General features: G+C 70.1%; 106 protein-coding genes and 1 riboswitch (2 of these 107 cut by a window edge). Of the genes, 40 read left to right on the forward strand and 66 right to left on the reverse strand.

Annotation, left to right across the window (positions count from 1 at the left end; all coding sequences use genetic code 11):
• From ACIBH4_RS12050 to ACIBH4_RS12060, 3 genes are all read left to right on the forward strand, one after another.
• Window positions 1–875: the 3' portion of a VWA domain-containing protein gene (locus ACIBH4_RS12050; RefSeq protein ID WP_362516032.1), read on the forward strand. It extends 73 nt beyond the left edge of the window; the window shows 875 of its 948 coding nt (coding positions 74–948); the start codon falls outside the window, past its left edge; the stop codon is at window positions 873–875.
• Window positions 876–1038: 163 nt separating this feature from the next.
• A complete protein-coding gene (locus ACIBH4_RS12055; RefSeq protein ID WP_362516030.1) occupies window positions 1039–1653 on the forward strand; it encodes a methyltransferase in 615 nt (204 codons plus the stop codon).
• A 193-nt stretch (window positions 1654–1846) separates the two neighbouring features.
• Entirely contained in the window at window positions 1847–2404 is a 558-nt protein-coding gene (locus ACIBH4_RS12060; protein ID WP_362516028.1) for a TrmH family RNA methyltransferase, read from the forward strand.
• Between the two features lie 49 nt (window positions 2405–2453).
• On the opposite strand, the gene ACIBH4_RS12065 is transcribed toward ACIBH4_RS12060, so the two are convergent.
• Entirely contained in the window at window positions 2454–4151 is a 1698-nt protein-coding gene (locus ACIBH4_RS12065; RefSeq protein WP_362767116.1) for a ubiquinol-cytochrome c reductase cytochrome b subunit, read from the reverse strand.
• A 286-nt stretch (window positions 4152–4437) separates the two neighbouring features.
• Between ACIBH4_RS12065 and ACIBH4_RS12070 the strand changes: the two genes are divergently transcribed.
• From ACIBH4_RS12070 to ACIBH4_RS12085, 4 genes are all read left to right on the forward strand, one after another.
• Window positions 4438–5235, forward strand: a complete 798-nt coding sequence (locus ACIBH4_RS12070) for a glycerophosphodiester phosphodiesterase (protein WP_362516024.1) — start codon at window positions 4438–4440, stop codon at window positions 5233–5235.
• A gap of 93 nt (window positions 5236–5328) precedes the next feature.
• Window positions 5329–6684 (forward strand): MFS transporter, encoded by a 1356-nt coding sequence (locus ACIBH4_RS12075; RefSeq protein WP_386208101.1) that lies wholly within the window; start codon window positions 5329–5331, stop codon window positions 6682–6684.
• 147 nt (window positions 6685–6831) lie between these two features.
• A complete protein-coding gene (locus tag ACIBH4_RS12080; protein ID WP_350948341.1) occupies window positions 6832–7176 on the forward strand; it encodes an RNA polymerase-binding protein RbpA in 345 nt (114 codons plus the stop codon).
• Window positions 7177–7437: 261 nt separating this feature from the next.
• On the forward strand, window positions 7438–8265 hold the full coding sequence (locus ACIBH4_RS12085; protein ID WP_362516021.1) for an isocitrate lyase/phosphoenolpyruvate mutase family protein: 828 nt from the start codon (window positions 7438–7440) through the stop codon (window positions 8263–8265).
• Window positions 8266–8401: 136 nt separating this feature from the next.
• On the opposite strand, the gene ACIBH4_RS12090 is transcribed toward ACIBH4_RS12085, so the two are convergent.
• Window positions 8402–8662, reverse strand: a complete 261-nt coding sequence (locus ACIBH4_RS12090) for a hypothetical protein (RefSeq protein WP_362516018.1) — start codon at window positions 8660–8662, stop codon at window positions 8402–8404.
• Window positions 8663–8934: 272 nt separating this feature from the next.
• Here ACIBH4_RS12090 and ACIBH4_RS12095 point away from each other — a divergent pair, with 272 nt between their 5' ends.
• Both ACIBH4_RS12095 and ACIBH4_RS12100 read left to right on the forward strand, forming a co-directional pair.
• Window positions 8935–9807 (forward strand): MHYT domain-containing protein, encoded by an 873-nt coding sequence (locus ACIBH4_RS12095; RefSeq protein WP_362516015.1) that lies wholly within the window; start codon window positions 8935–8937, stop codon window positions 9805–9807.
• Window positions 9808–9914: 107 nt separating this feature from the next.
• A complete protein-coding gene (locus ACIBH4_RS12100; RefSeq protein WP_362516013.1) occupies window positions 9915–11183 on the forward strand; it encodes an aminoglycoside phosphotransferase family protein in 1269 nt (422 codons plus the stop codon).
• A gap of 114 nt (window positions 11184–11297) precedes the next feature.
• Here ACIBH4_RS12100 and ACIBH4_RS12105 read toward each other — a convergent pair whose 3' ends face one another.
• On the reverse strand, window positions 11298–11483 hold the full coding sequence (locus tag ACIBH4_RS12105; protein ID WP_362516011.1) for a hypothetical protein: 186 nt from the start codon (window positions 11481–11483) through the stop codon (window positions 11298–11300).
• A gap of 542 nt (window positions 11484–12025) precedes the next feature.
• Between ACIBH4_RS12105 and ACIBH4_RS12110 the strand changes: the two genes are divergently transcribed.
• Entirely contained in the window at window positions 12026–13153 is a 1128-nt protein-coding gene (locus tag ACIBH4_RS12110) for a S1 family peptidase (protein WP_362516007.1), read from the forward strand.
• A 65-nt stretch (window positions 13154–13218) separates the two neighbouring features.
• Window positions 13219–13785 carry a snapalysin family zinc-dependent metalloprotease gene (locus ACIBH4_RS12115; protein ID WP_362516005.1) on the forward strand — a complete coding sequence of 189 codons (567 nt, stop codon included), beginning with the start codon at window positions 13219–13221 and terminating at the stop codon, window positions 13783–13785.
• Between the two features lie 122 nt (window positions 13786–13907).
• Here ACIBH4_RS12115 and ACIBH4_RS12120 read toward each other — a convergent pair whose 3' ends face one another.
• Entirely contained in the window at window positions 13908–14399 is a 492-nt protein-coding gene (locus ACIBH4_RS12120) for a GNAT family N-acetyltransferase (RefSeq protein WP_362767113.1), read from the reverse strand.
• Window positions 14400–14652: 253 nt separating this feature from the next.
• On the opposite strand from ACIBH4_RS12120, the gene ACIBH4_RS12125 reads away from it, so the two are divergent.
• Window positions 14653–15096: an SRPBCC family protein gene (locus ACIBH4_RS12125; protein ID WP_362767110.1), complete on the forward strand. Its 444-nt coding sequence runs from the start codon at window positions 14653–14655 to the stop codon at window positions 15094–15096.
• Here ACIBH4_RS12125 and ACIBH4_RS12130 read toward each other — a convergent pair.
• The 4 genes from ACIBH4_RS12130 to ACIBH4_RS12145 form a co-directional block, all read right to left on the reverse strand.
• Window positions 15083–15646: an FxsA family protein gene (locus tag ACIBH4_RS12130; RefSeq protein ID WP_362767108.1), complete on the reverse strand. Its 564-nt coding sequence runs from the start codon at window positions 15644–15646 to the stop codon at window positions 15083–15085. The genes ACIBH4_RS12125 and ACIBH4_RS12130 overlap by 14 nt on opposite strands.
• A 213-nt stretch (window positions 15647–15859) precedes the next feature.
• Complete coding sequence (locus tag ACIBH4_RS12135) at window positions 15860–16612, reverse strand: polyprenol monophosphomannose synthase (RefSeq protein WP_362515996.1); 753 nt, start codon at window positions 16610–16612, stop codon at window positions 15860–15862.
• Complete coding sequence (lnt, locus tag ACIBH4_RS12140) at window positions 16612–18279, reverse strand: apolipoprotein N-acyltransferase (RefSeq protein ID WP_399172059.1); 1668 nt, start codon at window positions 18277–18279, stop codon at window positions 16612–16614. The genes ACIBH4_RS12135 and lnt overlap by 1 nt, the downstream gene beginning before the upstream one ends.
• 877 nt (window positions 18280–19156) lie before the next feature.
• Window positions 19157–21505, reverse strand: coding sequence for an ATP-binding domain-containing protein (locus tag ACIBH4_RS12145; protein ID WP_362767102.1), 2349 nt, complete (start codon window positions 21503–21505; stop codon window positions 19157–19159).
• Between the two features lie 172 nt (window positions 21506–21677).
• Here ACIBH4_RS12145 and ACIBH4_RS12150 point away from each other — a divergent pair, with 172 nt between their 5' ends.
• The 4 genes from ACIBH4_RS12150 to ACIBH4_RS12165 all read left to right on the forward strand — a co-directional run bounded on the left by ACIBH4_RS12150 (window position 21678) and on the right by ACIBH4_RS12165 (window position 25434).
• The gene (locus tag ACIBH4_RS12150; RefSeq protein ID WP_362515989.1) at window positions 21678–22874 is read left to right on the forward strand and encodes an ROK family transcriptional regulator; all 1197 of its coding nucleotides are present in this window, start codon (window positions 21678–21680) and stop codon (window positions 22872–22874) included.
• Between the two features lie 99 nt (window positions 22875–22973).
• Entirely contained in the window at window positions 22974–23210 is a 237-nt protein-coding gene (locus tag ACIBH4_RS12155; protein WP_362767099.1) for a hypothetical protein, read from the forward strand.
• Window positions 23207–24466 (forward strand): 6-phospho-beta-glucosidase, encoded by a 1260-nt coding sequence (locus tag ACIBH4_RS12160; protein ID WP_362515984.1) that lies wholly within the window; start codon window positions 23207–23209, stop codon window positions 24464–24466. Before ACIBH4_RS12155 ends, ACIBH4_RS12160 begins: the two co-directional genes overlap by 4 nt.
• Window positions 24463–25434 (forward strand): BadF/BadG/BcrA/BcrD ATPase family protein, encoded by a 972-nt coding sequence (locus ACIBH4_RS12165; protein ID WP_362767096.1) that lies wholly within the window; start codon window positions 24463–24465, stop codon window positions 25432–25434. Before ACIBH4_RS12160 ends, ACIBH4_RS12165 begins: the two co-directional genes overlap by 4 nt.
• A gap of 94 nt (window positions 25435–25528) precedes the next feature.
• Here the strand turns inward: ACIBH4_RS12165 and ACIBH4_RS12170 are convergent, their stop codons facing one another.
• Entirely contained in the window at window positions 25529–26446 is a 918-nt protein-coding gene (locus ACIBH4_RS12170) for a LysR family transcriptional regulator (RefSeq protein WP_362515980.1), read from the reverse strand.
• Window positions 26447–26669: 223 nt separating this feature from the next.
• Here ACIBH4_RS12170 and ACIBH4_RS12175 point away from each other — a divergent pair, with 223 nt between their 5' ends.
• The gene (locus ACIBH4_RS12175) at window positions 26670–27728 is read left to right on the forward strand and encodes an SDR family oxidoreductase (RefSeq protein ID WP_362515978.1); all 1059 of its coding nucleotides are present in this window, start codon (window positions 26670–26672) and stop codon (window positions 27726–27728) included.
• Here the strand turns inward: ACIBH4_RS12175 and ACIBH4_RS12180 are convergent.
• From ACIBH4_RS12180 to ACIBH4_RS12190, 3 genes are all read right to left on the reverse strand, one after another.
• On the reverse strand, window positions 27718–28689 hold the full coding sequence (locus tag ACIBH4_RS12180) for a nucleoside hydrolase (RefSeq protein ID WP_362515975.1): 972 nt from the start codon (window positions 28687–28689) through the stop codon (window positions 27718–27720). The two genes, ACIBH4_RS12175 and ACIBH4_RS12180, sit on opposite strands and share 11 nt — an antisense overlap.
• A 176-nt stretch (window positions 28690–28865) precedes the next feature.
• The gene (locus ACIBH4_RS12185) at window positions 28866–29342 is read right to left on the reverse strand and encodes an Lrp/AsnC family transcriptional regulator (protein ID WP_362515973.1); all 477 of its coding nucleotides are present in this window, start codon (window positions 29340–29342) and stop codon (window positions 28866–28868) included.
• Between the two features lie 46 nt (window positions 29343–29388).
• Window positions 29389–30984 (reverse strand): ATP-binding protein, encoded by a 1596-nt coding sequence (locus tag ACIBH4_RS12190; protein WP_362767093.1) that lies wholly within the window; start codon window positions 30982–30984, stop codon window positions 29389–29391.
• A 163-nt stretch (window positions 30985–31147) separates the two neighbouring features.
• On the opposite strand from ACIBH4_RS12190, the gene ACIBH4_RS12195 reads away from it, so the two are divergent.
• Together ACIBH4_RS12195 and ACIBH4_RS12200 are read left to right on the forward strand one after the other, a co-directional pair.
• Entirely contained in the window at window positions 31148–32110 is a 963-nt protein-coding gene (locus ACIBH4_RS12195; RefSeq protein WP_362767091.1) for a pirin family protein, read from the forward strand.
• Between the two features lie 233 nt (window positions 32111–32343).
• On the forward strand, window positions 32344–33753 hold the full coding sequence (locus tag ACIBH4_RS12200) for an NAD(P)/FAD-dependent oxidoreductase (protein ID WP_362515964.1): 1410 nt from the start codon (window positions 32344–32346) through the stop codon (window positions 33751–33753).
• 111 nt (window positions 33754–33864) lie between these two features.
• Here the strand turns inward: ACIBH4_RS12200 and ACIBH4_RS12205 are convergent, their stop codons facing one another.
• Entirely contained in the window at window positions 33865–34980 is a 1116-nt protein-coding gene (locus tag ACIBH4_RS12205; protein ID WP_362515961.1) for a Xaa-Pro peptidase family protein, read from the reverse strand.
• Between the two features lie 292 nt (window positions 34981–35272).
• Here ACIBH4_RS12205 and ACIBH4_RS12210 point away from each other — a divergent pair, with 292 nt between their 5' ends.
• From ACIBH4_RS12210 to ACIBH4_RS12220, 3 genes are all read left to right on the forward strand, one after another.
• Window positions 35273–36421 carry a SpoIIE family protein phosphatase gene (locus ACIBH4_RS12210; RefSeq protein WP_362515959.1) on the forward strand — a complete coding sequence of 383 codons (1149 nt, stop codon included), beginning with the start codon at window positions 35273–35275 and terminating at the stop codon, window positions 36419–36421.
• A gap of 17 nt (window positions 36422–36438) precedes the next feature.
• Window positions 36439–37341, forward strand: coding sequence for a 5'-3' exonuclease H3TH domain-containing protein (locus ACIBH4_RS12215; RefSeq protein WP_362515957.1), 903 nt, complete (start codon window positions 36439–36441; stop codon window positions 37339–37341).
• A 116-nt stretch (window positions 37342–37457) separates the two neighbouring features.
• Window positions 37458–38885 carry an RNB domain-containing ribonuclease gene (locus ACIBH4_RS12220; protein WP_362515954.1) on the forward strand — a complete coding sequence of 476 codons (1428 nt, stop codon included), beginning with the start codon at window positions 37458–37460 and terminating at the stop codon, window positions 38883–38885.
• A gap of 113 nt (window positions 38886–38998) precedes the next feature.
• On the opposite strand, the gene ACIBH4_RS12225 is transcribed toward ACIBH4_RS12220, so the two are convergent.
• From ACIBH4_RS12225 to tatA, 4 genes are all read right to left on the reverse strand, one after another.
• On the reverse strand, window positions 38999–41728 hold the full coding sequence (locus ACIBH4_RS12225) for a DEAD/DEAH box helicase (RefSeq protein ID WP_362767088.1): 2730 nt from the start codon (window positions 41726–41728) through the stop codon (window positions 38999–39001).
• Window positions 41729–41855: 127 nt separating this feature from the next.
• Window positions 41856–42731, reverse strand: coding sequence for a YegS/Rv2252/BmrU family lipid kinase (locus tag ACIBH4_RS12230; RefSeq protein WP_362515949.1), 876 nt, complete (start codon window positions 42729–42731; stop codon window positions 41856–41858).
• A 17-nt stretch (window positions 42732–42748) separates the two neighbouring features.
• Window positions 42749–43690: a twin-arginine translocase subunit TatC gene (tatC, locus tag ACIBH4_RS12235; RefSeq protein WP_362515947.1), complete on the reverse strand. Its 942-nt coding sequence runs from the start codon at window positions 43688–43690 to the stop codon at window positions 42749–42751.
• A gap of 58 nt (window positions 43691–43748) precedes the next feature.
• Window positions 43749–44084: a Sec-independent protein translocase subunit TatA gene (tatA, locus tag ACIBH4_RS12240; protein WP_362515943.1), complete on the reverse strand. Its 336-nt coding sequence runs from the start codon at window positions 44082–44084 to the stop codon at window positions 43749–43751.
• 74 nt (window positions 44085–44158) lie between these two features.
• On the opposite strand from tatA, the gene ACIBH4_RS12245 reads away from it, so the two are divergent.
• Window positions 44159–44314, forward strand: coding sequence for a hypothetical protein (locus ACIBH4_RS12245; RefSeq protein ID WP_362767085.1), 156 nt, complete (start codon window positions 44159–44161; stop codon window positions 44312–44314).
• Between the two features lie 48 nt (window positions 44315–44362).
• On the opposite strand, the gene ACIBH4_RS12250 is transcribed toward ACIBH4_RS12245, so the two are convergent.
• Window positions 44363–45319 carry a WYL domain-containing protein gene (locus ACIBH4_RS12250; RefSeq protein ID WP_362767083.1) on the reverse strand — a complete coding sequence of 319 codons (957 nt, stop codon included), beginning with the start codon at window positions 45317–45319 and terminating at the stop codon, window positions 44363–44365.
• The gene (locus ACIBH4_RS12255) at window positions 45316–46272 is read right to left on the reverse strand and encodes a WYL domain-containing protein (protein ID WP_350948310.1); all 957 of its coding nucleotides are present in this window, start codon (window positions 46270–46272) and stop codon (window positions 45316–45318) included. Before ACIBH4_RS12255 ends, ACIBH4_RS12250 begins: the two co-directional genes overlap by 4 nt.
• Window positions 46273–46311: 39 nt before the next feature.
• On the opposite strand from ACIBH4_RS12255, the gene ACIBH4_RS12260 reads away from it, so the two are divergent.
• Entirely contained in the window at window positions 46312–47430 is a 1119-nt protein-coding gene (locus tag ACIBH4_RS12260) for a DUF3866 family protein (protein ID WP_362767080.1), read from the forward strand.
• On the opposite strand, the gene ACIBH4_RS12265 is transcribed toward ACIBH4_RS12260, so the two are convergent.
• Window positions 47376–47852 carry a DUF3291 domain-containing protein gene (locus ACIBH4_RS12265; RefSeq protein WP_362516249.1) on the reverse strand — a complete coding sequence of 159 codons (477 nt, stop codon included), beginning with the start codon at window positions 47850–47852 and terminating at the stop codon, window positions 47376–47378. The two genes, ACIBH4_RS12260 and ACIBH4_RS12265, sit on opposite strands and share 55 nt — an antisense overlap.
• A 32-nt stretch (window positions 47853–47884) precedes the next feature.
• The gene (locus tag ACIBH4_RS12270) at window positions 47885–48526 is read right to left on the reverse strand and encodes a transcriptional regulator (protein WP_362515934.1); all 642 of its coding nucleotides are present in this window, start codon (window positions 48524–48526) and stop codon (window positions 47885–47887) included.
• Window positions 48527–48819: 293 nt separating this feature from the next.
• Between ACIBH4_RS12270 and ACIBH4_RS12275 the strand changes: the two genes are divergently transcribed.
• Window positions 48820–49020 (forward strand): hypothetical protein, encoded by a 201-nt coding sequence (locus tag ACIBH4_RS12275; RefSeq protein WP_362515932.1) that lies wholly within the window; start codon window positions 48820–48822, stop codon window positions 49018–49020.
• A gap of 197 nt (window positions 49021–49217) precedes the next feature.
• Here the strand turns inward: ACIBH4_RS12275 and ACIBH4_RS12280 are convergent, their stop codons facing one another.
• The 9 genes from ACIBH4_RS12280 to ACIBH4_RS12320 all read right to left on the reverse strand — a co-directional run bounded on the left by ACIBH4_RS12280 (window position 49218) and on the right by ACIBH4_RS12320 (window position 57859).
• On the reverse strand, window positions 49218–49802 hold the full coding sequence (locus ACIBH4_RS12280; RefSeq protein WP_362515928.1) for a hypothetical protein: 585 nt from the start codon (window positions 49800–49802) through the stop codon (window positions 49218–49220).
• On the reverse strand, window positions 49799–50428 hold the full coding sequence (locus ACIBH4_RS12285; protein ID WP_362515925.1) for a MauE/DoxX family redox-associated membrane protein: 630 nt from the start codon (window positions 50426–50428) through the stop codon (window positions 49799–49801). The genes ACIBH4_RS12280 and ACIBH4_RS12285 overlap by 4 nt, the downstream gene beginning before the upstream one ends.
• Entirely contained in the window at window positions 50418–51401 is a 984-nt protein-coding gene (locus tag ACIBH4_RS12290; RefSeq protein ID WP_362515923.1) for an MvdC/MvdD family ATP grasp protein, read from the reverse strand. Before ACIBH4_RS12290 ends, ACIBH4_RS12285 begins: the two co-directional genes overlap by 11 nt.
• A gap of 458 nt (window positions 51402–51859) precedes the next feature.
• Window positions 51860–52816: an FKBP-type peptidyl-prolyl cis-trans isomerase gene (locus ACIBH4_RS12295; protein WP_362767077.1), complete on the reverse strand. Its 957-nt coding sequence runs from the start codon at window positions 52814–52816 to the stop codon at window positions 51860–51862.
• 95 nt (window positions 52817–52911) lie between these two features.
• The gene (pafA, locus tag ACIBH4_RS12300) at window positions 52912–54270 is read right to left on the reverse strand and encodes a Pup--protein ligase (RefSeq protein ID WP_350948306.1); all 1359 of its coding nucleotides are present in this window, start codon (window positions 54268–54270) and stop codon (window positions 52912–52914) included.
• A 161-nt stretch (window positions 54271–54431) separates the two neighbouring features.
• Window positions 54432–55061, reverse strand: coding sequence for a hypothetical protein (locus ACIBH4_RS12305; protein WP_362515919.1), 630 nt, complete (start codon window positions 55059–55061; stop codon window positions 54432–54434).
• A gap of 432 nt (window positions 55062–55493) precedes the next feature.
• Window positions 55494–56297, reverse strand: a complete 804-nt coding sequence (gene prcA / locus ACIBH4_RS12310) for a proteasome subunit alpha (protein ID WP_362767318.1) — start codon at window positions 56295–56297, stop codon at window positions 55494–55496.
• Window positions 56298–56322: 25 nt separating this feature from the next.
• Window positions 56323–57141 carry a proteasome subunit beta gene (prcB, locus tag ACIBH4_RS12315; RefSeq protein WP_362516245.1) on the reverse strand — a complete coding sequence of 273 codons (819 nt, stop codon included), beginning with the start codon at window positions 57139–57141 and terminating at the stop codon, window positions 56323–56325.
• Between the two features lie 508 nt (window positions 57142–57649).
• Window positions 57650–57859 carry a ubiquitin-like protein Pup gene (locus ACIBH4_RS12320; protein WP_329079325.1) on the reverse strand — a complete coding sequence of 70 codons (210 nt, stop codon included), beginning with the start codon at window positions 57857–57859 and terminating at the stop codon, window positions 57650–57652.
• A 230-nt stretch (window positions 57860–58089) separates the two neighbouring features.
• Between ACIBH4_RS12320 and ACIBH4_RS12325 the strand changes: the two genes are divergently transcribed.
• The 3 genes from ACIBH4_RS12325 (at window position 58090) to ACIBH4_RS12335 (ending at window position 60594) form a co-directional block, all read left to right on the forward strand.
• Window positions 58090–58494: a hypothetical protein gene (locus ACIBH4_RS12325; RefSeq protein WP_362515917.1), complete on the forward strand. Its 405-nt coding sequence runs from the start codon at window positions 58090–58092 to the stop codon at window positions 58492–58494.
• Between the two features lie 202 nt (window positions 58495–58696).
• A complete protein-coding gene (locus ACIBH4_RS12330) occupies window positions 58697–59491 on the forward strand; it encodes a serine/threonine-protein kinase (protein WP_350948302.1) in 795 nt (264 codons plus the stop codon).
• A gap of 215 nt (window positions 59492–59706) precedes the next feature.
• On the forward strand, window positions 59707–60594 hold the full coding sequence (locus ACIBH4_RS12335) for a serine/threonine-protein kinase (RefSeq protein WP_362515914.1): 888 nt from the start codon (window positions 59707–59709) through the stop codon (window positions 60592–60594).
• A gap of 230 nt (window positions 60595–60824) precedes the next feature.
• On the opposite strand, the gene ACIBH4_RS12340 is transcribed toward ACIBH4_RS12335, so the two are convergent.
• The 10 genes from ACIBH4_RS12340 to ACIBH4_RS12385 all read right to left on the reverse strand — a co-directional run bounded on the left by ACIBH4_RS12340 (window position 60825) and on the right by ACIBH4_RS12385 (window position 72872).
• Window positions 60825–62147 carry a cobyrinate a,c-diamide synthase gene (locus tag ACIBH4_RS12340; RefSeq protein WP_362767075.1) on the reverse strand — a complete coding sequence of 441 codons (1323 nt, stop codon included), beginning with the start codon at window positions 62145–62147 and terminating at the stop codon, window positions 60825–60827.
• Window positions 62141–62743, reverse strand: a complete 603-nt coding sequence (gene cobO, locus ACIBH4_RS12345) for a cob(I)yrinic acid a,c-diamide adenosyltransferase (protein WP_362515910.1) — start codon at window positions 62741–62743, stop codon at window positions 62141–62143. Before cobO ends, ACIBH4_RS12340 begins: the two co-directional genes overlap by 7 nt.
• Window positions 62744–62841: 98 nt before the next feature.
• Window positions 62842–64968, reverse strand: coding sequence for a VWA domain-containing protein (locus ACIBH4_RS12350; RefSeq protein ID WP_362767072.1), 2127 nt, complete (start codon window positions 64966–64968; stop codon window positions 62842–62844).
• A gap of 64 nt (window positions 64969–65032) precedes the next feature.
• A complete protein-coding gene (locus ACIBH4_RS12355) occupies window positions 65033–65605 on the reverse strand; it encodes a histidine phosphatase family protein (protein ID WP_362515906.1) in 573 nt (190 codons plus the stop codon).
• Window positions 65602–66342, reverse strand: coding sequence for a CbtA family protein (locus ACIBH4_RS12360; RefSeq protein WP_362515904.1), 741 nt, complete (start codon window positions 66340–66342; stop codon window positions 65602–65604). The genes ACIBH4_RS12355 and ACIBH4_RS12360 overlap by 4 nt, the downstream gene beginning before the upstream one ends.
• 7 nt (window positions 66343–66349) lie before the next feature.
• Window positions 66350–66544, reverse strand: coding sequence for a CbtB domain-containing protein (locus ACIBH4_RS12365; protein ID WP_362515902.1), 195 nt, complete (start codon window positions 66542–66544; stop codon window positions 66350–66352).
• A 34-nt stretch (window positions 66545–66578) separates the two neighbouring features.
• A riboswitch (cobalamin riboswitch) is annotated at window positions 66579–66709 on the reverse strand.
• A gap of 311 nt (window positions 66710–67020) precedes the next feature.
• Window positions 67021–68538 (reverse strand): depupylase/deamidase Dop, encoded by a 1518-nt coding sequence (gene dop, locus ACIBH4_RS12370; protein ID WP_350948294.1) that lies wholly within the window; start codon window positions 68536–68538, stop codon window positions 67021–67023.
• An 87-nt stretch (window positions 68539–68625) separates the two neighbouring features.
• On the reverse strand, window positions 68626–69783 hold the full coding sequence (locus ACIBH4_RS12375; RefSeq protein WP_362514354.1) for an acyltransferase: 1158 nt from the start codon (window positions 69781–69783) through the stop codon (window positions 68626–68628).
• A 241-nt stretch (window positions 69784–70024) separates the two neighbouring features.
• A complete protein-coding gene (gene arc, locus ACIBH4_RS12380; RefSeq protein WP_362514351.1) occupies window positions 70025–71788 on the reverse strand; it encodes a proteasome ATPase in 1764 nt (587 codons plus the stop codon).
• 205 nt (window positions 71789–71993) lie between these two features.
• Window positions 71994–72872 carry a tRNA (adenine-N1)-methyltransferase gene (locus ACIBH4_RS12385; protein ID WP_362514348.1) on the reverse strand — a complete coding sequence of 293 codons (879 nt, stop codon included), beginning with the start codon at window positions 72870–72872 and terminating at the stop codon, window positions 71994–71996.
• Window positions 72873–73081: 209 nt separating this feature from the next.
• Here ACIBH4_RS12385 and ACIBH4_RS12390 point away from each other — a divergent pair, with 209 nt between their 5' ends.
• A complete protein-coding gene (locus ACIBH4_RS12390; protein ID WP_362765096.1) occupies window positions 73082–74188 on the forward strand; it encodes a GNAT family N-acetyltransferase in 1107 nt (368 codons plus the stop codon).
• A 157-nt stretch (window positions 74189–74345) separates the two neighbouring features.
• On the opposite strand, the gene ACIBH4_RS12395 is transcribed toward ACIBH4_RS12390, so the two are convergent.
• On the reverse strand, window positions 74346–75569 hold the full coding sequence (locus ACIBH4_RS12395) for an aminotransferase class III-fold pyridoxal phosphate-dependent enzyme (RefSeq protein WP_362514341.1): 1224 nt from the start codon (window positions 75567–75569) through the stop codon (window positions 74346–74348).
• Between the two features lie 93 nt (window positions 75570–75662).
• Window positions 75663–76586 carry a sugar kinase gene (locus ACIBH4_RS12400; protein ID WP_362765094.1) on the reverse strand — a complete coding sequence of 308 codons (924 nt, stop codon included), beginning with the start codon at window positions 76584–76586 and terminating at the stop codon, window positions 75663–75665.
• Window positions 76587–76668: 82 nt separating this feature from the next.
• Here ACIBH4_RS12400 and ACIBH4_RS12405 point away from each other — a divergent pair, with 82 nt between their 5' ends.
• Window positions 76669–77268 (forward strand): TetR/AcrR family transcriptional regulator, encoded by a 600-nt coding sequence (locus ACIBH4_RS12405; protein ID WP_362514335.1) that lies wholly within the window; start codon window positions 76669–76671, stop codon window positions 77266–77268.
• A 160-nt stretch (window positions 77269–77428) separates the two neighbouring features.
• On the opposite strand, the gene ACIBH4_RS12410 is transcribed toward ACIBH4_RS12405, so the two are convergent.
• Window positions 77429–78217: a serine/threonine-protein kinase gene (locus tag ACIBH4_RS12410; protein ID WP_362514331.1), complete on the reverse strand. Its 789-nt coding sequence runs from the start codon at window positions 78215–78217 to the stop codon at window positions 77429–77431.
• A gap of 120 nt (window positions 78218–78337) precedes the next feature.
• On the opposite strand from ACIBH4_RS12410, the gene ACIBH4_RS12415 reads away from it, so the two are divergent.
• On the forward strand, window positions 78338–80344 hold the full coding sequence (locus ACIBH4_RS12415) for a cation:proton antiporter (protein ID WP_362765108.1): 2007 nt from the start codon (window positions 78338–78340) through the stop codon (window positions 80342–80344).
• A 138-nt stretch (window positions 80345–80482) separates the two neighbouring features.
• Here the strand turns inward: ACIBH4_RS12415 and ACIBH4_RS12420 are convergent, their stop codons facing one another.
• From ACIBH4_RS12420 to ACIBH4_RS12435, 4 genes are all read right to left on the reverse strand, one after another.
• Window positions 80483–81952, reverse strand: coding sequence for an FHA domain-containing protein (locus tag ACIBH4_RS12420; RefSeq protein WP_362765090.1), 1470 nt, complete (start codon window positions 81950–81952; stop codon window positions 80483–80485).
• Window positions 81949–82383, reverse strand: a complete 435-nt coding sequence (locus tag ACIBH4_RS12425; RefSeq protein ID WP_362514325.1) for a hypothetical protein — start codon at window positions 82381–82383, stop codon at window positions 81949–81951. The genes ACIBH4_RS12420 and ACIBH4_RS12425 overlap by 4 nt, the downstream gene beginning before the upstream one ends.
• Before the next feature lie 12 nt (window positions 82384–82395).
• Entirely contained in the window at window positions 82396–83931 is a 1536-nt protein-coding gene (locus tag ACIBH4_RS12430) for a hypothetical protein (protein ID WP_362514322.1), read from the reverse strand.
• Between the two features lie 160 nt (window positions 83932–84091).
• Window positions 84092–85180, reverse strand: coding sequence for a site-2 protease family protein (locus ACIBH4_RS12435; protein WP_362514395.1), 1089 nt, complete (start codon window positions 85178–85180; stop codon window positions 84092–84094).
• A gap of 169 nt (window positions 85181–85349) precedes the next feature.
• Here ACIBH4_RS12435 and ACIBH4_RS12440 point away from each other — a divergent pair, with 169 nt between their 5' ends.
• The 3 genes from ACIBH4_RS12440 to ACIBH4_RS12450 all read left to right on the forward strand — a co-directional run bounded on the left by ACIBH4_RS12440 (window position 85350) and on the right by ACIBH4_RS12450 (window position 88383).
• Window positions 85350–86228 carry a RecB family exonuclease gene (locus ACIBH4_RS12440; RefSeq protein ID WP_362514319.1) on the forward strand — a complete coding sequence of 293 codons (879 nt, stop codon included), beginning with the start codon at window positions 85350–85352 and terminating at the stop codon, window positions 86226–86228.
• A 206-nt stretch (window positions 86229–86434) separates the two neighbouring features.
• A complete protein-coding gene (locus ACIBH4_RS12445; protein WP_362514314.1) occupies window positions 86435–87700 on the forward strand; it encodes a histidine kinase in 1266 nt (421 codons plus the stop codon).
• Window positions 87700–88383, forward strand: coding sequence for a response regulator transcription factor (locus tag ACIBH4_RS12450; protein WP_362514311.1), 684 nt, complete (start codon window positions 87700–87702; stop codon window positions 88381–88383). The genes ACIBH4_RS12445 and ACIBH4_RS12450 overlap by 1 nt, the downstream gene beginning before the upstream one ends.
• A 127-nt stretch (window positions 88384–88510) precedes the next feature.
• Here ACIBH4_RS12450 and ACIBH4_RS12455 read toward each other — a convergent pair whose 3' ends face one another.
• From ACIBH4_RS12455 to ACIBH4_RS12490, 8 genes are all read right to left on the reverse strand, one after another.
• Complete coding sequence (locus ACIBH4_RS12455; RefSeq protein ID WP_362514308.1) at window positions 88511–89527, reverse strand: dipeptide ABC transporter ATP-binding protein; 1017 nt, start codon at window positions 89525–89527, stop codon at window positions 88511–88513.
• A gap of 56 nt (window positions 89528–89583) precedes the next feature.
• The gene (locus ACIBH4_RS12460) at window positions 89584–90621 is read right to left on the reverse strand and encodes an ABC transporter ATP-binding protein (protein WP_362514304.1); all 1038 of its coding nucleotides are present in this window, start codon (window positions 90619–90621) and stop codon (window positions 89584–89586) included.
• Entirely contained in the window at window positions 90618–91631 is a 1014-nt protein-coding gene (locus tag ACIBH4_RS12465) for an ABC transporter permease (protein ID WP_362514301.1), read from the reverse strand. The genes ACIBH4_RS12460 and ACIBH4_RS12465 overlap by 4 nt, the downstream gene beginning before the upstream one ends.
• A 91-nt stretch (window positions 91632–91722) precedes the next feature.
• Window positions 91723–93489, reverse strand: coding sequence for an ABC transporter substrate-binding protein (locus ACIBH4_RS12470; protein ID WP_362514298.1), 1767 nt, complete (start codon window positions 93487–93489; stop codon window positions 91723–91725).
• Window positions 93490–93533: 44 nt separating this feature from the next.
• Window positions 93534–94535, reverse strand: coding sequence for an ABC transporter permease (locus ACIBH4_RS12475; protein WP_362514295.1), 1002 nt, complete (start codon window positions 94533–94535; stop codon window positions 93534–93536).
• Window positions 94536–94801: 266 nt separating this feature from the next.
• Complete coding sequence (locus tag ACIBH4_RS12480; protein WP_362514292.1) at window positions 94802–95341, reverse strand: cellulose synthase; 540 nt, start codon at window positions 95339–95341, stop codon at window positions 94802–94804.
• Between the two features lie 203 nt (window positions 95342–95544).
• The gene (locus tag ACIBH4_RS12485) at window positions 95545–96249 is read right to left on the reverse strand and encodes an HAD family phosphatase (protein ID WP_362514289.1); all 705 of its coding nucleotides are present in this window, start codon (window positions 96247–96249) and stop codon (window positions 95545–95547) included.
• A 34-nt stretch (window positions 96250–96283) separates the two neighbouring features.
• Complete coding sequence (locus ACIBH4_RS12490; protein WP_362514286.1) at window positions 96284–96844, reverse strand: homocysteine S-methyltransferase family protein; 561 nt, start codon at window positions 96842–96844, stop codon at window positions 96284–96286.
• A 360-nt stretch (window positions 96845–97204) separates the two neighbouring features.
• Between ACIBH4_RS12490 and ACIBH4_RS12495 the strand changes: the two genes are divergently transcribed.
• Together ACIBH4_RS12495 and ACIBH4_RS12500 are read left to right on the forward strand one after the other, a co-directional pair.
• A complete protein-coding gene (locus ACIBH4_RS12495; RefSeq protein WP_350947671.1) occupies window positions 97205–98059 on the forward strand; it encodes a PAC2 family protein in 855 nt (284 codons plus the stop codon).
• A gap of 244 nt (window positions 98060–98303) precedes the next feature.
• Window positions 98304–98918 carry a hypothetical protein gene (locus ACIBH4_RS12500; protein WP_362514282.1) on the forward strand — a complete coding sequence of 205 codons (615 nt, stop codon included), beginning with the start codon at window positions 98304–98306 and terminating at the stop codon, window positions 98916–98918.
• Here ACIBH4_RS12500 and ACIBH4_RS12505 read toward each other — a convergent pair.
• From ACIBH4_RS12505 to ACIBH4_RS12525, 5 genes are all read right to left on the reverse strand, one after another.
• The gene (locus ACIBH4_RS12505) at window positions 98822–99724 is read right to left on the reverse strand and encodes a sirohydrochlorin chelatase (protein WP_362765087.1); all 903 of its coding nucleotides are present in this window, start codon (window positions 99722–99724) and stop codon (window positions 98822–98824) included. The genes ACIBH4_RS12500 and ACIBH4_RS12505 overlap by 97 nt on opposite strands.
• On the reverse strand, window positions 99721–100890 hold the full coding sequence (locus ACIBH4_RS12510; RefSeq protein WP_362514276.1) for a uroporphyrinogen-III synthase: 1170 nt from the start codon (window positions 100888–100890) through the stop codon (window positions 99721–99723). Before ACIBH4_RS12510 ends, ACIBH4_RS12505 begins: the two co-directional genes overlap by 4 nt.
• A gap of 85 nt (window positions 100891–100975) precedes the next feature.
• Window positions 100976–101329 carry a nitrite reductase small subunit NirD gene (gene nirD / locus ACIBH4_RS12515; RefSeq protein WP_362514273.1) on the reverse strand — a complete coding sequence of 118 codons (354 nt, stop codon included), beginning with the start codon at window positions 101327–101329 and terminating at the stop codon, window positions 100976–100978.
• A 94-nt stretch (window positions 101330–101423) separates the two neighbouring features.
• On the reverse strand, window positions 101424–103871 hold the full coding sequence (gene nirB / locus ACIBH4_RS12520) for a nitrite reductase large subunit NirB (protein ID WP_362514270.1): 2448 nt from the start codon (window positions 103869–103871) through the stop codon (window positions 101424–101426).
• A gap of 431 nt (window positions 103872–104302) precedes the next feature.
• Window positions 104303–105625, reverse strand: coding sequence for an MFS transporter (locus ACIBH4_RS12525; RefSeq protein ID WP_362514267.1), 1323 nt, complete (start codon window positions 105623–105625; stop codon window positions 104303–104305).
• 239 nt (window positions 105626–105864) lie between these two features.
• On the opposite strand from ACIBH4_RS12525, the gene def reads away from it, so the two are divergent.
• Window positions 105865–106341: a peptide deformylase gene (def, locus tag ACIBH4_RS12530; protein WP_362514264.1), complete on the forward strand. Its 477-nt coding sequence runs from the start codon at window positions 105865–105867 to the stop codon at window positions 106339–106341.
• 215 nt (window positions 106342–106556) lie between these two features.
• Window positions 106557–106760 carry a cold-shock protein gene (locus ACIBH4_RS12535; RefSeq protein ID WP_344903117.1) on the forward strand — a complete coding sequence of 68 codons (204 nt, stop codon included), beginning with the start codon at window positions 106557–106559 and terminating at the stop codon, window positions 106758–106760.
• A 91-nt stretch (window positions 106761–106851) separates the two neighbouring features.
• Here ACIBH4_RS12535 and mshC read toward each other — a convergent pair whose 3' ends face one another.
• The 5 genes from mshC to ACIBH4_RS12560 form a co-directional block, all read right to left on the reverse strand.
• Window positions 106852–108081 (reverse strand): cysteine--1-D-myo-inosityl 2-amino-2-deoxy-alpha-D-glucopyranoside ligase, encoded by a 1230-nt coding sequence (gene mshC, locus ACIBH4_RS12540; RefSeq protein ID WP_362514392.1) that lies wholly within the window; start codon window positions 108079–108081, stop codon window positions 106852–106854.
• Window positions 108082–108168: 87 nt separating this feature from the next.
• Entirely contained in the window at window positions 108169–108897 is a 729-nt protein-coding gene (locus ACIBH4_RS12545) for an NRDE family protein (RefSeq protein WP_362514260.1), read from the reverse strand.
• 125 nt (window positions 108898–109022) lie between these two features.
• Window positions 109023–109784 carry an SCO1664 family protein gene (locus ACIBH4_RS12550; protein WP_362514257.1) on the reverse strand — a complete coding sequence of 254 codons (762 nt, stop codon included), beginning with the start codon at window positions 109782–109784 and terminating at the stop codon, window positions 109023–109025.
• Entirely contained in the window at window positions 109781–110356 is a 576-nt protein-coding gene (locus ACIBH4_RS12555) for a DUF3090 domain-containing protein (protein WP_362514254.1), read from the reverse strand. The genes ACIBH4_RS12550 and ACIBH4_RS12555 overlap by 4 nt, the downstream gene beginning before the upstream one ends.
• Before the next feature lie 9 nt (window positions 110357–110365).
• The gene (locus ACIBH4_RS12560) at window positions 110366–111067 is read right to left on the reverse strand and encodes a histidine phosphatase family protein (protein ID WP_362514251.1); all 702 of its coding nucleotides are present in this window, start codon (window positions 111065–111067) and stop codon (window positions 110366–110368) included.
• Between the two features lie 65 nt (window positions 111068–111132).
• Here ACIBH4_RS12560 and ACIBH4_RS12565 point away from each other — a divergent pair, with 65 nt between their 5' ends.
• The gene (locus tag ACIBH4_RS12565) at window positions 111133–112077 is read left to right on the forward strand and encodes an aldo/keto reductase (RefSeq protein ID WP_362514248.1); all 945 of its coding nucleotides are present in this window, start codon (window positions 111133–111135) and stop codon (window positions 112075–112077) included.
• Between the two features lie 195 nt (window positions 112078–112272).
• A complete protein-coding gene (locus ACIBH4_RS12570; RefSeq protein WP_362514245.1) occupies window positions 112273–113247 on the forward strand; it encodes a hypothetical protein in 975 nt (324 codons plus the stop codon).
• A 153-nt stretch (window positions 113248–113400) separates the two neighbouring features.
• On the opposite strand, the gene fabI is transcribed toward ACIBH4_RS12570, so the two are convergent.
• A protein-coding gene (gene fabI, locus ACIBH4_RS12575) for an enoyl-ACP reductase FabI (RefSeq protein WP_362514242.1) crosses the window boundary here: on the reverse strand, window positions 113401–113853 show its 3' portion. Its footprint extends 312 nt past the window's final position; the window shows 453 of its 765 coding nt (coding positions 313–765); its start codon lies off the right edge, out of view; the stop codon is at window positions 113401–113403.

The raw sequence follows: 113853 nt of genomic DNA on the forward strand, positions 1-113853 counted from the left end.
CCCAGTTCGCCCGGCGCCGCTACGCGCTGCGGTTCACCAACCTGCCCCTGCTGGCGCTGGTGTCCCCCGCGGGGCCCGGCTGGCGGCGGCACGTGGCCCCCGCGCTGTTCCTCGTCATGATGAGCCTCCTGATCGTGGGGGCGGCCCGCCCCGCCGACTCGGTGCGCATCCCCCGCGACCGCGCGACGATCATCATCGCGCTGGACGTCTCGCTGTCGATGGAGGCCGGCGACGTCCAGCCGAACCGGATCACCGCGGCCAAGGAGGCCGCCCAGAAGTTCGTCGCCGACCTGCCGGAGCGGTTCAACGTCGGGCTGGTCGCCTTCGCCCGCTCCGCCTCGGTCGTGATCTCACCTACCACCGACCACCAGGCGGTCAGCACCTCCCTCGGCAATCTCAGCACCCGGGCGGGCACCGCGATCGGCGAGGCGGTCTTCAGCTCCCTGGAGTCGCTGCGCTCCTTCGACCAGCAGGCGGTGACCGACCCGCCTCCGGCCGCGATCGTGCTGTTGTCCGACGGCGACAACACCTCGGGCCGCTCGGTGGCGGAGGCGATCGAGACGGCGATGAACTCACGGGTGCCGGTCTCCACGATCGCCTACGGCACCCAGGACGGCACGGTCTCGATCGACGGCCGCGACGTGAACGTGCCGGTGAACAAGGCCACCCTGCAGACCCTGTCGGACGGCACCGGCGGCCGGGCCTACGAGGCGGAGTCGGGCAGCCAGTTGCGGCAGGTGTACGAGCAGATCGGCACCTCGCTGGGCTACCGGACGGTCAACCAGGAGGTCACCCAGTGGTTCGTGGTGGCGGCGATCCTGGCCGGGCTGGTGACCGCCGGGGCGGCCCTGCTGCTGGGGTCGCGGATCCCCTGAGCTCACACGTCGGGGCGGACGTACGGCTGGGGCGGCGTGTGAGGGCGGGCGCTCCCGCCTCCACCGACCGGCTGGGAGCGAAGCGGGTGTACGGGGTGGTCCCGCCGCCTTCGGCGTCGTGGCCGCCCTGAGCCGGTCCCCGCCGTTGGTAACGTTCTACGACGTGGCACATTACTTCGAGGAGCGTCCGGAGACCGCGGGCCGTCCCGGCTCGGTCACGCTCGTGCTCCCCGACCTTCATCTGAAGCTGGAGACCGACAGCGGGGTGTTCTCCGCCGAGCGTGTCGACCAGGGCACCCGGATCCTGCTGGAGAGCGTCCCCCCTCCCCCACCGAGCGGTGACCTGCTCGACCTGGGCTGCGGCTACGGGCCGATCGCGCTGACGATGGCCTCGCGTGCCCCGGAGGCGACGGTCTGGGCGGTGGACGTCAACCGCAGGTCGGTCGAGTTGTGCGCGAGAAACGCCAGGGCCGCCTCCCTTGACAAAGTAAGGTCGATGCATGTCGACGAGGTCCCCCCACAGGTGCGGTTCTCCGCCATCTGGTCCAACCCCGCGATCCGCATCGGCAAGACCGCGATGCACGAGATGCTGACCCGCTGGCTGTCGCGTCTCACCCCCGACGGCGTCGCCCACCTGGTCGTCCAGAAACACCTGGGCTCCGACTCCCTGCAGCGCTGGCTGAACGAGCAGGGCTGGCCCACCGAGCGTGTGGCCTCCCGCTCCTCGTACCGGATCCTCCGGGTGGAGGCGCGCCCGGAGGCGGACCCCGCGCCGTGAGCGGCCGTTCTCCGGCGGGTACCAGGGGCGCTGGGGGTTCCGGCACCGGATGGCACCAGGTGGCGGCTGCGCGGCGTTGAGCGGCGTCGAGGTGGCGAGACGCGACGAGACACGGTCACCGCGGACGGAACGCGGAACGAACCCTGAACGAACCCTGAACGAACGAGGAACGACGAGAAACGGTGAACATCCGATGACGGCGAACCCGCGCAGGCAACTGCGCCCGACCGATGTCAAACGCCTCAACCGCACCTGGCGGAGGAACACCGAGGGGCGACTGGCTCTGATCCTGGAGTCGGTGACCGGCCCGTTCAACATCGGCTCCATCTTCCGCACGGCCGCCGCCTTCGGCGTGGAGCGGATCTGGCTGGCGGGCAACGCCACCCCGCCGACCAACCCCAAGGCGCAGAAGACCGCGTTGGGCACCGACAGGCTGGTGGCCTGGGAGGAGCCGGTCGCTGTCCTGGAGGCCGTACGGGCGGCGAAGGAGGACGGATTCACGGTGGTGGCGGTGGAACTCACCGGCGACGCGGTGCCCCTGTCCGAGGCCAGGCTGGACGGCGACGTGTGCCTGGTGGTGGGCAGCGAGGACCACGGCTGCTCCCCCGCGCTGCTGGAGGCCGCCGACGGCGTCTGCTACATCCCTCAGGTCGGCCGGGTCGGGTCGTTCAACGTCGCGGTGGCGGCGGCGATCGCGATCGCGGAGGCCCGCCGCCAGGAGTGGTCGGGCAAGGTGCCCGCCGAGGAGTAACGGCCCTCGACGGGTGAGGTGCCGCCCGAGGAGCAACCGCCTCGGCCGGTCACGGCGACCTCTTCTCCTCCGTTCCCCGGCCGACGGCCGTGCGCCCGGTGCGGTCGCGCCCGTCGTGCCCGCCACGCCCGTCGTGGCCGTCGTGGCCGTCGTGGCCGTCGTGATCCCCGTCGCCGAGCGGGACCTTCTCGCCGCCGTACACCCTGCTCATCCTGACGCGGAGTTCGCGCAGCGGGTGGTGCTTCCCTCCGCGCGGCGGGGCGCCGTGCCCGTCGCCCTCCTCGGCCGCCCCTTCGAGGATCGGGACCGGCTCCTTGCCTCGGACCTGGGCCTCGATGGATTCGAGGGAGGGGACGTGGACCTCGAAGTACTCACCCGTGGGCCGGCGCTTGATCACACCGGTCTCCACGCCGTGACCGAGGGCGTCGGCGTCGCGACGCTGCAGCCCCAGGCAGATCCGGTAGGTGATGAAGTACGCCAGGGCCGGGCCGAGGAAGACCAGGACCCGGCCAATGTAGATCATCTTGTTCAGCGAGAGGTGGAAGACCGAGGCGATCACGTCGTTGGAGGCCATCAGCCACAGGACGCCGTAGAACGTGACCGCCGACACGCCGATCGAGGTGCGGTGCGGATTGTTGCGTGGACGGTCCACGATGTGGTGCTCGCGGCGGTCTCCGGTGACCCACTGCTCGACGAACGGATAGAGCGCCAGGCCGGTCAGGATGATCCCCAGAGGGAGCAGCGCCGGGATCAGCACGCTCATCGGCAGCGTGAAGCCCAGGAAGTTGATCTCCCAGGAGGGCATCAGGCGCAGCGAGCCGTCCAGGAGCGCCAGGTAGAAGTCGGGCTGGGTACCCGCCGAGATGTCGGACGGCGTGTAGGGGCCGTACAGCCAGACGGGGTTGATCTGGGCGAAGGTGCCCAGCAGCGCGACGACGCCGAAGGTGAACATGAAGTAGGCGCCTGATTTGATCATGAAGGAGGGGTAGGTCGGCGCGCCCACCACGTTGTCGTTGGTGCGGCCCTTGCCCGGCATCTGCGTGTGCTTCAACACCCACGTCAGGATCAGGTGGGCGGTGATGAGTGCCAGCAGTACGGCCGGGATGAGCAGGATGTGGATCGAGTAGAAGCGCGCGATGACGTCCTGGCCGGGATACTCGCCGCCGATGAGGAAGAAGCTGAGCCAGGTGCCCACCACCGGCATCGACTGCGCCACACCGGCGGTGATCCGCAGACCGGCACCGGAGAGCAGGTCGTCGAGCAGGGAGTAGCCGGTCAGGCCCTCGAACAGCGCGAGAGCCAGCAGGGCGACGCCGATCAGCCAGTTCAGCTCGCGCGGCTTGCGGTAGGCGCCGTTGAAGAACACCCGCAGCATGTGGATCATCATGCCGCCGATGAACAGCAGGGCCGCCCAGTGGTGCATCTGCCGCATCAGCAGGCCGCCGCGCACGTCGAAGCTGAGGTCCAGCGAGGAGGCGTACGCCTCGGACATCGTGACGCCTTTGAGCGGCGAGTAGGAGCCGCTGTAGACGACCTCGTTCATGCCGGGCTTGAAGAAGAACGTCAGGAACGTGCCGGTCAGCAGCAGGATGACGAACGAGTAGAGAGCGATCTCGCCCAGCAGGAACGTCCAGTGGTCGGGAAAGATCTTCCGCATGTTCCGCTTGAGGAATGCCGCCGCGCCGAGGCGATCGTCGAGGAACACGCCCACGCGCGCCGGCCGTCCGAGAGTGCTTCCCGTGCTCATGCGCGGCCTCCGTTCTCACAACCGGGGCCTCGACGCCACCTGCCCCCGAAGAATGAAAAACTGGGCGTAACGGCGAGACACACCGTGGGCAACCAGGTGTTTTTCCATCATCCACGGCGATGGGCAGGTCAAGGCAAAGCCCCGCCCCGGGTCAGGTCGGCGCCGCTCGGCCGCTATCACGCCCTCCGTCCCACTCCGCCCATCCCCTCCCGTTCAGGGCCTTGTGATCCAAACGTTCACCTGCCCGCGATGACGTGCCCGGCCCGCAGGGGGCATACTCCTGCACGTGCAACGCCGTTACGCCTTCCTCGACCATCCCGGCCCCCTGCCCTTCGCGCACAGGGGTGGTGCCGCCGAGGGCAGGGAGAACACCTTCCCCGCCTTCGAACGGGCCGTCGAACTCGGTTACACGTATCTGGAGACCGACGCGCACGCCACCTCCGACGGCGTGCTGCTCGCCTTCCACGACCACACCCTGGACCGGGTGACCGACCGCAGGGGCAGGATCGCCGAACTGCCGTACCGGCTGGTGCGCGAGGCGCGGATCGGCGGCGTGGACGAGATCCCGCTGATGGAGGACCTGCTGGGCTCGTGGCCCGAGGCGCGCTTCAACATCGACGTCAAGGAGTCGGCGGCCATCGGGCCGCTCGCCGCCGCGGTCAGGCGGACCGCCTCCCACGACCGGATCTGCCTCACCTCCTTCTCGGAGGAGCGGCTCGCCAGGGCCCGTGCCGCGATCGGCCTTGACGTGTGCTCATCGCTCGGCCCACGCGGCGTGGCGACCCTGCGCGCCGCCGCCTCCACCTCCGGCTACGGCCGCCTGCTCGCCCGCCTGGCCCGCGCCGGGGTGCCGTGCGCGCAGGTGCCGGTCGGCTTCCGCGGCCTGCGGATCACCACGCCCGCCCTGATCCGCACGGTGCACGCGCTCGGCATGCAGATCCACGTGTGGACCGTCAACGACACCGGGGTGATGGAACGCCTGCTCGACCTCGGCGTGGACGGGCTGATGACCGACAACATCTCGGGGCTGCGCGGCGTGCTGGAGTCTCGCGGCCAGTGGTATCCGGGCCGTCTCGCCGCGTAACCCTTATCCCCGCCATCCCCGCCATCCCCTCCATCCCCTCTATCCCCTCTCCTCTCCCCGCCTCCCCCGCCCCCGAAAGACCGAGGACCGCCCATGACCTCAGAACAGGTCGTCGAGGACTCCCCCCAGTCCCGCCGCCGCGAGCAGCGCGGCTGGTACTTCTACGACTGGGCGAACTCCGCCTTCCCGACCACCATCCTGACGGTCTTCCTCGGCCCGTACCTGACGACGATCGCGGAGACCGCCGCCCAGGGACGCCCGTACGTGGACGTGATCGGGTTCGACGTGCGGCCCAGCGCCTACTACTCCTTCGTGGTGGGCTTCGCGGCCATCCTGCAGATCATCCTGATGCCCGTCGTGGGCGCACTGGCCGATCACACCGGCAGGAAGAAGGAGCTCCTCGGTCTCTTCGCCTACCTCGGCGCCGGCGCGACCGTCTGCTTCTGGTTCGTCGCCGACGGACGCTACCTGCTGGGCGGCGCGCTGTTCCTGGTGTCCAGCGTCGCCTTCGCCGCCGCGTTCGTGATCTACAACTCGTTCCTGCCTGAGATCGCCACGGCGGACGAGCGCGACAAGGTCTCCGCCAGGGGATGGGGTTTCGGCTATCTCGGCGGTGGCCTGCTGCTCGCCGTCCACCTGGCCCTGTTCCTCTATCACAAGTCCTTCGGCATCACCGAGGGCGAGGCGGTGCGCATCGCCCTGTCGTCCGCGGGCCTGTGGTGGGGCGGGTTCACGATCATCCCGCTGCTGCGGCTACGCAACCGGCGGGCGCTCCCCTCGGGCGCGGAGAACGTGGGCCAGGTCATGACCGGCAGCTTCCGACAGCTGGGCCGCACGATCAGGGAGCTACGGCGCTACCCGCTCACCCTGGGTTTCCTCGTCGCCTATCTGATCTACAACGACGGCGTGCAGACCGTCATCTCCTTCTCGGCCACCTACGCCGACAAGGAGCTCGGGCTGGACCAGACCGTACGGATCGCGGCGATCCTGATGGTGCAGTTCGTCGCCTTCTTCGGCGCCCTGCTGCTCGGCAGGCTCGCCGCCTCCTACGGGGCCAAGCGGGTCGTGATGGCCGCGCTGATCGCCTGGATCGCCGTGGTGGCCGTGGCCTACTTCCTGCCCAAGGGCGCGGCCCTGCCCTTCTTCGCGCTGGGGTTCGCCATCGCGATCGTGATGGGCGGGACGCAGGCCCTGTCGCGATCGCTGTTCTCCCACGTGATCCCGAAGGGCAAGGAGGCGGAGTACTACAGCCTGTACGAGATCAGCGACAAGGGCTCGACGTTCCTCGGCTCGTTCACCCTCGGCCTGGCGCTCCAGCTGACCGACAGCTATCGCCTGGGAATCATCTCTTTGGTGATCTTCTTCGTGCTCGGCTTCGTGCTGCTCGCCCTCATCAACCTGCCCAAGGCCATCAGAGCGGCCGGAAACCAGGTGCCGGAACGCATCTGAGAACCCCAGAAAAAAGGGTCCTTCGCAGACCGGGTCAAGAACGTGCGATTGGATCACCCTGTCTGTGGGAATCCACACACGGTACCAAGCGTTGTACGCCGTGGGAGACGAACCCCTCACGACGGGGCCCTCAGGAGGCATTCAGACATGGGCGAGCGTGCGCTACGCGGCACCAGACTCGGGGCGACCAGCTACGAGAACGACCGCAACACCGATCTGGCCCCGCGCCAAGAGGTGTCCTACACCTGCCCGAAGGGCCATCGATTCGACGTTCCGCTTGCCGCTGAAGCAGAGATCCCGGCGACCTGGGAGTGCCGCATGTGCGGCGCGACCGCCCTCCGGGTGGACGGCGAGCAGCCCGAGGCCAAGAAGGCCAAGCCCCCGCGAACGCACTGGGACATGCTGCTGGAACGCCGCACGATCGAGGACCTGGAGGAGGTGCTCAACGAGCGCCTGGCGATTCTACGCGCCCAGCGCCGCAAGAGCGCCTGACCGAATTCGGAGAGTCGGCGACCCCCGGCCCCGCGAGGGCCGGGGGTCCGTTCTTTCCCATCCCTGGGTTCTCCCTCTGACCGTCGCTTCCCCTCACTCGCCCCCGAGGCTCCCAAGAGCCTCGCCCTCCCGCTCGGAAAGAGCGTCCCTGCCTCGAGGGTCGTCCGGCTCTTCCTGGCGGTGAGCGAGGTGAAGTGGCCTAACCGATTGGCTGGGAATTGGTCCTTAAGGTTGATCCACTTCCCGGCTAGGGTCGCTTCCATGACCATTTCGACCAGTGAGGACACCGGCGGTTCCGCGCCGACGACGGCCCATGAGAAAGCCACGGCGCTACGGGCGCTGCACGTACCTGGCCGTCCGCTGGTGGTGCCCAACGTCTGGGACGCCGCGTCGGCCCGTGCGGTCGAGGCGGCGGGCTTCCCGGTGGTCGCCACCGGCAGCGCCGCGATCGCCCCGGTGCTCGGCTACGACGACGGCGAGGAGACCCCGGTCGAGGAGATGCTGGCCGCGATCGCCAGGATCAGCCGTTCGGTCGGCCTGCCCGTCACCGCCGACATGGAGCGCGGCTACCGGCTTGAGCCCGCCGAGCTGGTCGAGCGGCTCGTCGCCGCGGGGGCCTCAGGCTGCAACCTGGAGGACTCCGACCCCCGTACGGGCGCGATGATCGACATCGACGAGCAGATCGCCTTCCTCTCCGCCGTCAGGAGTGCCGCGACCGGCGCGGGCGTGGACCTGGTGATCAACGCCCGAGTCGACGCCTACATGCAGGGGACGGGAAGCCCCGAGGAGCGGCTGACCGAATCCGTGCGGCGGGGGCGCGGCTACCTGGAGGCGGGCGCCGACTGCGTCTATCCGATCTTGGTGGCCGAGGCGGGGGCCATTCGCGCGCTGGTCGAGGGTGTCGACGGGCCGATCAACATCCTGTTCCGTCCCGGCACACCGTCCATCGGCGAGCTCGCGGCCCTCGGGGTGGCCCGCGTGAGTTTCGGCCACGGCCTGCACGAGGCCGTGCGGGCGTACGCGGCGCGGATGCTCGCGGCGATCCGGGACGGCGAGAGCCCTTATCCCCCCGAGCTTCCCACCCCCTGACTCCGACGAGCCGGGCCCTGTAACCGTCTGATCTCGACGGCCCTGGGCCCCGTGACCCGTCCGTCCCCACGGGGCCCGATGCCCTCCGACCTTGGCACCCGGGCCCCCTCACGCCTCCGCCCGAAGGGGTTGGCGATCACCAATCGTCGGCGGGCAGGTCGACGCCGTTGACGCGGTCGTAGATCACCACCCCGTCGGACAGCCTGACCACGCGCACCCTCCTGGCGAGCCCGGCCGTCTCCAGGCTGTGCGCCGAGTTCACCGCGTACTTCGGGAAGTGATAGCGGTCGCGGGTGCCGCCGTGCGGCTCGTCACGCTCGCAGACCACCTCGTAGCGGTCCTCCGGCCATACCGGAGGCGGTGGCGTCTTCTGTCCTCGACCGGCGAGCCTGCTCATCGGCCCGTCTCCTCTCCTGGAATGTTCACGTCAAGTGAGCGAGACAGTCACCACGTGCTTGGTTTAGACATTCGTAATCACCCCATTATGGCCATGCGCAACCGAAGAACTGTAAGGTGAGCTCCCCTCGTAGTGATTGGCTGATCAGCCAGTCGCGACCCGAACCACCTCACGGCCATCCCACGGCCATCCCACGACCACTCCCGCATGCCAGCCCGGCCTGACCCCGTCCTGGCACGTTCCATTACTCTCCCGCATGCCAGGAGTTCGTCATGTCCCCCATCGACCATTTCGCCTACGGGCTCGTCACGCCGGTCGCCTCGTACATCATGTCGAGCACCGGATCCCTGCTGGGACTGCTGTTCGCCGCGCGGGCCCGAGGGGCGGAGGGCCGCTCACGCGCGCTCTGGCTCGGCGGCGCGGCCCTGTCCATCGGCGGGACCGGCATCTGGGTGATGCACTTCATCGCGATGATGGGCTTCGACGTCATGGGCACGTCGATCCGCTACGACGTCCCGCTCACCGTCGCGTCCGCGCTGCTCGCGATCGTCGTCGTCGGCGCCGGTCTGTTCCTGGTCTCGCACAGGGAGAACAGCACCGGCGCGCTCCTCGGCGGCGGGCTGCTGACCGGCCTGGGCGTGGCCGGAATGCACTATCTGGGCATGGCGGCCATGAACATGTCCGCACACGTGAGCTACGACCCTCTCCTGGTCGGACTGTCACTGATCATCGCGGTGGTCGCGGCGACGGTGGCACTCTGGTTCAGCGTGCGCGTGCGCGGGGCACTCGCCACCACCGGCGCCGCCCTGCTGATGGGCTTCGCGGTGAATGGGATGCACTACACCGGCATGTTCGCCATCGGGGTCGAGCTCCACGACACCTCCGCGCCGACGAGCGGGGCGCAGGGCATGGATTTCATGCTGCCTCTGCTCGTCGGGATCAGCATGCTCAGCCTCGGCCTGCTCCTGGCGATCTTCCTGTCCCCCTCTGAAGAAGAGATGCGCGAGGACGCGAGACTCCTGTCCCAACTGCGGCGCGATCGCCCGAGCGAGAACCCTCAGCCCGCAGGATCGATGGAGCCCCACGCGCGGCCGGCCCGGCGGCACGAGCCCTCCCTCTTCGACGACCACAGCTCCGGGCACTGACCGAGGACCGGGCACCCGGACCCGGCAGTGCCGCCCCTCGTCCTCCTCTGCCTCGGCTCCGGAGAAACCCGTGGCACCGACCGCCTCCCCGCGGGCACACTGCCCCCGTGAGCGAAACGTCGGGCCGCACGGTGAGCGCCCTCGTGACGTCGGGCACCGAATGGCTGGGAACCATCGGCCCGTTCCCCGTGGCCGAACCCTGGTGGGCCGAGGTCGGTTCGATCGTGACCCATCTGGAGGGCGTGCTGGGCGCACCCGTGGTGGTACTGCGCCTGGTCGACGTCGAGAACGGCGGCCACGGCCCTCGCGACGGCCACACGACCTATCACGTCGAGGCCCTGAACCGTCCCGCGGCCGGTCTGGCCCGCCTCCGGCCCGGCGCCCCGGACACGATCGGCAGGCCGGTCCCGGGAGACCTGGCGGGCCCCGTGGCGCACCGGGCGGAGTGGGCGAAGGCGTCGGGAGTGCGCGAGGCACTGGCCTGGGCCCAGGCCGCGCTGCGTGAGGCGGGCAGGCCCGCCGAGGGGCCTGCCCGGCAGGTGAAGACCTGGAACCTGGCGGGGCTGTTCCGCATCCCCACGCGCCCGGGACCGGTCTGGCTGAAGATCACTCCTGGGTTCGCCGCCGACGAGGCCCGCGCGATCGGGATGCTCGCGGCGAAGGATCCCGGTCTGGTGCCCGCGATCGTGGCGGCCGACGTCCCGAACCGGCGGGTGCTCCTGGAGCACGTGCCCGGCGGCGACTGTCACGGGGCGTCGCGGGAGATCGTCGCCGAGGCGGTGAGCCGCCTGGCGAGGGCACAGGCGGCTCTCGCCGAACACGGGTGCGGGCCACCCGATGGACTTCCCGACCGCACCCCCTCGGCTCTGGCCGCGCTGGTGGGCGAGCTGCTCACCGGTGAGGCGGCCGACGACCTGAAAGCCGGGGAGTTGCGCCTCGCCCACCGGCTCGCCGATCGTCTGCCGTCGCTCGCCGCCTCGCTGGAGTCATGCGGCCTGCCGTGCACGCTGGTGCACGGCGACTTCCATCCGGGCAACTGGATGGCGGGACCGCGCGGCACCGTCGTGCTGGACCTCGCCGACAGCCACTACGGCCATCCCGTCCTCGACGGCCTGCGCCCCCGTGACTTCCTGCCCGCCGACCTCTGGGAAGCGGCCGCGGAAGCCTGGTGCGAGACGTGGGCGGCGGCCGTCCCCGGCTGCCACCCGGCCCGCGCACTGATCCTGGCGGAACCTCTGCAGCACCTCGCGTACGCCGTCCGCTATCAGGAGTTTCTCAACAACATCGAGCCCAGCGAGCGGCGGTACCACGAGGGCGACCCGGCGCAGGCCGTCCGCGCGGCCGTGGCCGCCGCCGAGGCGATCGGCGTTCTCTGAAGGACGCCTGTTCTTCAGAGAGGCCTCCCGCCGGAAGGTCATCGGGGACGGCGCGGCGCCGCCGGACCTCTCCGCGCCCGCGGGCCGTTTCCCCGCCGGCCGTTCGATCGCCTGTCACTCACCCGCGCACAGGACGGGAGCCTTCTGGTGCGGGTAGACGTGGTCCAGATCGTGGCCGGGAGGCAGGACGCAACGGCGCTCGCCGCCCTCGGTGTGCGGGCACCGCAGCGCGTCGCTGCGGCGCGGCAACGTCGCCGTCTCCTCGCTCCCGGCGTCGGTGACGACGGCTTCGTCAGTCATGATGCGTGTCCTTCTGTGACGTCCGGGCGGTGACGGCCGGATGGTGGGCGGCCTGGACGACGGCCCGCGCGGGAGAGGAGGGGAACGGGCGTCGTGAGGACTCCTGTCCACCGATCGGCCGCACGTGCGGCGCGGCGATGCGTCCTCGCGAGTTCCGGATGCACAGAACAAGTCATTGACGCTGCTCTGTTTGGTCACTGTTGGTCACTGTTGGTCACTGTTGGTCACTGTTGGTCACTGTCGAGAATCGGCACCTGCGCGCCGAAGGCGCGGCGACCAGTCTTTCAGAGTCCCGCCCGACCGCGCGAGTAGGGGGGAGCACCCGATCGTCACTCACTCCCTCGCCGTTTCGGCCACATTCCTCGGCTGTTTCGGTCGCATCATCTCTCCGGGAGGAAGGTGTTCGCGAGCGCCGTGCCCTCCAGCTCACCCCAGGCCCTAAGGTGATCAAGCCCCCATAACATCGCGATAGGGATTTTTTGGGAGATCCCTCCGCATGCTTCTCACTAATACCTTGACATCACCCCTCACAAGGAGTGTGCATGTTACGTCGAGGTACCCTTCTGGCTGGAGCCGCCACCGTGGCTCTGTACCTGGTCGCCACCGTGTCGCCCGCCGTCGCGACGACCGCCCCCCCTGCCCCTGCCCCCCAGCCTCCGGCCGCGATGCTTGAGGCTCTCCAGCGCGACCTCGGCCTCACCGCCGAGCAGGCCGTCCAGCGCCTGGCCAACGAGCACCGCGCGGCCGCCTCGGAGTCCGCCCTGACCCGGGAACTGGGCGCCAAGTACGGCGGCGCCTGGCTCAACGGCGACGCCTCCCAGCTCTCCGTGGCCACCACCGACGCCTCCGCCGCGGCTGCCATCAAGGCCAAGGGCGCGCAGCCCGTGGTCGTCAGCCGCTCCCTCGCCGACCTCGAGGCCGTCAAGGCCAAGCTCGACGGCGCGTCGGCGGAGGCGAAGGCCGGCGCCTCCCTCTGGTACGTCGACGTCACGACCAACAGCGTCGTGATCCTCACCGGCGACCAGGCCGCGGGCGAGGCCCTCGCCGCGGCCGCGGGCGCGGACAAGGGCGTCGTGAAGGTGACGCTCTCCACCGAGAAGCCCGAGCCCTTCATCGACATCATCGGCGGCAACGCCTACTACATCGGCGGCAGCCGCTGCAGCATCGGCTTCTCCGTGTGGCGGGGCAGCACCCCCGGCTTCGTGACCGCCGGTCACTGCGGCAGGGCGGGCAACACCACCACCAGCCCGTCCGGCACCTTCCAGGGCTCGTCGTTCCCCGGTAACGACTACGCCTGGGTCGCCACCCCCGGTCACACTCCGCGGCCCTGGGTCCGCGGCTCCGGCGGCGCCAACGTGGTCGTCCGCGGCTCCACCCAGGCCTCGGTCGGCTCCTCGATCTGCCGCTCCGGCTCCACCACGGGCTGGCGCTGCGGCACCATCCAGCAGCACAACGCGAGCGTCACCTACGCACAGGGCACGGTGAGCGGCCTGACCCGCACCAGCGCGTGCGCCCAGCCAGGCGACTCCGGCGGCTCCTTCATCTCCGGCAACCAGGCACAGGGCGTCACCTCCGGTGGTTCGGGCAACTGCTCCATCGGCGGCACCACCTACCACCAGCCGGTCAACGAGATCCTCTCTGCGTACGGGCTGACACTCGTCACCGGCTGATCTCGCCTCCTCACCAGCCTGCTCCCCGTGAGCAACCCCCCGATGGCCGAGGAGGCCCGCCAGAAATGTCAAGGATCATTCGCTCCTGCGTCGCCCTCATCCTGGGGCTGGCCTTCCTGGTGACGGTCACCCCCGCCCAGGCCGCGCCCGCCCACGCGGCGGACGCCCGCACGGCAGCGGTTCGCGTGCTCAGGTATGACGCGAGCAGGGCCGCGGAGTTCCGATCCGCCGTCGACCAGGCGGCCCAGATCTGGAACTCCAGCGTCTCGAACGTACGACTGGTGGCCGGCAGCCCCGCGGACTTCGTGGTGCTCGCCGACAACGGCTGGCCCCGTGCGCAGCCCACCAGCCTCGGCCGCGGAACCGTGTGGATGGGCCGTCAGGCGACCGCGGAGGGTCACAACCCACTGCGGATCGCCGCCCACGAGATCGGCCACATCCTGGGCCTGCCCGACCGGCGTACCGGCCGGTGCACGGACCTGATGTCCGGTGCGAGCGCGGGTACGAGTTGTACCAACGCGAACCCGAACGCGGCGGAGAAAGCCGAGGTCCAGCGCAACTTCGCCGGATTCGCCCCGGCGGTCGACTTCGGTCGGATCTACGTCGACAGTCCCGAGCACGCGGCGTCCTAGACTCCCGCGAGCACCTCGCCGGTCCGGCCGTCCCCTCGGCCGGGCCGGCGAACCCGTGTCCGGGCACCGGCCCGGCCCCGGCGCCCCGGAGAGCCGCCCTTCGCCGCGAGCGAAAGGGCGGATCAAAGAGGCTTCTCGAAGCAGAGGGAGCCCGGGAGACGGTCGTAGGGCGGGAAGACCGGGACGGGCGTGTAGCCCTCCCTCTCGTACATCCTCACCGCGTCCGGCTGGCGGGGACCGGTCTGCAGGACGACCCGGGGCGCGCCCAGCGCGCGGGCGGCGTCCTCGGCGGCGGCCAGCAGGGCCCGCGCCACGCGGGTGCCCCGATGGGACGGGGTCACGAACATCCGCTTGAGCTCCAGGTCGCCACCGAGCCTGCGCAACGCCACGTGCCCGACCGCGACGCCCTCCGCCACATAGGCGACCCCGGTGTAGGCGACGGTCTCCGGCTCGACGTTCATGCCATCGGGCACGAGGCCGATGACGGCGAGCAGGTCGGCGTAGCGGGCGTCCATCTCCTCCGTCATCGCTCCGCGGAGCGCCACGGCCGCCGCGTCGTCCCAGCCGACCGGCCTGACCTCGACCAGGCCGGCTCCCTGTGCGAACGCGGTCATCGCGAACCCGTCCCTCTCCACACTCTCCCGGTGTCGTTCTTCCCGCCGCGAACCGTCCCGGGCGCGCCGTGCGTCACGTCTTCACACCCTCACGGTCCACAATCACACTAAATCCCGACCTAAAAAGAAGAAAAACGGGATTCTCCATCACCTTCGTCGGCGCCCGTCATCGTCCACGGCAGGATCTCACGGGCACAGGAGCACGGCGAGGTGTCCGGAGGGTCGGCCGGCGGAGACGGGGAAGGAACCGGGGATGACCCGTTCCCACATCAGCGTCTCCGTGGACGCGCACGCCCGGCCCGAGCAGGTGTTCTCGGTCCTGACCGACTGGCCGAGGCACCACGAGTGGATGGTCCTGACCCGGGCGCGCGTCACCGCCGGGGACGGTCGCGGCACCGGGAGCCGGCTGGAGGCCTTCACCGGGGTGGGACCGGCCGGGTTCCTCGACACCATGGAGATCACCGAGTGGGATCCGCCGAGGAGCGTGGGAGTCCGCCACACCGGACGACTGGTGCGCGGCACCGGGGTTTTCCGCGTGCTGCCCCGCGAGGGCGGCGGCAGCACGATCCTCTGGAAGGAGGACCTCGACGTGCCGTTCGGCGCGGCCGGGCGGCTCGGCTGGCGGGTGATCAAACCGCTGAACGCGGCCCTGTTCCGGCTCTCGCTGCGCCGCCTGGCCGCGCTCAGCGACCGATGATCCCCCGGTCGGAGTCCTTGGTCCCGCCTGGACCTCCCGCGTCACCCGGCTCGTCGCGGATGACCTCGCCGTGGACGACCGGCCCGGAACCCGGGGGCCTCCCGCCGTCGCGTAACACGTCGAAGGGCGAGCCCGCGCCGAACGGCGAGCCGAGCCCGGCAGCACCCGCGTTCCTGGCGACGAGAGTGCGGATCCGGCGGGCGAGAAGCCAGGATCCGAGCCCGCGGACCATCGGCCGGGTGAACGGCAGCAGGCACAGGAGACCGAGGACGTCCGAGAGGAATCCCGGAGCGATCAGCAGCATGCCGCCCACGAGGGTCAGCCCGCCACCGGCGAGCTCGCGCTCGGGTGCCCGGCCGCTCTGCAGCGCCTCCTGGAGGCTGCGCCAGGCCCGGCGGCCCTCGCGGCGCACGACCCAGGCGCCGAGCAGGCTGCCGGCGAGCAGGAGGGCCACCGTGGGCCACCCGCCGATGAGCTGACCGACCTGGATGAGCACCCATATCTCGAGGAACGGCACCACGAGAAAGGTCAGGAACAGCAGAATGCGCATTTTTCGCCTCAACTCGTGCGACAGCCGTACGACATGAACAACGTCCCGGAGCGGCGGCGCGTTCCGCGTTCGCTCAGCGTGGACGGTTTCCTCACCGTCCTCACCGTCCTCAGCCGACTCTCAGGGCGGTGCTCCCCTCCGAGCCGGGGGCGGCCTCACGGAAGCGGCGCGGGCGGCCAGGATCGGCCGGTCGCGCGACCGCGGGGCCAGGGGTCAGCGACCTCGGCGGCGGCGCAGGCGGGCGGGCAGGCCGGTGACACCCCAGACGGTGACCCGCCACAGCGCCTCGACCACGATGCCGCGGCTCATCTTGCTCGCCCCGACGGTGCGCTCCACGAATGTGATGGGCACCTCGGTGACGCGCATCCCACCGCGAGCCGTACGCAGGGTCAGGTCCACCTGGAAGCAGTAGCCCCGCGACTCGACGTCGTGCAGGCTGATCTCCTCCAGGGCCGAGGCACGGTAGGCGCGGAAGCCCGCCGTGGCGTCCCGGACCGGGAGGCCCAGCATCAGCCGGGTGTAGACGTTCGCACCGCGTGACAGGAACTCCCGCGAGACCGGCCAGTTGACGACCTTGCCACCGGGCACCCACCGGGAGCCGATCGCCAGATCGGCCCCCTCGGCCAGCGCGTCCAGCAGCTTGGGCAGCTCTTCCGGCTGGTGGGATCCGTCGGCGTCTATCTCCACGAGGACGCCGAACCCCTCCCCAAGACCCCAGTGGAAACCCGCGATGTAGGCGGCGCCCAACCCCTGCTTGCCACCCGGCCGGTGCAGCACGTGGACGTGGTCGTCGTCGGCCGCCAGCTTGTCGGCGATCGCCCCCGTGCCGTCGGGGCTGTCGTCGTCCGCGATCAGGAGGTGGGCGTCGGGGACGGCCTCGCGCAGCCGCCGGGTGATCAGCGGCAGGTTCTCCCGCTCGTTGTACGTCGGGACGATGACGAGCACCCGACCAAGCATCCGCTCCATCACGCGTCTCCCACCTGCTGATCGTCCTCCCGGTTCGCGAGGTGCCCCGCACCGGGCGTCCGGCGCCGCCAGGCGGTGGCCACCGCACCCGCACCCACAAGTATCAAGGCCCACTCGGGCAGCGCACCCACGCGTGTGGCGATGGTTTGCGCGGTCCTGACCGGAACGGTCAGGACGTTCATGGCGGGAACCAGCTCGCCGGTACGCCAGGCGATCGAACCATTCGGGGTCACATATGCCGATATACCAGTAATTGCGGAAGTGATCACAGCCCGATTGTGCTCCACGGCCCGCAACTGGGACATGGCGAGTTGCTGCGACGGCAGGTTGGTCAGGGCGTAGGTGGCGTTGTTGGTCTGCACCACCAACGGTGTGGCACCCGTCCTGGCGGTGTCGCCCACGATGCCGTCGAAGGCCACCTCGTAGCAGTTGATCGCGCCGACGGTCACCGGACCCAACCTGAGGTCGCCGTCGCGGGTGCCCGCCACCGACTGCTTGCCGACCAGGGAGGCCCGCTCGAACAGGGCGAGCACGAGACCCTGGAGCGGGGTGAACTCCCCGAAGGGGACCAGCTGCTGCTTGTCGTAGTGGGCGCCAGGGCCGGTGACCGGGTCCCAGACGATGCTGCGGGTCGCCCGGTTGTTCTCCCCGATCCCGACCACGGCGCCGACCAGGACGGGCACCCCGATGTCCTTGACCGCCGCGTCGATCTCGCTCCGGGCGAACTCGTTGCGCAGCGGGTCGATGTCGGTGGAGTTCTCCGGCAGCACGACCAGGTCGGGACGGGGTGTCCTGCCCTCTCGCACATCCCGTGCCATCTGGTGGAGCATCCGGGTGTGGTTGCCGAGGACCACGGCGGGCTCGTCGCCCAGCGGGTGCATACCCCGGCCGGGAACGTTGCCCTGGATGACGCCGACGGTCACGCTCCTGCCCTCGTCGCCGTACCGGGGAACGGCGAGGGCCGCGACCGGCACGGCCAGCGCCCCGGCGAGCGGCAGGGCCAGTGCCCGCCCCCAGCGCGAGTCCCGGGCACGACGGGAGCCGGGAACCACGGGAGAGCCGGAGGATTCGGGCGGAACCTCGGCCGAGGCCGGGAGCCGATCCTTGCGCGAGAGCGAACCTTGGGACTCGGCCGGGGTCGGAACCTGAGCCGAGGCCGTGCTTGGGGCCGGGGCCGGGGCTGTGGTCGGAGCCGGGGCCGGGAAAAAGCGCAGCGCCGCCAGGGCGAGCAGGCCACCGCACAAAGCCACCGCGAAGCTCACCAGCGGCGCCCCGCCGAGCGCGGCGTACGGGGTGAAGATCGACTCTCCCTGGCTGAAGGCCACTCGCGCCCAGGGAAATCCACCGAAGGGGAACTGCCCCCGCGCCCACTCGGCCGCCACCCAGAGCGCGGCGCCCCACAGCGGCCACAGACGCAACCGGGTCACCACGGCGACGCCCGTCCCCCATGCGGCGTAGAAGGCGCTCTCCATGGCGACCAGACCCAGCCAGGCGTCGGTGCCGATCGGGCTCACCCAGTGCAGAGCGGGCAGCAGCAGGGCGAGCCCGGTGAGGAGGCCGAGCCACGTACCCCGGCGCGGGCGAGTGCCACGTACCGCCAGGATCGCCGAGGCCATGCCGAGCGGCGCGAGGAACCAGAGCCCGAGCGGCGGGAAGGCGAGGAACATCAGCAGACCGCCGACCACCGCGCCCGCGGCCCGGGCGAGCGGCACCAGGCGCGACCCGGGGGACGAAACCTCCGCGCCGGGCGGGACGTCCGCGACACCGTCTACCGAAGCGGCCGCAGGCACGGCCGCGGCATCCTCCACCGAGCCGTCCACCGAACCGGTGGTCGCCCTCCTCGCGGGGCCGGTCGCCAAGCCGGCCACGGAACCGGCCGCCGCACCTCCCGCGGGAACGCCCCGCGCGGGCCGCTCCGGTACCGGAGCGGCCGTCTTGTCCTGCACCACGGGCGAGGCTCCTTGCGATGTCGTGCGGCGGTTGACGTCTGGCCTTCCTGACCGGTCTTGCTAGCCGGAACGCTACCGTCCAGCAGGCACGCCCCCAAAAGTTCTCCGCCACATTAATCAGAAACAACACCAAAGCACTTCAAACCCAGCAAAACCACGATAAGCAGACTCCAGACGCGGCAACGGGGCGACCCGGGATGTCGATGGACACCCCGGGCCGCCCCGACGCTTGCGGCGCTCGCACGGGAGCGGGAAGAGGGCCCGGACGACCCTTCGGACCGGTTCCGTCCCGTCGGCGGCGAGCGCGGATTGCCGTTGTCTACTGGGTGCCCGGACCCCTCCTGGGTCCAACCCCCCGCCCGGAAGGAGTGCCCCGCCTCGACGGACTGCAGGCCCTGCGCCTGGCTGTACGGACGGGGGAAACCCCCGTCACGGGCGCAGGAGACTGCTATGTCGAAAAGCGGCCGACCGGCCAGTCCCGTGCTGGACTGGGCAGCAAACTACCGAGCCCAGCGCAGATGTCAACCGTGTCACTAACAGCGGAAACATCAAGTTTTCGCAGCTGGGACATGATCGACGAGAGCCGTCAATGCTCTCATGTGATCCGATGTCGCTCAAGTCGAACGAGGGCACCGGGAAGCGGGCCGTCGTGCACGACGCCAAGCCGCTGGGTGGCGCGGGTCAAGGCCACATAAAGATCGCTCGCCCCGCGCGGGGACTCGCCCAGGATCAGCTCCGGTTCGACCACGACGACCGCGTCGAACTCCAGCCCCTTGGCCTCGGCGACGGTCAGCACCGCCACCTGCGCGTCCAGGGCCGCGGCTCCCGGTCCGGCCACCGCGCCGTCGACGGAGCGGACCACGATCGTCCCGAACTCCTCGGCGCGCGACTCGGGGACGATCACGACAAGCCGCCCGCCCTCGACGACCTCGGCCTTGACGACCTCGGTGAGGGAGGCCGTCGGGGAGGCCGCCCACGGCCGCGCCCCCGTCTCCCTCACCGAGGCCGGGGCGCTCAGCGCCGGATCCACCAGGGTGAGCACGTCGGCGGCCACGGCCATCAGCTCGGCCGGGGTGCGGTAGTTGACGCTGAGGGTCTCCTCACGCCAGCGTCCCGCCACGTACGGATCCAGAACCCGCCCCCAGGAGCGCGCCCCGGCCGACGAACCGGTCTGGGCCAGGTCGCCGACGATCGTCATCGACCGCGTCGGGCAGCGGCGCATCAGCATGCGCCAGTCCATCGGCGACAGCTCCTGCGCCTCGTCGACGATGACGTGCCCGAAGGCCCAGGTGCGGTCGGCCGCCGCGCGCTCGGCGGTGGTCAGGAAGACGTCGTCACCGAGGTGACGGGCGGCGAACCTCTCCGCGTCCATGATGTCGGACAGGCCGGTCAGCTCCAGGACCTCCTTGGCGTAGGCGAGCTGGTGCTGTCGTTCGTCGAGCGCGGCGGCACGCTGCGCGGCCTGTTCCTCCTCGGCCATCCACGCTCCGGCCCGCAGCACGGCGGGGTCGATGTCACCGAGCAACTCGGCGGCCTCGTCCAGGAGCGGTACGTCGGACTCCGACCACCAGTCCTCCCCCTTGCGGGGCGGCTCGCGCAGCATCAGCTCCCGCTCGGCCTCGCCGAACTCGGACGCGGCGTGGTCGAGGCGCTCGCGGGAGGTGAACAGCCCGATCAGGAGCTGCTGCGGGGTGACGTAGGGCCACAGCCGGTTCAGTGCCGCCTTGACGGGCCGCTCGGTGCGAAGGTCCTCACGGATGTCGGCCAGCTCGTCGTCGTCGATCATCCCCTTGCCGAGCTGCCTGGCGGCCTGCCGGGCGAGCGCGTTGAGCAGGTGGCGGACGAAGACCGCGCGGGCCTCGTTGTGCGCCCTCTTGGAGCGGGCCGCCCGGCTGCGGGCGGCCTCCAGGACGTTTCCCTCCAGCTTGAGGGTGTAGCGGTCGAGCTTGATCTCGATCGGCTTGCGCGGCACCCGCTGCCGCTCGCGCACGGCCCGCGCGACGACCTGGGCCATCCGGGCGTCCCCCTTGACCGCGGCCACCTCCGCACGTTCCCTGCGGCGGGGGACGACCCCCGGGTACAGCTCGGAGACGGTCGACAGCAGCACGTCGGTCTCGCCCAGGGAGGGCAGCACCTGCTCGATATAGCGCAGGAAGGTCAGGTTCGGACCGAGGATGAGCACGCCCCTGCGGGCCAGTTTCTCCCGGTGGGTGTAGAGGAGGTAGGCGGCGCGGTGCAGCGCGACCACGGTCTTACCGGTGCCGGGACCGCCCTGCACGACCAGCACCCCGTTGAGGTCGGAGCGGATGATGCGGTCCTGTTCCGACTGGATGGTGGCCACGATGTCACGCATCCGGCCGGTGCGCTTGGCCCCGAGGGAGGCCAGCAGCGCGGCCTCCCCGTTGAGGGTGGCCACGTCCTCCTCGGTGAGGCTGTCGAGGTCGAGGAGGTCGTCGTCGATCCCGATCACCGTACGACCCTTGGTCTGCAGGTGCCTGCGCCGGGTGACGCCCATCGAGGCCGCGGGGGTGGCGCCGTAGAAGGGCTGCGCCACCGGCGCCCGCCAGTCGATCAGCATCCGGCGCTGGTCGTCGTCGGCCATGCCGATGCGGCCTATGTAGAGTGAGGTGTCGTCGGCGTTGTCGAGCCGGCCGAAGCACAGGCCGTTCTCGACCGCCCACAGACGGCCCAGGCGTTCGGCGTACATCCCCGCGAAGCTGTCGCGCTCGGAGCGGTTCTGGTGCGTGCCGCCACTTCCGCCCTGCGCGAGAACACTGTCCAGCTGTCGCTGGGTGCGCTCGCGCAGCAGATCAAGCCGGGCATAAAGGCGGGAAACATACTCCTGCTCCCTGGCCAGCTCGATTTGACGGGTTGCCGTCGCTCCATTATCGTTACTAGTAATGGGATACTCCGGGCCATTGCACTGGTTGTTATGACAAACCATCACCCTAGCAGGTCCGTCGAGAAGTTTACCCACCCCGCCGTCATCACAGCTTGATTGCGGCCTCCCCTGCCCGCTTGACGAGAATCCGTTGGGTTCCTTAACTTCACTCGAAGTTAGGAAACTTTCCTAACTTCGCCTCACAGGTGGACGCGAGGACGTACGCGGAGGACCAGTGACCCAGCCGACGCCCGGCACCCCCAGCCTGCTGCGCGCGATCAACGACCGGGCCGCCCTGCAAGCGCTGCTGGAGCGCGGCCCGCTGACCCGCCCGGAGATCGGCGCCCTCACCGGCCTGTCCAAGCCCACCGCCTCGCAGCTCCTCATCCGCCTCCAGGAGGCGGGCCTGGTCATGCTCGACGGCATCCGCGAGGGGCTGCCCGGCCGCACCGCCGAGGTCTACCGGCTCAACCCCGCCGCCGCGCACGTCGCCGCGCTGGACGTCACACGCGCGGGCATCGACGTCAGGGTCGCCGACATCACCGGCACCGTGACCGGCGAGCACCACCTGCCCAGCTCCGGCCGCTCCGGCGGCGACGCGCTGGAGCGGGTCCGTGCCGCGCTGCAGGGCGCGAAAGCCCCCGCGGCACTGCGGCGCGTGGTCATCGGTGTGCAGGGCACGATCGACCCCGGCACGGGAAAGATGGCGTACGCCACCAGCAAGGACATGCCCGGCTGGCACATCCCCGACCTGGTCCGCACCCTCGGCGACGGCCTCGGCGTGCCGGTCTCCGTGGAGAACAACGTCAACCTCGTCGCCCAGGCCGAGCAGGCGCACGGCGTGGGCCGCGGGCACAGCGACTTCGTGCTGCTCTGGGCCGACGAGGGTCTGGGCGCCGCACTGGTCCTCGGCGGCCGGTTGCACCGGGGCGCCACCGGCGGCGCCGGGGAGGTCGGCTACATGCCCACCCCCGGCGCCCCGACCGCCAGGGACACCGGCCGCTACGCCAACCACGGCTACCAGGCCCTGACCGGCGGCCCGGCGGTACTCAAGATCCTCAGATCGTACGGCGTGCGCGGCACCACGCCCGCGCAGGCGGTACTGAACGCCGTGCGGGCCTCCACCTCCACCGGCAGGCGTGCCGACGACGCCCGCGCGGGGCTGCGCGACATCGCCTCCCGGCTGGCCGTCGGACTGGCCTCGATCACCTCGGTCGTCGACCCCGAGATCATCGTGCTGACCGGCGGAACCCTCCTCTCCGGCGGCGACACCCTGCGTGAGCTCGTCGAACACGAACTTCACGCGCTCACCATCCCCCGGCCCCCGCTGCTGCTGTCGACCGTCGAGGGCAACCCCGTCCTCGCCGGCGCGCTCGACCTCGCCCTCGCGACCGCCCGTCACGAGGTCTTCGGCTCCACCGTCCCCTCCTGACCCTCCCTGCCCTCGGCTGCCCTCCCCACCTCGTACGAAACCTCGCACGGAACTCCCCGGCAACTCGCCCGGATCCACCGCCATCAGGAGGCAGCCGTCGTGCACCGACGCCTTCCCACCTTCGCCCCGACCCCCCTGACCACCCGCACAACGGCCACAGCGAAGGAGAACCGGACGCTCTTTCCCGGGCCGATGTCCTCGCGAGCACCTCGCGGTGTGCGGTGGAACCCCACCGAGGTGACGCCCCTGCCCGTCATGGCCCCGCTGATCATCGTTTTCCTCTTCGCCCGGAAGGTCTTCATCGAGGGCGTCACGCTGACAGGAGTAAAAGGGTGAAACTCGCCGTTGTCGGAGGCGGTTCGACATACACGCCGGAGCTGATCGACGGTTTCGCACGGCTGCGCGACGAGCTGCCGCTGAGCGAGGTAGCGCTGGTCGATCCGGACACCCGGCGGCTGAAGTCGGTGTCCGGCATGGCGCGCCGGATGCTGGCGCGGGCCGGGCACCCGGCCACGGTCGTCGCGACCACCTCGGTCGAGGAGGGCGTCACCGGAGCGCACGCGGTCCTGCTGCAGTTGCGCGTCGGCGGCCAGGCGGCGCGCAACGTGGACGAGACGCTGCCGTTGGAATGCGGCTGCGTCGGCCAGGAGACGACCGGCGCCGGTGGGCTGGCCAAGGCGCTGCGCACGGTGCCGGTGGTGCTGGACATCGCGGAGAAGGTCAGAAGGCACGCGCCCGGCGCCTGGATCGTCGACTTCACCAATCCGGTCGGCATCGTCACCAGGGCGCTGCTGGAGGCAGGGCACCGGGCCATCGGCCTGTGCAACGTGGCCATCGGCTTCCAACGTCGCTTCGCCGCCACCCTGGGCGTGGCCCCCGCGAGGATCTCGCTGGGTCATGTCGGTCTGAACCACCTCACCTGGGAGCGGGCCGTCCACCTGGACGGGGTGGACGTGCTGCCCAAGCTGCTGGAGAGCCACGCCGAGGAGATCGGCGGGGACGTCGGCCTGCCCGCGGCGCTCATCCGCCGCCTGGGCGTGGTGCCCTCCTACTATCTGCGTTACTTCTACGAGCACGACCTGGTGGTGGAGGAGCAACGCACCAGACCGTCACGCGCGGCCGAGGTCGCGGCGATGGAGGCGACGCTGCTTGAGCTGTACGCCGACCCCGCCGTGGACACCAAGCCCGAACTGCTGGGCGAGCGCGGCGGGGCCTTCTACTCCGAGGCGGCGGTGGCGCTGATCGCCTCGCTGACCGGCGACCGCGGCGACACCCAGGTGGTCAACCTGCGCAACGACGGCACGTTGCCGTTCCTGCCCGACGAGGCGGTCATCGAGGTACCGGCCACGATCACCTCGGCGGGCGCGGCCGCACTGCCCGTCGACCCGGTGGAGCCCCTCTTCGCAGGGCTCATCGCCCACGTCACGGCGTACGAGACGCTGGCGCTGGAGGCCGCGCTGCACGGCGGCGAGGACCGCGTCGCCGACGCGCTGCTCGCCCACCCGCTGATCGGCCAGGCCTCGCTCTCCGGCGACCTGGCCAGGCGCCTGGTCGAGGCCAACCGCGGGCACCTGTCCTGGGCGACCGCGTGAGAACGGTCCTGGCGGTCGACGGCGGCAACAGCAAGACCGACGTCGCGCTGGTCGCGGAGGACGGCTCGGTCCTCGCCACCGGACGCGGCGGCGCCTTCCAGCCGCAGACCACGGGGGTGGGCGTCGCGATCGACGTGATCGGCGACACCGTGCGCTCCGCACTCGGCCCGGGCACGGTCACACCGTACGCCGACCACGTGGCCGCCTACGTGGCGGGCGCGGACCTGCCCGTCGAGGAGGAGGCTCTCCGCGCGGAGATCCTCTCCCGGGGGTACGGCAGGCGGGCGACCGTCGGCAACGACACCTTCGCTCTGCTGCGCGCCGGGGCCTCCGGGCCCGCGGGGGTGGCCGTGGTCTGCGGCGCCGGGGTGAACGCGGTGGCGGTCTCCTCCTCGGGGGAGGTGGCGAGATACCCCGCGCTGGGACGGATCACCGGCGACTGGGGTGGCGGTCTCGGCCTCGGCGAGGAGACACTCTGGCACGCCGTGCGCGCCGAGGACGGCCGGGGCCCGGCCAGCGCGCTGGCCGCCGCGGTCCGCGAGCACTTCGGCACCCGGACCGTCGAGGAGGTGTCCCTCGCCATCCACTTCGGCGAGTTGCCCTACGGCAGGCTGAACGAGCTGGTCCCGGCGCTGATGGCGGCCGCGAACCGGGGTGATGCGGTGGCCCGATCGCTGGTGACGCGGATGGCCGAGGAGGTGGTCGTGCTCGCGGTGGTCGCGATGCGACGCCTGGACCTGCTCTCCGTCCCCACGGAGGTGGTCCTGGGCGGAGGCGTCCTCACCGCCCGCGACCCGCTGATGAGCGAGCTGCTGGAGCGGGGCTTCGCCGAGCGCGCCCCGCAGGCCAAGCCGATCGTCTCCGACGTCGCCCCCGTCATGGGCGCCGCCCTGCTGGGCCTGGACGCCCTCGGCGCCACCGAGGAGGCCAGGGCCCGGCTGCGGGCCCACTTCCACACCCTGACATGACGCTCCCGGGCGGCCTGGCATGACGAGGTGACATCGCGCCGCGCACGGCCCACGTCTCCCGGCGCGGGCCGCCGTGTGCGGGAAGCCCGAACGCTCAGAGAGCAGGGGGGGTGTCCGGCGGAGGGGGAAGGAGGATGGCCGCCGCACTCTCGGCGAGCAGGGTGAGGAAGGCCCCGCCGAGGGCGTCGAACCCGGTGCACGCGTAGGCGGTGAGGACCCTGGTCACGGCGGGCCTCGGCCGAAGAACGCGGCCCTCGTACTGCCCGGGCACGATGTTGGCGGGGATGAGGGCGGGTCCGAGACCGGCGGCCGCGAGGGTCGGGGCAGACGCCGTCTGCTCGGTGCGCACCGCGATCCTGGGCTGGAACCCGGCCTCCGAGCAGGCGCGGTCCATGATGTCGGCCAGGCCGTTGCCGGGGGCGTAATGAACCCAGCGGCGGTCACGCAGGTCGCTCAGGTCCACCGAGGACGCCCCGTCGGACGCGAGTGGATCGCCGGAGGAGACGGCTACGACGAACTCCTCGATACCGAGCGCGCGCACCGGCCCCGCCCAGGACGCGGGCCGGGGACCGACCGCGAGGTCGGCCTGCCCGCTCGCCATCGCCTCCGCCAGTTCGTCTGCGTGGCGGTGCTCGAACAGCCTGACGTCGACCCCGGGATGGAGACCGCTCCAGGCGCGCAACGCGGCGGGCAACACGCCCAGGCTGACCGAGTAGACCGTCGCCAGTCTCAGCTCTCCCCCGGCCAGCCCGGTCGTCCGGTGTACGGCCGACAGGGCGCGATCCGCGTCGGCCAGGGCGGCCCGCGCGTGGGGGAGCATCGCGCGCCCGGCCGCCGTGAGGCGGACGGCCCTGGGGAGCCGTTCGAGCAGCGGGGCACCGACCGACCGCTCCAGCGCCCGGATCTGGTGTGACAGGGCCGGTTGCGTGACGTGGAGGATCTCGGCGGCCCGCGTGAAGGAGCCATGGTCGACGATGGCCGCCAGGTATTCGAGTTGCCGCAGGCTCAGCATGCATAAAAATTATCAGAGACACATAAATCATAACTTTGAATTATGTGACGCGAGCGTCGGGACGCCGCCGGATCACAACGGCTGCCATAAGTGATGTTCATGACCGCGACAAGAAACAAGCCTTGGACTCATGGAACGGGAGGCGTGCAGGATCGGATCGCACGGAACCGGCACGGGAGCGTGACCGCGTGCCTGCCCATCCGTACCGATCGGGAGAAGAACAATGAGCAGCCAACCCAAGGTCGCCCTCGTCGTCGGCGCCCAGGGGGTGATCGGCCGCAACCTGGTGGACCACCTCGCGACACTCGGCGACTGGGACGTGATCGGCCTGTCGCGCCGCGGCGGGGAGAGCACGGGACGGGTCCGCCACATACGGGTCGACCTGCTCGACCGGGACGACTGCGCCAAGAAGCTCGGCGAGCTCACCGAGGTGACCCACATCTTCTACGCCGCCTATCAGGATCGGCCGACCTGGGCCGAGCTCGTCCCGCCCAACCTCGCCATGCTCGTCAACGTCGTTGACGCGGTCGAACCGGTGGCGACAGGCCTGCGGCACGTCAGCCTCATGCAGGGATACAAGGTCTACGGCGCGCACCTGGGTCCCTTCAAGACCCCGGCCCGCGAGAGCGACCCGCACCACATGCCACCCGAGTTCAACGTCGACCAGCAGAACTTCCTGGAGGAGCGGCAGAAGGGCTCGGGATGGACGTGGACGGCGATCCGCCCGTCCGTGGTGTGCGGCTTCGCCCTCGGCAACCCGATGAACCTGGCCATGGTGCTCGCGGTGTACGGCGCGATCTCGAAGGAACTGGGCCTGCCCCTGCGCTTCCCGGGAAGACCGGGTGCCTACGACACACTGCTGGAGATGACCGACGCGGGACTGCTGGCCAGGGCGACCGTCTGGGCGGCGACCGACGAGCGCTGCGCCAACCAGGCGTTCAACGTCAACAACGGCGACCTCTTCCGCTGGAACGACATGTGGCCGAAGATCGCCAGGTTCTTCGACCTGGAGGTGGCACCTCCCCTGCCGATCTCGCTTGACGTCGTCATGGCCGACAAGGGACCGCTGTGGGAGGCCATGACCGAGAGGTACGGACTGGAACCGCACCCGTACGCGGAGGTGTCCTCCTGGGCCTTCGGCGACGCCGTGTTCTCCTGGGACTACGACTTCTTCGCCGACGGTTCCAAGGCCCGGCGTTTCGGCTTCCACGAGTACGTCGACACCGAGGCGATGTTCCTGGACATCCTCGGCGACCTCCGCCGTCGCAGGATCATCCCCTGAGGGTTCCGTTCCCGGAGCGGCCTGGCCAAGGCTCGATGGACTCGGCGACTCCGGCGTAGACGGTCAGCAGCAGGTCCCAGAAGCGGCCCACGTCGAGGGAGGTGCCGACCAGGGCGTTGGGAACGCGGCCCCGGAGGGCGAAGTCGGTCACGGTCATCCCGGCGGTGAAGCGGCCCGCCGTCTCGACGTCCACGACGGCGGGCTCGAGGGTGATGAGCGACGGATCGATCAGGTGGGCGATCGCGCAGGCGTCGTGGATCGCGGGGCCGCCCTCGGCGGTGATCATGCCGTAGAACCGCACGCACGGCAGGAGCAGATCGGTGCCGAGCCTGCCCATCGCCGCCATGCGCTCCGCCACCGCCTCCGTGGTCACGGCGCCGCGGCTCACGTCGAGACCGATCATGGTCACCGTCCAGCCCGCCCCGAAGACGATCGCGGCGGCCTCGGGGTCGGCGGCGATGTTGAACTCGGCCGCGGGAGAGAAGTTGCCCCTGGTGTAGGACCCGCCGAGGATCGTGAGCCCCCGCGCCCAGTTCACGACCGCGGGCTCCCTGAGTACGGCGAGCGCCACGTTGGTCAGCGGGCCGATCGCGACCAGGGTCACCTCGCCCGGGTCTGCCCTGAGCGTCTCGATGATGAAGTCGGCCGCGTGCCCGGCGGCCGGCGGGAGCGACGCCGCGGGCAGCAGCGCGTTCCCGAGGCCCGAACCCCCGTGCACGTCGGCCGCGTCCACCCGGGGGCGCAGGAGGGCGCCCGCGCTGCCCGCGACGACCGGCACCTCGCCGAACCCGAGGAACTCGCGGAGCCGCAGCGCGTTGTCGGTGGTCCTGGCCAGTTCGACGTTGCCGCCGACCGTGGTGATCCCCAGGATCTCCAGCTCAGGGCTCCCGTGGGCGAGGACGAGCGCCAGCGCGTCGTCGATTCCCGGGTCGCAGTCAATAATGATCTTTCTGGGAGGCACCCGTCCAGCTTGGATCAATTGCCTCACCTCGGCAAATCACGAACAACCTCCCAAAAGGGAGAGCGAGCCGGTCACCGTGCCCGGAAGAACCCCCGGCGGCCCCTCGCGAGCCCGCTCCTCACCCGAGAGGACGAGCCCGTCCGGGGCGACCTCTCCCCGGACCCGGCGGGAAAAGGTCAGGCGCGCTCCTCGGGCTTCCCCTCGTCCTGCCCCGCCGGCTCAGGGGTCCGATGCTCGTACGGCGTGCTGAGCACGACCGTCGTGCGGGTGGAGACGTTGGCGGCGGTGCGGATCTGGTTCAGCAGCTCCTCAAGCGCGATGGGCGAGGCCACCCGCACCTTGAGGATGTAGCTCTCGTCCCCGGCCACGCTGTGACAGGCCTCGACGGCGCTCAGGTGGGCCAGCCGCTCCGGTGCGTCGTCGGCGGCGGCCGGGTCGATCGGTTTGATGGAGACGAACGCGGTGAGCGGGAGCCCGATGGCGTCGTAGTCGACCAGCGCGGCGTACCCGCGCAGCACCCCGCGCTTCTCCAGCCGGCGCACCCGCTGGTGCACCGCCGACACCGAGAGCCCGGTCTCCCTGGCGAGATCGGTGAAGCTCATCCGGCCGTCCCCGGCCAGCAATGTGACGATACGACGGTCGATCTCCTCCATCCGGTAAACGGTAACGGCATTCGGGTCGGCGCGCGCCGTCCGTGTGTCACGGCACGGTCCCAACCGTGATCTCCGAAGAATCCTCCTGCCGCTCCGGCTCGACGGCCTCGGCGGGCAGCGTGATGATGAAGCGGGCGCCCTCGTCGTACTCGGTGTCCAGCCTGATCGTGCCGCCGTGCTGCTCCACGATCTTCCTGCAGAGCGCCAGGCCGATCCCCGTGCCCTCGTAGGCGTCCCGCTGGTGCAGCCGCTGGAAGATGATGAAGATCTTTTCGGCGAAGGTGGGCGAGATGCCGATGCCGTTGTCGGTGACGGTCATCCGTACATCCCCGTCGATCCGCTCGGACTCGATCGTGACCCGGGGCGCGCGGTCGGGATCGCGGAACTTCAGGGAGTTGCCGATCAGGTTCTGCCAGAGCATCACGAACTGGGTCCGGTCACCGACGACGGCGGGCAGCTCACCGACCTCGATCTCGGCCCCTGACTCCTCCACCGCCGCGGAGAGGTTGGACAGAGCCCTGTCGATCACGTCGTTCAGGTCCATCTCGACGGGCTCCCTGGTGATCCGGCCCACCCGGGAGAAGGTCAGCAGCTCGTTGATGAGCACCTGCATGCGCTTCGCGCCGTCCACGGCGAAGTCGATGTAGGTGTTGGCCCTCTCGTCGAGCTGGGAGGCGTACCGCTGCTGGAGCATCTGGCAGAAGGAGGCGATCTTCCGCAGCGGCTCCTGCAGGTCGTGTGAGGCCACGTAGGCGAACTGCTCCAGCTCCGCGTTGGAGCGCTTCAGCTCCTCGGCCTGGGCCGCGATCCGCAGCCGGGAGCCGCGTGCCTCCTCCAGCTCGTTGACGATACGCCCGCGCATCGCCTCCATGTCGTCGGCCAGCTCCGCGAGGTCGGCGGGGCCACCGGTGTCCACGTGGTGCGCGAAGTCCCCCATGGTGACCCTGCGGGAGGCCTCGCGCAGACGGGCCAGAGGGCCGAACACCGCGATTCTCAGCAGCACCGCCACCGTGATGATGGTGATCAGGAAAGCGGCCAGGATGCCGAAGAAGGTGGCGTCCCTGACCGAGTGGGCGGCCTCCAGATCGGCACGGGCCGACTGCCTCGCCTGGCCCCAGGCGGTGTTCTGGGCGTCGATCGCCTTTCTGACGGCGTCGAAGGAGCGCTTGCTCTCCTCCGACTGCTCGGCGCTGACGCTCTTCGGACTCTCGTCCCTGACCTTGGCGATCATCGGTTCCGCGTAGCGGGTCCGCCACTCGGCGGCCAGCCGTTCCACCTCCTGGAGCGCGAGCAGCGGTTCCGCGCCCGGCGCCAGCTGCCCGATCTGCGCCGACACGGCGAGCTCGTCGCGCCGCCCGTCCACGTACGGCTGCAGGAACTCCTCCTTGCCGGTGAGGACGAAGCCCCGCACCCCGGTCTCCTGGTTCAGCAGGGTCGCCTGCAGGCGTTCGGCCTGGATCCTGCCCACCGAGATGTGGTCGATCAGCCTGGTGGACGCGGCCGCCGCGTTCCGCAGGACCGTGGCACCGACGATCGCCGACAGCCCGAGCAACAGGGTCATGGCGAGCAGCACGACGTTGAACCACGTCTGCGCGCTCCATCGGCTCTTCCGAGATCCGCTCGGAGGTGTCTCGGTGGTCATGCGGCCTCTCACTTCACACGATGTCCGTCCCACCAGGGCGGTGGGCGACCGGTGGGGTGGACGAAAGATACCGGAACCGGGCGCCGACCACGCACATGATCCTCACCCGGGAATTGTGCCACCCCGTACCCGGCGGGACCGGATCGCACCGTACATTCGCAAAATGAGCAACCTGGAAACGGATCCGCGGGAGTCGGCCTGCGGCGGCCTCGCGGACGTGTCGGCGAGACCGGTGAACGAGCTGCTGACCGGCCGGGACGTGGTGCTGGGCGGGCCCCGGGCGATGAAGGTCACCAGGACCCTGCCGAACCGGGACGTCAGGATGATCGGCGCGTGGTGCTTCATCGACCACTACGGTCCCGAGCGGGCGACGATGCACGTCCCCCCGCACCCGCACACCGGCCTGCAGACCGTCAGCTGGCTCGTGGAGGGCGAGGTTCTGCACCGCGACAGCCTCGGCAGCGAGCAGCTGATCAGACCGGGCCAGCTCAACCTGATGACCGCCGGGCGGGCCATCTCCCACGCGGAGGAGTCTCCGGCCGAGGCCGTACTGCACGGGGTCCAGCTGTGGGTGGCGCTCCCCTCCGCCGCCCGCGAGACCGCCCCGGCCTTCGAGCACCACCCGGCGCTGCCCACGCTGACCGCGGCGTCGTCACCGGGCGTCACGGTGACCGTCATCATGGGCGAGCTGGGCGGTGTCACCTCCCCGGCGACGGTCCACACCCCGCTGGTCGGGGCGGAGATGACACTGGAGGCGGGCGCCGGGACCTCGGTCCCGCTCCGTCCCGGCTTCGAGTACGCCGTACTGGCCCTGTCCGGCACCATACGGGTCGGCGAGACGAATCTCGCCCCCGGCCCGCTGCTCTACCTGGGCAGCGGGCGCTCGGAGCTGACCGTGAGCGCCGAGGGGGCCGGGCGGCTGCTCCTCCTCGGCGGCGAGCCGTTCGAGGAGCGGATCGTCATGTGGTGGAACTTCGTCGGCCGCAGCCACGAGGAGATCGCCGGGTTCCGGCAGGAGTGGATGGAGGGCGAGGGGTTCGGCACGGTGCCCGGCACGGGAGCCGCCCCGCTGCCCGCCCCCGAGCTGCCCCTCACCCCCCTCAAGGCGCGCGGCCGCCGCCGCTGACCTCGCGTTTCGCACATCCCCCTGATCGACCTGGAACGACCGGAACGGACGACAAGGCCGGAAGCGGAAAAGCCGGGGAAAGGACCGGACGGGTCCGCACACGGAGGCGGCCCGCCCCGGACCCGCCGCGGTCCTGAAGACGTGACTCCGGCCGAGGGGTGCGAAGCTGGTACGACCGGCGTCGCCGGAGGCGGCGCGCGGTCGATGGGCCGGTTCTCTCTGGGAGGTAAGTCGTGTCGGACGAGTTCGACGTGGTGGTTGTGGGCGCGGGCCCCGCAGGCGAGAACGTCGCCGACCGCGCGGTCAAGGGAGGGCTGACCGCCGCGATCGTCGAGAGGAACCTGGCCGGGGGCGAGTGTTCCTACTGGGCGTGCATCCCCAGCAAGGCGCTGCTGCGCCCGGTGGAGCTGGCCGCCGAGGTCTCCCGGGTACCCGGCCTGACGCTGGGCCCGATCGACACCGCCGCCGTGCTCGCCCGGCGCGACGAGGCGGTGGCCCACCTCGACGACGGCGGCCAGGTCGAGTGGATCAAGAGCGTGCCGGCGGAGTTCGTCCGCGGGCACGGGCGGCTGGACGGTCCCAAACGGGTCGCGGTCACCGCGAAGGACGGCTCGGTCCGCACGCTGACCGCCCGGCGGGCGGTCGTGCTGGCCACCGGCAGCGGCGCGGCCGTCCCGCCGATTCCCGGCCTGGCGGAGGCCTCACCGTGGACGAGCCACGAGGTGACGGCCGCGAAGAGCGTTCCTGGACGGCTGGTCGTGCTGGGCGGCGGCGTGGTGGCCTGCGAGATGGCCCAGGCCATGCACGGGCTCGGCGCCCGGGAGACGACGGTGCTGGCGCGTGGCGGGCTGCTCGGCAGGATGGAGCCTTTCGCGGGTGAGCTGGTGGCCGAGTCGTTCGCCGAGGCCGGCATCACGGTGCGCACGGGCGTCCAGGTGACGAAGGTCGAGCGGCCCACGCCCGGGGGTCCCGTGACCGTCCACCTGTCCGAGGGCCCGCCCGTCGAGGGCGACGAGCTGCTCGTGGCCACCGGCAGGCGTCCGGCGACCGGCGACCTCGGCATGGAGACCATAGGTCTGGAGGCCGGGCGCTCGGTGGAGGTCGACGACAGCATGCGCGCGACCGGCGTCCCCGGCGACTGGCTGTACGCGGTGGGCGACGTCAACGGCCGCGCCCTGCTCACCCACATGGGCAAGTACCAGGCACGGGTGTGCGGCGACGTCATCGCGGCGCGGGCCAAGGGCGAAACCGACGACCTGCCGGGCCTGCGCGACGTGGCGGACGCGTACGGCGCGCCGCAGGTGGTCTTCACCGACCCGCAGGTGTGCTCGGTCGGCCGGACCGAGGCACAGGCCCGCGCCGAGGGGTTCGACGTCCGCACGGTCGAGTACGACCTGGGCAGGGTGTCGGGGGCCTATCTGCAGGGTGACGGCTACCGGGGCAGGGCCAAGGCCGTCGTGGACGAGCGGCGCCGCGTGCTGCTCGGGGTGACCTTCGCCGGTCCGGCGGTGGGCGAGATGCTGCACTCGGCGACGATCGCCGTCGTCGCCGAGGTGCCCCTCGAACGGCTCTGGCACGCGGTCCCGTCCTTCCCCACGGCCAGCGAGATCTGGCTGCGGCTGCTGGAGACCTACGGGCTCTGACACGGCGTCCCGGCCGGTAGCCGACACGCTTTCGGCTCGGACCGCCGCCGGGACCGTGCGGCCGGTCACCGGCGCGCGGACCTCTCCGACGTCGGAGAGGTCCGCTCCGCCCTAGACGACCACCAGCTCGCGAGGGCGGTGGTTGACCCGCTCGCCGCCCTCGTCGGTGCAGACGAGGATGTCCTCGATGCGGGCGCCGTGGGCTCCCGGCAGGTAGATGCCCGGCTCGACGGAGAAGGCGAAGCCGGGCGCCAGCGGCTCGGCGTTGCCCGTGACGATGTAGGGCTCCTCGTGGGTCTCCAGGCCGATGCCGTGACCGGTGCGGTGGATGAAGTAGTCGCCGTAGCCCTCGGCCGTGATCACCTCTCGCGCGGCGGCGTCGACCGCCTCGCACGGCACCCCGGGGCGCACGGCGTCGCAGGCGGCCTGCTGGGCCCGCCTGAGCACCTCGTAGTACTTCAGGAAGCCCGCCGGAGGCTCGCCGATGGCGTAGACGCGCGTGGAGTCCGAGCAGTAGCCGTCGGGCATCTGGCCCCCGATGTCGACCACGATCGGCTCGCGCTCCTGCACGACGCGGTCCGACAGCTCGTGGTGCGGGCTGGCACCGTTGGGCCCTGAGCCGACGATGACGAAGTCGACGGTGGAGTGACCGGTCGCGATGATCGCCTCGGTGATGTCCCGGCCGATCTCGCGCTCGGTCCTGCCGGCCCGCAGGAAACCGGGCACCTGGGCGTGGACGGCGTCGATGGCGGCCCCCGCCCTGCGCAGCGCCGCCACCTCGGCCGGGGTCTTGCGCATCCTCAGCCCGCGCAGGACGGTCCCGGCGAGCACCTGCTCGGCGCCGGGGATCGCGTCGCGCAGGCGCAGCGACTGCATCGCCCACATCCGGTCGGCGAGACCGACCTTGCGGACCGCGCCCAGCCGCCGGCCGACGACCGCGTACGGGTCGTCGGTCTCGTCCCACGGGACGAACTCGACGCCGAGCCGCGACGCCGGTGAGCGCTCGGCCGCCGGCAGCTCCAGTCGGGGCACCATCAGGAACGCCTCGCCCTCGGCCGGCAGCACCAGGCAGGTGAGCCGCTCCAGCGGCAGCGCCTCGTACCCGGTCACGTAGCGAAGGTCGGGGCCTGGCGTGAGCAGCAGCGCGTCGAGCCCGGCGGTGGCGGTCGCCTCGCGGACGGCGGCCAGGCGGGTCACGGGATAGAGGTCAGAGGGCTCCGTCGTCACGCCGACCAATCTAATCCCCGGCGGAACGGCGACGCATCCGGGCCCGGCCCCGGAACCGAAACTCAGGGAAAGGAAGGCACGAGAGCAGCCTCACCACTACAATCTGTTGAAGTACGATCACACTTTGTTGGCAAAGTATCCATAAAGCCACACATCGAGAGCGAGCTACATGGTCGGCGTAGTGGGCGGCCACCAGCCACCCCTCCACCCACGAAACGACCAGGTGACCGGTCCGGCCTCATCGACCGCCGCTGAGACGGCACAGCGGTCACGTGGTGAAGCGGACGAGCACATGGCCGTTGAGCGACACCTCCTCACCGCACGCCTGGCACACGCGGAGCGCATGGGTGAGATGGGCTGGGCCGAGTGGGATCTCCAGACCGGAGGGTCCACCTGGTCCGATCAGGCGTACACCATATTCGGCCGCGCTCCCGGCGACGGCCCGATCCACCTGCGTGACCTGATCGGTCACGTCGAGGCGGCCGACCGGCCCGACCTCGACCGGCTGCTGTGGTCCGTCGTGCACCGGGCCCAGGCCGGGGAGGCCGAGTTCCGCATCCGCCGCCGCGGTGAGCTGCGCCACCTGCGCGTCGCGCTCGACCCCGTCGTGAGCGACGGGCATCTCAGCGTGCACGGCGTCGTCCAGGACATCACCGGCCGCCGCCGCGCCGAGCGGATCATGTCGGAGTCGCGCAGCAAGCTGCTGCGGATCCGCGAGCAGGTCGCGGAGGAGCACGACATGAGCGTGACCCTGCGCGAGGCGATCATGCCGGGTCTGGGAGACAGCATCGACCTGCCGCACGCGCGCATCGCGGTCCGCTACGTCGCGGCCGGGGTCGACCCCGGCCTGGGCGGCGACTGGTACGACGCCGTTCCCCTCGCCGACGGCAGGGTACTGCTCGCCATCGGCGACGTGTCCGGACACGGGATGCCCGCGATCTCCCAGATGGCCCAGCTGCGCCACGCCCTGATCGGCCTCGCGATGACCGGCCGCTCCCCCGCCAGGCTGCTCGCCTGGCTCAACGACCTCGTGCTGCACCGGATGCCCGAGACGACGGCGACCGCGGTCGTCGGCCATCTCGACCCGGACACCAGGACGTTCACCTGGGGGCAGGCGGGGCACCCCGCGCCGATCCTGGTCCGTGAGGGGACGGCCACCCAGCTCGACTCGCCCGCCGGGGTGCTGCTGGGCGCCACCCCTGACGAACCGTACGAGACGGCCGGGGTCGAGCTGCGGGAGGGTGACCTCCTGCTGCTGTTCACCGACGGGCTGGTGGAGCGGCGCACCCGCGACATCGACGAAGGGCTCGCGCTGACCATGGAGGCCGCGGCCCTGCTGAGAGGAGACCCGGACAACGGGCTCGACCGGCTCATCGAAGTGATCGGCGGCCCCAACCCCGAGGACGACACCTGCGTTCTGGCAATCGGAGTGCTCGGCTGATTGGTTAAATGGTCGCCATGCCCGGCCTGATGCTCCTTGACACCCCCTCGCTGTACTACCGCGCCTTCTACGGCATCCCCGAGTCGATGACCGCCCCCGACGGGATGCCCGTCAACGCGGTGCGCGGCGTCATCGACATGATCGCCATGCTGGTCCGGCGGCACTCCCCCACCGAGCTCGTCGCCTGCATGGACGCCGACTGGCGCCCGGCCTTCCGGGTGGCGGCCATCCCGACGTACAAAACCCACCGGGTCGTCGAGGACGGTGCCGAGGAGACTCCCGACACACTCGCCCCACAGGTGCCGGTGATCGAGCGGGTGCTCGGCGCGGTGGGCATCGCCCTCGTCGGCGTGCCCGGCTACGAGGCCGACGACGTGATGGGCACGTTCACCGCGCGCGCGAGCGGCCAGGTCGACGTCGTCACCGGCGACCGCGACCTGTTCCAGCTGGTCGACGACTCCCGGCCGGTCCGGGTCCTCTACACCGCGAGGGGGGTCAAGAACCTCCAGCTGGTCGACGAGGCCGCCGTCACCGAGAAATACGGTGTCCCGGGCCGCTCATACGCCGACTTCGCCACCCTGCGCGGCGACCCCAGCGACGGTCTGCCGGGCGTGCCGGGGGTGGGCGACAAGACCGCCGCGGCCCTGATCACCCGGTTCGGCTCGCTGGAGGCGCTGCTGCGGGCCCTCGACGGGGGCGAGGGAGGCGATGACCTGACCGCCGGGCAGCGCGCCAGGCTGTCGGCGGCCCGCGACTACCTGCGGGTGGCCCCCGAGGTGGTCCGGGTCGCCCGCGACGTCCCCCTTCCCGAGGCGGACATCGCGCTTCCCGCCAAGCCCCGTGACCCGGAGGCCCTCGCGGCCCTGAGCGAGCGCTACGGTCTGTCCGGGCCGCTGGAGCGCCTGACCTCGGCGCTCTGACGGCTCATCCCCCGCCTTCCCGGTCTCCCGCCTCCGACCTGCTCTTCCGCCGTGCCGATCACCGCTGTCCCGACCGGCCGGTGAGGAGTCCGCCGCGAGCCGGTAGGTTGCTCCCTGTGCCTCACAAGAGCATCCTGGTGCCCGAAGGGTCCCATCCACGGCTCGGCGACGGTTTCGAGCGGATCCGCCGTGAGATGAAACTGCCCGACGGATTCCCCCGGGCGGTGATCGACGAGGCCGAGTGGGTCGCCGAGGTGCCCGCCCTGCCCCGGCTCGACCGTACCGACCTGCCCCTGATCACCATCGACCCTCCGGGCGCGATGGACCTCGACCAGGCCGTGCACCTGGAGGAGCGGTCCGGCGGCTACCGCGTCTGGTACGCCATCGCCGACGTCGGGGCGTTCGTCAGGCCCGGTGGGGCGATCGACGCCGAGGCCCGCCTCCGCGGCGAGACGGTCTACATGCCCGACGGGCGCGTACCGCTGCATCCGCCCGTCCTGTCCGAGGGCGCCGCCAGCCTGCTGCCGGGTGTGACCCGGCCCGCCGCGCTGTGGTGCGTCGACCTGGACGCCGAGGGCCTGATCGTGGGCGCGGACGTGAGCAGGGCACTGGTACGCAGCCGCGAGCGGCTCGACTACGACTACGCGCAGGCCGCGGTCGACACCGGCACCGCCGACGGCACTCTTCGGCTGCTGGCCGAGATCGGCCGGCTCAGGCTCGCCCAGGAGCGGGCCAGGGGCGGCGTGACGCTGCCCACCCCCGACCAGGAGGTCGTCCCGGAGAAGAACGGCTACCGGGTCGAGTTTCGCGCCCCTCTGGCCGCCGAGGCGTGGAACGCACAACTCTCGCTGCTGACGGGCATGGCCGCCGCCTCCATGATGCTGGACGCCGAGATCGGCCTGCTGCGGGTGCTGCCGCCCGCCCCCGTCGAAAGGATCACCCAGGTCCGCCGGGTGGCCGCCGCTCTGGGCGTGCCCTGGCCCGAGGGCGCCGGGTACGGCGACGTCGTCCACTCCCTCGACCCGAGGATCCCCGAGCAGGCCGCGTTCCTGCAGGAGTCGACGGTGCTGCTGCGCGGCGCCGGATACGTCGCCTTCAACGGCGAGCCGCCCGCGCAGGCGGAGCACGCCGCCGTGGGGGCACCGTACGCGCACGTGACCGCTCCGCTGCGCCGCCTCATCGACCGCTACGCCACGGAGATCTGCCTGGCCATCGCGGCGGGCGAGCCGGTGCCCCAGGAGATCCAGAGGACCATGGGCGAACTGCCGGAGATCATGAATGCCACCGGGCGCCGCGCGGGCGGCGTCGAGCGGGCGTGCGTGGACCTGGTGGAGGCCTTCGTCCTGCGCGAACGGGTGGGCCAGACGTTCGACGCCGTGGTGATCGACGTGGCCGAGGACCGGCCATGGGGTCAGGTGCAGGTCACCGACCCCGCGGTGGTGGCCCGCTGCGACGGCGAGGGGCTCCCGCTGGGGGAGGCCGTACGCGTGCGGCTGACGCGCGCCGACCCGGCCACCCGCGAGGTCCGCTTCAGTCTGACCTGACCCGTTCCCGGACCGGCCCGAGATTCCGCGAAGCTCTCCGCCGAGCCTCCGCGACCGGGTTTCCGGCCGCGTAGGCCCGCCGGAGAGGGAGGAAACAGGCCGGAGGCAGGAGCTCAGGTCAGGGACGAGTAGGCCACCACCCCGCGCCGCAGGGCGTCCATCGACTTGCCCGCGGTCTGCTTCACCTTGCTCCCCGCCGGGGCCGCGTCGGAGATCTGGCCGAGGAGGTCGAGCAGCTGCTTGGTCCAGCGGACGAAGTCTCCCGCGGCCAGTTCCGCGCCGGCCACACCGTCACGGAGCACGGCGTCCAGGCTGTGGCCCTTGGCCCAGCGGAAGGCCGCCCAGGCGAAGCCGAAGTCGGGCTCCCTGATGAACGACAGGCCGTGATCGCTCTCGATCGACTCCAGCTCACCCCACAGGCGCACCATGTCCGCCAGCGTCTTCTGAGCCGCTCCCGCGGGAATCCTGGGCTGGCGGGCGTCGTCGGCCTGCCGCGACTCGAAGACCAGTGACGACACGCACGCGGCCAGCTCGGCCGGGTCCAGGTTGTTCCAGAGCCCCGCGCGCAGGCACTCGGCGGTCAGCAGGTCCAGCTCGGTGTAGAGCTGGGCCAGGCGGCGGCCCTCCGCGGTGACGCTCTCGCCGTCGAGGTAGCCGAGCTGGTCGAGCACCCCGCAGACCTTGTCGAAGGTGCGGGCGATGACATGGGAGCGGCCCTCGACCCTGCGGCGCAGGCCCTCGGTCTCGCGGAGCAGCTTGTAGTAGCGCTCGGCCCAGCGGGCGTGGTCCTCGCGCTCGTCACACCCGTGGCAGGGATGCCGGCGGATCTCCGTGCGCAGCCGGTTGATCTCGTCGTCCTCCGCGGCGTGGTCGCGTGCCCTCACGGGCTTGCCGAAGTCACGGTCGCCGATCTTGGCGTGCACGGAGGAGACCAGGTTGGCCCGTTCCTTGGGCGAGCGGGCGTTGAAGTTCTTCGGGATGCGCAGGTGCTCGACCGGCTCGACCGGGACGGGGAAGTCGGCCGGTGACAGCTTCTTGACCTGCTTGCCGATGGTCAGCACCAGGGGTGAGGGCCCCTCTCCCCTGGAGTTGAGGCCGGGGTCGAGGACGACGGCCAGACCGGCCCTGCGCCCGCCGGGCACCCTGATGATGTCACCGGGTTTGAGCGCCTCCAGCGAGCGCAACGCCTGCGTCCTGCGGGCCGCGCCGCGCCGGCGCGACAGCTCGGCCTCCCGGTCGGACAGGGCCCTGCGCATCGCGGCGTACTCCTCGAAGTCGCCCAGGTGGCAGGTCATCGCCTGGCGGTAACCCTCCAGGGCCTCCTCCGCGCGACGCACCTGCTTGGCGATGCCCACCACGGCCCGGTCGGCCTGGAACTGCGCGAACGAGGACTCCAGGAGGGTCCTGGCCCGCTCCCTGCCCACCTGGCCGACGAGGTTGACGGCCATGTTGTAGGAGGGACGGAAGCTGGAGCGCAGCGGGTAGGTGCGGGTGCTGGCCAGGCCGGCGACCTGGAGCGGGTCGGTGCCCGGCTGCCACTGGACGACCGCGTGGCCCTCCACGTCGATGCCTCGGCGCCCGGCCCGTCCGGTGAGCTGGGTGTACTCGCCGGGGGTGAGGTCGGCGTGGGTCTCGCCGTTCCACTTGTCGAGTTTCTCGATCACCACGGAGCGGGCGGGCATGTTGATGCCCAGCGCGAGCGTCTCGGTGGCGAACACGGCCTTGACCAGACCTCGGGTGAACAGCTCCTCGACGACCTCCTTGAAGGTGGGGAGCATCCCCGCGTGGTGGGCGGCCAGGCCGCGCTCCAGGGCGTCGCGCCACTCCAGGTAGCCGAGCACCCCCAGGTCCTCGTCGGGCAGGTGCGCGGTGCGCTCGTCGACGATCTGCCGGATCTCGTGACGCTCGGCGTCGGTGGTGAGCCGGATACCGTCGTGCAGGCACTGCATGACGGCGGCGTCGCAGCCCGCCCTGGAGAAGATGAACGTGATCGCGGGCAGCAGGGCGTCGGCGTCCAGGCGCTCGATCGCCGCGGCACGGTCCGGCGGGCCGTTCCTGCGAGGCCGCGAGTAGCTGCGGCGCCCCCTGCCGTACGCCTGGCGCTCCTCGTCCTTGGCGATGCGCAGGAGGTTGGGGTTGATCTGCGGGCGCCGGTCGTCGTCTCCGGTGACGAACAGGTCGTAGAGGCGGCTGCCGACGAGCATGTGCTGCCAGAGCGGGACCGGGCGGTGCTCGTCGACGATGACGCTGGTGTCGCCGCGGACCTCGCCCATCCACTCGCCGAACTCCTCGGCGTTGCTGACCGTGGCCGACAGGGCGACCAGGCGCACCGACTCGGGCAGGTGGATGATCACTTCCTCCCAGACCGCGCCGCGGAACCGGTCGGCGAGGTAGTGGACCTCGTCCATGACCACGAAACCGAGCCCCGCCAGGGTGGAGGACCCGGCGTAGAGCATGTTGCGCAGCACCTCGGTCGTCATGACGACGATGGGGGCCTCGCCGTTGACGCTGTTGTCACCGGTGAGCAGGCCCACCTTGTCGATGCCGTATCGCTTGACCAGGTCGTTGTACTTCTGGTTGGACAGCGCCTTGATCGGGGTGGTGTAGAAGCACTTGCGGCCCTCTCGCAGGGCGAGGTGCACCGCGAACTCGCCCACGACGGTCTTGCCCGAGCCGGTGGGCGCCGCCACGAGGACCCCGTCACCGGCCTCCAGCGCCCGGCAGGCGTCGAGCTGGAAGTCGTCCAGCTCGAAGTCGTAAAGACCTCGGAACGAGGTCAGCGCCGGCCCGCTCTCAGCCTGGCTCTGACGGAAGGCAGCGTATCGTTCCGCTGGGGTCGTCATGGCTCCAGCCTACCGATATCGGGATTCCGGCCCGTCCCCCTTCTCCCCGGATCCCGTCGATCGCGAGGGCCGCCCCGGCGGGCCGTCCGGGCGGCGCCGGACGGACCGCCGACGTACGCCGGCGACCCTAGACGAGGACCGCCAGCGCGCCGGGGACGATCTCGCATGTCAGCGGGGTGGGGCCGACCCGCTCGCCGTCGGCGTAGGCGATCACTCCCGGGGCCTCCAGGGTCACCCGGCGGGCGCGGAGCATGGTGACGGCGGGATGGGCGCCGTGGGAGCCCCGGTAGACGCGGGGGAAGGTGCGCAGGAACTCCATCTTGGGGATGGCCCCGAGGATCGTCACGTCCAGCAGGCCGTCGTCGGGGATCGCGCCGGGACACACGCGCATGCCCGCGCCGTAGGAACGGGTGTTGCCGACCGCGACAAGCATCGCCTCACGCTCGACGATCTCATCGTCCAGGCCGATCCTGAACGGGATGGGCCGAAAGGAGCGCAGCTCCTCGGCGAGGGCGACGAGGTATCTGGCCATACCCGGCGGCCAGGTCATGCTGTTGGCCCGCTCGTTGACCCGGGAGTCGAAGCCACAGGCCAGCACCCCGGCGAACCACTCGTCCTCGCCCGCCTTCACGGCGTCGACCGTGCGCACCCGCCCGCGCAACACGGTGTCGGCCGCGGCGAGCGGCGCCTTCAGCGGGATGCCGAGCGCGGCGGCGATGTCGTTGCCCGTGCCCACGGGGATGACGCCCAGCGGCACGCCGCTGCCCGCGACCGCCTGGACGGCGAGGTGGACCAGGCCGTCGCCGCCGAAGGCCACCAGCGCCTCCGGCTCCTCGGCGACGGCCGTGCAGGCGCGTTCCAGTGCGTCGGAGGCGGACTCTCCGAGGATCACCGAGACCTCGCGCCCGCCCTGCCGCAGGCGGTCGAGCACCGGGGAGAGCAGCCCCCGCGAACGGCCGCCGCGGGCGGCGGGATTGACGAGGACTGCGATCTCTGCGGGCACAGACCGGAACTTATCCGCTATTTGCCGGGATCGGTGTCGGTCGTTCTCGAATCGATAGGAGCCGGATCGTCGACGGGGGTCACGGCACCAACGGGCGAGACGTCGTCGTCGAGCGAGGAGGCCTCGTCGTCGGAGAGGTGGGAGAAGTCCTCGCCCTTGGACCGCTGTCTCTTCTCCCTGAGATACATGAACCCCTCGGCCAGGCCGAACAGCAGCACCATCGGGATAGCCAGGGCAATCATCGAGAACGGGTCGGTGCTCGGGGTGGCCAGGGCGGCGAAGACGAACATGAGGAAGATGACCATGCGGCGGTGCTTGGCCACCAGCGAGCGCGGCAGCACCCCGATGATGTTCAGGAACACCATGAGCAGCGGCAACTCGAAGGAGATACCGAACACGATGATCATGATCAGCGCGTAGCTGAGATACTCGTCGATCGTGAGGCCGACCACCGTCCCCGGCGGAGCGAAGCTCAGCAGGATCGACAGGCCCTTGTCCATCACGAAGTAGGCCAGGGCCGAGCCCGCGAGGAACAGCGGGACGGCCAGCGCCATGAACAGGAACGAGTAGCGCTTCTCGTTGCGGTACAGGCCGGGGGTGACGAAACCCCAGATCTGCCACAGCCAGATCGGCGAGGAGACCACGAGGCCGAACATCGCCGCGACCTTGAGGTTCACGAAGAAGGAGTCGAAGACGCCGAGGATGAGCATCGTGCACTCCCCGGACCGCAGTTCCTGCGCCTGCGGGAGCCCGCAGTAGGGAGCCGACACGAACTCCCAGATCGGGTCGAAGAAGACGAAACCGACGATGGTGCCGGCCACCAGGCCGAGCAGGGCGATGACCAGCCGGTTACGCAGCTCGCGCAGGTGCTCCATGAGCGGCATGCGACCGTCGCCCGCCTCGGCGGGCGACGGTGCCGCCCCGTTCCGGCCCGATTTGGGCCATTTCAGCAGCGCCATTCGCGAATCCTGGGGTGACGAGTCGAGTGATGGGGGTAGATCTTCAGGCTACCGCCGATCACTGCTGCTTGGACGCTCCGGCCTGGGCACGCAGCCGGGCGGCCTGCTCCTCGAGCCGGCGGGCCTCCTCCTCGACGCTCAGCGCGGGGGCCGGGGGCTGGGTCGCCGCGGGGATCGGCTGCGGAGCCGGGGCGGCGGGCTGGGGCTGGGCCTGGACGACCGTGGCGGTCGCGGTCTCCGTGTCGTCCTCGTCGCGGAGCTTGGCGGTCTCCGACTTGAAGATGCGCAGCGACCGGCCGAGCCCGCGGGCGGCTTCCGGCAGCTTCTTGGCACCGAAGAGCAGCACCAGGATCAGGCCGATGATGATCAGCTCAGTGGGTCCGAGGTTGGGCATTACACATCCTTACGCCGGGCGACGTGCGGTCTTTGCCTCCGATCGTACGCTCCTCCGGCGGCAGACTCATCCCTTTGGCCCCGCGCGATCGCCGTACGCTCGCCGAACAGGACCCGGACGGGCTCCAGTCTCCCTTCCGTCCGATCGACCTCACGACTCAGCTCGGCGGCCGCCCGCAGCACACGAACGGCGAGGAAACCCAGCAGGGCAAGCCCTGCGAAGGCGAGTGAAATCGCGGCGATAATCCAGCCCATATCGGGAGACTCCGGCTTCGTACGTCAGGAAAGCGACTCATAACGATTCAGCGCGGCGGTGGCCGCGGCCCGGACGCTCTCGTCCAACGAGGCGGGCGAGACCACTCTGCCGGTGTCCCCGAGACGCAACGCCAGGCGTACCAGCCAGCCCTGGTCCCTCGCCCTCAGGGCCACCCGCACCCGGCCCTCACCGAGCTCGGTGACCCGCTCGCACGGGTAGTACTCGGCGACCCAGCGGCCCGCGGGGGTCAGTTCGAGTTCCACCAGCTCGTCGGTCGGCGAGGGCCGGAACACCCCGGGCGTCACCTCGTCGGCCACGGCGTCCGCGGGCGGGTCGGCGGGCACGTCGAGCACGTCGACGGAGAGCATCCGGTCCAGCCGGAACAGCCGGACCGCCTCGGCCCGGTAACACCAGCCCGACAGGTAGGGGCGGCCGTCCACGACGACCAGACGCATCGGGTCGACCTCGCGCGGGGTGATCTCGTCGCGGCCCGGCACGTAGTAGCGCAGCGACAGCCGTCTGCCGCGCCGCAGCGCCTCGTTGACGACGGGCAGCGCGTCGGGCGCGGCGTCGACCTCCACCGCGACCTGGCTGCTGACCGCCGCGGCGCCCTCGCCCGAGGCCCGCTCGAACTTGGCGATGACCCGGGCCAGCGCGTCGCGCTCCCCGAACTCCGGCATCTCGACGAGCAGACGCAGGGCGACCAGCAGGGCACTGGCCTCGTCCACGCCCAGCCGCAACGGGCGGGCGATGGTCTCGGCGTTGTCGATGACGATCTCCCCGCCGTCCCACGACACGTCGATCAGGTCGCCGGGGGTGTGGCCGGGCAGTCCGCACATCCACACCAGCTGCAGGTCGTCGATGAGCTGCTTCTCGCTCAGCCCGAAGATCTTCGCGACCTCGGGGACCTGGGCCCCGGGGTGCGACATCAGGTAGGGCACCAGTGCGAGCAGCCTGGGCAGGCGGTCGGCCGTGCTCACGCGAGAGCTCCCTTCAGGCGGCAGATGACCGCGTCACGGGCGTCCGGGGGGCCGACGACCTCCGCGTCCGCGGCGAAACCCACGATCCATCCGGCCAGCCTGCCCGGGTCGGTGAAGTCGACGTCCAACTCGTCCCAGTCCTCACCTGCGGGCCGCACCGCCTTCGCCACCTGGCGCAGCCCCTGGCAGGTGTCCCGCCTGACCCGGATGAGGGCGGTGCGCTCACGAACGGCTGCGTCGCTGTAGACGACCATGGACTTGATGTCGACGTCCTCGGGCACCACCACCGAACCCGGGCGGCCGAGGGTGGTGACCGGCCCGCTGATGCGGCTGAGCCGGAAGACCCTCGGCGCCTCCCGGTCGCGGTCGTGGCCGACCATGTACCAGCGGCCCCTGCGGCTGACGACGCCCCACGGCTCCACCGTGCGGGTCAGCACGTTCTGGCTCGCCGCCGCCCGGTAGGCGAAGCGGACCGCGCGCCGGTCGCGCACGGCCTCCCACAGCGCGGGAAAGGACGGGTCCTGGGTGTCGACGCGCAACTCCAGCGCGCCGCCGAGCACCCCGTGGGCCTCGTCGGTCTGCACGCCCCCCGCGCGCAGCTTCAGCAGGGCCCCGCTGGCCGCCTCGGCCAGGCTGGCCCGCTGCCACACCTGCGCCGCCAGGCCGACCACGGCGGCCTCGTCGGGCTCCAGGGTGATCTCCGGCAGCTCGTACGCCGAGCGGACGATCCGATATCCCGGATCCTCCTCCCAGGGGTCCTTGTGGACCTCGATCGGGATGCCTATCTCCCGCAGTTCGTTCTTGTCCCGCTCGAACATCCGCTGGAAGGCCTCGTCGTTGTCGGCGTCGTAGCCAGGCACCGCCTGGCGGATGTGCTCGGCACTGAGCGGCCGCCGCGTGGCCAGCAGGCAGATCACGAGATTGAGCAGCCGCTCGGTCTTCCGGCGCGACATCCGGCCTCCTTCCTGTTCGAGTGACGCTACCCTTCCCCCGTGATCAGATGGCGCAGGGGCGAGGTCGTACGGATCCGGCGCGAATGGCCGGGGGCGGTGGAACTCGACGTGACCACCGAGGACGGTGAGGCGCGCGCGCTCGCCTACCCGGCCCTGGTGGGACGTCCCGAGCCCGGTGACGTGGTGCTGCTCAACACGACCGCGCTCGCGATGGGTCTCGGTACGGGAGGCTACGCCATGGTGGTCGCTGTTCCCGACCGTTTGCCACAAGATCCTCAAGGCCCCGGACACCTGGTGAAGGCACGCTACACCCCGTTGCAGGCCACCGTCCTCGGCGCGGACGAGCAGGATTCGCCCTTCCACGAGGTCCTGCGCGACGCGGACTCCGTTGACGGCATGCCGGTGATCGTCGCCGACCTGCACTCGGCCCTGCCCGCGATCCTCTGTGGCCTGTACGGCCAGAACCCCCCGGCGGAGCCTGGGGAAACTCCGAAAACCGATGGCCCGGGGCGCGGCAAACCCCTCAGGGTCGCCTACGTGATGCTCGACGGGGGCGCGCTGCCCGCCTGGTTCTCCATGTCGTGCGCACGACTGCGGGAGACCGGCTGGCTGTGCGGGGTCGTCACCGTGGGCCAGGCGTTCGGCGGCGACGTGGAGGCGGTGACCCCGCACACGGGCCTGCTGGCGGCCAAACACGTCCTGGACGCCGACGTCGCGATCGTCACCCAGGGGCCCGGCAACCTGGGCAGCGGCACCCGCTGGGGTTTCTCCGGAGTCTCGGCCGGCGAGGCGGTCAACGCCGCCGCCGTCCTGGGGGGCCGCCCTGTGGCGGCGCTGCGGGTCAGCGAGGGCGATCTGCGCGAGCGCCACATCGGGGTCTCGCATCACTCGCTCACCGCCTACGGCCGGGTGGCGCTGGCCCCGGCCCACATCGCCGTACCCGTGCTGCCCGGCGACTTCGGCAGGCGGGTTGCCGAGCAGTCACGCCCGCTCGCCGCCCGCCACGAGTTGGTCGAGGTGCCGGTGGAGGGTCTGTACGAGGCGCTCCAGGGATCTCCGGTGCGCCTGTCGACGATGGGCCGGGGGCTGGACGAGGACCTCGCCTACTTCCTCGCCTCGGCCGCCGCCGGGCGCCACGCCGCCTCGCTGCTGTCGTAGAAGTTTTTAAAGGTGAAGGCCTCGAGCGTGGGGCCTTCGGCCCTCAGCCTCTCCAGGCGCTCCATCCCCTCGGGAAGGGTCGGCTCGTACCCCTCGGGGATCCACCACATCACCGAGTACGGCTCCGCGATGCGCAGGAACCACTCCCTGCGCCGCTGCAGGAACGCCAGGTGGTCGCTGCGGTAGACGTAACTCCATAGCGCGTCACGCGACCGCCACACGGAGTAGTTGATCAGCAGGTGGTCGCCGTATATGTGCTCGACCGTGTCCTCGGGGCCGTCACCCCCCTTGAGGCGCCACACGAAGCCGGGGTCGGCCTCGGCGAGCCGGTTGAGGGGGTCGAGGCCCGCCATGAAGGAGGCGAGTTCGGGGGAGTCCTTGGGCGCGCGCATGTGGGCGATGTTCAGCTGGGCCAGGTGCATGGACACAGCAGATCATCTGCGGCCTTTCTATGTCAATCTTCATTATTTTTAGAAAAAGCGACGCAGCACTCCCCGGGACGCGGGTCCAGCCTGGCTGTCGAGGCGTCCTGTCCGAGCGCGTCGAGCATCCCGCGGCACAGCCCCAGGTTCACCGAGCAGACCAGCAGCGGATGCTCCTCGGCGGGCACGTGGAACGGGCAGTTGCGCAGCCGCACCCGGCCGTCCTCCTCGTAGGGCTCGTATCCGCGTCGCCTCAGCACACCGGCGAGGTCCTCCCCCTCGTCGGCGAACCGGGCCCCCGCGCGCCGGGCGACCTGCTCGGCCCTCTCGTCCCCGCCGAGCGACTCGACCGCCTCCGCCAGCACCAGGGCGAGGGTGCGATAGTCCCTGGCGGGCACGTTGACCTGCCACTCCCCCCGCGCCCTGCGATAGACCTTCGCCGGCCTGCCGCTGCCGGGCCCCGTCCGCTCCGTCAGCCGCCGGAACCCGCTCTCGAGCAGGCCCACCTCGACGAGCCTGTCGAGGTGGAAGGCGGCCAGGGTTCGCTGCACCCCTACCGCCTCTGCCGCCTCGTTGCGTCCCACGTCGTGGCGCTGGAAGGCCACGTAGTCGTAGACGGCCCGGCGCACCGGGTCGTGCAGTATCGCCACCGTGTCGAGATCGTCGCCACTCACAGCCCGGATTATAGGCCGCGGATTTCGGGGAGAAATCCGGCGCATCCCGCACCCCGTACTCGGGAAACCCCCGGACCGACTTGATGGAAGCGTAATCCCAAAATCAAACACTCTCCGCACACTTCCATCAACCCAGCGCTAATATGAAACATTTTCGGCATACCCAAAAAGGGATCTTATTTTTCAGAAAATCAGCGCCGTCCTGTTTAGGACATGCGACCTCCTTGCACGACATGGATCGGCCATGTAACACTAAATCCGTTTGCTTGCCAGCCTCAAACGAGGAGTGACAATTGGAAATTCCTTTCGCCCTCAACACAGTCTCCTCTGGCGCACAGCAGGTTCTCGACCCTCCCACAATCACGGGAGAGTACGACGAGGAGCAGCAGCTTTGGGTTGGGCGGTCGAATGAGCAGGCCGAGATCTGTCTCTGCTCGAACAGCAACTTCAGCTGGTACCAGTGTTTTGACGTTTTCTTCGGCGACTGGTGCTGATTTACTGCTCTTTCAAGAGAACCTTTAACGTCGAAGAATTTGGCGCCGGATTCTCCGGCAGACGCTCGACGTTGACCGGCCGCCGTTCACCACCGTGACCACCACGATGCGGTGACCAAGCGAGCAGAACGCGCCCGATCGTTTCCCACCGGTTCAGGCCGGCGAGCGATCGGGCGCGTTCGTGTCCCGGGTCACGGCTACCGGCCCGCACTCCCCTGACTCCTGGCCAGGGCCTGCCAGTACTTGACCATCTCCGCCCAGTTCTCCGTGTCGAGCGCTCCTTTCCTTCGGACCACGCCGTCCTCGACATGGTAGAAAAAGGGCGTCGCCCCCCGTGGGTTGTACAGACGGCGCAGCACGTGCTTGCGCGCGACGATCACGATGTCCGCGGTGATCTGGTGCCTGGCCCTGAGGACGTCGCGGGCCTCACGCGGGGAGAACGAATCGGTGAATCCGACCAGGACCATCCTCGTCCCCGAGACCTTCGCGATCCGGTTTATCTTCTCCAGGTTCGGAAAATGCGCACGGCAGCCCGCGCAGTCCTGCGAGACGAAGACCAGGGCGACGGACGACTCGGCCAAGTCCCCGAGGGAGAGGATCGCACCATCTATCGATTCGGCGTCGAACGGAGGCGCGGGAGCGTCCAGCGGGAGGGAGGGGATCTCCGGAAGCTCCTTCGGGGGATCGAACAACGGCCTGAGCTTCCTGATCACCCGGAAGAGCAGGAAGGAGTTGGCGAACACGGCGATCCACAGCAGCAAGACGAGGGTCTCGGTACTCAAGCCCTCTCCTCCCTGTCTTTCGGTGCGGAGCGGGGAAAGACGACGAGCGAGACGTCGCGAAGGTGAAGAAGGAACGCGAGGGTCGTCCCGCTCATCACCGTGACCGTGAGGAGTTCCAGAGGCTCGAATCCGGCACGAGGGGCCGGCGAGCCCGCCAGAAAGAGCGCGGAAAGCGCGGCGACGATGATCAGGATCGTGTTTCGCGCCACGTCGAACCCTGTGACCTGCTCCTTGCTCTTGCCGAAGCAGTTGCACGAAACCTTCCTGCCCTGCGCGAGGGAGACCACCAGAGCGGTCGTGAAGGCCCCCAACAGGAGCGCCGCCAGCGCGAACCCGAGAACCAGGAGGTCTCCGGCGATCAGCATGAGCACGACGACGCTCAGTTCCGCCAGGAACACCAGGCACAGCACCAGCCACACGGCGTTCCCGCGGATCGGCACCAGCGACCGGATGGCGGCGCGGAACGACGTGATGTCAGCCACTTTGCCGACGAGCGAGACGGCGAAGACCAGGCTTGTAAGAACACGGCAGAACAGGAACACATAGGGGTCGGAGAGCACATTCACGTCCGTGATCCCCGACCGCTTCGCGGGGGCCAGCTTCTGGAGCAGGGCGTCAAAGGGCACCGGTCCCGCGGGCCAGGCACGCCACCAGAGCGTCGGTCATACGCAACTCGGGCACCTTTCTCTCGACGAACATGAACTGTCCGACCGGATTGTTCTCCAGGAACACGAACCTGCCGTCCGGGGTGACGACGAGGTCGAGCGCACCAAAAGTGAGTCCGTAGCTGTGCACGAACTCCAGGCAGCGGGTCTCCACGCTCTCCGGGAGCACGGCCCTGCGGTAGGGGATCGTTATCCTCGCCTGCCTGAAGTCCACACTGGTCTCGGGAGACTCCTGGGAATGGATCTCGGCCGCGAAGATCTCATCGCCGATGACCGTGGCCCGTATCTCGTAGCTCTTGGGAATGTGCTCCTGGAAGAGGCAGGGGCTTATCCTTATCGCCTCAAGGCGGGACAGATCCTCCTCTGTGACAACCCGCACCGCGAAGTCGACCTCCTGCGGGCTCTCCCCGGCCCTCGCGGCCGAGGCAAGCGCCGTAGGGCCGGTCATGCTCTTGAAGACGATCCGGCCGGAACAGGCCTCATGGAATTCACGGACCGCGTCGGGATCGGTCGCTATGAGCGTGCGTGGCACCTCGAAGCCCATGCGTGCCGCCCTCTGCAGCTGCTCGGGCTTCCAACTGGCCGCGCGGATCACGTCTGGCCGGCTCATCCAGTAGCAGTCAACCGACTCCCACAGCCCTCCCATGGTATGCCGGGTCTCCGCGTCGGCGAATCTCCGTGAAACCGAGTCCAGATGGTGCGGAAAGACATAACCCTCCGGCCGCCGGACCAGGGCGGATTTCAATTCGGAGAGCTCGACGACCCGCCCACCACCAAGCCGAATACCACCGGTCCAGCTCTCCGAATCCAGGCGAAGCTCAATCAGCGTTTTCTGAGGAACGTCATCGGTGTTCAGCCTAACCACGCTTTGACGGATCTCGTTCAGCCTGCCGATGATGATGTCGCTGTGCGCGTCATTTCTGTTCGTGAACACCAGAATCTGCCGAATCAACGCAGAGTCACTCGCCCACCACTGCCAGCAAGAGCCCCTCCCGGAGAACGATGGCATGCCACGATAAACACGATCATTTATGCGACTATACGATCAGAATGAGCGATCATGCCACCCCATTAACACCGAAAATTTGATTCGGCAGGCACGCCGCTGTTTCGCGATATGCGATTTCGCCCCTGTCGCGCGAGGTAGGCCCAGCAATGCCGACGAGCGACCGGGGTACCGGCCAGGGACGCGCCCTGACTTTCCGGGGCGAGGGCGGTCCCGCCCCCAGCGCTCCGCTAGAAAATCCTTCAGCGGCCGGAGAGCATGCTCCTGAACCGGCGATCCCGAATCCGCAGGAGTGATCCGGGAAGCGTGAAGCCCGGCCGTGCGCTGGCACGGCCGGGCTTAGGGACGAAAGTTCACCTCGGCGCGATGGCCGACCGGTGTAATCGTCAGTAGGCGCCCAGCACGTCGACCAGGAAGACCAGGGTGTCGGTGCCCTTGATCTTCTCGCCGGAGCCCTCCTTGCCGTAACCGAGGTCCGGCGGGATGCTCAGCAGCACCCGGCTGCCGATCGGAACACCGACCAGCCCTTGGTCCCAGCCCTTGATGACCTTGCCGGTGCCGATCTGGAACATGATCGGCTGGGCGCCGCGGGACCAGCTGCTGTCGAACTCGACGTCCGATCCCCAGATCTTCCCGGCGTACTGGACCAGGATCGACTGGCCGGACTTGACCTCGGGGCCCGTGCCCTGGATCACGGTCTTGGCGACGAGCTCCTTGGGAGCCTTCTCCTTGGTCTTGGTGGTGAGCTTCGGCGCGGCGTCTCCGGCCGGGTTCTCCACCTTGACACCGTCGAGACCGGGGTCGGTCGCGGTGCCCTTGGCGGCCTTCTCCTGGGGGACGCCCACGACGTCGACCACGAAGACCTGCGACTGGCCGGGAGGGGCCTGTGCTTGCTGCTCGGCGGGCAGCGCGTCCTTGGCGACGACCGACATGAACCTGCCGCCGCCCTTGGTCTCGGCGAAGCCCTTGCGGAGGATCTCCGGGACCTGCTCGTTGAGCGTGATGACCTGCGGCCCGCCCTCGTCGTAGGTCGAGCCGGCGAGCTTGTTCTCCTTGCCGTCCCAGGTGAAGACGGTGAAGTTGGCGATGACGCTGGCGCCGGGCTTGGCGGCCTCCCCCGTGGTGCCGGGGGTGAGCACCTTGTAGGAGGAGGTCTCGACGACCTTCGGCGGGAACGCGACGGTCGGCTTGGCGCCCGCCTGCCCGGTCACCTGCAGCTCGGTGACCCCGCCGGCGCTGCTGGCGGAACTGGAGGCGCCGGTGGCCGCGCCCCCGTCGGAGCCGCATGCTGCGGCGAATATCAAAGGCACTGCGGCCAGTACGGCCATGCTGCGGCGGCGCATAGGTATCCCTCAAGCAGACGTCAGGTTGGCGCCACATTACCCGTCCCGGCGTACGGAGGAGGTAAGGCCGGGACGAGCTTGCCGAAGTATGACCGTCACATTCCGGCGATGAGCTTGTCCACCCTCTCGTCGACGCTACGGAAGGGGTCCTTGCACAGCACGGTGCGCTGCGCCTGGTCGTTGAGCTTCAGGTGCACCCAGTCGACGGTGAAGTCGCGGCGCTTCTCCTGCGCCTTGCGGATGAACTCACCGCGCAGCCGGGCCCGGGTGGTCTGCGGCGGCACCGACTTGGCCTCGAAGATCTTCAGATCGGAGGCCACCCGCTCCACCGCACCGCGCTTCTGCAGCAGGTAGAACAGGCCACGGCGACGGTGCACGTCGTGGTAGGCGAGGTCGAGCTGAGCCACCCTGGGACTCGACAGCGGCAGGTCGTACTTCTGGCGGTAGCGCTCGATCAGCTGGTATTTGGTCACCCAGTCGATCTCGCGGGCGACCTTGTCGAGGCTGCCGGTCTCGACCGCGTTGAGCGTGCGCTCCCACAACTCCAGCACCCGGTGGCTGACCTCGTCGCCGCCGCGGCGGTCGACGAAGTCACGGGCCTTGGAGAGGTATTCCTCCTGGATCTCCAGCGAGGACGCCTCCCGGCCGTTGGCCAGCCGCACCCGCCGCCGCCCGGTCATGTCGTGGGAGACCTCCCTGATGGCCCGGATCGGGTTCTCCAGGGACAGGTCGCGCATCACGGTGCCCGCCTCGATCATGCGGAGCACCAGGTCGGTCGCGCCGACCTTGAGCAGCATGGTCGTCTCGCTCATGTTCGAGTCGCCGACGATGACGTGCAGGCGGCGGAACCGCTCGGCGTCGGCGTGCGGCTCGTCGCGGGTGTTGATGATCGGACGCGACCGGGTGGTGGCGCTGGAGACGCCCTCCCAGATGTGCTCGGCCCGCTGGGAGACGCAGTAGACCGCTCCACGCGGGGTCTGCAGCACCTTGCCCGCCCCGCAGATGATCTGCCGGGTGACCAGGAACGGGATGAGCACGTCCGCCAGGCGGCCGAACTCGCCGTGCCGGCCGACCAGATAGTTCTCGTGGCAGCCGTAGGAGTTGCCCGCGGAGTCGGTGTTGTTCTTGAACAGGTAGATGTCGCCGGCGATCCCCTCCTCCCGGAGGCGTTTCTCGGCGTCGACGAGGAGACCCTCCAGAATGCGCTCGCCCGCCTTGTCGTGGGTGACGAGCTCCACGACGTTGTCACACTCGGGGGTGGCGTACTCGGGGTGGCTCCCCACGTCCAGATACAGGCGCGCCCCGTTGCGAAGGAAGACGTTGCTCGATCGGCCCCAGGAGACGACGCGGCGGAATAGATAGCGCGCTACCTCGTCGGGTGACAGCCGCCGCTGCCCCCTGAACGTGCAGGTGACGCCGTACTCGTTCTCAAGCCCGAAGATGCGACGATCCATTGCCTCACACTATTCGCCGAACCCCTCTCGCGGGAGGGATCATGGGGTTTTCGGTCGTACGGCTTATGCCCCAGGCTGTGAGCGGCTAAGCGCGGACACGGCCCGCGCCCGGTTCCCGCCGGGCGCGAGTGGTGCGAAGGCGCCGGGATCGACGGCCTCGATCAGCCTCCGCCCTGCCAGAAGATCTCGACAACCTTGGTGATCCTGCCGTTCTCCGTGGTGATCAGGGCCGGCCGGTAGAGGCCCTCGACTCCGGTCAGCGAGGCTGCCTCCCTGACGTTGTCGATCAACGTCTGACGGGTGCAGCTCTCGGTGCCGAGGTTGGTGGCCTTGTCGTAGGTCTGTGTCGTGCCCTCGCAGCCGCTGTCGGCGAGAAACTTCACGTCCTCGGCGATGGGCGCCAGGTAGCGGACCACGTCGCCTTCCTCGGGACCGTCGAAGTGACCGTCCTCGCCACCGCGCTGGACGAAGCGGATCGGCCGGTACTCGGCCACCCCGTTGTCGTCCACGTCGGTGAGCCAGCCCCTCAGGACGCCCTCGAAGGGCGGCGGACGCCCCTTGCTCCAGTCGTGTTCCGGAGCCGCCTGGAACTCGGTACCGAAGAGCTCGGGGACGGCCGCGGTGGAGCCTGGGGTGGGGGTCGGCGCGCTCGTCGAGGGAGCGGGCGCGGAGGAGGACGCGACCGGCAGAGGTGCGGAGGCGGACTCCGCGGCGCAGCCGGACGCCAGCGCCACGGCCGCGAGCAGAGCCAGCGCCACACCGGGCCGTCGAGGAGCCGCGAGGGCGGTCATACGGAGGGCGGATCCGGTCCGGGAGGTGTTGTTCACACGGAGTGTGACCACCGTGGGGCGGGGCCGGTTGTCCGGAGACGATGTGATCCAGGACACATCACAGCGACACTCCGCTCTCACCGTCCCCGCTCCGCCGGGAACGCCACTCCCGGCGAGGCGGAACACCGATGTCGCGGGCTGTCGCCCGGGTCGTCCGGCGCCGGCGCGCCACTTGCCCGAGTCGTGCTTTTTCGCGACCTCTTTGACGGCGCGGACCACGGCGTGCCGGTGACCGACCGTCCGGCGCGGGAGTGCCGTGCCGCCACCGTTCTCAGGCGTCCCGCAGGAGAAGACCTGCCTTCCGGCGCGGGGGTGCCGTCCCGTGGAGGACGGCACCCCCGCGCCGTGCGGTCAGACCACCCGGCGCGGCACCGGCGTCGCCCGCGGACGCGGTCAGCCGCTGGATCCGGTGTCGATGTCGCCGTCGGGCGCGGTCGGCGGGGCGCCTGGCGTCTCGGGTGCGGAGAGGGGGTTCTCCCCCCCTGTCGCCTTGGCGGCCGGCTCGGCCGCGGGAGCACCTTCGGCCAGCAGTCGCTCCAGCCTGGGGCCGTTGAGCCGCAGGAACTTGCGGTGCGGGCGGTTGCGGTCGAGCACCGCCACCTCCAGCTGGTTCGCGGGGAAGCGCTCGCCTCCCGGCTCGGTCAGCGCGAACAACGCCGCCTCCAGCGCCTCGGTCAGCGACAGGCCGTCGCGGTAGCGCTCCTTGAGGCGGGCCGCCACCGTCTCGGCCTGGCCGCCCATGGCCACCAGCCCCGCCTCGTCGAAGACCGAGCCGTCGAAGGTCAGCCGGTAGATGTGGTCCTCGTCGGAGGAGTCGCCGACCTCGGCGACCACGATCTCCACCTCGAACGGCTTCAGCGACTCGGTGAAGATCTGGCCGAGGTTCTGCGCGTAGAGGTTGGCCAGGCCACGGGCGGTGACGTCGTCGCGAGCGTAGGTGTAGCCGTTGATGTCGGCGTATCGGATGCCGCCGAGGCGCAGGGCCTCGAACTCGTTGTAGCGGCCGACCGCGGCGAACCCGATCTTGTCGTAGATCTCACTGATCTTGTGCAGAGCGCGGGACGGGTTGGGAGCGACGAACAGGATGCCGTCCTCGTACTGCAGGACGACGACGCTACGGCCCCGCGCGATCCCCTTGCGCGCGTAATCCGCCTTGTCCCGCATCTGCTGCTCGGGCGAGACATATCCAAAAGGCATGGACACCTGGGGTGATCCTCTCGTGTTAGCGCAGCGGGGCGGTGGGGCCGTCGGGGTGGTCGGCCCGGGATTCGACCACGACCCGGACGAGCTCTCCGACCTCCTCGTCGGGAAGCCGGCGGTATCCGTCGGCGGTGATCACCGCGACGACGGGCCAGATCTTGCGGGTGACGTCGGGGCCGCCGGTCGCCGAGTCGTCGTCGGCCGCGTCGTAGAGTGCGTGGATCAGCATCAGCACGGTCTCCTCGGGGGAGGCACCCTCGCGGTAGAGCTTCTTCAGAGCGCCTCGCGCGAAGATCGAACCGGATCCGATCGAGTGGTAGTGGTGCTGTTCGTAGGGACCGCCGCCCACGTCGTAGCTGAAGATGCGGCCACCGTCGACATCGGGGTCGTAGGCGGCGAAGAGCGGGACGACCACGAGCCCCTGCATCGCCATCGGCAGGTTGCCGCGGATCATCGTGGCGAGCCGGTTGGCCTTGCCCGTCACCGAGAGCGTGCGGCCCTCGCGCTTCTCGTAGTGTTCGAGCTCCACCCGGTAGAGGCGGGCCATCTCGATGCCCGTGCTCGCCGTCCCCGCGATGCCCAGGCCCGAGTGGTCGTCGGTGCGGAACACCTTCTCCATGTCACGCTGGGAGATGATGTTGCCGGAGGTCGCCCGGCGGTCTCCCGCGATCACCACGCCGCCGGCGCACATCGCCGCGACGATCGTGGTGGCGTGCGGGATGCGATCGCCCACCGAGGTCGCCAGGACCTCGTTACGGCCAGGCAGCAAGTCCGGCGAATGGGACCTGACGAACTCGGTGAACGAGGAGCTCCCGGTGTCGGTAAAGATGTGATTCACCATGCCGGCGGGCAGGTCCCTGTGAGATCCCACGCGACTCCCTCCAAAGGTGCGGTCCTTTAAGGCCCGACCTTACTCATCTTGCCGTGTTGCTTGCACTTCCCTGGATCAGCTCAGCGCGAACCACACTCCGCCGGGCTTTTGAATCTTTACGGATGATCGGCTCCGGTCACCGGATCTCGCGCCGATCCTCCCCGGGGCACGGCGAACACGACGGGGTCGCGAAAACGGCGAAGGCCCGCCCGGCCCGCGTGGGAGGCGGGGCGGTGGCCGTGGAACGGCTCTCGATTCCCTCCGGGAGCATTCCCGGAGGGGTCTCCCCTGGTCGGCTCAGCGTGTTCGCGGCGATCGGAGGCGGAGCACCCACCAGGGCGCTCCCGGCGGGGTGCGGCCGCACGTCACCCGCCAGCCGGGCCCGGCGGGAGCCGAGCCGGGCCCGCGGTCAGAACGGGTCCTCCGACTCTCCGCCGGATCCGTCCTCACCTCTGACCTTTGACTCCAGCGGACGAACCTACTGTCCGCCCTTCTGCACGTAACTCCTCACGAACTCCTCTGCGTTCTCCTCCAGCACCTCGTCGATCTCGTCGAGAATCGCGTCGACGTCATCGGAGAGCTTCTCGTGACGCTCCTGAACGTCGGAGGTCTCCGCCGGGGCGGTCTCCTCGACTTCCTTGTCGGTCCGGCCGGTCTGCTTCTGGCCGCCGGTGTCCTTGCTTGCCATGTGTGGCACCTCCACCTGGGGGACGGATCTGATTCATATCTTCCCCGAACCGGGCGACATTGCGCGCGGATCATCCCGCGATCTTTGCGGGAGCCCGTACGGGCCGCGCCGAGCTCCTGCCCGTCAGGAGACCTCCTCCTGGTGGACATGAGGCGAAATCCACCCACCTTGACTGGATAGCAAGTCTATCCAATAATCGGATAGCACCACTATCCAAAGAAGAGGGGCCCATGTCACCGTCGTCGCTGAGCACAGCCGGAACGCTCCTCATCACCGTGCCCGCCGTGGCCTTCGGCGGGGTCTCCCTGCTCGCGCACATCATGCGCGGCATCCCCGGCTACATGGACAACCCGGTGCGGCGCGGCCTGTGGCGGGCCGGCCACGCACACGCGGGCGTCCTGGTGCTCTTCGCGCTCGTCGCCCTGCTCTACGTCGACCACGCGGATCTGCCCGGCGGCCTGAAGGACCTGACGCGGATCCTGATCGTGGCGGCGCCGATCCTGATGCCCCTGGGCTTCTTCCTGTCCGTCGTACGCCCCTCCGACACGAAGCCGAACCGGCTGATCTGGCTGGTCCCCGCAGGCGGGGTGGCACTGGGTGCGGGCACGCTGATGCTGGGGATCGGTCTCCTCTGAACCTCCACGAACCCGCGGCAACGCTCCCGGCGGCACCTCGATCTCCGCCGCTGCCTCCGCGACCGCGCACGAGCGTCCCGTGGCCCCGCATCGGCTTGTGTGAGCATCATCACTCACCGGATCCAGGCGAATTCGCCGCCCCGAGGGAGATCGGGAACGTTCCAGGTAGGTCTTCGCGACCGAAAACTGCGATCATTGGGGGGTGAGCACCATCATCGCGCGCAGGTACAAGCTCGTCTCACGCGTCGGACAGGGGGCGACCGGTGTCGTCTGGCGTGCATACGACCTGCTTCTGGAGCGAGAGGTGGCCCTCAAGGAGATACTTCTGCCACCCGGGCCCGCCGCGGCCGAGCAGCGGCGGCGGGTGGTCAGGGAGGCTCGCATGGCGGCGCGGCTGAGCCACCGGGGCATCGTGACGGTGCACAACCTCACCGAGGAGTCCGAGCGGCTCTGGATCGTCATGGAGTTCCTGGAGGCGCTGACGCTGCACGACACGCTCGTGCAGGCGGGCCCGCTCCCGGTGGATCTTGTGGCGGCGATGGGCTGCCGCCTGCTGGAGGCGTTGCGGCACGCGCACGACGGCGGGGTGATCCACCGCGACATCAAACCCGCCAACATCATGCTGACCGGTGATCGCGTGGTGCTGGCCGACTTCGGCTTCGCCGCGCCGGAGGGGGCGGCGACGACCTCGACCCGGGGCACCCCGGCCTTCATCGCGCCGGAGGCGCTGCAGGGCAGGGGCGGCACCCGCGAGGCGGACATGTGGTCGTTCGGCGCGACGCTGTACATGGCGGTGGAGGGCAGGACCCCGTTCCGCACGGTGAACTCGATGGCGGCGCTGGTCGCGGCCCTGCGCGAACCGCCGCGCGCGCCGAAGCGGGCGGGCGCCCTGGAGCCGGTGCTGCGCGGGCTGCTGCGCAAGGACCCGCGAGCGCGGCTGAGCGCCGAACGGACCTCGAAGATGCTTGAGGACGTGCGTTGCTTCAGCGCGGCCTGAGGCCGTTCACGAACGTTTCCGAAACGCTTTCACCACCCTCGGGAACGGTTTTCCCGAATCCGCAAACGGGCTTTACGGACGTGAAATAAAACGACATAAAGCCCGCGCACCTAAATCGTTACAGAGAATCACCCTAGGTAATCACCCAGTGCATCGTTCCAGATGGAAATATGAATCAGCTGAGGTGCCCGGCTTCTATGTGCAGCAGGTGATTCATGGGAACAGGTGCGAGGAAGGCACGCTTACTGGGTGATCGCTATCACCTGGCCTCGCCTATCGGGCGGGACGGTGTGGGCACGATGTGGCGGGCCCACGACTCCCTGCTCAGGCGGAATGTGGCGATCAAGGAGATCCAGCCTCGGTTCACCGAGGACGGGATGGACATGCACGACGCACGGCGGTGGGCCCTGCGCGAGGCGCGCTCGGCCGGGAGGCTGAACCACCCGGCGGTGATCTCCGTGCACGACCTGCTTGAGGAGGGCGGGCGGCTCTGGATCGTCATGGAGTTGCTGGAGGCCCTCACACTCAAGGAGACCGTGCGGCACCTGGGCCGCCTGCCGATCCACTGGGCGGCGTGGATCGGCTTCCAGTTGCTGGGCGGGCTGCGCCACGCGCACGGGGCGGGTGTCCTGCATCGGGACATCAACCCGCGCAACATCCTGCTCACCGGCGACCGGGTGGTGCTGGCCGACTTCGGCATCGCGGCGCTGCAGGGCGATCCGGGCGACTCCACGACCCTACCGTTCGTCCATGTTCCCTCCTTCGTCGCGCCGGAGCGGCTGCGGGGCAGCCCACCGACCCCGGCGAGCGACCTGTGGTCACTCGGTGCGAGCCTGTACTTCGCGGTGGAGGGTCGTCCTCCGCGCCCCACCTCCCGCACGCCTGCGCAGCGCCTTCCTGTGGGCGGCGGGTACGAGGATCCGGCGACACCGGCGGGAGTGCTGTGGCCCGTCCTGGAAGGGCTGCTCCGGCGCGACCCGGCTGCCCGCATCAGCATGGGACAGGCCGGCCGCATGCTGTCGGCGATCCTCCACACCGAGGGGGTGGCTCTGGCCCCACCACGGCTGCCCGCGGCCAGGCTGCCACCGGACGCCTTCGCCTAGGATCCCGCGGCGTTTCACCGGATGTTCGAGACAGGGAAAAGCGTCCTTGGCCTCTTCTTCCGCCGGGCGACCCCGGGTTTCGCGAAATCGGGCCGTCCGGCGGAGCACGCTTCTCGAATAAATGGACACAAGGCCGTGGCCGAGGCCGACAGATAAAGGCCGGTGGAAATGAAGGGAAGGCCGGATGCCGGAATTTCCGGCTCACGAACGGGCTCGAGCCGAGGGGGGTGTCAGACGGCCGGGACCCGGCGGCAGGCCTCGACGAACCTGGAGGCCAGGTGGGGACTGCCGGCCCAGTGCAGGTGCAGGTAGGAGGCGGTGATCCGGCCGTCGGCGAACCCGTCGGCGCCACCACGCCAGCGGAACAGCGGCCGGTCGGGGACGGGCTCGACCGCGGTGCGGTGGAACTCGTGGCCCCGGTAGCGCTCGCCGTTCCTGGTGAGCGGCGAGTCGCGGACGGCCACCGCGTCGCGATAGCCGAGGGTGAGGGTGCCGGTCATCCTGGCCTCGACGTCGAGGAGCCCGCACATCGGCCTGCCGTCCAGCCTCCTGGAGAGATACAGCAGGCCCGCGCACTCGGCCGAGATCGGCCCCTCGAACGCGGCGACCTGATCGCGCAGCGGCTCGTTGGCCGACAGCTCGGCCGCGTGAACCTCAGGGAAACCACCTCCGATCACGATCCCGCGAGTCCCCTCCGGGAGGGCCTCGTCGACGAGCGGGTCGAAGGGGACGATCTCGGCTCCCGCCGCCGCCAGCAGCTCGGCCTGCTCGGTGTAGCCGAAGGTGAACGCCCGCCCTCCGGCGACCGCGATCCTCGTGACGGGAGCGGCGGGCGGTCCGGGAGTCCACGGGACGGCGGGCAGCGGCGGCGCCCCGCGGGCGAGGCGCAGGAGTTCCTCCAGGTCGCAGGAGGCGGCTACCAGGTCCGCGACGGCGTCCAGGGCACCGGCGGCCTGGGTTCGGCGCTCGGCGGCGGGAACCAGGCCCAGGTGCCTGGAGGGGGTGGTGACGGCGTCGCTGCGGCGGATCGCCCCGAGCACCGGGACGCCGCTCTCGGCGAGCGCCTCGCGGCAGACGGCCTCGTGCCGCTCGGAGCCGATCCGGTTGAGGATCACCCCGCCGAGCCTGATCCGGGTGTCGTAGGAGGCGAACCCGTGCACCAGCGCCGCGACGGAGCGGCTCTGCCTGGCGGCGTCCACGACCAGGACCACCGGGGCCCCGAGCAGCCTGGCGACGTGAGCGGTGGAGGCGAACTCGGTGGAGCCCGCGCCGTCGTACAGGCCCATCACGCCCTCGACGACCGCGATGTCCGCCCCTGCCGCGCCGTGCAGGAACAGTGGGGCGACAAGGTCCTCTCCCGTCAGGAAGGGGTCGAGGTTGCGTCCGGGACGGCCGGTGGCCATGGCGTGGTAGCCGGGATCGATGTAGTCGGGCCCCACCTTGTGCGGGGACACCGCCATGCCCTGGCGGGCGAGGGCCGCCATCAGGCCGGTCGCCACGGTCGTCTTACCCGCTCCTGAGGCGGGGGCCGCGATGACGATCCTGGCTACCATTCGATGCCTTTCTGTCCCTTCTGCCCGGCGTCCATGGGGTGCTTGATCTTGCCCATCTCCGTGACGAGGTCGGCGGCGTCGAGCAGCCGGGGGTCGGCGTCGCGGCCGGTGACGACGACGTGCTGGCTACCGGGGCGCCCGCGCAGGGTCTCGACCACCTCCTCGACGTCGATCCAGCCCCACTTCATCGGGTACGTGAACTCATCCAGCACGTACAGGCGGAACGTCTCGGCGGCGAGGTCGCGCCTGATCTGCTCCCAGCCCTCGCGGGCGTCGGCGGCGTGGTCCTCCTCGCTGCCGGGACGCTGGATCCAGGACCAGCCCTCGCCCATCTTGTGCCAGGAGACCGCCCCGCCCTCACCGGAGTCGCCGAGCACCCGCAGCGCCCGCTCCTCTCCGATCCGCCACTTGGCGGACTTGACGAACTGGAAGACCCCGATCGGCCAGCCCTGGTTCCAGGCGCGCAGGGCCAGGCCGAAGGCCGCGGTGGACTTGCCCTTGCCCGGCCCCGTGTGCACGATCAGCAGCGGCCGGGTGCGGCGCTGTCTGGTGGTCAGGCCGTCCTCGGGCACGCTGACGGGTCTGCCCTGCGGCATCGTCGCCCTCCCCTCACTGTCATCCGGCTCACTGTCATCCGGCACCGTCCATCCGGTACGGCCTCCTCGCCGTACTCACAGACCTCGGACCTTCGCGGTCACGCGGCGCCACGCCTCTCCCGGACCATCCCGGCCAGGTCGGTGAGGTCGTCGAGGCGTACGGTCTCCGCGCCCATCCGCGCCGCCAGGGAGGCGGCGAGGCCGAGGCGCACGGGCCCGCCCTCGCAGTCGACCACCACGCCCGCCACCCCGGCCAGCAGTCCCGCCGCGCGGTGGGACTCCTCGGCGGTTCCCGAGGTGGTCCGCCCGTCGGTGACCAGGACCACCAGCGGGCGTCTGGACGGATCGCGCAGGCGTTCGACCCTGAGCACCTCGGCGGCCCGCAGCAGACCGGCGGCCAGCGGGGTCCGGCCTCCGGTGGGAAGCTCGCGCAGCCGGGCCGCGCCGGCCTCGACGGAGGAGGTGGGCGGCAGTACCAGGTCGGCGCGGGCGCCGCGGAACGTGATGAGCCCGACCTTGTCGCGGCGCTGGTAGGCGTCGAGGAGCAGGCCGAGCACCGCTGCCTTGACCGCGCGCATGCGTTGCCTGGCGGCCATGGAACCGCTCGCGTCCACGACGAACAGCACCAGGTTGCCCTCGCGGCCCTCGCGGACCGCCTCCCTGAGATCGCCGCGGCGCAGCAGCAGTCCTGGCCCGTTCCTGCCCCGCGCGACCTGGTACGGGGCGGCGGCGCCGATGGTGGCCCGCAGATGAAGGGAACCGGTGTGGCCCTCGGGGACCCCGGCGCCCGTGGTACGGCCCAGGGGTGTCCTGGCGCGTGACCGGCGCCCGGGAGCTCCGGCGCCGACGCCTGGGACGGTGAACAGCCTGTTCCCGCTCCCGGGCTCGGCGTCGACGATCTGTTCGCGGGCCGGTGCTCCCCCGGCCGTCTCCGACGGCTCCCGGGGTTGTGCGGCCTGAGCCTCCCACGCCTCGGGGACGGGGGCGTCCAGGGCGTCCGCGGCCCCGTGCGGGGAGCCGTCCCCGCCGTCGTGCCCTCCAAAGCCGCCGGGATCGTCCGAGGTGGCGTCCCCGGCCTCGGAGCCGTGGTCGGATACGGGGTCCGAGCCTCCCTCCGTGCCCCCCTCACGGCCTCTGCCGGGATCGGTGCCGCCGGGGTCGTCCGGGCCCTGGGGACCGTCAGGATCGGGGCCGGGGTCGTCGGGGATCCTGTCCAGGAGATCCTGGAGCCTGGACTCGTCCAGGCCGGGCGCGTCGAAGGGGTCGCGGCGACGGCGGTGCGGGAGCGCGAGCCTGGCCGCCTCCCGGACGTCGTCGGCGGTGACGGAGGTGCGGCCCTGCCAGGCGGCGTGCGCGATCGCCGCGCCGGCGGTGACCAGGTCGGCCCGGAGCCCGTCCACCTCGAAGCCCGCGCAGACGGTGGCGATCCCGAGCAGCGCCGCCTCCGGCAGGACGACCTGGGCGACCCTGGCTCGAGCCTCGGCGATGCGCGCGGCCAGCGCCCGCTCCTCGTCCGACCAGGCGGCGGCGAACGCGGCGGGGTCGGCCTCGAAGGCCAGACGGCGCCGGACCACCTCCGCCCGCTGGGATGCCTCCCGCGAGGCCCTTACCTCAACGGTCAGCCCGAAGCGGTCGAGCAGTTGCGGGCGCAGCTCCCCCTCCTCGGGGTTCATCGTCCCGACCAGCAGGAACCGGGCGGCGTGCCGTACCGACACCCCCTCGCGCTCGACGTAGCAGGTGCCGAGGGCCGCGGCGTCGAGCAGCAGGTCCACCAGGTGGTCGTGGAGAAGGTTGACCTCGTCGACATACAGGACGCCCCGGTGGGCGCCCGCGAGGAGACCGGGTTCGAAGGATTTCACGCCCTCGGTGAGGGCACGCTCGATGTCGAGGGAGCCGACGAGGCGGTCCTCGGAGGCGCCGACGGGCAGCTCGACCAGGCGGGCGGGCCTGATGGACCGGGCCGCCGGTTCCGCCGGGACCTCGTGTGGCCCGTCGGGACAGGCGGGGTCGGGGGCGGCGGGGTCACAGGAGAACCGGCAACCGGTCACCACCTCGACAGGCGGCAGGAGAGCGGCCAGCGCCCGCACGATCGTGGACTTGGCGGTGCCCTTCTCCCCTCTGACCAGTACTCCCCCGACGCGGGGGGAGACCGCGTTGAGGATCAGCGCGAGTTTCAGGTCCTCCAGCCCCACGATCGCGGTGAAGGGATAGCGGGGGTTACGCACCTTGGGGATCTCCTTCGCGTCGCCGGGGTGTTCATCGCGTTCACGTCGTCGGGTGGTCGGGCCGTCAGGGGAGGTGGTTGAGCCGCCAGCGCCCGCCGCGCCCGGTGAGTGCCACGCGGGCCAATGGCGCGACGTCGACGCGCCAGAAGGACCGGGCGGGGGCACCGAGGGCGTGGACGACCGCGGCACGGATGACCGCCGGATGGGTGATCGCGACGGCCCTGCCGGGGGTACGGACGGCGAGCCAGCCGGAAACCCTGGCGAGGAGCGCGGTGATCGACTCCCCGCCGTGGGGCGCCGCGCCCGGATCGCCGAACCAGGACGCGAGCGCCTCGGGCTCCGCTGCCTCGACCTCGCCGAGCGTCATGCCACTCCAGCGGCCGTGGTCGCAGTCGGCGAGCAACGGGTCGTGCTCCACCCGCAGGCCGAGCGCCGCCGCCGTCTGGACGCAGCGCAGCTCGGCCGGGCAGGCCGCGGGACCGGGGTCTGCCCCGCCGAAGTACCGCGCCATCCTCTCGGCCCGGCGCAGGCCGCGTTCGTCGAGTGGTTCGTCGACGGGGAACGCGGCCCGCGCCGTCGCCGAGGTGGAGGCGTGGCAGACCAGGAGCAGGCGGGTGACCCCCGAGGGGGTCGTCACACCGGGCCGCGCCTGCGGGCGGCGAAGGCGAACAGCGCGCCGACACCGGCCCAGAAGACCGCCTGGGTCCCTATCGAGGCGATCCGGAAGTCCCACAGGAGATCGGCGGGGAAGCCCTGGGGCACCTCCGAGATCTCCGGCAGGAGGATCCAGGCCGCGACGACGGGGACCAGGAAGGCGGCGCCCGCCGACAGCCAGCGCACCCACGGTTCGCTCCGCGAGGCGTAGCGGTAGGCGGCGGTGCCGGCGGCGACGGCGAGGATCCCGATCACCACGGCGACCAGATAGAGCACGGTGCGCTGGTCGATGGTCTCCGGGTCACCGACTGCCGGTGGGTTGGCGGGATATTTCATGAAAGGGATGAGGACGACGGAGGTGAACGCGGCGGCGGCGAGCGTGACCGCGAGCACCGGTTCCGAGCGAGGTCCCGCCCGGCCGCGTACGGCCGCGTAGACGAGGGAGAACAGCCCTCCGACCGCCAGGCCGTACAGGCCGAGGGCGAGGAAGAGCCCGAAACGCTGCCCGTCCCTGCTGACGAGGGCCTCCTCCTCGTCGTGGGAGTGGGCGGCGGTCCCGGTGTCGTCGTGTGGTTCGGCCCCGGAGGCGGCCGCGGCCGCCTCCTCGAGCGCGATGGCCTGGTCGATGCGTGGTTCGCCGACGGTGTAGGCGAAGACGGCCGCGAGCAGCCCTGCGAGCAGTCCGGCGACGAGGCCCCGGACGATGAGTTTGGAGATCACCTGTGGCTCAGTGGCACGGTACGCCGAGCAGGTGACGCCCGTCGTGCATGAGTTCGTGCAGGTAGTTTCCCGCCTGGGAGATCGCCCCCTGGTCGAAGGTGACCAGATAGGCGAGAAGCAGCAGCACCGGTACGGCGAGCAGCCAGCGGGTGAGCGAGTGCCATGGGATGGGCTGGGTGTGCGGTGCCGAGATCTGGCTCACGGCCACCTCCTCCGGGATTGACGCGTCCCTTTTCGTAGGTCGGTGGCGGCCGAGTGTGACCTGGCTCCCGGCCCTCGCGGGCCGGATTACAGTGGCGCGACCGCACCGGAATTTCACCGGATTTCCCTCGCACCGCCACAAAGCACCCGGAACTTATCCCGATTTCCCGTCCCCCGTCAATCCAGGTGTCCGGTTTAACAGGATTCGGTGGGCACGAAGAGGGGGGGGGGGGGGGGGGGGGGGGGCCCCCCCCCCCCCCCCCCCCCCCCCCACCCCCCCCCCGCGCCGCCCCCCCCCCCCCCCCCCCCCCCACCCCCCCCCCCGCCCCCGCCCCGCCCCCCCCCCCCCCACACCGCCCGCGTCACTTCCCCTCTGGCCCCCCCCCCCCTCCCCGGGGGGGGGGGTTTTGGGGGGGGGGGGGGGTGGGGTGGGGGGGGGGGGGGGCCCGCCCGCCCCCCCCCCCCCCTCTCAGGACGTCACTGCTCGCCGGTGAGCGCCGTCACCAGCTCCGCGGCGGTACGGCAACGGTCGAACAGCTCGCCCACGTGGGCCTTGGTGCCGCGGAGCGGCTCAAGGGTGGGGACGCGCTGCAGCGACTCACGGCCGGGGATGTCGAAGATGACCGAGTCCCAGGAGGCCGCGGCCACCGACTCGCTGTACTGGCTCAGGCAGCGGCCTCGGAAGTAGGCCCGGGTGTCGTTGGGCGGCACCTCGATGGCCCTCTGGACCTCCTCCTCGGTGACCAGGCGCTGCATGCGGCCCCGGGCGACCAGCCGGTTGTAGAGCCCCCGGTCGGGACGGATGTCGGAGTACTGGAGATCGACGAGCTGCAGACGCGGGTGCGACCAGGGAAGGCCGTCACGGGTCCGGTATCCCTCCAGAAGCTCCAGCTTGGCCACCCAGTCGAGTTCGCCGGACAGCTGCATCGGATCCTCCGCCAGGCGGGTGAGGACCGACTCCCAGCGCTCCAGGATGTCCTTGGTGGGCTCGTCCAGGCCGTTGGCGCTGCGCTCCTCGGCATACTTGCGCGCGAGCTCCAGGTATTCCATCTGGAGCTGCACGGCCGTCAGTTTGCGACCGTCGCGCATGGAGATCTCGTACTTGAGCGTGGGGTCGTGTGAGACCGCGCGCAGGGCCTGGACGGGGTTGTCCACGGCGAGGTCGCGGGTGAAGTAGCCGTCCTCGATCATCGCCAGGACGAGCGCGGTGGACCCCAGCTTCAGGTAGGTCGAGATCTCCGACATGTTGGCGTCGCCGATGATGACGTGCAGGCGACGGTATTTCTCCGGGTCGGCGTGGGGCTCGTCCCGGGTGTTGATGATCGGCCGCTTGAGCGTCGTCTCCAGCCCCACCTCGACCTCGAAGAAGTCGGCCCGCTGGCTGATCTGGAAGCCCTCGCCCCGGGAGTCCTGGCCGATGCCGACCTTGCCCGCGCCGGTGACGACCTGCCGGGAGACGAAGAACGGCGTCAGGTGCCTGACGATGTCGGCGAACGAGGTGGCCCTGCGCATGAGGTAGTTCTCATGGCAGCCGTAGGAGGCGCCCTTGTTGTCGGTGTTGTTCTTGTAGAGCTGGATCGGGGCGTTGGCCGGCATCGCCGAGGCGCGGACCGCCGCGTCGTGCATCACCCGTTCACCCGCCTTGTCCCAGATCACCGCCGCCCGAGGATTGGTGCACTCGGGTGTGGAGTATTCGGGATGGGCATGGTCCACGTACAACCGGGCCCCATTGGTGAGAATCACGTTCGCCAGGCCGAGGTCCTCGTCGGTCAGCTGGCTCTGGTCCGCCACCTCCCGCGCGAGGTCGAACCCCCGTGCGTCCCGCAACGGGTTCTCCTCCTCGAAGTCCCATCGCGCGCGCCGTGCCCTGGCGGCCGAGGCCGCCAGATAGGCGTTCACGACCTGAGAGGAGGTCACCATCGCGTTGGCCCCCGGCTGTCCGGGCACGGAGATGCCGTATTCGGTCTCGATGCCCATCACCCGCCGTACCGTCATGCGCACCCTCTGTTCGTCAGGGACTGTTTCTCTCCGTGGTATCTATTCCCGACCCTAGACCCTTCACTATGCCCGGTGGTCGGACAGTTATGGCACCGAAGCCTTTTCGCCCGTTGCGAGGGGGATCGAGGAGAGCGCGGGGAGCTGTGACGGGGACGGGGATGCGGCCCCTCTCCGCCTCATGGATTTGACGAACTCCTGAAGCGGACGCTCGGCCACCCGGTACACCAGATAGGAGAACGCCGTCGCGGCCAGCACCGTGACCAGGGCGGTCAGCGGGGGCGGCAGCACGTCCCGCAGGGCGGGGACGATCAGGACCGCGGCCGGGGTGTGGAACAGGTAGAGCGGGTAGGTGAGCGCACCCAGGACGACCAGGCCGCGCCAGCGCAGCCATCCCAGCCATCCCAGCGCCACCATGGCCATGAGCACGTAGAAACCGACCACCGTGGCGACCACGGCCCACTCGGGCACGGGCATCGCGGCGTAGCCGACCTTCTCGACGCGCCCGGCCACCCGGTCGATCGCCGCGCTCACGGCCAGGCCGCCGCTGATCCCGGCCAGGCACCACAGGACGAGCCTGGGACCGAACCTCGTCATCAGGAAGAACGCCATGCCGCCGACGAAGTACGCCGCGTACTTGGGCATGACCACGAGCTCGACCCACGCCTCGTCGCTTCCGGCGAAGAACCCGGCCGCCAGCAGCCAGACGCCCATGAAGACCAGGCAGCGGTTGAGCGTCACCCCGACGATCACCAGGATCGAGATCAGTACGTAGAAGCGGAGTTCCACCCAGAGCGACCAGTAGACGCCGTTGGCGTCGTAGACGCCGAGGGCCCGCTGGAGCATCGTGAGGTTGATCCCGTACTCGCCGAGGCTGAGCTTGGGATCCAGGGCCGTGGCGGCGGTCAGCCCGTACACCGCGGCGGTGACGGCCACGCTGACCCAGTAGGCGGGGTAGAGCCGCACCAGCCGGGAGAGGGCGAACGCCCCCAGGCTCCGCCCCCAGATGCTCATCAGGATCACGAACCCGCTGATCATGAAGAACAGCTCGACGCCGAGGATGCCGAGCCCGGAGACGGTGGAGATCGCCGGGAACAGTTCGGCCGGGCGGTCGCCCCACACCGAGGCGAAGGCGATGAAGTAGTGGAAGGCGAGCACCGCGATGGCAGCGAAGAAGCGCAGGAGGTCGAGTTCGGCGAGGCGGCCACTTCCCCGAAGCGCCTCGCGAGACCCCGTGCCGTTCACCGGGCGGCCGGGCCGGAATGTTCACGCACGCCACTTGGACGGCGTCTCGATCATTCGGGTTCCCCGTGACGGCTGTCTATTTCCGGCCATTTCCGGGGCGGGTGTGAAAGGAGAGCCGAATACACGAGGACAAAAAGGTTTAAACAGGACAAAACCCACAGGCCGTCGAATGTGTTGCGGCAGGCATGACGACGCCGACGGCGCGGCCCCCGAGGGGAACCGCGCCGCCGGTCACACGTGGTTACAGGTATTGACCGGTGTTGGCCACCGTGTCGATGGAGCGTCCGGCCTCTGTGCCCTGCTTGCCCGTCACGAGGGTGCGGATGTAGACGATCCGCTCGCCCTTCTTGCCGGAGATGCGGGCCCAGTCGTCGGGGTTGGTGGTGTTGGGCAGGTCCTCGTTCTCGGAGAACTCGTCCACGCAGGCCGCCAGCAGATGCTGGATCCGCAGGCCCTTCTGGCCGGTCTCCAGGAACTGCTTGATCGCCATCTTCTTGCCCCGGTCGACGATGTTCTGGATCATCGCGCCGGAGTTGAAGTCCTTGAAGTACAGGACCTCCTTGTCGCCGTTGGCGTAGGTCACCTCAAGGAAGCGGTTCTCCTCGCTCTCGGTGTACATCCGCTCGACGACCCGCTGGATCATGCCGGAGATCGTCTCCTGGCGGTTGGAGCCGTGTTCGGAGAGATCCTCGGCGTGGAGCGGGAGCTCAGGGATGAGGTACTTGGAGAAGATGTCCTTGGCCGCCTCGGCGTCCGGCCGCTCGATCTTGATCTTGACGTCCAGGCGGCCCGGCCGCAGGATCGCCGGGTCGATCATGTCCTCACGGTTGGAGGCGCCGATCACGATGACGTTCTCCAGCCCCTCGACGCCGTCGATCTCCGACAGGAGCTGGGGAACGATGGTGTTCTCGACGTCGGAGGAGACGCCCGAGCCTCGGGTCCGGAAGATCGAGTCCATCTCGTCGAAGAACACGATCACCGGGGTCCCCTCGGAGGCCTTCTCGCGAGCCCGCTGGAAGACCAGGCGGATGTGCCGCTCGGTCTCGCCGACGTACTTGTTGAGAAGCTCGGGACCCTTGATGTTGAGGAAGAAGCTCTTGCCGGACTGGCCGGTCTTCTCCGCGACCTGCTTGGCCAGGGAGTTGGCGACGGCCTTCGCGATGAGGGTCTTACCGCAGCCGGGCGGCCCGTAGAGCAGGACACCCTTGGGCGGGCGGAGCTTGTGCTCGCGGAAGAGGTCGGCGTGCAGGTACGGGAGCTCGATGGCGTCCCGGATCTGCTCGATCTGCCGCATGAGCCCGCCGATCTCCTCGTAGGAGATGTCGGGCACCTCCTCCAGGACGAGCTCCTCGACCTCGGACTTGGGGATGCGCTCGTAGACGTAGCCCGAGCGCGGTTCGAGCAGCAGGGAGTCACCCGCCCGGATCGGCTGGTCCAGCAGCGACTCGGCGAGCTTCACCACCCGCTCCTCGTCGGCGTGTGAGATCACCAGCGCGCGCCGGCCGTCCTCAAGGAGCTCCTTGAGCATCACGATCTCACCGAGGTCCTCGAAGCCGAGGGCCTCTACGACGTTGAGCGCCTCGTTGAGCATGACCTCCTGGCCACGCTTCAGCGACTCGACCTCCACCGCGGGGCTCACGTTCACCCTGAGTTTGCGGCCACCGGTGAAGACCTCCACCGTGCCGTCTTCTCTGGCTTCGAGGAACACACCGAACCCGGACGGCGGTTGTGCCAGCCGGTCTACCTCCTCCTTCAAGGCGACGATCTGGTCTCTGGCCTCCTTGAGGGTGGCCACCAGACGCTCGTTCTGGCCGGTTACGGCCGCGAGGTTCGCCTGCACGTCATGGAGACGCTCTTCGAGAATCCTGGCCTGCCGGGGAGACTCCGTCAGCTTCCGACGCAACGCGGTGATCTCCTCCTGCAGGAAGGAGACCTGTGTTGTGAGGTCGGCGACCTCCCGTTCGCGCTGCGCGGCACGAGCTTCAGCGTCGTCGCGAGCTGCCACGGCGTCACCTCCTTCCCAGTCGAGACCGACTACTCAAAACCCTACCCATCTAAGGGCTGTCCCTTACCTGGCTGAGCGGTGTTCATATGACTACATTAAGTGCGTGATGATTAATCCCTTTTGGGGGTTTTAGTCCTAGAAGTATAAGAACACGAAGGTCTGCTCCCATGTCACGCTCCGACGGACCGTCGTGGCCGAATCGTCATCATGTGGCGGAAGACGTGGAAGTCGCGGACTCCTCGCCATGTGCCCCCTTCGCCGGACGTCTACGTCGAGGTGGTGGCGTCACCCCGTCGGCCATGCGACGGGCCGTGACCAGAAACCCGGTGTGGCCGACCATCCTGTGGTCGGGCCGCACGGCCAGTCCCTCGACATGCCAGTCACGAACCAGGGTCTCCCACGCATGGGGCTCGGTGAAACTCCCGTGCTCCCGCAGAGTTTCGACCGTACGCGAGAGCTGGGTCGTGGTCGCGACATAACAGCAGATCACGCCACCGGGCGTGAGTGCCCGGGCCGCGGCGTCCACACATTCCCACGGGGCGAGCATGTCCAGGATGATCCGGTCGACGTCGCTCTCGTCCAGAGCCTCGACGAAGTCGCCGACCACCAGGCGCCACTGCTTCATCGGGCCGCCGTAGAACTTCTCCACGTTCTTGGTGGCGATCTCGGCGAAGTCCTGGCGCCGCTCGTACGAGGTGAGGGTGCCCTCGGAACCGATGGCGCGCAGCAGGAAGCAGGTGAGCGCGCCGGAACCGACACCCGCCTCCACCACCCGGGCCCCGGGGAAGATGTCGGCCATGGCCACGATCTGGGCCGAGTCCTTGGGATAGATCACCGCCGCGCCTCGCGGCATGGACAGTGTGTAGTCCTGCAGGAGATGTCTGAACGCCAGATACTGGGTGCCGCCGGACGAACGCACCACCGAGCCCTCGGGCCGGCCGATCAGCTCACTGTGCGGGATCCCGCCCTTGTGCGTGTGGAACACGCCGTCTTCCTTCAGCGTCACCGTGTGACGCTTGTTCTTGGGGTCGGTGAGCTGAACCTGATCCCCGGCCTGAAACGGCCCATGCCTGCGAAAACCCATGACCGCAAGGTTATCGGCGCGCGACGGTGTCCTCGGACGGTCCGGAACACGGCCACGCGGGCAGGACGGGCGCGAACCTCGGAGCGCCGGGAGGGCGAAGCGAGAGAGATCAGAGAAGGGACGAGGAGGGAGGGGACAGGGCGGAGAGGGCGGAGGTCATCCGCAAATTGATTCGCCCTCATAAGAGGGCACCTGGTAGCTGTTATGGCGTGTTTTCCCATGATGTGATTCCGGCCGGCCCTGTCGTCCTGAGACCGCTCGCCCCGGCCGACGCCGAGGCGATCACCCGGGCCTGCGCCGACCCGGAGATCGTCCGCTTCCTCCCTCTCGTCCCCGTGCCGTACACCCGGGACGACGCCCTTGAGTACATGGAACGGTGCCGCCAGGAGTGGCAGACAGGAGGTGCCCCGTTCGCGATCGCGGACGCGGCGACGGGTGAGTGGCTGGGCAACATCGGCCTCATGGCCCGTCCTCGCGGGGGCATCGAGATCGGCTACCTGGTCGCTCCGTGGGCGCGGGGCCGCGGGGTGGCCACGGCCGCCACCGCCGCGCTGACCGCGTGGGGGTTCCGCCACGGGGTCGAGCGCGTCGAGTTGCTCGCCAACGTGGAGAATCTGGCCAGCCAGCGGGTCGCCCTCGCCGCGGGGTTCCACCACGAGGGCGTGCGGCGCGGGGCCGAGGAGCAGCGTGACGGCACCCGGCACGATTTGGTGAGCTTCGCACGTCTGCGCGGCGACTCCGGCGAGCGCGTGCCGCCCCTGCTGCCGGAGTTTCCCGGCGGCTCGCTCACCGACGGGGTCGTACGGCTCAGGCGGCTCACCGTCTCCGACACCGCCGACTACCTGGCGCTGCGGAACCTGCCCGACGTCGTGAGGTACAGCGTCCCTTCCGAACCCTCCACATTCGAGAAGGTCGAGGAGCGCTGCCGTACCGCGGGCGCGGACTGGCTGGCGGGCAGAGGCGCCGAGGTCGCGATCCTGGACGCCGCGACGGGCGCGTTCGCCGGGGACATCCAGCTCACCGGGGTGATCCCCCCGCTGGGACAGGCGATGACGGGCTACAGCCTGCGACCGGAGTTTCGCGGCAGGGGCTTCGCCACCAGGGCGGTGAACCTGCTGGTCGGCTGGGTCTTCGAGCACACCCCCCTGGCCAGGATCATCGCGGGCACCTCTCCCGGCAACGTCGCCTCGCACCGCGTGCTGGAGCGCGCGGGCTTCACCCGCGAGGCGCTGCTGCGCGGGATGCTGCCTGGCCCGGACGGCACACGCCTGGACGACCTGCAGTGGTCTCGCCTGCGAGACGACGCCCGGCACTAGCCCGGACGACGCCCGGCGCCGGCCCCGATCGACCCGCGGTGATCGTCCGCCGCGCTGGATCGCCACGCCCGCGACTCCCGGCGCCGGCCGTACACCGTCACGGAAGTCGCGGGCGATCCGAAACGTCCGGCCGCCCCAGAAAGGCCCCGGCCGGGTCTCAGTCGGCGCCGAAGCGGGCCCTGAGCTTGGCGTAGGCGGCGTCGGTGCCCTGGAGTGCCCGATCGATGTCGGCGTCGGTGTGGGCCGCAGACAGGAACCAGTTGTGCCACGGGTGCAGGTAAACCCCCTCCTCCAGGCAGGCCGCGGCCCAGAACATGCCCTTGTCCAGCGTCGCGTCGCCCTCGAAGGAGAGCCACGGGATCTGCACCGGCCCCGTCTGGTTGACCGTGAAGCCGTGGGAGGCCGCCTGGGCGGCCAGGCCCTCGCGCAGGCGGGTGCCCGCGCGCTCCATCAGGGCGATGCCGTCGATGGCGCGCAACGTCTCGATCGTGGCCTTGGCCGCGGCCATCGGGGCGGCGTTGAACCAGAAGGAGCCGGTGGAGTAGAGCGTCTGGGCGGGCCCGCGCAGGGAGTCCACACCGGTGACCGCGGCGATCGGGTGGCCGTTGGCCATGGCCTTGCTGAAGGCGTACAGATCGGGGCGCACGCCCAGGGGCTCCCAGGAACCACCCAGGTCGATCCGCCAGCCCCCGCGCACGTCGTCGATCACCAAAGCGGCGCCGATCCGGTCTGCCAGGGCCCGCACCCCCCGGGCGAACTCCGCGGCGACGAGTTCCTGGTCCTCGAACGAGTCGTGCTTGAACGGCGTCACGATGATCGCGGCGACGTCGCCCTCCGCCTGGGCCGCGGCGGCCTCGACACTGGCGAGGTCGTTGTAGGTGAACTCGACCAGGTCGGCACGCTCGTTGGGAGTGGTCCCCGCCGGGCTGGGCGTGCACCACGGGTCGGCCCCGTGATAGGCGCCGTGCGCCATGAGGACCTTGGTCCTGCCGGTGGCGGCGCGGGCGACCATCAGTGCCTGGGTGGTGGCGTCGGTGCCGTTCTTGGAGAACATCACCCAGTCGGCCTGCGGGACGGTCTCCACCAGCAGCTCGGCGAGCTCCACGTAGACGGGGCCGGGACCGTTGAGGCAGTCGCCCGCGGCGAGCTGTGCGGCGACGGCGCCCTCGACGGCGGGATGGCGGTGACCGAGCACGACGGGTCCCCACGAGCACATGAGATCGACGTACTCACGTCCGTCGGCGTCACGTTGGCGGCATCCCTCTCCCCCGACGAAGAACTGCGGGTAGGCGGGACCGTGCAGGGCCGCGTTGAGATGGCCGTACATGCCGCCGGGGACGACCTTGGCGGCCCGCTCCCTGAGTTTGGCGTCGATGGACATGCGCCGTCCTTTCGTCTCTGGTCATGCCTGGATGGGTTCGGCCGCTCCCCGCCGCCCGTACGGTCGCGGGGCCGGGGGCCGTGAACGGCGAGGTCACTTCTCGTCCCGTAGCTCCCTCGCACCGTCCAGACCCGCGTCCGAGCCCAGGCCCCCGGCGACGCGGGCGGCCAGCGCGGTGCCGAGCCGCGCGGCACCGGCCACGTCACGGCCGTCGACCAGACCCGCGACGAACCCGGCGCAGTAGGCGTCGCCGCAGCCGGTGGTGTCGACCACGGGGACGTCGAGGGCGGGAACGCGGGTGACGCCCTTCGCGTCGGCGATCAGGCTCCCGTCCGCGCCGAGCGTGACCAGGACGGCCGAGGCCCCCTGCGCCAGCAGTGCGTTCGCGGCCTCCTCCACATCCCCCGCCTCACCGGCGCCGCTCATCAGCAGTGCCTGCTCCTCGTTGGGCAGGAGGTAGTCGACGTGTGGAAGGAAGTCGCGGACCCCCTGCATGAGATCCGGCATGTTGGACAGCAGGTCCATGGTGACGATGGTGCCCGCCGCTCGCGCCTCGTCCAGCAGCGCGAAGAACGCGGGGTCGTACAGGCCCCAGGTGACGTCCATGCCGCCCAGGTGCACGACCCGCGCGCCGAGGACGGTCTCACGGGCGACGTCGGCGGTGGACAGACCCAGGTTCGCGCCGGGAACATGGAAGGACGGGCGCCCGCCGTCAGGACGGATCGGCAGGATCGAGGCGGCGGTCTGCTCCCCCCGCCTGCGGACGATCCCGGTCACGTCGACCCCGCGCCGCCCCATCATCATGACGAGCAGGTCGCCGAGCTCGTCGTCCCCGATCGCCCCCACCGAGGCCACCGGGACGCCGAGCGCGGCCAGGTCGACGGCGGTCGCGGCGGCGGCGCCCGCGGCGGTGACACGGATCTGCTCCAGCAGGTGGGTGTCCTGGCCGGCGGGGATCGACTCCACCGGTCTGGCGAGCACGTCCACGATGTGCGCACCGAGGGTGACGACGGTCATATCGAGTCCTCCTCATGTCTTCAGCGGATAATAGACGGGCGACCGACTAAAATGTCAACGAATCCGTTCAGGGAGGAGCGAGGTGCCGAAGATCGTCAACCACGGCGAGCGCCGCGAGGAGGTCGTGGAGGCCGCGCGCCGCGTCATCCTGCGCGAGGGCATCGAGGCCGCCACGACCCGGGCCATCGCCAGGGAGGCCGGTTACTCCAACGGCGTGCTGACCCACTACTTCGCCGACAAGGACGACATCATGCTGTCGGCGCTGCGCTCCTCGCACCGGCGCATCGTGGAGCGCCTGCGCGGCAAGCTGGCCGGTCTCACCGGCCTGGCCGCGCTGCGCGAACTCCTCCTCGACAACCTCCCGCTGGACGACGAGCGCGCCCGCGAGAGCGGGCTGGAGATCGGCTTCTGGAGCCGCAGCATGACCAGCCCGGCGATGCTGGAGGCGCAGCGCGCCGAGGCCGAGGAGCTGCGCTACCTGGTACGCAGCCTGCTCGGCGCGGCGGCCGCCGACGGAGAGATCACCACCGCCGACGACCTCGACGACGTCACCGAGCGGCTGCTCGCCCTCGTCGACGGACTGAGCGCGCACCACCTGCTCTATCCCGACAGGCTCGACGCCGCGCGCCTGGAACGGATGCTCGACGCCGAGCTGGACCGCCTCCGTCCCACCGGCGCGTAGGCCCGCACGGCCGGACGGCCCTGCCTGTCCCGGGACGAGGGCCCCCGCGCTCCCCGGAGAACGCACCGGGCGGCCGGACACCGGCCGGCCCTGAGCTCTCAGGGCCGGCACCCGCGGAGCGTCCCGGACCGGCGGGGACCTCCCCGGAGCCGCGGGACTCTCAGGCCAGCAGGGCGTAGAGCCGGTCGGCCACTCCCCTGGCGGTGGGCCGCTTGGCCGCGTCGCCAAGGCATGCCTGGACCAGGTCCGACAGCTCCGGTTCCAGGCTCGGGTGGATCGACGGCGTCGTGCTGTACACCTTGCGCAAGGTCAGCAGCGGGTCGTGGGTGGGCAGCTCCCCGTAGAGACCGTTGCCGCTCACCGCCCAGTGCAGCGTCGCGCCCAGCGACCACACATCGCCCCCGGGGGTCGGGGTCTCCCCCTGCAGCAGCGTGGGGTCGGTGAACTCCACCGAGCCGATGTCCCCCATCCCGGTCACCGTCGCCCCCGGCATCAGCACCTGCGACAGGCCGAGGTCGGAGAGCTTGCCGCCGTCCTCGGTGAGCAGCACATTGCCGGGACGGATGTCACGGTGAACGATGCCCTCCTCGTGCAGCGCCTGCGCCGCGTGGGACACGCAGGCGACCGCGCGCAGCACCCGCTCACGCGAGGGACGCTCCGCGGGACGCGCCAGCGAGCCACCCGGCAGGTATTCCATCGAGTAGTAGAACACCCCGCCCTGCTGGCCCGCGTCGTAGAGCCGCACCAGGTAAGGGGAACGCACCGCGGCGAACGCCTTCAACTCCCTCGTGGCGCGGCGGAACGCGTCGTTCCCGGTGCCGCCCACCACCTTCACCGCGACCAGGTCCGCCTCGACGGGCAACCGTTCCGGCCTCTTCGCCAAGTAGAACTCGCCGTGGTTGCCCGCCCCCAGTGACCGGACGAACTCGTAATCGGCGATGCCTTCCACCAACGGTCTCCCTCCATACCCACGCGACGTTCGCGGCGACATCCCCCACACGGTAACGTCGCCTTCGACATTCTCGGGGCTTTTCTTTGCATACGGAAAGCGTGCTCGCAAGTGCTGCACATGGATCTGCTCCTGCTCGACCTCGTCATCGTCCTCGCGGCGGCCCGGCTGTTCGGAGCACTGGCCAAAAGGCTCGGCCAGCCCCCGGTCATCGGCGAGATCGTGGCGGGCATCCTGCTGGGCCCCACGCTGCTGGGCCCCCTCATCGGTGACCAGCTGTTCGGGCCCGAGATGCGGCCCCCGCTGCAGGCGCTGGCCAACGTCGGCCTCGTGCTGTTCATGTTCGTCGTCGGCCTGGAGCTGGACCAGAAGCTGGTCAGGGGCAAGGGCCGGATCGCGGTGACCGTGGCGCTCGGCTCGACCGTGGTGCCCTTCGTCCTGGGGTGCGTGCTCGCGCTCAGCATCGCGGGCGAGCACGTGGGCCGCGACAGGACGCTGCCGTTCGTGCTGTTCATGGGGGCGGCGATGGCCGCCACCGCGTTCCCCGTGCTGGCCAGGATCCTCACCGACCGGGGAATGCAGCGCATCACGCTCGGCGGCCTCGCCCTCGCCTCCGCGGCCGTCATCGACGTGCTCGCCTGGACCGTTCTGGCGGTGGTCGTGGGCATCGCCGGGGCGGGAGAGGCCGAAGGGCAGTGGAAGGTCCTGCTCGCCCTGCCGTACGCGCTGGTGATGTTCCTGGTGGTCAAGCCCCTGCTGGCCCGTCTGGTGCCCGCGTACGAGAAGGCCGGGCGGCTCACGCCAGGGCTGCTTTCGCTGGTGCTCATCGGCCTGATCGGGTCGGCCTGGGCCACCGAGTGGATGCACGTCCACTTCATCTTCGGGGCGTTCGTGTTCGGCGCGGTGATGCCCCGCGAGGGAGCCGAGCGGCTCAACCACGAGATCCTGGAGCGGCTGGAGCAGCTCGCCGTGCTGCTGCTGTTGCCGATGTTCTTCGTGGTGGCGGGTCTCAACGTCAACCTGCGCGAGCTCGACCTGTCCAGCCTCGGCACGCTCGCCGCGATCCTGGCCGTCGCGATCGGCGGCAAGCTGCTCGGCTCCTACGCCGCCGCCCGGACGCAGCGGCTGCCCGGACGGCAGTCCTGGACGCTCGCGGCCCTGCTCAACACGCGAGGACTCACCGAGATCGTCATCCTCACCGTCGGCCTGCAGAAGGGCGTGCTCGACGACGAGCTGTATTCGCTGATGGTGGTCATGGCCCTCGTCACGACCGCGATGACCGGCCCGCTGGTGCGCAGGCTCTACCCCGACAGGCGGGTGGCTCGCGACATCGCCGACGCCGAGCGCGCCGCCCTGGGGGTGACCGCCGCCCACCGGGTGCTGGTGGTCGTGCCCGACCCTCCCGCCGAGCAGGCCCCGCTCGTCGGCCTGGCCACCGCCCTGGCCCTCTCGACGTCCCCGTCGACCCCTTCCGAGGTGGTCCTGGGCCACCTGCGCCCCTACCCCTCGGGGCGCCTGGAGGTCGGCATCGGCCTCTCCTCGGAGCTGGCGGAGCTGACCGAGATCCTTCACGAGCTGGAGACACTGGCCGCCACGGTTCGCGAGCACGGCTCGGACAGCAGGGTGGTGAGCCGGTTCAGCGCGGACGTGGCGGGCGAACTGCCGGGGCTGGCCTCCGGTGCCCGTCCTGACCTGCTGGTGCTGCCCGCCGACGTCCCCGGCTACGCCGGTATGCGCGACGGCGCCACCTGCCGCGTGGTGACCGTGGCCGTGCCGGTGCCGCCGTCCGCGTTCGAGCAGGCCGGGCCCGGTTCCGAACCGGTGGCGGTGCACTACGGCCCGGGCGGCGACGCCGCCGCCCACGTGGCGCTCGACCTCGCGACGCTGTGGGGACGTCCCCTCGTCGTCATCGGAGGGAACCGGGCCTCGGCGCTGGCCAAGCGGCTGGCCAAGCTCGGAGTGGAGGCCACCTCGGGCCCGGTCCCCGAGGGCGCGCTGGTCGTCGCCGCCGACACGGCGAACGTCCCCGAAGACGTCCATCTACTGGTCCGCGCCGAGCAGGACCCCGACCCCGTCGACTGGGCCGAGGCGGTCTCCGCCCTGCGCGCCCCGATCCCGCAGCCCTGACGCCTCCCCGCCGACTCTGCCCCCGGTTCGGACCGCCTGTCGCACCTCCTGGCCACCTGCTGCTGCCCGCATCCCCCTGAACGCGTATCGGCGGCACGGCCCACGGCCGTGCCGCCGAAAAAAGGCGAGAGGCGTTCCTCAGCGGTTGCGGTGCGACTCGTAGCGCATGGTGCGTGAGACGCCGATCCGCACGGTGGTGCCGGGCAGGATCGCGACCGGCTCGTTCGGCGGGATGTCGTAGAAGTTGGGGTCACCGGGCGGCTGGATCTGGGTGCCGTTGACCGACCCCAGATCGACCAGGTTGACGTCCCAGCCGTCCAGCGCCACCCGCAGGTGACGGCGGGAGACCGAGCCGTCGGGGCTGGTGACCTTGGCCGCGCGCACCGAGCCGTCCGCCACCTCGGGAGCCCGCTCGGGGTCACGGCCCACCAGATAGTCGGTGTCGAGCCGCAGCGTCAGACCGTCGTCCAGGAGCAGCACCCCCAGCGGCGGGCGCGGCCCTTTGTAGGGGACGAGGGTGCGCTGGACCAGCGCGATGCCACAGACCGCGCAGTAGGGGACGCGAGGGTCGTTGAAATGGTCGTTCTTGCAGTCGACCCCGTAGACCAGCGGCCGCGCCTCGGGCTCGGCCGCCGGGCCGGGCGCGGGAGCGGCGGAGGGTTCGTTTCCCGGCTGCGCTCCCCCGGGCGTCAGCAACTCGTACTCGAACGGCTGGTCGCGCACGTCGATGGGGTCGCCGCCGATCCCGCTCGCCATGGCGGTGTCGATGTCCTCGTGGTGGACGACCGCCGGAGCGGGCCCGCTGGAGGGACCGCCGGACTGCACCCCCGGGTGGCCCGGAGAGGAGAGCGGGCCCTGCGGCATCGGCTCGGAGTGCCATCCCTGCGGCTGCGGCTCGCGCCGCGGCTCCGCGGGCGGGGCGGCCGGCGGATAGGGATCGGCCGGGCCCATGGGATAGGGCGGAGGCTCCGGAGGTGCCGACCACGCGGGGGGTGCCGACCGCTCGGGCGGCGCGGACATCGGGATGGACTCGGGGGCCGCGGGCTCCATCCGGGGGGCGGCGTGCTGTGCCTGCTGGGCATACTGTCCCTGGGGGGCGGCGGACTCCGCCCGTGGCACGGCACGCGGGGCGGCGCCCGGCTCGGTCGGGTCGCACGAGACCCCACCCGCGACGATCACCCCGGCGTCCAGCCGGGAGAGCGGGTGCGCGGCCTCCGCATCGGGCAGGCGCAGCTCCACCCGGGTCACCGGGCCGGGGACCAGCCGGTCGGACCAGGTGAGCGCGTCGCGCCCCGCGAGCTGGATCTCACCGTTCGCGCCGGTCACCGACGCGAACGCGGGGCCGCTGACCAGGACGGCCACTCCCCCGCCGACGGGGCCGGCGACGGCGCACGCCACCGGCTCACCCATCATGGCGGCGAGGATCTGGGCGACGCGGCGGGCCAGCGCCCTGCCGTCGCCGCCGGAGGCCGCGGTCTCCCGCAGCGCTCCCAGCAGATCCTCAACGACGGCCTCGGCCGCGTCGCACACCAGCAGCAGGCCACCCTCGTGGGCCACCAGCCCGTTGCCCGGAAGCGGACGCACCACTCCGAAGCCCTGGTCGGTCACAGAACTCTCCCTCCCCGGAAACGCCATCGGATGAACGGCACCCTCATGGGACCGTTCGTCACCAACCAGATGCATACCCAGACGACGGTGAAATGCGTCCAGAAGGCGGCCGGTGGGACCGGATCGATGAAATCAACTGCACCGGACCGTAGCAAAAAGTACAGCACAAGACCTTCGGGCACGAGCGTCAGCAGGCCGAAGAGAGTCGGCCAGTCCTTCTCCCATCTGAACTGCATCAGGAAGTGGTATATCAGCTCCCAGACGACCCCCAGCACGGCCACCGCCGCGATGACCAGGAGGCCGTTGACGTAGCGGCCGGAGAGCGGCCCCGAACCGGGGAGCAGGGGAACGATCAGCAGGGTGATGAACACGCCGACGGTGGCGAGCATGAGAAGGCGCGTCTGAATACGGCCCAGCAGTGTCGGAACCACGAGAACTACTCCTTACACCGGCGAGTTGCGGGCCCATTTGAACCACTGCGAGGTCGACCGTAGCGGTCCCATCTTCTTGACGAATCCACGCTTCGCCAGGTCGTCCGCTATCTCCTGTGCCGCGATCTGCAGGCCGAGGAAGGTGTCGACGCCGGGGAAGTAGCCGCCGAGCGTGGCCGACCCCGAGGCGTAGAGGGCACCGTCACCGTTGGCCGTCCCCTTCACCTCGAAGTGTCGCTCCACCTCCAGCCTGCCCACCGGGTTGCGGAACGCCCCGCCGTGCTGCAGCAGGTCCGCGAAGATCCGGTGCTCGGCGATGTCGGCCTCGAGGCCCGTGCAGTCGATGATGTAGTCGGACACCGGCTCACGGACGATGCCGTCGCTGCTGCGCACGTAGCTGACGAGCCGCCCGTCGTGGCTCTGCTCCACGCGGTCGACGGTGCCCTGCACGGGGTGGTAGTAGCCGCCGCTGCGGCCCGCCCGCATCTGCTCCTGCCAGCGCCGCCTGAAGGGGGTGTTGGTGCCTCCCATCTCCTTGTACTTCCTCGCCCGGTCGGCGCCCTCCAGCTTGCGCATCTGCGCCTTGAGCTGGCCGCCCCACACCGACTTGGGATAGTTGAAGCCCTGGTAGGCCCAGCCGTCCCCGCCCTTGCGGCGCGACCAGATGTGCGGCCCGTGGGAGCCGCTGACGAACGTGCGGAAGATGTGAATGACCTGGGTCTGCAGGTTGTGTCGCTCCCGGTCGTCGAACAGCCGCTGGAGCACCCGGGAGGCGACGATGCCGCCACCGCGGATGACCACGGTGCCCGGCCGGGTCTTCAGGAACTCGTAGACCTGCTCGTGCGGCTCGTAGGCGTTGACGACGCGCTGGTAGTCACCGTGCTTGGTGCGGAACTCCTGCAGGTCCGGCAGGAACTTCAGACCCGGATAGCCGATCGCGATGTGCACGAAGCGCGACCGGAAGATGATGCGCTTGGTCGGCGCCGCGCCGTCGGGCGGGGTGACCACGGTGAAGTAGCCGCCGCCCGCCCTGCGGCGGACCATCCGCACCTGCCCCTTGACCAGCATGTCCCAGTAGTTGATGCGCTTGGCCTCGCGTTCGAGGTTCTCGAAGACGGTGCCGGCGCGCGGGGTCCAGTAGTCGTTCAGGAGCGGCTCGGTGAGGATCTGCCACAGGTATGACGGATTCTTCTCCTTCCACGCCTCTTCCAGGGCGTAGGAGGGGAAACCCCACAGGTTGTCCGGGCGGGAGGAGGAGTCGGAGCGGATCCGCTCACTCCGGGGGATCTGCGAGCACCTGGTGAGGAACTCGTAGGTCTGCCACGGATGGTCGATGTTGGACACCACCCGCATCTGCGAGGTGGGAACGCCGTAGATCCTGAGGTAGTCGAGCGTCACGAAGGATCCCATGCCACCACCGACCGTGAGGAAGGGGATGTCGTACATGGGGATGCCCGCGGCCGCGACCATCTGATCGGTCCATTCGGGGGCGCCGAGAAGATCCGGCGTCAGATCACCGGCAGGCGCCGGTGTTTGGGGGGGTGCCAATTGACGTCCCTTAAGCTACGTGGCCAGCCCATTCGCTGGCCAAAACCCTAGTCCTGGTGAGAGCCGAAGACGAGTGGGACGAACAGGTACGTTCCTCTCCTGTCATCCCCTGTCATCGGCGAGTATCCAGTGAGACGCCTGTAAACCACCTGTGGTTCGCTTAAACCCCGCTGAACACGCGGTTCACATCCGAGGTCGCGAGCACGCCGAAGATCTCGCCGCCACGCTCCACCAGGAGATACTCCCCGGCCGGGGCTTCGCGCATGGCGTCGATCAGCGGCTCCCCCTCCAGGTCCGCAGCCAGCACCAGCGACGGCTCCAGGCTGCGCGCGAGCGAACCCGCCGTCACCCAGGGGCGACGGCTCTCCGGGGTGGACTCCACCGCGACCTCGTTGACGATGCCCGTGGGATGACCCTCGTGGTCGACCACCACCATCGCCCCCGCCTGTGCCTCCGCGGCCCGCCGCAGGGCCTCGGCCAGCGGCACGTCGCCGGTCACCGCGATGGCCCGCCTGGCGAGGGCGCGGGCGTTGACCTCGGGGATCCGGGCCCGTACGCGGGCGCCGCGCAGCGACTGGGTGGCGCCGAACCAGATGAAGGCGGCGAGCAACAGCGACCAGATGAGCATCAGGCCCGGTTCCTGCCCGGCCACCAGCGTCAGCCCGACGGGCAGTACGACCAGGGCGATGGCCAGCACCCGGCCAGCCCAGGCCGCCGCGACCGTGCCGGAGAGCGGCTTGCGGGTGATCTTCCAGACGCCCGCCCGCAGCATGCGCCCGCCGTCGAGCGGCAGCCCCGGGAGCAGATTGAAGATCCCGACCATCAGGTTGGCGAGCCAGAGCTGGAAGACCAGGACGCCGGCGATCGTGCCGGGGTCGATGACGTAGGAGGCGGCGAATCCGATCGCGGCCAGCCCGAGCGAGAGCAGCGGCCCGGCGAAGGCCACCATGAACTCCCTGCCCGGGGTCTCCGGCTCGCGCTCGATCTCCGAGACACCGCCGAGCAGGTAGAGCGTGATGCGCCGTACCGGCAGGCCGTACATCCTGGCCACCACGCAATGTGCCAGCTCGTGCAGGAGCACCGAGACGTACAGCAGCACCGCGAAGACGAACGCGACGACATAGGTGAGCGGGATGCTCAGATCGGGCAGCCTGTAGGCCACCACGCTCTGGAACGAGTAGGTGATGAACGCCGCCACGATGAACCAGGTCGGCGAGACGTAGATCGGGATGCCGAACGGGCGGCCCATCAGCAGCCCTGGATTGTCCTGGCGTGGGCTGTCGCTGCTCACCGCTGCTTCACCATTTCCTCGTTCAATCCACCCTCAGTCCTCGATGGTACGCGCCATCGGGCCTCCGGTAGACGCCACGGGGGCACCTCGGGCACAAACTGTCGTCACCGTGACCTACAGTGCGGTCATGTCACCGACCGAGCCCACGATCGTCGGAGCCCTGTCGCCGTCGCGCGCGGGTGACTTCATGACGTGCCCACTGCTCTACCGCTTCCGGGTGATCGACCGGCTTCCCGAGCCGCCGTCGCCCGCCGCGGTGCGCGGCACGATGGTCCACTCGGTGCTGGAACGCCTGTACGATCTTCCCGCCCCGCAGCGCACGGTCTCCGCGGCCCACGACCTGCTGGAGCCCCAATGGCACAGGCTCCAGCAGGAGGATCCCTCCTACGCCGGGATGTTCACCGGCGACGACGACCGCGCCGAGTGGCTGGCCCAGGCCCGCGTCATGCTGGAGCGTTACTTCACCCTTGAGGACCCCACCTGTCTGGAGCCCGCGGAGCGGGAACTCTACGTGGAGGCGGTGCTCGGCAGCGGCCTGATGCTGCGGGGTTACATCGACCGGCTGGACGTGGCGCCCACCGGTGAGGTCCGCGTCGTCGACTACAAGACCGGCAGCGCCCCGGGTCCCGCCTTCGAGGCCAAGGCGCTGTTCCAGATGAAGTTCTACGCGCTGGTCCTGTGGCGGTTGCGCGGCTCGGTGCCCCGCATGCTCCAGCTGATGTACCTCGGGGGCGGCGGAGAGGTCCTGCGCTACACCCCCGACGAAGCCGACCTGCTGGCCACCGAGCGCAAGGTCCAGGCCCTGTGGCAGGCGATCGAGCGCGCGCTGGAGACCGGCGAGTGGCGCTCCAGGCCCAGCAGGTTGTGCGACTGGTGCAGCTACAAGGACCTGTGCCCGGAGTTCGGCGGCACTCCCCCGCCCGTTCCCGAGCGGCAGCCGGGCGACACCGTGCGCAGCAACCGGCGGTCCGCCAAGATCTCGAGGGCGGCCACCGACGAGCTGTAGTGACCGTGGTGGCGGCGCCGGAAGCCCTTCCGGCGTTCTCCCCCGCGCTCTTCGACCCGGCCTCACCGCGCTCCCCGCTCCGGTTCCCGGGTGGGTCTCTCCGCGTGGCCTTCCTGCTGTTTCGCGGAGCGGATCCTTCGTGGGGATGAGGGTGATATCCGCCTCTGGCAGGGTGGCGCCGGTGGAAGGGCGCCTACATTGATTGTGTGCGCGACACCATCGGCAGCCTGCGGACGTGGTTCCACGGGCACCCGCTGATTCCCGACGTGATCTTCGGTGGAGCGCTGGCCGCCGCCTCGGTCCCCTTCGCCCACGTGGCCCACGTCTTCGGTGATCCCGACCGTCTGAGGGAGCCCGACGCGATGGGCCTCGGCCTGATCGTGGCGGGCTGCCTGTCGGTGGCGCTGCGCGGCCACCGGCCGTTCCTGATGCTCTTCCTGGTCTGCGTGGCAGAGGTCACGCTGACCTCCACGGGACGCAACCCCTCCCTGCTCTGGCTCGTCACCCTGGTGCTGGTCTACACGATCGCCGGCCGGCGCGGCCTGGCTCTCAGCCTGTGCGCCCCGGCGCTCGCCCTCGCCGGTCACCTCCTGTCGGCGGCGGCGGGGGGTCGGCTCGGCGAGTGGAGCGGCCATCTACTGATGGCCGTCTTCACCGTCTCCCTGTGGATCGCGGGCCGGAGCGTGCTGCTGCGCCGGGCCTACCAGGCGGAGCTGCGCGACCGGGCGCGGCGCATGGAACGCGTCAGGGAGGCCGACACCCGGGCGGCGAGGGCCGAGGAGCGCTCCCGCATCGCCCGCGAGCTTCACGACGTGGTCGCCCACCATGTGAGCGTGATGACCGTCCAGGCCGCCGCGGCGCGCCGGGTGATGGCCGGCAACCCCGAGGGGGCGAGAGAGGCGCTGTCGGCGATCGAGGAGCTCGGCCGGACGGCGATGGCGGAGATGCGCAGCATGGTGGGCGTGCTCAGGACCGAGGGGGCCCTCGTCGAGCGCAGCCCGCAGCCGGGGGTGCGTGAGATCCCCGCCCTGGTCGACCAGATGCGCGAGGCGGGGCTGCGGACGCAGCTGTGCATCGAGGACGAGCGGGCCACCCCGGAGACGGCAGGAGCGGCGGAGGCGGCGGGGACGGCAGGAGCGACAGGGACGGCGAGAACGGCGAGAACGCTGCCTCCCGGTGTCGACCTGGCCGCGTACAGGCTCGTCCAGGAGGCCCTCACCAACAGCCTGCGGCACGCGGGGCCGCAGGCACGGGCCTGGGTGAGGGTGCGGCACGAACCGGGCGGACTGGCCATCCAGGTCGAGGACGACGGCCTCGGCCCGCAGGCGCGCGAGGATGACGCGGAGGCGACCGGGCACGGATTGGCGGGTATTCGCGAGCGTGTCGCCCTCTATGGTGGACTTCTGAGGATCGGCCCGCGCGACGGGGGCGGATTCGAGGTCAATGCCCGGTTTCCCCTCAAGGACACGTGATGACGATCAGGGTGCTGCTGGTGGACGACCAGCCACTGCTGCGCACCGGCTTCCGCCTGATCCTGGAGGCCGAGGCCGATCTCACCGTGGTCGGCGAGGCCGGAGACGGCAAGGCGGCACAGGACCAGTCGCGGGCGCTGCTGCCCGACGTGGTGCTGATGGACGTCCGGATGCCGGGGGTGGACGGCATCGAGGCGACCCGCAGGATCGTGCGGGAGGCAACCGTGGGCGCGCACGTGCCGCGGGTGCTGGTGCTGACGACCTTCGACCTCGACGAGTACATCGTGGAGGCGCTGCGCGCCGGGGCGAGCGGGTTCCTGCTGAAGGACGTCCCGCCCGAGGAACTGGTGCAGGCCATCCGGGTGGTGGCGGCGGGCGACGCCATCGTCGCGCCGAGCGTCACCAGGCGGCTGCTGGACAAGTTCGGCGCGCACCTGCCCTCGGTGCACCAGCAGTCGACCCCCGCGCGCCTTGACCGGCTGACCGAGCGCGAACTGGAGGTGCTCCGGTTGATCGCCAAGGGCATGTCCAACGCGGAGATCGCCGCCGAACTGGTGGTGAGCGAGACGACGGTGAAGACCCACGTCGGCAACGTGCTCACCAAGCTGGGCCTGCGCGACCGCGTCCAGGCCGTCGTCCTGGCGTACGAGACCGGTCTGATCACGCCGGGCGCGCTTCCCTGACGCCCCTCACACGCCCGCGCCGGTCCTGGCCGCCCCTCACACGCTCGCGCGAAGGCGCCAGGGGCGCCCGGTCGCGCGGGCCCTCACGCACCCGCCCGCGCGGCGTACGGGAGCGCGGCGAGTGCGGTCAGCTCGAGACTGCCTGCAGAGGCGGTTGCTCCGTGGAGGCGTTCTCCGGGAAGTGGCAGGCGACCTGGTGCCCCGGGGCCAGTGTCTCCAGTGGCGGTTCCACCGTCTTGCAGATCTCCTGGGCCTTCCAGCACCGAGTGTGGAACCGGCAGGCGGGCGGCGGGTTGAGCGGGCTGGGCACGTCGCCCTGGAGGCGGATGCGCTCACGGTCCCTGCGCCGGGCCGGGTCGGGGACGGGCACCGCGGACATCAGCGCGGTGGTGTATGGGTGCATGGGCGACTCGTACAGGTCCTTGCGGTCGGCCAACTCGACGATCTTGCCGAGATACATGACCGCGACCCGGTCGCTGATGTGCCGGACCACCGACAGGTCGTGCGCGATGACCACGTAGGTCAGGTCGAGCTCGTCCTGCAGGTCCTCCAGGAGGTTGACCACCTGTGCCTGGATCGACACGTCCAGCGCGGAGACCGGCTCGTCGGCGATGATGAGCTTGGGCTTGAGTGCGAGCGTGCGGGCGATGCCGATGCGCTGGCGCTGGCCGCCGGAGAACTCGTGCGGGTAGCGGTTGTAGTGCTCGGGGTTGAGCCCGACCAGCTCCAGGATCTCCTGGACCGCCTTCTTGGTGCCCTGCTCGGTCTGGATCCCCTGGATGCGGAACGGCGCGCCGACGATGGCGCCGACCGTGTGGCGGGGGTTGAGCGAGGAGTAGGGGTCCTGGAAGATGATCTGCACGTCGCGCCGGAGCGGCCGGATCTTGGACTGCGACATGTGGGTGATGTCGTGTCCCTCGAAGACGATCTTTCCGCCGGTCGGCTCGATGAGCCTGGTGATCATGCGCCCCGTCGTGGTCTTGCCGCAGCCGGACTCGCCCACCAGGCCGAGGGTCTCACCCTTCAAGACGTCGAAGCTGATCCCGTCGACCGCTTTGACCGCACCGACCTGGCGTTTGAGCAGGCCCTTGGTCACCGGGAAGTGCTTCTCCAGCCCTTGCACTGACAGAATTGGCTCGGTCACAGACTTTCCGTTCGTCGAACGCACGGCCTGGGCAACGGGTGTGTCGGCTCGCTCGCTCACGATGACCCCAGGTTCGCTTTGATCTCGTTCTCCCAGATGTCCCGCCTGACCTCACGGGGCAGGTGGCACCGGACCAGATGGCCGCCCTCGCCCTCGATCAGCTCGGGCACCTCGGTGTTCGCCCTTCCGCCGGTACGGTCGGCGTATTCGCAGCGCGGGTGGAAGGCACACCCGGCGGGCACGTTGATCAGGGAGGGAGGAGTGCCCTTGATCGGCAGCAGCCGTTCGGTCCGCTCCCTGTCCAGACGTGGCATCGATCCCAGCAGACCCCAGGTGTAGGGATGCTCCGGCCGCTCGAAGATGCTCTCCGACGTGCCGTACTCGATGCCCTTGCCGCCGTACATCACCAGGATGTCGTCCGACAGCTCCGCGACGACACCCAGGTCGTGGGTGATGACGATCAGCGCGGCGTTGAAGTCACGCTGCAGGTCGCGCATCAGGTCCAGGATCTGCGCCTGTACCGTCACGTCGAGGGCCGTGGTCGGCTCGTCCGCGATGAGAAGCTCCGGGTCGCAGGAGAGCGCCATGGCGATCATCGCGCGCTGGCGCATGCCGCCGGAGAACTCGTGCGGATAGCTGTCGACGCGCCTGTCCGGCTGCGGGATGCCCACCCGGCCCAGCATGTCGATGGCGTGCTTGCGCGCGACCTTCTTGCTGACCTGATTGTGGATCCGGTACGCCTCCACGATCTGCGCGCCCACCGTGTAGAAGGGGTGCATCGCCGAGAGCGGATCCTGGAAGATCATCGCCATCTTCTTGCCGCGCAACGTCCTGACGTGGTCGGCCGAGGCGGTGACGAGTTCCTCACCGTCCAGCCAGATCTCGCCGGAGATCTTCGCCCTTCCTCCCTTGTGCAGGCCGAGGATGCCCAGCGAGGTGACACTCTTGCCGGATCCGGACTCGCCCACGATGCCGAGCGTCTTGCCGCGCTCCAGCTGGAAGGAGAGCCCGTCCACGGACTTGACGAGGCCGTCGTCCGTCGGGAAGTGGATCCGCAGGTCCCTCAGTTCGAGAAAGCTCGACGGAGCGCTCATCCAAGCCTCACCCTCGGGTCGACCACCGCGTACAGCAGGTCGACGATCAGACTGGCCAGCACGACGAAGAGCGCCGCGACCATGGTGACACCCATGATCTTCGGAAGGTCGTTCGTCACGATGGCCTGGACGGCGTAGTCGCCGATGCCCTTCAAGGAGAACGTGCTCTCGGTGAGCACCGCGCCACCGAGCAGCAGGCCGAGGTCCAGACCGAAGATCGTCAGGATGGGTGTCAGCGCGGCGCGCAGCCCGTGCTTGACGACCACCCTGGACTCGCGCATGCCCTTGGCCCTGGCCGTGCGAATGTAGTCCTCGCTCATGGTCTCCAGCATTCCCGCCCTGGTCAGACGCGCATAGGACGCGGCGTAGAGGAACGCGAGTGTGATCCATGGCAGGAGGAGGTTGTAGGCCCACTGCGCTGGATTCTCAAAAAACGGCGTGAAACTGCCGCCCGGCGCGGTGATGCCCAACCCGTAACTGAAGACGACGAGGGAGACGATGCCGGTGAAGAAGATCGGCAGAGAGACCCCGGCGAGCGCGATGCTCATCGCCGCCCGGTCGAAGATCGTGCCTTTTCTCAGCGCCGACAGCACGCCCGTCGCGACGCCGCCGAGCAACCAGATCACCGAGGCGCCCAGTGCGAGCGAGAGGGTCACCGGGATGCGTTCCACCAGGTCGGGCCAGACAGGCTGTCTCCTGATGAAGGAGTAGCCGAAACAGGGAGCGGGACACTCCTCGATGGAGGCGCCGGTGTCGAACTCCGAGCCGACGAAGACGCCTGAGATCCAGCGGCCGTACTGCACGGGAACCGGGTCGTTGAACCCGAGTTTCTCCGCCGTGACCGCGATCATCTCCGAGTCCGCGGACCTGCCCATGTAACGGCTGGCGAAGTCCTCGGCCGTGGCACCCGCGATGCGGGGAATCACAAAGAAGATCGAGAACGTGACCATGCTCACGATGACGAGCATGAGCAGCGCGCCGACCAGGCGGCGGATGATGTAAGTGACCACAGTCCCCCCGGCTCCAGGGGCCGGCCCAGCGGGCCGGCCCCTTCAAGCCTCGACTAACCGAACTCGACTAACCGAACTGGATTTCCGACGCTTACTGGACACCCAGGTTCAGGTAGTCGTACATGTCGAACGCACCGGTGACGAAGACGTTCGTCGCCCCCTGAGGACGGACGAGGACGCCCTTGGACCAGACCGAGGGCAGCACGTAGGCCTGCTCCATCACCCTCTGGTCGATCTCGCCCCAGATCGCGTCACGCTTGGCGACGTCGTTCTCCTGGAGTGCCTGATCGATCTTCGCGTCGATTTCCTTGTCCTTGATGCTGAGGTTGTAGTTACCGCCCGACTCACGGATGGTACGGCTGTCGACGATCTGCGACATGAAGCCGAAGCCGTCGTTCCAGTCGGCGCCCCAGCCGTTGGTGGCCAGGCCGACGCCGTTCTTCTTCACGAAGTCCGGCTTGCCGGCGTAGAGCGCGAAGTAGTCACCGGTGGGGTAACCCTTCAGCGTCAGCTTGATGCCGGCCTTGGCCAGCGCCTGCTGGAGCGACTCGGCGGTCGCCTTCTCCTTCGGGCGGTCGGCGCGGTAGGCCATGGTGGTCTCGAAACCCTCGGGCTTGCCGCACGCGGTGAGGGCCTCCTTGGCCTTCTCCACGTCGCCGGTGCCGGTCGGGTAGAGGTCCAGCTTCTTCCAGCCTCCGATCGACGGCGGCATCAGACCGGTCGCGATGTCACCACCGGCGAACTCACCGCCGTAGGCGTTCTGCAGGCCCACCCGGTCGGCGGCGAAGATGATCGCCCTGCGGCAGTCCACGTTGTCCAGCGGGGCCACGTCGGAGATGATCGAGGTGTACCAGGTGCGGGCGCCGGTGGGGTTGTCCGATCGGGCCTTCAGCGTCGGGTCGCCCAGCACGCGGCCGAGCGCGGCGGGCTGGACGCCCGAGCCGGCGAGGTCGATGTGCAGGTCGCCGGAGATGATCCGGTTGTCCAGGTCGTCGGCGTTGACGCCGAGGGAGATCTCGTAGCTGTCCGGCAGCGCCTTGCGGATCGGGTCGGTCGCCGGGTCCCAGTGCTCGTTGCGGACCAGGGTGTACTGCTTGCCCGCCTCGACCTTGTCGAACTTGTAGGGACCGGAGGCGATCACGTGATCACGGTACTTGACGCCGGTGTCCTTGGCCTGAGGGACCGGGATCGTGCCGGGCAGCGCCGCGAAGTTGTCGAAGCCCGCGTAGGCCTTCTTCAGGTGGAAGACGATCGTCTGGTCGTCCGGCGTCTCGATCGCGGAGTCGGTGTTGACGTCCGGAGTCTTGTAGACGCTCTTGAAGTCCTTCGGCAGGTCCAGCCAGTCGTTGAAGTACGTCGGGCCGTTGACCAGGGTCTCCTTGTCCATGGACCGCAGGACCGCGTACTTGACGTCCTTGGACGTGATCGGCGTGCCGTCCTCGAACTTCAAGCCGGCGCGAAGCTTGTAGGTCCAGGTCTTGTTGTCGTCACTCGACTCGCCCAGGCTCTCGGCCAGGTCGGGGGAGAGCTTGCGGCCCTCGGCGCCGGGGGCCGGGGTGTAGGTCACCAGCGAACGGCCGTAGATCCGGACGAGGTTCCAGGAGAGCGCGTAGTAGGTGTCACCGGGGTCCACCGAGTCCCAGTCCTCGGAGATGGCCATCTTCAGGACGCCACCCTTCTTGTCGGAAGGGTTGAACACCGCCTCGAGTCCGGCGTTGAACGCGTCCGCGGCCGCCGGCGCGCCCGACGAACCGTCGGCCGGCTTCGTCTCGCCGCCGCCACCGCCACCGCAGGCGGAGAGCCCCAGGGAGAGAGCGGCACCCGCGGCCGCGAAGGCCACTGCGGATCTCTTGTTCATTTACTTGCACCCCTTGTTAATCCGGGAGAACGGGAGGTTGAAGGTCAGCGGGACGCTTTCGGGTCGAGGGCATCGCGCAGCCCGTCGCCGAAGAGGTTGAAAGCCAGCACCGTGATAAAGATCGCCATGCCAGGAAAGAACATGAAATGCGGCACGTTATAAAACTTCACCGCTTGTGAGAGCATGCCTCCCCAGGTCGCCGTGGGCGCCTGGATACCGACTCCCAGGAACGAGAGCGCGGCCTCGAACAGGACGTTCGTGGGAATGAGCAGCGTCGCGTAGATGAGGATCGGCGCGATCAGGTTCGGCAGGATCTCCCGGAACAGGATGTACGGTCCGCGGGCGCCCAGGCTGCGGGCGGCGTCGACGAACTCGCGTTCCCGCAGTGACAGTGTCTGGCCTCTGATGATCCTGCCGATGTAGGGCCAGTTGAAGAAGCCGATCACGAAGATCAGCAGGCCGATGCGCAACGTGTCGCCCGTCACGCCGAGGCTCTGCTCGAACTGGCCGAGGACACCGACCAGGGCCATCGCGAAGACGAGAAGGGGGAAGGCGAGGAAGACGTCCATCGTGCGGCTGATCAGGGTGTCGACCCAGCCGCCGAAGTAACCGGCCATCACTCCCATGACGGTGCCGATGACCACCGAGAGCACGGTGGCGAGGACCGCGATCAGCAGCGAGATCCGTGCTCCGTAGACCACCCTGCTGAAAAGGTCGCGGCCGTTGACCGGCTCCACCCCGAACAGGAAGTCCCCACTGATGCCCGTACCGCCCTGGGGGGTCATGGTGGAGGTGTCGATCATCTCCTGGTGGAACTCGTTCGGCGGGTGGCCGAACACGTCCACGATCAGCGGAGCGAATATCGCGGTGAGGATCAGCAGGACGACCACGCCGGCGCCGGCAAGCGCGACCTTGTCGCGCTTCAGACGCATCCATGCGATCTGTCCGAGCGATCGGCCTTGGATGGCTTTCACGCCCGCTCCCGCGAGCACTGCCTCCGGCGGGACCTCGGGAGCCTTACCGGGGGCGTCGAGCGGTGCGGTCATACAGTTGGCCCCCTGGATCCCAGACGACGTCGTCCGTTAACGCGTTCCCCGGGTCGGGGTAGCGCGCCGTTAGTCTACGGGCCGTTATTAGTGGTCCCGAGGGCAGAATCTATGGGCTGAACTGCGCTGACCAGTCCCCTGAGGCGCTATGTGGCTCAACTGTGATTCACGCGAAATTCATTCGTTTTGATCTTGAAGGTAATGTCCGGACGCCGTTCCGCTTCTGTCTCGGATTCGTGACATTGAAATGAGACGCTTACGCAGCGTCACCCGATCCCGTGACGCTTGAGGATGTCCTCGACATCGGAGAAGTCGTCATCGGCGGCCGGCTTCGCCGCGGGCTTCGATCCGGCGGCCCGGGACACGGGCGAGGGCGCGGGCGTGCGCTTGGGGAGCGGCTGCGTGGCGGCCGTCGCACCGGGCGTGCCCGATGTCACGGCCTCGCTCCGCACCGGGGCGCCCGTGGCGGACGCCGGGGATGTCCCGGACGCCGCGGCCTTGAGGCGGCGGCCACGCATGAAACCGGAGATCAGGAAGAGCAGCACGGACAACCCGGTCACCGCCACCCCGGACCACACCACGGGGTTGAACACCAGACCGGTGAGGAACCCGCCGATCGCCGTGCCGATCCGCCACACGGTCGGCAGCGCGCCGGTCAGGTAGGCGGCGACGGGCAACAGCGACCAGGCCACCGCACGCAACCCCGCCGCGGCGCCCCGGCGGCGCATCAGCAGGAAACTCAGCACCAGCCCCACGCCGGTGACCCCGGCGCAGAGCGGCAACCACGCGATCTGTTCGTACGACACAGCGGACCGCCCCTCATATCGGCTTACCCGGATATCCATCCTGGCACGTCGAATCGGGACGGGCCCTCCTTCCTGAGGAGGGATCGCCCCCTAAGGGATACGGCCCGGCTCGCGTGAAATATCAGGGACGACCCCCATCGGACCGTCCCCGGGGAAGCTGTCCGCCCTGTCGGCTACCCGGTGAGGAGTTCTTCGTGGAGGGACTAACCGTCGGAGGTACCTGCGACGGAGGACCCACGGGCGGGTGGCTCGGCGAAGGGCGGCTCGCCGAGGGAGAGCGAACGCAGTACCGCCACGTCGACCTCCAGCAGCGAGCCGACGACGAGGCGGCCGGGCGCGGAGGGAATCGGCAGCACGCTCGGCACCGCCACCACCCGGCAGCCCGCGGCGGTGGCCGACGTCACCCCATTCGGGGAATCCTCCAGGGCGACGCAGCGGGCCGGATCGACACCCAGCAGCCGGGCCCCCGTCAGGTAGGGCTCGGGGTGGGGCTTGGTCTTGGTGACGTGGTCAGCGGTGACCACGTGGTCGAAGTTGTGCTCGCCGATGCTCTTCAGGCACGCCTCGGCGATCGGCCTGGCCGAGGAGGTGACCAGGGCGGTGGCCAGCCCCTCCTCGCGCACCTCCGACAGCAACTCCAAGGCCCCGGGCATCATCTCCACCCCACCCGAGAGCTTGGCGATCATGCCCTCCAGCATCCAGGTCTCCACCTCGGCGCAGCCGGCGTCACCACCGGAGATCCGCAGCATGTAGGCCGCGGTGACCGCCATGGAGCCGCCCACCGTGTTCTCCTGGTGGGCCTCCCCCCACTCGCCGCCGAGTCGTTCCATCACCTCGGTCTCCACCTGAAACCAGATCTTCTCGCTGTCGACGAGAAGCCCGTCCATGTCGAAGAGAACAGCTTCCATTTCCCGTGAATCCTCCTGGCCGATCACACACCGGTCATACGTTGAAATAGTTGGCTTCGGGATGATGGACGATCAGCGCCGACGTCGACTGCTCAGGGGGAGCTGGAACTCCTCCGACAGCTCGACACCGATCCTGGCCGGATCGAGCAGCCCCGTCAGCTGCACCTGGTCCTCCAGGTTGGGGCAGGCCGGATAGCCGAATGAGTATCGAGGGGAGCTTGGTGCCCGGTCCGATGGAGCCGAGCACGAAGCGGGGGCGGCCGGGGGTGGAGTGGGCGTCGGCGGCCTCGCGGGCGACGCGGGCACCGGCCTCGGAATACTCGAAGACACGCTCGGAGATGTGGTATTCGCCGAGAGCTGAAGGATCGGCGCCGAAGGTGTTGGGCTCGACGCGGTCGACCCCCACCTCGAAGTAGGCCTTGCGCACGGCGCGGACGCTGTCGGGGCGTGTGACGTTGAGCACCTCGTTGCAGCCCTCGTGGCCTCGGAAGTCGTCCATGGTGACGTCGTGGGCCTGAAGCGTCGTCCCCATCGTCCCGTCGGCGACCGTCACGCGCTCGGCCAGGACCTCACGGAGAGACGGGCTGCTTGTCATGGGGCAAGCGTACTGGGATCCGTCCGGGCGCTGATTGTTCTTGACAGTGACTGAACTTATCCAATTAATTGCGCTAATTTCCTAAGCATTTCCTTATGTGCTGATGATGGATGATCGCACCATCCTCATCGGTTCCTGCCGCCCCTGCCCGCGCGGGCGATTCCCCGGGGCGCCAAGGGCGCCTCTCTCGGCCGATGGCTGAGAGCCCGGCGAGCCCGGCGGACCCTCGCGAGGATGGTGAGGCTCGGCGCGCGGACCGCAACGTCCTGATCGTCCACACCGCGCCGGGAAGGTGACGTGAAGGCCCCCTCACCACATAGGCTTAGCCGGATAGGGCGTGAGGTGAGAAGGAGGGGGCGCGTGATCGAGATCGAAGGTCTGCCCGAGCTCGTCGACCCGGTGATGATCGCCGCGTTCGAGGGGTGGAACGACGCGGGTGAGGCTTCGAGCGGAGTGATCGCGCATCTGGAGGACGAGTGGAAGGCGACCCCGCTGGTCTCCCTGGACCCGGAGGAATACTACGACTTCCAGATGACCCGCCCGATCGTCGAGATGGGTGAGGGGCTGACGCGCTCCATCACCTGGCCGACCACCAAGCTGTCGGTGGCCAGACCCCCGGGCGTCGACCGCGACGTGGTGCTGCTGCGCGGCATCGAGCCCAACATGCGCTGGCGTGCGTTCTGCGAGGAGATCGTGCTGGTCTGCCGCGAGCTGGGAGTCGAGCTCGCGGTTCTGCTCGGCGCGCTGCTCAACGACTCGCCGCACACCCGCCCGGTGCCGATCGTGGGATCGGCGACCGACGAGGGCCTGGCCAGGGCGATCAACCTGGAGCTGAGCCGCTACGAGGGACCGACGGGCATCGTCGGCGTCCTCCAGCACTCGCTGGGCGCCGCCGGGCTGCACGCCGTGTCGCTGTGGGCCTCGGTGCCCCACTACGTGGCCCAGCCGCCCAACCCGAAGGCCACCATGGCACTGCTCAGCCGGATGGAGGACCTGCTCGACATCCCGATGCCGCTGGGCGAGCTGGCCGAGGAGTCCCGGGCCTGGGAGCACGGTGTCGACGAGCTCGCCTCCCAGGACAGCGAGGTCGCCGAGTACGTCAAGGAGCTCGAGGAGCGCAAGGACGCCGCCGAGCTGCCCGAGGCGAGCGGCGACGCCATCGCCGCCGAGTTCGAGCGCTATCTGCGCCGCCGCGACCGTGACTCCGACGGCTGAACTCACGGCGTACGGTTACCACCGGACGCCCTTTTTCGCCTAGGTTGAATCCAGTTGATCCTGGGGTCAGGCCCGGGCCGACAGCACTGATCGGGCGCGTCCCGGACCCTCGGGGACGCCGAACGGCAAACCGGACGTCGGTGACTCCACGGCCAGGAAGGACACGGCCTCCCGCGAGGGACCGACGGACGACGCATCACTGCCACGACCACCTGTCCATGTGACTGCGCACGTTAGGGCGATCATGGCGACTCCCTATATCGACCCCTACCACAAGACCGCCGACCCGCACAGGAACGCGCAGGACGCGCGGCTCCGCGTCCTCGAGCTGGCCGCGTTCATGAAACGCGAGGAGGCCGACGACGCCTCGCAGCCGCGCTCCCGGGGCACCGCCTCCGGACACGCCGTCGACATGTTCCTCGCCCTGCTGCAGGACCGGCTCCCGGTCTGGCGGCGCATTCTCGACGACCTGATGTATCTGGTCGGCAAGGGCCGGGTGAGCGAGAACCTTCTGCCCATCGCGCGAGCCGGCATCGACTACTACTGCGAGGTCCAGTCGGCGGCGCTGCCCGCCTTCACCTCCCCCTCGGTCACCGTCCGGTTCCGCGAGGCGATGCGCGACAGCGACATCGACCCGATGTCGGAGATCATCCCGCTCGCCACATATCTCGCGGCCGAGGAGCGGGCGGGGCGCCTCTCCCCCGGGGTCGTCCCGGTCGCCAGCGCCAGGCTGCTGCTCGCCGGGTGCTTCCGCCACGCCTACTACGAGATACTTCTCGGCCCCGACTTCCTGCCGTCGCGCGACGAGGTCGCCGAGGAGATCGTCCGGGAGCTGAGGCTGGAGCCCCAGCGAGACTGATCGGCCCCCGGGACCACCGGCGCCAGGTGCCCCCCGCCTGAGCCGGGACGTTCGCGCTCCGGCGCTGCCTGGCGTGCCCCGGCCCCCGCCGCCACGGACGTCCGGCGGGCCTGGCCGCCTTTCGAGGCCACCGACGCCAGGCGGGCCTGGTCGAACCGGGCCCACACCAGCGCGGCCAGGTCGGCGTCCACCCCCAGGGGTGCGGCGACCAGGTCGGCGCCGGACGCCTCCAGGCGGTCCTGGAAGAAGCCGGGAGCCAGGAGATAGGAGGCGAGCGCGATCCGCGGCGCGGGTCCCGAGCGCAGCCGATCCAGTGCCTCGGCGACCGAAGGGGCGCCCGTCGCGGCGAAGGCCGCGGTGACCGGACGGGAGAGCCGGACCGACAGCAGCCGGGCCGCCGCCCGCACGTCGGCGAGCGCGGCGGGATCGGACGACCCCGCCGCCCCCAGGATCACCGAGTCGGCCGCCCTCAGCCCGGCGGCGGACAGCCGCCTGGCGAGAACGGCGGCGAGCAGCGGGTGCGGCCCCAGCGGCGGCGCCACCACGGCGTCCGGCCTGGCCGCGGCCACCACGGAGGGCAGGTCGATGTGCACGTGGTAACCACCCGCCAGCAGCAGCGGGACCACCACGACGGGGCCGGGCAGTCCGGGAAGCATGTCGGCGAGCAGAGGTGCGCTGATCTCCAGGAACGCCTGCTCCACACGTGTGCCCCGGCGACCCCTGCGCACCAGGTCGCGCAGGCCCGCCAGGGTCTCCTCCCCAGAAGAGCTGCGCGTGCCGTGCCCGGCCAGGACCAGAGTCGTCACAGGCCTTCGCCCCGGTCGCAGGCCAGGCGGTAGCCGCGCTTGACGACCGTCTCGACGATCCCCGCGGGGCCGAGGGCGCGGCGCAGGCGGGTGATGGCCATCTCGACCGCGTGTTCGGCCGAGTCGCGCGAAGGGCCGCCGGGGAGCACGGTCCTCAGATCCGAGCGGGCCACCACGTGTCCCGGCTTGTCCGCCAGACGCTTGAGGACCGCCATCGGCGCCGGCGGCAGCGGCTTCAGCTCGCCGTCCACCGCGACGGCGTGGCCGCGAATCTCCAGCTGGTGGCCCCCCGCGACCAGACGGGTGACGCTGTGCTCGGGCAGGTGCCTGGCGAGGGCACGGGCCAGCGTGCCCAGGCGGGAGCGCTCGGGCTGCACGGTGGGCACCCCGCGCGCCTCCAGCGGCCCGGCGGTGACCGGGCCCACGCAGGCAGCGACGACCGGTCCCGCGAAGGCCGCGATCAGTGCGTCCTCCAGGCCGTCGGCGCGGGCGGAGTTGAGCATGGCCAGCACGGCCGGGGCGCTGGTGAAGGCCACCGCGTCCACCCCGCCGGAGATGGCCTGGCTGACCAGCCGCCGCAGCGGCGAGACGTCACGGTAGGGCAGCCACCGGTAGACCGGCACCTCGATGACCTCCGCGCCCGCCTCGCGCAGCGCGGTCACGAAACCGGTCAGCGGCTCCCCGTGCAGTTGTACGGCGATGCGGCGGCCGCGCAGGTCCTGGGCGAGCAGGTGCTGCTTGACCTCCTCGCACGACTCCGTGGGCGGGGTCCAGTGGTCGACCAGGCCCGCCGCCCTGACCGCCCCGCGCGCCTTGGGCCCTCGGGTCAGCAGCCTGGCCGAGGTCAGATGCTCGGAGAGGTCGCCGGAGAGCCCCCAGCCCTCGGCAGCGGCCATCCAGCCGCGGAAGCCGACGCCGGTGGTGACCACCACGTCGTCGATCGGGGCCGACAGGCTGGCACGGGTCGCGGCCAGCAGGTCGGCGTCCTCCGCCAAGGGAACCAGCCGGATCGCCGGGGCGCGCACCACCCTGGCGCCCCTGCGTTCCAGCAGTGCGCAGAACTCCTCGCGCCGCCGGGTGGCGGTGACCCCGATCGTGAACCCGGCCAGCGCGTCGGGCGCGGTCTCGGGAGAGCCGATAGGACTGTCCAGAACGGCCATGCTCATCTGTCGTTCACCACTCCTCGCTCGATGTTTCCTCGGTATCCGGCCGTCCGCGACTCCACGCTGCCCGCCCCGCACCCGCCCGCGCTCACGCGGAGCCCACCTCCACCGTTGTGCCGGTGACGCGGATCGAATAGGTCGGCACGGCCACCGCGGGATCGTCCAGGCACACCCCCGTCACGAGGGAGAACACCTGCTTGTGCATGGGGGAGGCCACCACGGGCTCTCCGGCCCTGGTGCCCACGATCCCGCGGGACAGGACGTGGGCGCCGCTGAACGGATCGAGGTTGCCGATCGCGAACAGGGAGCCGTCGAAGGCGCGGAACAGCGCGATCTGCCTGTCGCCGACGAGCGCGCACGCTCCGCGCTCGGGCAGCAGGTCGGTGTAGGAGCAGACCGGGGTCCAGCGGGTCGTCTCCAGGTCTTCTCTCAGTGCTGTCATCGGTGAAGGTCTCCTCTCCTCGGGTCCTCGGGATGCGACGGTCACGGTGACGGTCCGGTACGGGCGGGCAGGGCTCAGAACGGTCCGGGACCGCTCAGGAACGGACGACCTCCAGCGGGATCAGGATCGGTTTCACCTGGTCGCGCTCGGTCTCGAAGGCGATGGACGGGTCCGGGGTCCCGGGTGCGTTGACGAAGGAGACGAACCGCCGCAGCTTCTCCGGGTCCTCGATCGTGGCACGCCACTCGTCGGCGTAACCGGCCACGTGCCGCTCCATCTGGGTCTCCAGGTCGGCGCAGATCCCGAGGGAGTCGTCCAGGACGACCTCCCTGACGTAGGCCAGGCCCTGGGCCTCCAGCCAGGCGGAGGTGCGCTGCAGGCGGTCGGCGGTGCGGATGTAGAACATCAGGAACCGGTCGATGACGCGGACCAGCTCCTCGGTGCTCAGGTCGGAGGCGAACAGGTCGGCGTGGCGCGGGGTGAAGCCGCCGTTGCCGCCCACGTAGAGGTTCCAGCCCTTCTCGGTGGCGATGACGCCGAAGTCCTTGCCGCGGGCCTCGGCGCACTCGCGGGCGCAGCCGGAGACGGCCGACTTCAGCTTGTGCGGCGAGCGCAGGCCCCGGTAGCGCAGCTCCAGCGCGATGGCCATGCCCACGGCGTCCTGCACCCCGTAACGGCACCAGGTCGAGCCGACACAGGACTTCACCGTGCGCAAAGCCTTGCCGTACGCGTGCCCGGACTCGAAACCCGCGTCCACCAGGCGCTTCCAGATCAGCGGGAGCTGCTCCACGCGGGCCCCGAACAGGTCGATCCGCTGCCCGCCGGTGATCTTGGTGTAGAGACCGAAGTCGCGGGCCACCTCGCCGATCACGATGAGGCTCTCCGGGGTGATCTCCCCGCCGGGGATGCGCGGCACCACCGAGTAGGTGCCGTTGCGCTGGATGTTGGCCAGGAAGTGGTCGTTGGTGTCCTGCAGGGCGGCCTGCTCGCCGTCGAGGATGTGGCCGTTGCCGAGCGAGGCGAGGATCGAGGCGACGACGGGCTTGCACACGTCGCAGCCGCGCCCGGTGCCGTGCTCGGCGATGAGGTACGAGAACGTCGTGATGCCACGCACCCGGACGATGTCGAACAGCTCCGCCCTGCTGTACGCGAAGTGCTCGCACAGTGCCTTGGAGACCTCGACGCCCGAGGAGACGAGGATCTGCTTGAGCGTCGGAACGCAACTACCGCAGGTGGTGCCGGCGCGGGTGCACGCCTTGATGCCGGGGACGTCGGTGAGGCCGTGCTCGGCGATGGCCTCGCACACCTGTCCCTTGGTGACGTTGTTGCACGAGCAGACCTGCGCGTCGTCGGGGACCTCCATGTTCGCCGGGCCGCCGGTGAACAACAGCTCGCTCGGCGACCCCGGAAGGTCACGGCCGACGAAGGGCTTGAGGGTGTTGTACGGGGTGGCGTCGCCGACGCAGATCCCGCCGAGAAGGGTGCGGGCGTCGTCGCTGACGAACAACTTCTGGTAGACCCCGCCCACCGGGTCCATGAAGGTCACATCCAGCGCGCCCTCCATCGCACCGAACTGGGCGACCTCCACACCGAGCAGCTTGAGCTTGGTCGACAGGTCCGCGCGGGTGAAGACCGCCTCGCCCCCCATGATGCGGTCGGCGGCGACCTCGGCCATCGTGAAGCACGGCCCCGCCAGCCCGTAGACCACACCCTCGTGCAGGGCGCACTCGCCGACCGCGTAGATCGCCGGGTCGCCGGTGCGCATCCCGTCGTCCACGGCGATCCCGCCGCGCCCGCCGACCTCCAGGCCCGCCTGCCTGGCCAGCTCGTCGCGCGGCCTGACGCCCGCGGAGAAGACCACGATCTGCGCCTCGACGGTCTCGCCGTCCGGCTTGACCAGGCCCGCGACCCGCCCGTCCGGACCCGCGACGATCTCCTTGGCCCCCGCCTCGGTGTGCACGCTCAGGCCGAGCGCCTCCACGTGGCCGCGCAGGACGGCGCCGCCGCCCTCGTCGACCTGCCGGGGCATGAGCCAGCCGCCCATCTCCACGACGTGCGTCGCCAGCCCCAGGCCCCGCAGCGCGTCGGCGGCCTCCAGCCCCAGCAGCCCGCCGCCGATCACGATGCCGCTCGTGGCGCCCGAGGCGGCCTGCCTGATCGCGTCGAGGTCGTCGATCGTGCGGTAGACGAAGCAGCCGTCCAGCTCCCTGCCCGGCACCGGTGGCACGAACGGGCTGGAACCGGTGGCCAGCACCAGCACGTCGTACGGCTCTCGGTGCCCGTCGGCGGTGGTGACCTCACACGCCTCCCTGTCGATGCGCACGACCCTGGACGACAGCCGCAGCACGACCCCTTCCGGCGTCGGATAGGTGAGGTCCTCGATGCTCCTGCCCGCCAGGTAGGAGGTGAGCGCCACCCGGTCGTACGCCGGCCGGGGCTCCTCCCCCAGCACCGTGATGTCGCCCGCGAAGCCCTTGGCGACCAGCGCCTCGACCAGCCGGTGCGATGTGGGTCCGTGTCCTACCACGACGAGCCGTGACATGGCCGCGCTCCTTTTCCCGTACGCTCCGCTGTCGTCTTCCCGTACGTTCCGCCGTCGTCCGCCCGTCCCTCGGGACCGGTCGTGGCGCCGCTCTTCCCTGCCCGCGGCGCGACCGTCTCTCCCGGGGGACGGGCGCCCTGACGTGAGGCGATGATGGTGACGGTCTCGTCCGCCGCGGCGTTTCGGCCGTACCGCGAAGCGCGGTGGGGGCGGTACGCCGTCGTCCCAGCCTTCACACGCGTCTGGGGGGGAAGTGAGACCGACATGGATCCGATGGTGCTTTCAGGTGGTTTCACGGCGTGGTCTCCCCTGTTACCGATGTGCTACAAGCCGCTAACCGCGTTCACATACGCGATGAGGCCGATGTGAGTTGTCCGTCGGCAGGGTCGGTGTCGGATGTGAGCGAAACCGGTTACCTGTCACGCCGGCGATCACACGCGCGCCGCCGCCAGGCTCGGCACCGATCCCGCGGTACGCAGGTAGCAGGCCCAGGTGATGACCGCGCACACCATGTAGAAGGCGGCGAAGGATGCGAGTGCGGCACCCGCTCCCCCGGTGGCGGCGATGGAGCTGCCGAAGCCACGGTTGATGAAGAACCCGCCGAAGGCGCCGATCGCGGAGATGATCCCGATCGCGGCGGAGGCGTCCCGCTTCCCGACGGCCACGGCGGCCTCGTGGGCCTCGGTACCCGCCGCGAGACCCGCCACGGCCTTCGCCCGGAAGATCGCCGGGATCATCCGGTAGGTGGAGCCGTTGCCGATGCCGGTGGTGGCGACCAGGAGCATGTAGGCGCAGAAGAACAGTGCGAAGGCGTGCTGGGACAGGCCCTGCCAGACCAGCGCCGCCGCGCCCGCCATCGCGGCGAAGTTGAAGAACGTCACCCGCGCCCCGCCGAGCCGGTCCGACAGCCAGCCTCCGATCGGGCGGACCAGCGAGCCGAGCAGCGGGCCGATGAAGGCCAGCGCGACCAGGGATGCCTGCTCGGGGAACTGGCTCTTGATGAGCAGCGGGAACGCGGTGGAGTAGCCGATGAAGGAACCGAAGGTGCCGATGTACAGGACCGACATGATCCAGGTCTGGGCCCGGCCGGCGACCTTCAACTGGTCCGCGGGACTGGCCTTGGCGGAGGTCAGGTTGTCCATGAAGAAGTAGGCGCCGATCGCGGCGGCCAGGATGAACGGGATCCAGAACAGTCCCGCGGCGGCCAGGCCGAACGCCCCGATCACCAGGGGCATGACGAGCTGCACGGAGCTGACCCCGATGTTGCCGCCCGCCGCGTTGAGCCCGAGCGCCGAGCCCTGCCTGTCCTGGGGATAGAAGTAGGTGATGTTGGCCATGCTGGAGGCGAAGTTGCCGCCGCCCAGGCCCGCCGTGGCCGCGATGACCAGGAATACCCAGTAGGGGGTGGCGGGGTTGCCGACCGCGACGGCGAGCAGCACCGCGGGCACGAGCAGGAGCAGGGCGCTGACGACGGTGAAGTTCCTGCCGCCGAACCTGGCCGGGGCGAAGGTGTACGGGATGCGCAGCGCGGAACCGATCAGGTTGGGCAGGGCGACGATCCAGAAGAGCTGGTCGGTGGAGAAGTCGTAGGAGCCGAGTTGCACGGCCACGATGCTCCACACGGTCCACAGCGTGAACCCGAGGTGCTCGGCGAAGATGGAGAAGACCAGGTTCCTGCGGGCCACCTTCCTGCCCTGTCCTTGCCAGAAGTCGGGGTCGTCGGGCCGCCAGTCGCTGATCCAGGGCTTGGCCATCGTTCGTTCCTCCTGCGATTTCGGGGGCTTCGATCCCGAAATCTAAGAGGACGGCATTACGCACATTTACTATCTGTGATGGTGCGCCGGTTACGTGTAACTAACCATGGAAATACGCAATGCACAGGTCGCACCCTCGCAACATTCCGGAAACACAAAGGGGTGACGCAGTAACGATTGAGTCAGGGCGGCAACGGGAACCGTCTTCGACGTCAGTCCGTCCGCTTCGGGGAGTGCGCGTGGCCGTCCAGCCGATCCGACTGTTCGACGATCCCGTGCTCCGCACGGTGTCCGAGCCGGTGACCACCTTCGACCGCGAGCTGCGCGTCCTGGTCAAGTCGCTCCAGGCCACGATGCGGGCCGGCACGGGCCGAGCGGGGCTGGCCGCCCCACAGATCGGCGTCCCCTTGCGGGTCGTCGTCTACGAACTGGACGGCAAGTCCGGCCATCTGGTGAATCCGCGCCTTGAGCTGTCCGATCGGAAGATCGTGGCCGATGAGGCCTGCCTGTCCGCGCCGGATCGCTGGTGGCCACTGGAACGCTCCTACATGGTCACCGCCCGTGGCCGCGACATGTTCGGCAAACCCGTCACCGTCCGCGCCCTGGGCATGCTCGCCCGCGTCCTGCAGCACGAGGCCGACCACCTCGACGGCACCCTCTTCGTCGACCACCTCCCCGAGGAGGATCGCGAGCGCTTCCTCGACTCCATTTCGTGACTTGCGCATCACTGCAGCCTCGGATAGGATTGCATGGTTGCAGTCGTAGCTCTCAGTTTAGCCTTATCATCTCAAGTGCTTATGAGAAGTCCGCCGACAGCGGACGTTACACAGTTTCTCCGGATGGTTTCCGCGGGTGCATGGTAGGGTCCGCAACGCAGCCCCGTGCCGCCGACCTGGTGGTTCGGTGAGGCTCCCAATGAGGAGAAGTAGTTTTGTCTGAGGGCACCGTTAAGTGGTTCAACGCCGAAAAGGGCTTCGGATTCATCGCACCGGATGACGGCACCGCCGATGTCTTCGTGCACTACTCGGCTATCAACTCCGGCGGCTACCGCAGCCTGGAGGAGAACCAGCGTGTCAGCTTCGTCACCACGCAGGGCCAGAAGGGCCCGCAGGCCGACCAGGTTCAGGTCATCTGATCTGGTTTGACCTCAAAGGCTTCAGACTGAGCCCGCACCGCTCGCGCGGTGCGGGCTCAGTCGTCTCTCGGGCGCGGACGACCGTCGGCCCCTAGAGTTCGACCCCGAGCAGCGCGTCCACGGTCTTCCTGACGAGGATCGGCGCGTCCGGGTCGTTGCCCCCCTCCGACAGGGCCCGCTCGGCCCAGTCGTCGACGGCCGCGAGGGCTCCGGGAGCGTCCAGATCGTCGGCGATCCGGGCGCGTACCCTTTCGAGCACGACCCCGGCGTCGGGGCCGGTCTGCAGTCCCGCGGCCGAGCGCCAGCGCGCCAGCCGCACCTCCGCCGAGGCCAGCTGCTCCGAGGTCCACTCCCAGTCGGCACGGTAGTGCTGGGCCAGCAGGGCCAGCCGGATGGCCATCGGGTCGGTCTCCTGGCGCAGGCGGGAGACGAAGATCAGGTTGCCCTTCGACTTGGACATCTTCTCGCCGTCCAGGGCGACCATGCCCGCGTGCACGTACGCCCTCGCGAACGGCCACTCCCCGCAGGCCACATGGCCCTCGTGGGCGCCACACTCGTGATGGGGGAAGATCAGGTCGGAACCGCCACCCGCGACGTCGAAACCACTGGACAGGTTCGCCAGGGCGATCGCGGTGCACTCGATGTGCCAGCCGGGCCTGCCCAGGCCGAAGGGAGAGGGCCAGGACGGCTCCCCCGGGCGCTCCGCGCGCCAGAGAAGCCAGTCGAGCGGATGCTTCTTGCCTGGCCGGTCCGGATCTCCCCCGCGCTCGCCGAACAGGGCGAGCATGCGCTCCTCCGAGTAGCCGGAGACGGCGCCGAACTTGGGGGCCGCGGCCACGTCGAAGTAGACGTCGCCGTGGAGCTCGTAGGTCGCGCCCTTGTCACGCAACGACACGATCAGGTCGGCGACCTGATCGATCACCTCGGTCACGGCGACATAGTCGCGCGGCGGCAGGACGCGCAGCGCCTCCATGTCGGTCCGGAACAGCTCGATCTCGCGTTCGGCCAGGTCACGCCAGTCGATGCCGGTCCGCCCCGCACGTTCGAGCAGGGGGTCGTCGACGTCTGTGGCGTTCTGGGTGTAGTGCACCTCATGACCGGCGTCGCGCCAGGCACGATTGACCAGGTCGAAGGCGAGGTAGGTGTTGGCGTGGCCCAGATGGGTGGCGTCGTAGGGCGTGATGCCGCAGACGTACATCCGTGCCGTGGGACCCGGCTTTGTGGGGCAGACCTCTCGCGCGGCGGTGTCGAACAGCCGCAGCGGGACACCGGCACCGGGAAGCCGAGGAACCTTCGGCTCAGACCACGATCTCATGATAATGAAGCCTATCCAGCAGATAGACCACCCCGGTTGGCGCGGGGTGGTGGGTATACGGGGCACTCACCTCAACTCCGGAAGCCGACCGGATCATTCCGTGAGGATCTCGCGGAAGGCGCCGGGATCGCGAGGGTCGGCGGTGAAGTCGTAGCGCACGCCGCCGGGTGCCAGGGCCAGCAGGGTGACGGACCCCGAGCCGAAGATCCGTCCGTCGGGCAGCTCGTGATGGACGATCATCGTGCGAGGATCCTCGGAGGAGATCCCCGCCCCCGTGGCGAGTTCCCTCCACTCATCCCATGGACCGTCGAGCTTCGAGGGGCGGCCCGCTCCTGCGAACAGGGGGCGGAAGAACGCCACGCGCTCGTTCTCCTCACCGCGCTCCCACCCGCCGTTGACGATCATGTGGGTTCCCGGGGGAAGGTCGTCCCTCTTCAGGGTGATCCCGTCCCAGTGCCACAGTCGAGCCCCGCCGGGATCGGCCCGTAGCAGGTGGAAGGGGTCGTAGTGACCGAGTTCACCCTCCGTCGGCCGGCCTCCGTCGGCCGCCAGGAGAGCCAGGTCGCCCCGTGAGCGGCGGGACTCCTCCGGAGCGAGCACGCCGAGCCCGTTGAGGAGGGCACCGACCCTCCGGGCCCCGGGGTCGACGGCCAGCCAGGTGCCGCCTCCCAGGAGATCGCACCCGCCGATCAGGCCGGGCCGGCTCTGTGGCCAGTGCCGGGCCGGGGGAACCCAGGGGCGGGCGGTGAACTCGTCGCGCACCCCGACCACGATCAGGGGGATCTCGGCGCTCGGATCGATACTGACGACAACCGTGCACATGCCCGGAGGGTACGCCCTCGCGGGAGGCGGGCTCGGACCGGGGTCACGCTGCCCACGGGAAGACCGCGGTAAGGCCGCGCCAAGGCAAGGGCGCGGGCGTCGCCGCGCGCGGGCGGCGAGGCGCCTCAGATCGGCGGCCAGGGGATGGCGGGCCAATCCTTGGAGGGCAGGGGGTGCAGGCCGGTGTCGAGGAGCCTGCGGACCCTCGCCCAGGTGGCCTCGACCTCGTGGAGGGTGAGGAGCTCACGGAGGCGGCGGCCGAGGCGGCCCTGCTCCAGGTCGGCCTCAAGGCGGGTCAGGGCGTTCATCGCCTCGCGGGACAGGGGCTTGCCGCGCCACTGCCAGAGCACGGTGCGGAGCTTGTCCTCCGCGGAGAAGGAGACCCCGTGATCGACGCCGTAGACATGGCCGTCGGCGAGCGGCAGCAGATGGCCTCCCTTGCGGTCGGCGTTGTTGACGACCGCGTCGAAGACGGCCATCCGCCGCAGGGAGGGCTGGCGGCTGCGGATCAGCACCATCAGGTCGATCTCGGGGTCGGTGTCGATCCACAGCTGGCACATTCCCGGGCCGAAGGGGCCGTCGCGGTAGACGGTGGGCGGCACGATCCGCCAGCCGATCGCCGCGGAGACCTCGTAGGCGGCGACCTCGCGGGCGGCCAGGGTGCCGTCGGGGAAGTCCCAGAGGGGGCGTTCGCCCCGTACCGGCTTGTACACGCACGCCGCCGCGAGCCCGCCGAGCCTGACCGAACAGTAGAGCGTCATGTTGGTCGCCTCGACCAGGCGGCCCGCCACATCCAGTTGGCCGTCACGGAGCAGACGCGTCGCGGTCTCGTCGTCCAGCCCCGCGGCCGGCGCCGCACTCAGCGTCGGCTCGCTCTCAGCACTCATTCGCCTCCTCCAGCAGATGAAGCGCTACTACCCCGGTAACCGTTGAGCCGCACACAAATATGCCCCTCGGCATCGAGAGGCTGGGCGCAGAGCGGGCAGGGCGGGCGACCGGCGGCGACGAGAGCCATGGCCCGCTTGGTGAAGGCCCTCGCGGCGCCGGGACTGATGTGCACGCGCAGCACCGTGGGCTCGACGATCGGGGACGGCTCGAACTCCTCATCCTCGGCGACGGCCTCCTTGGCCTCGATGACCACCTGTGCGGCCTCGGAGTCCCAGGCCAGAGCCATGACACCGACGCGGAAGTCCTCGCTGATCGGCACATCGAGGGGGGCGTTGTCCGTCAACGCGGCCGGGGCGACGGCGGGGACGGCGGCACCGCCCTCACCTCGCCGCAACACCTCGTCGAGCAACTCGTCGAGACGATCGGCCAGCGCCGCGACCTGGAACTTCTCCAGCGCCACGGTGGTCAGCCTGCCCTGGCCTCGCGCCTGCAGGAAGAAGGCTCGTGATCCCGGTTGCCCCACGGCACCGGCCACGAACCTCTCGGGTGGATCGTAGTCGAAGACCGGCATAGCCTGACCCTACGTGGTTCCGGATCCGCCGCCGACTGCGGCATCGCTCCCGGTGGGATTTTCTCCCCCCTCCTCACCGTCCGAACCCTCCGGAAGGCGTAATCCGGCCACATCTCCACCCAGGTCGTTGAGTCTGAGCACGAAGGGACGCAAGGGGGTGTAGCGAATGGCGGTGAGCGACGCCGGATCAGCGGTTATCCGCTGGAACTGGTCCAGATGGAGCCCCATGGCGTCGGCCACGATGGCCTTGATCACATCTCCGTGGCTGCAGACGAGATAGACCGCCTTCGGACCGAGGCGCTCGTTCCACTCCCTGACGGCCGCCACGGCGCGATGCTGGACGGCGGCCAGGGACTCTCCCCCGGGGAACGTCACCGCGCTCGGGTGGGCCTGCACGACCGGCCAGAGGGGATCCTTGGCGAGCTCGGCGATCGGGCGGCCCGTCCAGTCGCCGTAGCGGCACTCGCCGAAGCGCTCGTCGGTCAGCACCTCCGCCTCCCGCCGTCCCTCGGCTACCGCCTGGGCGGTCTCCTGGCAGCGTTCCAGCGGGCTGGAGACGATCGCGTCGAGTTCCAGGGAGGTGAGCCGCGCGGCGAGCGCCTCCGCCTGGGCCCGTCCCGCGTCGCTGAGGTGGACATCCGGGGTCCAGCCCGCGAGGACCGGGCCGGTGAGGTGGGTAAGGCCGTGTCTGGCCAGCAACAAGGTCGTCACGCGGGCAAGTCTTGCAGTCCTCGCTCCACTACTTTTAAGTGGCCGGGCGGTAATCTGGCCGGATCATGGAGCAGCGCTATGTGGGCCGGAGCGGCTTGTCGGTGTCCCGCCTGGGACTCGGGACGATGACGTGGGGACGTGACACCGGCGCCGAGGAGGCCGCGGCGCAGCTCCGCACGTTCGCCGAAGCCGGCGGCACGCTCATCGACACCGCCGACGTCTACACGGGCGGCGACGCCGAACGGCTGCTCGGGCGGCTGCTGCGCGACTCCGTGCCGCGTTCCGAGCTGGTGCTGTCCACCAAGGCCGTGCTCACCCCGGCCGGGCGCAGGCCGCGCGACGCCTCCAGGAAGCACCTGGTGGCCGCGATCGACGCCTCCCTGACCCGCCTGGGCGTGAACGAGGTCGACCTGTGGCAGCTGCACGCCTTCGATCCCGACGTCCCGCTGGAGGAGACTCTGGCAGCCGTGGACGCCATCGTGTCCTCGGGGCGGGCCGCGTACGCCGGGGTGTGCGACTACGCGGGATGGCAGCTGGCGACCGCGGCCGTGGGGCAGCGGGCGGTGCCCGGCAGGGTGCCGATCGTCGCCGCCCAGGTCGAGTACTCACTTCTGGCCAGGGAGGCCGAGCGCGAGCTGATCCCCGCCGCCGAGCACGTCGGCGCGGGGGTGCTCGCCTGGTCGCCTCTCGGGCGTGGAGTCCTCACCGGGAAGTACCGTACGGGCATCCCCGCCGACTCCCGGGCCGCGACCCCGCACTTCGCCGACTTCGTCACCCCCTACCTCGACGAGCGGTGCCGACGGGTGGTGGAGTCGGTGGCGACCGCCGCCGACGGGCTCGGCGTCTCACCGCTGTCGGTGGCCCTGTCGTGGGTACGCGACCAGCCGGGGGTGTCCTCGGCCATCGTCGGCGCCCGCACCCACGCGCAGCTGTCCGGGGTCCTCCAGGCCGAGGATCTGACGCTGCCCGTGGAGATCAGGGAGGCACTCGACGACGTGTCCGCGGACTGAGGGAAGGGCCGAGACGAGGGCGGCCCACCGCGAGAACCGAACGAGAATTCGTCTCGCGTATCACTAGTCGATACCGAATGGAAACTTTCCGCGGAAAAAGCAGGCCTCCCTACAAAACTGTCAGACAGATGGCGGGGGCATCCGGATGTCGGTGAGACGCCATGGCCGATGTCCGCCCCGGGGCGAAGGAGACGAGTGCGAACTGCGATGGCGGCAGGCGTTCTGGCGCTGGCACTGGGAGGTGGGGTCCCGGCGGTCGCGATCGTGCCCGTGAGCGCCGCGCGGGCGAGCGCCGTCCCGCGCGTGGACGACTGTGATCACGGAGGGCTGCTGGGCCCCGTGACCGGCGGAGTCTGCCGGGTCGTGGACGGCGTCACGAAAAAGGTCGAGGACGGTGTGGGCGACGTCGTCCGCGGTCTGGAAAAAGGTGTCGACGACCCCGGAAGCCGTGGTGAGGACGCCGCCTCCCCATCCTCCCGCGGAGACTCCGGCCGGAGCGACGCCGGGACGAACACCCCGGCACCGGCCGCCTCGGCGTCCAAGAGCCCACCGGACAGGCCGTCCACCGCGCAGGAGAAGAAGGAGCCCTCCGGTGACGCGCGGACGCCCCGGCCTCAGGGCACCGAAGCCTGCCGGTCCGCGGCGGCCTCCACCACCTGCGCGGAGACGTCGGCGACCACCTCTGTCGGGGAGCCCGACCAGGCCGCCTCGTCCAAGGTGTCACCGAGCCCTACCCCTTCGGCGCCCCCCTCCGCGACCCCTTCGGCGAGCCCTTCGCGGCACGAGGACGCCACACCCGCGCGCAAGAGCCCGGTTCCCGTACCGACCGACCGGGCGTTCCCCGAGACGGAGACGTTCTCCCCGGATGTCAGGAGGCCCGCGACCGACGTGGGTGAGCCGACGGCTCCCAGGCCGTCACCCGTGGTCGACGCCGAGGCGCCCCGGGTGGAGCTGCTGTGGCCCGCCCCGGTGATGGAGAAACTCCAGCGGCAGATGCCCGGCGAGCGGCCGGTGAAGCCCAGCCGGTCGTCCGACACCGCGAGCACCGTGCTCAGCACCGCGGTGCTCGTCTCGGCGATCCTCGCGGTCCGCCTGCTGTACAGCAGGCGGAGGATCAGGGAGTCGATACCGTTCGAGCCCGCCCCTCCGGGACGCCAGCGGGTGGCCTAGTTCTCGGCGTTCTCGGCGTTCTCGGCGCCCCGGCCCGCGCCGCTCACCTCGTCATTCCACGACGCGGCCGTACGCGGCCGGGCAGCGGCTCCCCGCCGTCCCGACGGGGGGCGTCGCCCCGGCCGGCTCGTCGCCCGCCGGGGCGGAAAGCACTCAGCCTCCGATGGCGTGGACGCCCCCGTCGACGTGGACGATCTCACCGGTCGTGGCGGGGAACCAGTCGGACAGCAGGGCGACACACGCCTTGGCCGCCGGGATCGGGTCGTTGATGTCCCAGCCGATCGGGGCCTTGGCGGGCCAGCTCTCCTCGAACTCGACGAAACCCGGGATGCTCTTGGCCGCCATGGTCCTGATCGGGCCCGCGGCGACGAGGTTGACCCGGATGCCCTGCTTGCCGAGGTCGCGGGCCAGGTAACGGGAGCAGGACTCCAGTCCGGCCTTGGCCACGCCCATCCAGTCGTACACCGGCCAGGCCTTCGTGGCGTCGAAGTCGAGACCGACGATCGCGCCGCCCTCCTTCATGAGCGGGAGCGCGGCCACCGCGAGCGACTTGAACGAGTACGTGGAGACCTGGACGGCGGTCGCCACGTCCTCCCAGGAGGTGTT

It is taken from the genome of Streptosporangium sp. NPDC050284 (genome assembly GCF_044459525.1).
In the GTDB taxonomy this organism is placed as follows: domain Bacteria; phylum Actinomycetota; class Actinomycetes; order Streptosporangiales; family Streptosporangiaceae; genus Streptosporangium.

What these genes read in the sequence shown, in the direction of transcription:
- ACIBH4_RS12060 (WP_362516028.1), top strand. Translation starts at nt 1,847, where the DNA reads ATGACGGCGAACCCGCGCAGGCAACTGCGCCCGACCGATGTCAAACGC.
- ACIBH4_RS12065 (WP_362767116.1), bottom strand. Translation starts at nt 4,151, where the DNA reads ATGAGCACGGGAAGCACTCTCGGACGGCCGGCGCGCGTGGGCGTGTTC.
- ACIBH4_RS12075 (WP_386208101.1), top strand. Translation starts at nt 5,329, where the DNA reads ATGACCTCAGAACAGGTCGTCGAGGACTCCCCCCAGTCCCGCCGCCGC.
- ACIBH4_RS12080 (WP_350948341.1), top strand. Translation starts at nt 6,832, where the DNA reads ATGGGCGAGCGTGCGCTACGCGGCACCAGACTCGGGGCGACCAGCTAC.
- ACIBH4_RS12085 (WP_362516021.1), top strand. Translation starts at nt 7,438, where the DNA reads ATGACCATTTCGACCAGTGAGGACACCGGCGGTTCCGCGCCGACGACG.
- ACIBH4_RS12090 (WP_362516018.1), bottom strand. Translation starts at nt 8,662, where the DNA reads ATGAGCAGGCTCGCCGGTCGAGGACAGAAGACGCCACCGCCTCCGGTA.
- ACIBH4_RS12095 (WP_362516015.1), top strand. Translation starts at nt 8,935, where the DNA reads ATGTCCCCCATCGACCATTTCGCCTACGGGCTCGTCACGCCGGTCGCC.
- ACIBH4_RS12105 (WP_362516011.1), bottom strand. Translation starts at nt 11,483, where the DNA reads ATGACTGACGAAGCCGTCGTCACCGACGCCGGGAGCGAGGAGACGGCG.
- ACIBH4_RS12110 (WP_362516007.1), top strand. Translation starts at nt 12,026, where the DNA reads ATGTTACGTCGAGGTACCCTTCTGGCTGGAGCCGCCACCGTGGCTCTG.
- ACIBH4_RS12115 (WP_362516005.1), top strand. Translation starts at nt 13,219, where the DNA reads ATGTCAAGGATCATTCGCTCCTGCGTCGCCCTCATCCTGGGGCTGGCC.
- ACIBH4_RS12120 (WP_362767113.1), bottom strand. Translation starts at nt 14,399, where the DNA reads ATGACCGCGTTCGCACAGGGAGCCGGCCTGGTCGAGGTCAGGCCGGTC.
- ACIBH4_RS12125 (WP_362767110.1), top strand. Translation starts at nt 14,653, where the DNA reads ATGACCCGTTCCCACATCAGCGTCTCCGTGGACGCGCACGCCCGGCCC.
- ACIBH4_RS12130 (WP_362767108.1), bottom strand. Translation starts at nt 15,646, where the DNA reads ATGCGCATTCTGCTGTTCCTGACCTTTCTCGTGGTGCCGTTCCTCGAG.
- ACIBH4_RS12135 (WP_362515996.1), bottom strand. Translation starts at nt 16,612, where the DNA reads ATGGAGCGGATGCTTGGTCGGGTGCTCGTCATCGTCCCGACGTACAAC.
- lnt (WP_399172059.1), bottom strand. Translation starts at nt 18,279, where the DNA reads ATGTTCCTCGCCTTCCCGCCGCTCGGGCTCTGGTTCCTCGCGCCGCTC.
- ACIBH4_RS12145 (WP_362767102.1), bottom strand. Translation starts at nt 21,505, where the DNA reads ATGGTTTGTCATAACAACCAGTGCAATGGCCCGGAGTATCCCATTACT.
- ACIBH4_RS12170 (WP_362515980.1), bottom strand. Translation starts at nt 26,446, where the DNA reads ATGCTGAGCCTGCGGCAACTCGAATACCTGGCGGCCATCGTCGACCAT.
- ACIBH4_RS12175 (WP_362515978.1), top strand. Translation starts at nt 26,670, where the DNA reads ATGAGCAGCCAACCCAAGGTCGCCCTCGTCGTCGGCGCCCAGGGGGTG.
- ACIBH4_RS12185 (WP_362515973.1), bottom strand. Translation starts at nt 29,342, where the DNA reads ATGGAGGAGATCGACCGTCGTATCGTCACATTGCTGGCCGGGGACGGC.
- ACIBH4_RS12190 (WP_362767093.1), bottom strand. Translation starts at nt 30,984, where the DNA reads ATGACCACCGAGACACCTCCGAGCGGATCTCGGAAGAGCCGATGGAGC.
- ACIBH4_RS12195 (WP_362767091.1), top strand. Translation starts at nt 31,148, where the DNA reads ATGAGCAACCTGGAAACGGATCCGCGGGAGTCGGCCTGCGGCGGCCTC.
- ACIBH4_RS12210 (WP_362515959.1), top strand. Translation starts at nt 35,273, where the DNA reads ATGGCCGTTGAGCGACACCTCCTCACCGCACGCCTGGCACACGCGGAG.
- ACIBH4_RS12215 (WP_362515957.1), top strand. Translation starts at nt 36,439, where the DNA reads ATGCCCGGCCTGATGCTCCTTGACACCCCCTCGCTGTACTACCGCGCC.
- ACIBH4_RS12225 (WP_362767088.1), bottom strand. Translation starts at nt 41,728, where the DNA reads ATGACGACCCCAGCGGAACGATACGCTGCCTTCCGTCAGAGCCAGGCT.
- tatC (WP_362515947.1), bottom strand. Translation starts at nt 43,690, where the DNA reads ATGGCGCTGCTGAAATGGCCCAAATCGGGCCGGAACGGGGCGGCACCG.
- tatA (WP_362515943.1), bottom strand. Translation starts at nt 44,084, where the DNA reads ATGCCCAACCTCGGACCCACTGAGCTGATCATCATCGGCCTGATCCTG.
- ACIBH4_RS12255 (WP_350948310.1), bottom strand. Translation starts at nt 46,272, where the DNA reads ATGTCGCGCCGGAAGACCGAGCGGCTGCTCAATCTCGTGATCTGCCTG.
- ACIBH4_RS12265 (WP_362516249.1), bottom strand. Translation starts at nt 47,852, where the DNA reads ATGCACCTGGCCCAGCTGAACATCGCCCACATGCGCGCGCCCAAGGAC.
- ACIBH4_RS12295 (WP_362767077.1), bottom strand. Translation starts at nt 52,816, where the DNA reads ATGCGCCGCCGCAGCATGGCCGTACTGGCCGCAGTGCCTTTGATATTC.
- pafA (WP_350948306.1), bottom strand. Translation starts at nt 54,270, where the DNA reads ATGGATCGTCGCATCTTCGGGCTTGAGAACGAGTACGGCGTCACCTGC.
- ACIBH4_RS12305 (WP_362515919.1), bottom strand. Translation starts at nt 55,061, where the DNA reads ATGACCGCCCTCGCGGCTCCTCGACGGCCCGGTGTGGCGCTGGCTCTG.
- prcA (WP_362767318.1), bottom strand. Translation starts at nt 56,297, where the DNA reads ATGCCTTTTGGATATGTCTCGCCCGAGCAGCAGATGCGGGACAAGGCG.
- prcB (WP_362516245.1), bottom strand. Translation starts at nt 57,141, where the DNA reads ATGGTGAATCACATCTTTACCGACACCGGGAGCTCCTCGTTCACCGAG.
- ACIBH4_RS12320 (WP_329079325.1), bottom strand. Translation starts at nt 57,859, where the DNA reads ATGGCAAGCAAGGACACCGGCGGCCAGAAGCAGACCGGCCGGACCGAC.
- ACIBH4_RS12325 (WP_362515917.1), top strand. Translation starts at nt 58,090, where the DNA reads ATGTCACCGTCGTCGCTGAGCACAGCCGGAACGCTCCTCATCACCGTG.
- ACIBH4_RS12335 (WP_362515914.1), top strand. Translation starts at nt 59,707, where the DNA reads ATGGGAACAGGTGCGAGGAAGGCACGCTTACTGGGTGATCGCTATCAC.
- ACIBH4_RS12340 (WP_362767075.1), bottom strand. Translation starts at nt 62,147, where the DNA reads ATGGTAGCCAGGATCGTCATCGCGGCCCCCGCCTCAGGAGCGGGTAAG.
- cobO (WP_362515910.1), bottom strand. Translation starts at nt 62,743, where the DNA reads ATGCCGCAGGGCAGACCCGTCAGCGTGCCCGAGGACGGCCTGACCACC.
- dop (WP_350948294.1), bottom strand. Translation starts at nt 68,538, where the DNA reads ATGACGGTACGGCGGGTGATGGGCATCGAGACCGAATACGGCATCTCC.
- ACIBH4_RS12385 (WP_362514348.1), bottom strand. Translation starts at nt 72,872, where the DNA reads ATGGGTTTTCGCAGGCATGGGCCGTTTCAGGCCGGGGATCAGGTTCAG.
- ACIBH4_RS12395 (WP_362514341.1), bottom strand. Translation starts at nt 75,569, where the DNA reads ATGTCCATCGACGCCAAACTCAGGGAGCGGGCCGCCAAGGTCGTCCCC.
- ACIBH4_RS12400 (WP_362765094.1), bottom strand. Translation starts at nt 76,586, where the DNA reads ATGACCGTCGTCACCCTCGGTGCGCACATCGTGGACGTGCTCGCCAGA.
- ACIBH4_RS12415 (WP_362765108.1), top strand. Translation starts at nt 78,338, where the DNA reads ATGGATCTGCTCCTGCTCGACCTCGTCATCGTCCTCGCGGCGGCCCGG.
- ACIBH4_RS12435 (WP_362514395.1), bottom strand. Translation starts at nt 85,180, where the DNA reads ATGGGCCGCCCGTTCGGCATCCCGATCTACGTCTCGCCGACCTGGTTC.
- ACIBH4_RS12440 (WP_362514319.1), top strand. Translation starts at nt 85,350, where the DNA reads ATGTCACCGACCGAGCCCACGATCGTCGGAGCCCTGTCGCCGTCGCGC.
- ACIBH4_RS12450 (WP_362514311.1), top strand. Translation starts at nt 87,700, where the DNA reads ATGACGATCAGGGTGCTGCTGGTGGACGACCAGCCACTGCTGCGCACC.
- ACIBH4_RS12460 (WP_362514304.1), bottom strand. Translation starts at nt 90,621, where the DNA reads ATGAGCGCTCCGTCGAGCTTTCTCGAACTGAGGGACCTGCGGATCCAC.
- ACIBH4_RS12470 (WP_362514298.1), bottom strand. Translation starts at nt 93,489, where the DNA reads ATGAACAAGAGATCCGCAGTGGCCTTCGCGGCCGCGGGTGCCGCTCTC.
- ACIBH4_RS12475 (WP_362514295.1), bottom strand. Translation starts at nt 94,535, where the DNA reads ATGACCGCACCGCTCGACGCCCCCGGTAAGGCTCCCGAGGTCCCGCCG.
- ACIBH4_RS12485 (WP_362514289.1), bottom strand. Translation starts at nt 96,249, where the DNA reads ATGGAAGCTGTTCTCTTCGACATGGACGGGCTTCTCGTCGACAGCGAG.
- ACIBH4_RS12490 (WP_362514286.1), bottom strand. Translation starts at nt 96,844, where the DNA reads ATGACAAGCAGCCCGTCTCTCCGTGAGGTCCTGGCCGAGCGCGTGACG.
- ACIBH4_RS12500 (WP_362514282.1), top strand. Translation starts at nt 98,304, where the DNA reads ATGGCGACTCCCTATATCGACCCCTACCACAAGACCGCCGACCCGCAC.
- ACIBH4_RS12510 (WP_362514276.1), bottom strand. Translation starts at nt 100,890, where the DNA reads ATGAGCATGGCCGTTCTGGACAGTCCTATCGGCTCTCCCGAGACCGCG.
- nirD (WP_362514273.1), bottom strand. Translation starts at nt 101,329, where the DNA reads ATGACAGCACTGAGAGAAGACCTGGAGACGACCCGCTGGACCCCGGTC.
- nirB (WP_362514270.1), bottom strand. Translation starts at nt 103,871, where the DNA reads ATGTCACGGCTCGTCGTGGTAGGACACGGACCCACATCGCACCGGCTG.
- ACIBH4_RS12525 (WP_362514267.1), bottom strand. Translation starts at nt 105,625, where the DNA reads ATGGCCAAGCCCTGGATCAGCGACTGGCGGCCCGACGACCCCGACTTC.
- ACIBH4_RS12545 (WP_362514260.1), bottom strand. Translation starts at nt 108,897, where the DNA reads ATGTGCACGGTTGTCGTCAGTATCGATCCGAGCGCCGAGATCCCCCTG.
- ACIBH4_RS12550 (WP_362514257.1), bottom strand. Translation starts at nt 109,784, where the DNA reads ATGAGTGCTGAGAGCGAGCCGACGCTGAGTGCGGCGCCGGCCGCGGGG.
- ACIBH4_RS12555 (WP_362514254.1), bottom strand. Translation starts at nt 110,356, where the DNA reads ATGCCGGTCTTCGACTACGATCCACCCGAGAGGTTCGTGGCCGGTGCC.
- ACIBH4_RS12565 (WP_362514248.1), top strand. Translation starts at nt 111,133, where the DNA reads ATGGAGCAGCGCTATGTGGGCCGGAGCGGCTTGTCGGTGTCCCGCCTG.